The organism is Pontibacter beigongshangensis, from assembly GCF_014332515.1.
GTDB classification, from domain to species: Bacteria; Bacteroidota; Bacteroidia; order Cytophagales; family Hymenobacteraceae; genus Pontibacter; species Pontibacter beigongshangensis.
Map to the genome: position 1 here is coordinate 1 of NZ_VFSD01000019.1, position 115,343 is coordinate 115,343.

The following is a 115,343-nucleotide window of genomic DNA, read 5'->3' on the forward strand; positions in this document are numbered from 1 at the left end:
TCCAATCGAAATGCCCCTCCAGAGGTTGCTGCCCCTGTTGCCTGAAGAATAAGCCCAGGGCCTGAAAGGCAGGGCAGAGCGCCGATATTCAAGTAAAGCTGCAGGAGTTGAGTGCTACGCTGTTTTCTCACCTAAATTTAGCAGCATCACATTTTCCGGCGCTTCATCTCCGGGGCGTGAAATTTCTTGCCTGAACCACGTTCCGGCATCTTTCTTCCTAAGACTGTTACGTGCCAGGCTTAAAGTTGGTACTCTTATAGTACCTTGTTCTTTTTTTTGCGCTTTTTTTAATTATTGCCATGCGCTGCCACCATGGTTATGGTGATTTTTAGAAGATAAAAAAGACTTTTTGTTGCCTTTTCAATAACAAAGATTTCAAAATTTCAGGATTTTGTTTAACAGATGTGGCCTGCCGGCTTTTGGATTTAAACGAAGGTGCTTGCGGTTCAGGAATTTGTTTTCTAGATTTATTGAGCCTGAATAGCTAAAAATGCTCTGTTCTAGTCTTTTTTAGTAGCTGCTCTCATGCAGCTTGGCAAGCCGAAAAATGCACTAATATTCGTTTATAAACAGCCCTAACAGATGCTCTTGTTTTGGGAAGTGTCGGAGGTGGTACTTTTTTAACAATCTTTAAAACGTTTTTTGCTAACATTTGTTAGTGTCGTAATAGATTTATTTATTTGATTAGAGAAAAGGGTAGTGAGAGCATCTTCGGGTAGAGGGCCAGCGTCGTCCTACCTGCTCTCTGGAAAGGCACCCGACACCTTGTTATTTTGCCCCGGCTGACTGGCCGTTCCGGATGATGCTCCTGCTGGTGTCAGTTATCGGTTTATTAAGGATCCCGGCTAGTATAACACAAGGTGCAGAGCCCCGGTGTTCAGGCATGGTAGCATATGAAATGCGTGTGAATTAATGCAACTGATTTACAGTAATTATACCTTTAAGAGAACCCAAAAGCAACAGGAGCGCACATGCAGGCGGTGGGCCTGCTCAACATCACAAATTAATTCGAAGCAGTGGATTGGCACTGAGCAACAACGGCATATAATCTATAAATTGACCTAATATTATCACGAAAACCAATGTTTATGATGAAGCATATATACACGTACAGGTCTTGTTTACCCAATAGGCCTACCAGTAAGTCTTCCGGAGCATGGAAGATGGTTCCCTTAGCTGTAGTCCTGCTCTTGCTGCAGGCCTTCCTGGGCTTTGCCCAGACGACGCAACAGGTAAGCGGCAAGGTGGTTTCATCGCAGGATAACCAGGGCTTGCCCGGGGTTAGTATCGGCGTAAAAGGAACTACGGCCGGCACAGTGACCGACCTGGAGGGTAATTTCCAGTTGCAGGCACCTGCCAATGCCGTGCTGGTAGTTTCTTCTATAGGATTTGTGTTGCAGGAAGTGCCGGTAAACGGCAGAGCCAACCTCTCCGTTAGCATGGTACCCGACGACAAGGTGCTGCAGGAGGTAGTGGTGACGGGCTACGGAGAGCTCAGGCGCTCAGACCTAACCGGCGCTCAGTCTACCATCAGCTCAGAGTCTATTGAGAGAACTGTCAACACCACCATCGAGCAGGCCATTCAGGGGCGGGCGGCCGGTGTGTATGTTACCCAGAACACAGGTGCTCCCGGTGGTGGCATCTCGGTAAACATCAGGGGGGTAAACTCCATCAACGGAAGCAATGAGCCACTGTATGTGATAGACGGTGTTCAGATCCAGGGCTCTGTCTCTGCCTCAGGCTCCAACCCGCTGTCTACCCTGAACCCATCCGACATCGAGAGCATGGAGATTCTGCAGGGGCCGTCGGCCTCCGCCGTGTACGGTTCCAGAGCCACCAATGGCGTCGTGCTGATCACCACCAAACGAGGCAAGTCCGGTGAGGTGCGTGTGAACTATGCTTACCTGCACAGCATCCAAACAGCTCCCAAAGGCCTGGAGGTAATGGATCTGCGCCAATATGCCCAGATGGACAATGAGTATAAAGGCATTGCGGGTGGCACGGTGCGCGAAGAGTTCTTAGACCCCTCTTTGTTAGGAACAGGCACAAACTGGCAGAAAGAGCTGTTCCAGAGCGCTCCCATGCAAAAGCACCAGGTCAGCCTGAGCGGTGGCGGCGACAAAACCACCTACTACCTGTCCGGCGAGTACCTTGATCAGGACGGTATTGCGCTGGGCTCCGGATTTAACCGCTATTCTGTACGGCTTAACTTAGACAACAAAGCTAAGAAGTGGCTGACCATTAACGGTAACTTCAACTATAGCCAGACAGACGAACGGTTGTCAACCACCCAGTCCAACATCATTTCCAGGGCCATTCAGCTGCCGCCTCACATTCCGGTACGGAACATAGATGGCACGTACGGGGGCGGTGTGGTTACGGCTACCAACTCGGCGGAGCAGTTTACGCCTCCTAACCCAATCGGCCTGGCAAACCTTACGACCAACGAATTAACCAGAAGGCAGATTCTTGGAGGCATCACCATGGCCTTTCATATTCTGGAGGGGCTTGATTTCAGAACCTCCGTCAATGGCAATGTGAATTATTCTAATTCCACCTATTTTCTGCCTACTTACCAGTTTGGTTACCAGCGTAACGTAGAAGCGCAACTGAACAACAACAACAGTATGAACACCTACTGGAACTGGAACCAGATGCTCCAGTACCAGAAGCAGTTTGGCAAGCACAACCTTAACGTTATGACAACCCACGAGGCACAGGAGTCTACCTGGAAAAACCTCTACGGCGAACGGCGCGGCTTCCAGACAAACGATGTGTTAGACCTGAACGCGGGCGATATCTTGACCAGCGTGGCCAACGGCGGGCAGGGCGACTGGGCCATGGAATCATGGCTGGGTCGCATTAACTATAGCTTTGACGACCGGTATATTATTCAGGCGGCGATCCGTGCCGATGGCTCTATCAACTTTGGTCCGGAGAACAAGTGGGGTTACTTCCCAGCCGTATCTGCTGCCTGGAGAGTGTCTGAAGAGGATTTTTTCAACCTGCCATTCATCAGCGATCTGAGGCTGCGGTATGAAATAGGGCTAACAGGTAACCAGGGTGGCGGCGGCGCCATTTACGGTACGCTTTCTCCCGGGCCAACACCCTGGGGAACAGGCTTTATTCCAAACAGGTATCCTAACCCTAACTTCCAGTGGGAAGAAAGTAAAACGAATAACTTCGGCCTTAACCTGGGCCTGTTCGATAACAGGATTCAAATAGAAGCTGATTATTACATTAAGAATATTGATAATCAGATCTTGCAAGCAACCTTGCCTTGGTATATGGGTACCAACGGCAACGGTGCGATATCGGCTCCAACTGTTAACATTGGTTCCCTTAAAAACACAGGATGGAGCCTTAGCCTGAATACGGTTAACATAGATAATGCCCGCTTCAGATGGGAGTCGAACTTCAATATTTCACATGTCAAAACGGAGTTGCTGAGTCTCTCCTCCGAAAGCAGCATCCTGAACCGCACTACCAGGGAGTGGTTAAACTGGACGCAGCGCTCTGTAGTAGGCCAGGCACCCTGGTTATTCTATGGCTATATAGAAGAGGGCATTTTCCAGAACATGGAAGATCTGCAGACGCACCCAAGACCAGCTGACAACAACGGCAACCCATACCCAATCGGAGAAAACAGCATCTGGGTAGGCGATGTGAAATACCGCGACATTAACGGCGACGGCGTGATTACGGGTGAAGACCAGACCTTTATCGGTAATCCCTTGCCTAAATACTTTGCAGGTTTCACCAACACCTTCTCCTACCGGGGCTTCGATCTGAGCGTGCTGATCACCAGCACCATTGGTAACGATGTATACAACTACCTGCGTAATGAAAATACTAACCCCAACAACATCAACCTGGGCCGCAACCTGTTCATCGGTGCCTTCGACTATGCCAAAGTAGCGTTAGATGGCGAAGGAAATCCTTACCTCCTTAACCCTGGAACAACAGTAGCCAGAATGTCTGGTGGTAACCGGAACAACAACTTTGAACGCCACACCGACAAGTATGTAGAGGACGGGTCTTTTGTACGACTGAAGAACGTGACCCTGAACTTCAACCTGCCAACCTCTTTACTGGCTCGTCAGAAATTCATAAAAGGTGCCAGAGTAGGCATAAGCGCACAGAATATTGCTACCATTACCGGCTACTCCGGCTTCGACCCTGAAGTTGGCTTACACGTGGGAGGACTCGAAAATCCGAACTCCGCAGCCACCGGTGTAGATTATGGCCGCTACCCCTTAACGCCGTTTTACTCCTTTAATGTTGGTATTGATTTTTAATTTAAAACATCAGGCAAAATGAAAAGCAGATATATATTCATTGGGAGCCTTCTGGCACTAACCTTATTCTCGGGTTGTGAGAAGGATTATCTGGAGAGACCACCGTTAGACACCCTGGTTGATGCCAACTTCTTTAAAAATAACGAACAAGTATTAGCCGCCTCAGCGCCACTATACAGTGTAGTTTGGAAGGATTATGTAGATAAGGCCTCGTGGGCATTAGGCGATTTAAGGGCTGGAACTACCTTCCGGGCATGGGGAAACAGAGACCACGTACTCTTTAACACAACTGAAGTTTCTTCTGAAAACGCAGAAGCCTATCGCTCTTTCTTTATTGTAGTAGGCCAGGCCAACACGCTTATCCAGAACGTGAACCGCTACGCCGGGGCAGAGGTTAGCCCCGAAATTAAGAACCATGCCATTGCGGAGGCCCGGTTTATGCGGGCAACTGCCTACACATTTTTAGTGATGAACTACGGCCCAGTTCCTATCATCGAGAATAACCTGGCCTTGCTGAACGATGGAGGATTAATCCGGAACACTGTAGAAAGCGTGTGGGAATTTATTACCAGAGATTACCTGTTTGCCGCCGAAAACCTGCCGGCAATGCCAGTGCAGCCAGGCCGCATTACCAAATGGTCGGCGGAAGGCATGCTGGCCAGAACCTACCTCACCAGGGCGGGTGTAGAGGCAGCCGGTGGTGTTAGAGAACAGGAGCACCTGGACAAGGCGAAGGAGTACGCAGACCGGGTAATCAGCATGAGTGGCCGGTCGCTGCTACCTAATTATGCCGATTTGTTCCGCTACCCTTACGACAACAACAACGAGTCTTTGTTTGAGCAGCAGTGGGTGTTTACCACCAACTATGGCTACGCCAACACCATGGTCTCGCAAATCACCTTCAGCAACGACATTGCCAACGGCGATGGCTGGGGCGGTGACCTGGGCGCCTCCTGGTGGATGCTGAGCCTGTATGATGGCTTAATTCAGGACGATGGCGCCAAACCAGGCTTTACACTCGACCAACGCCTGAAAGCTACCTATATGCTGCCGGGTGCCCACTACCCCGAAATATCGCAGACAGTGCGCGATGCCGATGGCAAAGAAACGGAGCAGGGCCTGATCTTTCCGTCGCCGGCTGCCACCGCCGACCAAAGCTTTGCCAGCATTAAAAAGTATGTGGTTGGCAAGGCGAAAGATCTGGGCGGGCAGGCCATGCAGCAGCGCTACCCTAACAACACGTACATGCTGCGGCTGGCCGAAATGTACCTGATTTATGCGGAGGCAACGCTCGGCAACAGTGCCTCTACCTCAGACGCTAAAGCACTGGAGTACTTTAACAGAGTGCACACCCGTGCTGGTTTGCCTGCCTACGAAGACCCGCTTACCTGGGACACCCTTTTTGAAGAGCGCATAAAGGAGTTTGCCATGGAAGGGCTGGCCTGGTACGATCTGGTAAGGCTGCACTATTACAATCCGGAAAAAGCCTACAGCATAGTGAACAGCCAGGACCGAGGACTCTTTGTCATCAAGCCTAACCGGATGCCCAACCCAACTGCCTGGACCTTTACTAAAACAGAATGGTTTGCAGAAAGAACGGCCAGTGCTAATTCAGGCAACTTCGAACTTCCAATTCCGGCAGCCGAGGCAAGCCAGGCTCCGAGTTTAAGAAATGCTCCGGTTCCTTACGATTTTGGCGGTTAGTAGTATCCATAAGATGTAACAAGACTTGTTTATGAAACGAAGATATAATCCACTTCTATTCCTTTTCATGGCATTTGCAATGGCAGGGATATTTTCGGGCTGCTCCGACGAGGAAAACCTCCCCAACAACGGCAAGCCCATGATCAATTACATAAGAGTAACCCGGCCGGAGGCATCAGACTCCCTAATTGCAAAAGCAGGGCAGGGCAGCATGATCGCTATTATAGGGCAGAACCTTGGCAATGCGCGGGAGATCTGGTTCAACAACCTGCAGGCTGCGCTAACGCCTACTTTTATTACCAATACTTCTATCCTTACCCGAATTCCTTCTCAGATACCTACGGTTATCTCTAATCGGATGAAGATCGTGTTTGCAAACGGCGACTCCCTTATCCATGATTTTACAGTCGACATCAGCAAACCGACTGTAACGGAAATGCTGAGTGAGTATGTGAACGACGGAGAGGTTGCCACCATTACGGGCGATTATTTCTATGAGCCGCTAAGGGTCTCTTTTACCGGGGGGGCAGAAGGTGAAGTAGTATCGGTGGAAGACGACCGAATTGAAGTCCGGGTGCCACAGGGTGCGCAGCCTGGGCCTGTTACCGTTACCACTAACTTCGGCACCAGAACATCCGATTTCTGGTTCCGCGACAACCGCAATATCATAGCCAGTTTCGACGAATCGCTGAATGGTTTATGGCACGGCCCGGATTATATAAAGGAGTCTGATCCGGATATTACGCCTATCAGCAACAAGTTTATGCGCATAAACAGGGAGCTGGGTGCCTGGGCTTGGTTTGAGTTTTATGTAGGTCCGAACAACAGCGATGTGACAAAAGAAACGCGCAACATCCCGGCTGAAGCATTGGCAAATCCCAGTGGCTATGTCTTGAAATTTGAAATTAATACTCTGGCCCCCTTAACAGGTGCAGAAATTAGAATGTACATGGGCACCGGCGACATGGGCACTGAGCGGGATAATATACATTATATCTGGAAACCAAACCTGCATACCGAAGGAAGCTGGCAAACTGTAAGCATTCCGTTTGAGGATTTCTACAATGCCAACAAAACCTTTGCACACAGACCGGATGGCTACGGCGTGTCCTTCCATTTCAGCGGTCCGCTGGCGGTGCATGCCAACTTTGGTTTAGACAACTTGCGGGTGGTACCTGTTAAAAAATAATTTTTAACGACAAAACTTATGAAGAACTTATATAACATAAAGCTGTTCATGCTTGGCTGCCTGGTGGTTTGCCTGGGTTTCCTCACATCCTGCGATGATGATGACGAGACAACGCCCAACACAGGCCAGGTAGAGTTGCTGAGTTTCGGCCCAACGGGGGTTCAGCATGGGGAGGAGATACGGTTTATCGGCCGCAACCTTTCAAAAGTGGAAGCTATAGAGCTGGCAGGTGTTACTGTGGCCAAAGCAAGCTTTCTGGAGCATACTTCGGAGCTTATCCGCCTGATTGTGCCGCAGGAGGCCATGGAAGGACGGGTAACGCTGAAGCTTGCTGGTGGTGAGCAGGTGCTGTCTAAAACGATGCTGAGCTTTGAAGTTCCCATTACAATAACTGCTGTTACACCAGAAGCAAAACCAGGCACCAACATTACCATAACCGGTACCAAACTGAACTGGATAGAAGGGGTTGTTTTTGAAAGCGACACCGTGAAGGAATTTGTGAGCCAGACGGCTTCCGAACTGGTGCTGCCGGTGCCCATAACTGCAAAGACAGGGAAACTTGTATTGATAGGTGGCGGTACAGAACCTTCGTTTGTAGAGACAGAGCAAGACCTGATCGTAACACTGCCAGCTGTTACCGCGATTGCACCTGCCACGGTTTTTGCCGGAGAGAACCTCACTATTACCGGCACCAACCTGGACCTGGTGAAGGAGATTAAGTTTACCGGTGTAGGCGCGGCAAATGTTACAAGCTTTGTAAGCCAGTCCGAAACCGGGATCGTTGTAAAAGTACCGGCGAATGCCTCGAAAGGTACGATTAAACTGGTAGCACATTCTGATGAGGAAGTAACCACCACGCAGGAAGTAGTGCTGCACCTGCCGGCCGTCACCGCGCTTACGCCTGCTGCCGTAAAGCATGGCGAGAACCTGACGATTACCGGCACCAACCTGAATCTTGTGAAAGAGGTTAAGTTTGCAGGTGTAGGCGCCGCCAACGTGACCAGCTTTGTAAGTAAAACGGCCACCCAGCTTGTGCTAAAAGTGCCGGACAACGCCTCCAAAGGCGCTCTGAAACTGGTGGCAAACACCGGTGTGGAAGTTGCCACTACACTGGAGCTAACCATTGTGCTGCCCGCCATCACCTCGGTTTCTCCGAGCCCAGTAGATCCTGGTCAGAACTTAATCATAAACGGCACTGACCTTGACCTGGTGAAGAGCATCGAATTTAAGGGTGGCGCAAAAGCAACCACTTTTATAAGTAAGACACCAACCCGCATTGAGGTGCAGGTACCCATGACAGCCCAGAGAGGAGCTATAACGTTGCTTACTGTGAAAGATTATGTGGTAGAAACGCAGGCACAGGTAACTATTGTGCTACCGGTTATTACCGCTGTTACGCCAGAGCCGGTTATTGCCGGAAACTATCTTACCCTGTCCGGTACGGAACTTCACCTGGTAAAATTAGTGGTGTTTACGGGGGGAGCCACTGTGTCTACGTTCGTGGCGCAGAACGCTACCCAGATTGTGCTAACAGTGCCTGCCGCTGCGCAAACCGGCGTGCTTAAACTTATCACCCACTCCAACTTTGAGGTGACATCTGATCAGCAGGCACAGATTGGTACAGCCGCACCAAACATTGCTTATTACATCTTCAACGATGAACTGAGGTCTGCTGAGAATGATGCCTGGCAGAAATGGGGGGGCTGGGGCACCACCAACCAGGACCTGGAAAACACCGAACAGGTAAGCAGAGGCACCAAGTCCATCAAGGTAGAATATAACGATGCCTATGGCGCCCTGCAGTTGCATCCTACCAACCCGCAGGCGCTGGCCGGCTACACGCACCTGGTACTGTATGTGTACGGAGGTTCCGGCAATAACCGCATGGCTATTCAGCTGAAGACAACGGCTGGCGGGTTTTCAGCAGAGCCGACCTTTACATTAAAAGAAGGTGAATGGCAGAAAGTAGAAATTGAGATCAAGGCTTTCGGAGATATCTCTGGTGGTATCGCTGAGTTTATGGTCAAAAACTATGGCACTAATCCCAATACCGTTTATATCGATGATGTAGGGTTGCGTTAGGCTTTTGCCTGGTTAAGAAGAGGAAGGGCAGCAATGGTCTTCCTCTTTTTTTAAACGCTGGTCGCGGTCAGTTTTTCCGCTGCTTTTCCACTTAACAGATGCTGATGAATAAACTTCTTACTTACGTGGCCTGCCTGCTTTTGGCCTGCATGTTATCATCCAGAGCATGTGCCCAAAAATTTGAGGCAGAAAATTCGGCATTAACCGGAGGGGCCTCCAAAGTAAACTGCAGCAGCTGCTCCGGTGGTGTAGCGGTTGCCCAGGGAGAAGGCAATCTTAGTTTCAATGTTACTTTGCCTTCAGAAGGCTTCTATAATTTATACCTTGTCGCGGCCTCGCCCAACGGAGAGAAGACCAATATAATCGCCATTAACGGCACATCGGCAGATTTTCTGCTGACGCAGAACCCCCAATATAGCCGGCACAAGGTGGTGAGTTCCTTCAAGCTACCGGCCGGGGCGCATACCATCGCCATCCGGAAATCGTGGGGCTGGATTAACATCGACTATCTGGAGCTGGAGAAAGTAGAGGCTGCAGAACGGTTCAACCTGAACCAAACACTGGTCACACCTAATCCTACACCCGAAGCGGCCGCCTTATATGATTTTCTGCTCGATAACTATGGCGAGAAGATTATTTCGGGAGTGATGACGCTGAACAGCATGGATGAGGTGACCTGGCTGAAGGAGCAAACCGGAAAGGAACCAGCCCTGCTTGGCCTCGATTTTATGCACAGCGGCCGGGGCTATAACTGGTACAACAACAAAGAGCCCATACACGATGCCAGGTCCTGGTATAACAGAAACGGCATCCCCGCCCTGATGTGGCACTGGCGAGATCCGTCGCGCACAACAGAAGAGTTCTATGTCAGAAATTCCTCCAGGCCAAACGGTACTGTGTTCGATATCTCTAAGGTTTCTGACCCCAACTCAGCAGAGTATAGAGCCATGCTGAACGACATCGATTATGTAGCCGGATTACTTAACGAGCTGCAGGACCAGAACGTGCCAGTAGTCTGGCGGCCACTGCACGAAGCAGCCGGCGGCTGGTTCTGGTGGGGTGCCAAAGGTGCCGCACCGCTGAAAACGTTGTGGCAACTGATGTACGATCGTATGGTAAACCACCACGGATTGCGAAACCTGATCTGGGTCTGGACAAGAGAACCCGGCGACGATGCCTGGTACCCGGGCGATAATTATGTGGATATAGTGGGCCGGGACATTTACAAAGATGGCGACCACAGCTCCCACGCCATCGAGTTTAATAACCTGAACGCCTTGTATGGTGGAAAGAAGATGATCGCCTTAAGCGAAGTAGGCTCGTTTCCGGATGCGGATAACCTGGTAAAGGACGGAGCGGCCTGGTCGTGGTACATGCCCTGGTACGGGAAACATACCCGCGAAAGCCAGTTCAACCCTGTGAGCCTCTGGCAAAAAATGTTCTCCCACGACTATGTCATTACCCTCGACGAAATGCCACCCCTGCGCACCTACACCCGGCGCGGACCAACAGGTCTAAGACCTAACCTGCCTGGGAAATCGGTTCTTGAAGCATATCCTACCTCCGTGGCAAACAACTTGTTTTTAAGCAGTGAGAGACAGTTGGGTGCGGTTGCCGTTTACAATATGCTGGGGCAGGTAATAAAGGAAGAACAGTGCTTAGGCACCTCAGCGGTAATCTCGTTTGCCGGGCTTGCACCGGGCATTTACCTTGTGCGGGTGAGGGAGCAGGATGCAGTTAAAGTAGTGAAGGAGTAGCATGAAGATTTGTAGATTGGTAAATTTTAGAGTCTGGAAAATTACACTGGTAGAAGTAAAAAGAAGGCTGAGGATGCCTCCGCCATGTTAATCAGCTAAAAATTTCGGGTTCAGTTACCGGTATAGTTCGCTAGTGCGAGCTTGTAGCCCGTACTTTTATCCCGCTGACTTTTAGGAAGAGGCAATGTCAGGTTGTTTAGGATAGATTTTTTGATCTCTAGCTCGGAGAATTAACTGGTACGAGCACCAAGATCGCAACAACAGAGGGATGGGTGTAAAATATTCCATAACCACCTATATTCTGAAAATTCTTACATTCTCTGCATGCTGATTCAGAAAGAATGCAACAAGAGCAGCAGCAAAAGTAAACGCCTCCGGAAGGCCATTTTCATTAGAATAATCGGGTGAGGAATAAACTCAATGTAAGCACTTGATCTCTAATTACTCTGCCGCCAGCGTGTCAGAGATGTTAAAAGCTAATTATAATCATATGCCTAACACAACATCAGCAAAATTTTTAGGCTGCATCCTCCTATGCCTATCCTTTTCCTGCTCCGGCCCACGGCAGGCATTGGTGGCAAATGAGCAGGAACTAACAGATCATATTCGCCTCAACCAGGTTGGGTTTTACCCTGAGGCACCTAAAATAGCCGTGGTGGCAGCCGATAACGCTGCCTCGAAATTCTATGTAAAGACCCCTGATCTCACGCAAACCTTGTTTTCAGGGAAACTGACAGATGCCACACCTTCCGAGTTCTCCAACAAGCCTACTCGTGTGGCCGATTTTTCTGCCTTTACTGACACCGGCCGTTTTGTACTGGTAGTGCCGGAACTCGGGCACTCCTATACGTTTGGCATCAGGCAGGAGGTTCACAAAGAGTTGGGGGAGGCTGCTCTTAAAAGCTATTACTACCAGCGCGCCTCTACAGATCTGCCAGAAAAATATGCAGGGAAATGGTGCCGCGCTGCTGGCCACCCCGACAACCAGGTGCTTGTGCATGCTTCTGCCGCTACCGCCGCACGCCCTGCCGGAACCATGATTTCGTCTCCGGGAGGCTGGTACGATGCCGGCGACTACAACAAGTACATCGTGAACAGCGGCATTACCATGGGCACCCTGCTCTCGGCCTATGAAGATTTCCCGGCCTATTTCCGGAACCAGTACCTTAATATCCCGGAAAGCAACAATGAGGTGCCCGACCTGCTGGATGAAGTGCTCTGGAACCTGCGCTGGATGCTCACCATGCAAGACCCTGCCGACGGAGGCGTTTACCATAAACTAACCAACCCCAACTTCGATGGCATGGTGATGCCCTCTGAGGCAAATGGCGTACGGTATGTAGTGCAGAAAAGCACTGCCGCCACACTGGATTTTGCCGCCGTTATGGCCCAGGCAAGCCGCGTGTACAGACAGTATGAGGCCGCCTTTCCCGGGCTGGCAGACTCGTGTTTGGTGGCATCCGAAAGTGCCTGGCAGTGGGCGAAGCAGCACCCGGATGTCGCTTACGAGCAGGATGCGCTGAACAAGCAGTTCGACCCGGCCGTGCACACAGGCGCCTACGGCGACAAAGAGTTTAGCGATGAATTTATCTGGGCAGCGGCTGAACTGTACATCAGCACCAAAAACGACCGCTACTACCGCGCTGTTAATCTGTTTCCCGATGCTAAAATGCCGCTGCCAGGCTGGAGCCAGGTGCGGCTGCTGGGCTATTATTCCCTGGCCCGCCATGCCGGGGTACTCACACCGGTGGGGCAGCAAGCCATTCCGGATGTTAAAAAACGACTGATCGCCTTTGCCGATGACCTTTTGCATGGTGTGGCCACCCAATCCTACAGAACAGTGATGGGGAAAACGGAGAAAGACTATATCTGGGGCAGCAGCTCCGTGGCCGCAAACCAGGGGATTGCCTTGCTGCAGGCGTATAGCCTAGCGGCAGACAAAAAGTACGCAGCCGGTGCGCTCTCAAACCTTGATTACTTGCTGGGCCGCAATGCCACCGGCTACTCCTTTGTGACTGGCTACGGCCAAAAACCGACCAGGCACCCGCACCACCGCCCTTCTGTAGCAGATGGCATAGAAGAACCAGTTCCGGGCCTGCTCTCGGGCGGCACCAATGCCAGGGCAAAACAGCAGGACAAATGCAGCACCTACCAATCCGACTTTCCGGACGAAATGTATACCGACGATGATTGCTCCTATGCCTCCAACGAAACTGCCATTAACTGGAATGCGCCGCTCGTGTACCTGGTAGCAGCCCTGGAAGCCTTGCACGAAAAGAAGGAACTGTAGTTTGCTGCGGCACAAAAAACAAAGAGGCCCAGCAGGAATTCTGAACATAAGAGACTGCCGCGCCGCAGCTAAAATTTTGGCAGGTCAAGAAAATTATTCTATCCCATTTGTGTGGTAGCTTCTCTTTAAAAATGCATTGCAACTAATTTGAAGCAACACCAAGATTAAGCAATGATGAAATTTCCCACCTTACTATTGTTTCTTGCCCTGATCGCAACAGGCGCTGCAGAGGCTCAGAAGGTCAGGCTTATTGATGCCAAAGCCACCAAAGAAACCAAAGCCTTGTTTCAGAATCTCTGGCAGCTCTCTAAGAAACATACCCTTTTCGGGCACCAGCACGCCACGGAGTACGGGCATGGGTGGGCAGGAGAGGAGGGGCGCTCCGACGTGAAATCCGTTACCGGTTCTCATCCGGCCGTTATCGGCGTCGATTTCAGCGGCTTCTCCGGCAGATCTCCGGAGGCGATTCAGAAAGCGATGGAGGCGGTCAGGAAAAACGTGGTGGACACCTACAACCGGGGCGGGGTTACCACGGTAGCCTGGCATTTCCACAACCCGGTTTCGGGAGGAGGCTTCTACTGGAAAGATTCCGTTTCGTTGCCGGCCGTCCGGTATATTATACCCGGCGGAGAAGCGCACGAGCAGTATAAGCGAATTCTGGAAAGGGTAGGAGGTTGGGCTCATAGCATCCGGGGCGCAGACGGTGCTTTGGCACCTGTTATTTTTAGGCCCTACCACGAGTTCGACGGCGACTGGTTCTGGTGGGGGAAGGCGCATACGTCCAGGGAGGAGTTTGTTCAGTTGTGGCGCTTTACGGTGTCTTACTTGCGCGATAGCCTGAGGGTGCATAATTTTATCTACGCCTTTTCACCCGACAATAAATTTAACTCAGAAGCAGAATTTCTGGAGCGCTACCCCGGCGACGAGTGGGTTGACATGGTAGGTATGGACAACTACGCCGACCTGGGCCGCGACCAATACGACCTGGAGACAGCTGCCAGAAAACTGAAGATTGTGTCGGACTATGCCGTAAAAAAAGGCAAGCTCGCTGCTTTTACCGAAACAGGCTTAGAGTCCATCCCCGACACCTCCTGGTGGACGAAAACGCTCTTAGAGGTTATGAAAACCGGCAACATGCGCCTGGCCTATGTGCTGGTCTGGCGCAACGATGTCCGCAGCCCCACCCACTACTACGCCCCCTTTCCGGGGCACAGCAGCGTTCCCGATTTCCTGAAGTTTTATCAGGACCCGTACACATTGTTCGAAAAGGATCTGGATGACATCTATAAACGAAGGAAGTTCCTGGGAATTTTTTAAAGGAGGTGCCCGGTAGAAAACATGTTCTGTGGCCTGATGCTTAAATCGGTCAATTAAATTCTGAAATGAAGGGGCCGTAAGAAAGAGTCTAACAGGCTCTGAAGGGCTATTTTCATTCAAATAATTACTGCCTTCTATAACCGGGTTAACTGTCATCCACTTCGTGCCAAACCTACCCTGTGCATAGATAAGAAAGCCTGCATATTTTGCTGCAGTCAAGTCCTTCGTAGCGCTAATTTATATTTTTGAATTTTTAATTTAATAAAATGCCTGTGTCTTAAATAAAAACCCGCACCCCCGAGTAATTCTGGCGGAACTCGGAAGGAGTGCAGCCATTTTTCTTCCTGAAAATGCGGTTAAAATAGGAGAGGTTGTTAAAGCCGCACTTGTAAGAAATCTCCGAGATGGTGTCGGTCGTGTCGATCAGCATGCGGGAGGCGTGGCCGAGCCGGATTTCATTCAGGCTATCGATAAAAGTTTTGCCGGTTGATTTTTTTATAAACCGGCTAAACGAAACCTCAGGCATGCTGACTACTTTGGAAACATCGGCGAGCGTTACGTTTTTATCGTAAAAAGTCTGCATGTATTCAAAAGCTTTTTCGATTCTTCGGCTGTGGTAATGGACCTGGTCTGAGGTAAAGGTGCTGTTAGAGAGCGTGCGCATGTTGCGCGAAGTAGACAGGTCGTGCAAAATGGAGATAAGCTCCAGCACAGAGTCGAAGCCGCTTTTCTGGGTCAGTTGCTGCAGCCTCGGCCCAAAAGCCTCCTTTGCTTCTCTGGAAAACGAGATTCCTTTACTTGCCCGCTCCAACAGCGACCGGATAAAATTTAGTTGGTTGCGCCTCAGGAACTTCTCATCGAACAGGTCGCGGTGAAACTGCAGCGTGATTTCATGAATTTTCGTGCTCTGGCACTCGTGTGTAAACCAGCCATGGGGCAGGTTGCTGCCAACCAGCACCAGGTCCAGGTCGTCGATAACCTCTACATGGTCGCCCACAATACGTTTGGTGCCGGCCGCATTGGCGATAAAGTTTAGCTCAAACTCCTCGTGGTTGTGCAGCGGGAAGTCAAAGCTCTGCTTTACCCGCGAAAAAATAGTGAAACAGTCGTTCTGCGTGAGCGGTGTTATTTCTCTATATATGGTGCTCATGGAGTTTGTGCTAAAATTATCTGTTAAAGTTAAAGGAGGAAGCAGCAAGTAAAAACCAGGTCAATAAAACTAACAACCGATAGCTTGATAATGCCTATTCGTTTCGTAAGTCGCATTTTGTCAAACCGAATCCGGGTTCTGTTAGACAGATAAAGATATAAATAATTTTAATAACATGTTAAAATAAACTTAAGCTGTGTACAGGTGCTTTTAACGATACGAACTGCTTATTTTTAAAAGCATTTTTACTAAACAAACGGTTTAAAGGTAGGGATTCTAGTCGTAGAACTATTTTAAAAACATATTTTTCCGGTAGTTGCCCACTTGCAGCTGGATTGATCTTGGTAACTAATGGTAAGTACGGGCAACTATGAATCTGCTCTTGTGGAAAGGTGGTAAACAAAATGATAAAATAGTATTATGTATAAGATGTGATAAAGATATAGATTTGCTAACAGTTATTAGCATCCTGTGGCGTGGTTCGCCTGGTACGTTTTTTTATATAACAGGAGCCCAGATGAAGCGCTTTGTTAAACACCCGGGTCAACATTATTCTAATGAAAATGACCCTCCTGAGGCAGGTAGTTCTGCTGCTGCACAGTGCTGTAATGAAGTAAACAAAGTGCTAACGCCTTCAGAGGCTTAGCTGCTGCAATTAAGTAAAGATGCCGACGATAAAGACTATACTTTCCTGCTTTCTGATCCTCCTGCTGCTGCACGGTGCATGCGCACAGGTTAAGCCTGTCAACCCGAAGGCCACCCCTGAAACCAGAAACCTGTGTACCAACCTGCACAGGCTCGCAAAAAAAGGTGTCATGTTCGGCCACCAGGATGATCTGGCTTATGGGGTAGGCTGGGCCTACGAAGCCGGCCGGTCTGATGTGAAGGCCGTGACGGGTGAATACCCTGCCGTATTCGGCTGGGATCTGGGCGAGCTGGAAATGGGGCAGCAGGCCAACCTCGATGGGGTGCCGTTCGATAAAATGCGGGCCATGGCGCAGCAGGCGTATGCCATGGGCGGGCTGAACACTTTTAGCTGGCACCTGCATAACCCGCTGGAGCCAACCAAAACAAGCTGGGATAAGGAAGATACTACCATAAAACAACTGTTCTCCGACAAAAAAGCCCTGGCACGCTACAAGTCGTGGTTAGCTACTGTGGCAACCTTTATGAAGAGCCTGAAAGGGCCGGAGGGCGAACTGATTCCGGTGGTGTTCAGGCCGTTTCATGAGCACACAGGCAGCTGGTTCTGGTGGGGCCGCGACCACTGCACACCCGATGAATACATAAAACTCTGGCGCTTTACAGTAGACTACCTCCGGAAAGAAGCGAATGTAAACAACCTCCTGATCGCCTATTCTACCGACAGGTTCAATTCTAAAGAAGACTACCTGGAGCGTTACCCCGGCGATGACTATGTGGATTTGGTCGGGTTTGATATCTACCACCGCCCACGGGCCGGTACTGCCGATACCTTTGTGCCGGATACACGACGCATGGTGGAAACGCTCCGCGAGATAGGGCAGGAGAGAAACAAAGTGTGGGCGATCACCGAAACAGGCCTTGAGATGATACCAGACGAAAACTGGTGGACGGACACCCTGCTGCCGATCGTGAAAGACTCCGGTTTATCGTATGTGCTGCTGTGGCGCAACGGACGGCCCGACCATTATTACACACCTTATCCCGGGCAAACAAGTGCCAGGAATTTTATGGAGCTGTACCGTCAGCCAGACATCCTTTTTATAAATGAAGTGGCAAAGGAGCAAATCTATAAGCCCCTGAAACTAAAATAGAATGGCAGGAACGGCGTGCACCTGACCGGCTGCAACAAGAGACTCCGCTAAATCTTACCTAAAATTCCCCAACATGAAGCTAACCATACTTGATGCCAGTATAATACTCCTTTACCTGGTGGGTATAACCACCATCGGGCTGGTGCTCCAAAAGCGGGCAAAGGCAAGTAAAGACGCTTACCTGCTCGGTGGGAACACGCTGCCCTGGTACGCGCTCGGCCTTTCGAATGCGTCGGGCATGTTTGATATTTCAGGTACGATGTGGATGGTGATGCTGGCTTTTGTCTATGGTTTGAAGGGCATTTGGATTCCGTGGCTTTGGCCATCCTTTAACCAGATCTTCCTGATGATGTTCCTGGCCGGTTGGCTACGCAGGTCTAACGTGACCACGGGGGCAGAATGGATGCTGACCCGCTTCGGGAGAGGGCAAGACTCGCAGCGGTCACATGCCATTGTCGTGGTGTTTGCGCTTCTGAGTTGCCTGGGCTTCCTGGCTTACGGGTTCATCGGGTTGGGTAAGTTCGTCGAGATTTTTATTCCCTGGGGGGTAGTATCGCCCTATATCCCTTTTTATGTTGCTCCTGAATTTGTGCCGCACCTGTACGGACTTGCCTTTACTTCGTTTGCCGTTTTTTATGCAATTCTGGGAGGTATGGCCAGTATTGTGTGGGCAGACGTGCTCCAGTATGCAATCATGACTGTGGCCGGCATTACCATTGCCGGTATTGCCATGGCAAATCTGGAGGTTGCGTCTCTGAACGTGCCGGACGAGTGGTTTACGCCTTTCTTCGGAGCCAGCCTCAACCTGGACTGGACCGGAATCATTGATGAGGTAAATGATAAAATTCAGTCAGACGGTTATTCGCTTTTCAGTATTTTTTTCTCCCTGATGCTCTTTAAAGGTATACTGGGGAGCCTGGCAGGTCCTGCACCGAATTACGACATGCAGAAGATCCTGTCGGCGCAGTCGCCAAAAGATGCCGCCAAAATGAGTGGCTTTGTGTCGCTGGTGCTGCTCCCGACCCGCTACCTGATGATCATTGGGTTTGCCGTGCTGGCGATTCTTAACTACAACCAGCTTAACCTGGAATCGGCAAGCGGGATCGATTTTGAGAAGATACTGCCAGCCGCCATCTCTAACTTTGCACCTTCTGGTGTGCTGGGCCTGTTGCTGGCCGGTTTGCTGGCGGCCTTTATTGGTACGTTTGCCGGTACGCTTAATGCGGCCCAGGCCTACATCGTCAACGACATCTACCTGCGCTATGTAAATCCGAAAGCCTCCAACCAAAAAGTGAGCAGCGTGAATTACCTTACGGGCGTGGTAGTGGTGCTGGCCAGTGTGGTGCTGGGCTTTTTTGCCAAAGATGTAAACAGCCTGCTGCAGTGGATCGTGGCCGGCCTGTATGGTGGCTATGTGGCCGCCAATGTACTGAAGTGGTATTGGTGGCGCTTCAATGCCAGGGGCTTCTTCTGGGGCATGCTGGCAGGTATTCTGTCTGCACTGGTATTCCCGTCCATTTTCGATGGCTTAGACCTTTACTACTTTCCACTGCTACTCGCGATTTCACTTGCAGGGAGCATTATCGGCACGTATGCCGGTCCTCCCACCGATGAGGAAACGCTCAAGAGCTTCTATAAAAACGTGCGCCCCTGGGGCTTCTGGAAACCAATTGACGCCCTCGTAAAAGCCGAAGATCCGGGATTTGTGGAGAACAAAAACTTCTGGCTCGATGCCTTTAATGTGGTTGTTGGCATTGTGTGGCAGCTCAGCCTGGCGCTGCTCCCTATCTACCTGGTGCTGCGCATGCACTCAGAACTGACCATAACTGGCGTGGTGCTGATCCTCTGCAGCCTGATCCTGAAAAAGACCTGGTGGGACAAGCTGGAGGCCGACAGCACCAGTGTAGCCGCAGCACTCAAGAAAAAACTGGTTTCTCAGAAATAAACATCCTGCTGCAACCAGATCCTGCAGCGCCTACTACACCATAACAATCGCCTGAAATGGAAAACTTATTTCAAAAACGACTTGAAGCGTTAGAAAAGTCTTATACTGATTTGATAACCCGCAAAAATGAGAAATTGCCTTTAGGAAACGGGGTTATCGAACGGTATAAGTATCCGGTGCTTACAGCCCAGCATGCCCCATTGCTCTGGCGCTACGACCTGGATTATGCAACCAACCCTTACCTGATGGAGCGCTTCGGAATAAATGCCACTTTTAACGCAGGCGCTATCCAGCTAAATGGTAAATATCTGCTGGTGGTGCGGGTGGAGGGGCTGGACCGCAAGTCGTTTTTTGCAGTGGCCGAAAGTGAGAATGGAGTAGATAACTTCAGGTTCTGGGAGCGACCTATTACCATGCCCGAAACCGAAGAACCGGACGTGAATATCTACGACATGCGCCTGACGCAGCACGAAGACGGCTGGATCTACGGCCTCTTTTGCACTGAGCGGAAAGATCCGAACGCCGGACCTGGCGACGAGTCTGCGGCGGTGGCACAATGCGGCATAGCCCGTACCTACGATCTGGTAATATGGGAGCGCCTGCCCGATTTAAAGACGCCCTCGCCCCAGCAGCGGAACGTGGTGCTGCATCCGGAGTTCGTTGCAGGCAAATATGCCTTGTACACCCGTCCGCAGGACAGTTTTATTGAAGCTGGCACACGCGGTGGAATCGGCTACGGCTTGGTAGAAAGTATGGAACATGCGGTAGTAGCGGAAGAATTGATCATGGACGAAAAGCATTACCATACCGTGTACGAGGTAAAGAACGGGCAGGGACCTGCTCCCCTGAAAACGGAAAAGGGCTGGCTGCACCTGGCGCATGGCGTGCGCAACACGGCTGCCGGGCTGCGGTATGTGCTCTACCTGTTTATGACAGATCTGGCAGACATCACCAGAGTTATCTATAAGCCAGCCGGCTACTTTATAGCACCGGAAGGGGAGGAGCGCATCGGCGATGTATCGAATGTAGTGTTTGCGAATGGCTGGATCCTGGATGAGGACGGAACGGTCTTCATCTATTACGGCTCCTCCGACACGCGCATGCATGTAGCCACTTCAACCGTAGACAAGCTGCTCGATTATGTCACCAACACGCCAGCCGACGGATTCCGGTCAGCGGCTTCTGTAGAAACCGTTAATCGGATTATAGACCGAAACCTGGTGGTGCTAAAAAGAAAACCGGCGCTTGTTACAACCGCCATGGGCCCTTCCTGATGGTGGCAGCAAAGGCTAACCTGCAGCGGTATAAGGAAGAAGTTGAAAAGGAGCTTTGCAGCATCCTGGATTTCTGGGCGCAGTATGCCCCTGATGAGCAAAATAGAGGCTTCATCGGCAAAATGGACAATAAGGGCCAGGTTGACATCGAAGCACCTAAAGGAAGCGTGCTCAATGCCCGCATTCTCTGGACCTTTTCGGCTGCTTACCGGCATACCGGCGACAAGTATTATCTGGCAATAGCTCACCGGGCGTATGGTTATGTGCTGGCGCATTTTCTGGATAAACTTCATGGCGGCGTTTACTGGTCGGTAACGGCAACGGGTGAGCCTCTAAATACCCGGAAGCAGATTTATGCGCTGGCTTTTATGATCTATGGTCTGAGCGAGTATTACCTGGCCACCCGGAAAGCGGAGGCGCTGGAGGTGTGCCAGGAGCTTTTCCGCTGGATCGAGCAGCATAGTTTCGATTCGGAGCAAGGTGGTTACTTCGAAGCCTTCAGTCGGGAGGGTGAGCTTTTGGATGACCTCCGCCTGAGCGAGAAGGACCGAAACGACCCCAAGACCATGAACACTCATCTCCACATCCTGGAAGCCTACGCCAACCTCTACCGCATCTGGCCCGATGCGCAGGTAGCAACTCAGTTGGAGCGCCTGATAAAAATATTCCTGGATCATATCGTTGATCCTGATACCGTGCATTTAAGGCTGTTCTTCTCGAAAGACTGGAAACCTGCCGCAGACCTTGTGTCATATGGCCACGATATAGAGGCTTCGTGGCTGCTGTTAGAAGCGGCAGAGGTGCTGGGGAAACAAGACTTGGTACAAAGGGCAAAAGAGCTTGCCATAGCCATGGCAATAGCCACCACAGAAGGACTTCAACCGGATGGCAGTCTTTATCATGAACTGGACAAGGCCACGAGTCACTTCGACACACACCGCGAATGGTGGGTTAGTGCCGAGGCCATGGTTGGTTTCCTGAATGCCTATCAGTTGACGAAAAAGACCGTCTTTCTGGAACATTCCCAAAATGCCTGGGAATTTGCAAAAAAACACCTCCTCGATAAAGAGCAGGGAGAATGGCGATGGGGTGTGTACGATGATTATAGCCGGATGCAAGAAGAAGACAAAATTGGCTTCTGGAAATGTCCCTATCACAATGCCCGCGCTTGCCTGGAAGTGATGCGCCGCTGCGAAAGCCTGATGCGTGTTTAAGTATCTGATTTGAAGATATGAGGTTTTGGAAGTTTGAAGATTTGGGAATGGATGAATCATTAGCCTACAGCCAAAAGTTCATCCTGTCAATCCTTTCATCCTGAAAATCCTTGGGGTAGGGGCCCTATATAAAGATTCAGACAAACAGCAGGAGGATCAGCAGATAAGCAAGTCTCTTGAAGGCCATTTTCATTAGCATAATTTATACTGACCATTCTATAATTCTGAAGATTCTTGGGGTAGGGGCCCTATAGAAAGATTCAGACAACTTCATATAAAAGAAACTTAAACATGAAAAAACTATTTTCCCTACTGACCCTGCTTATTTTATCGACCGGCGCATTCAGCCAAGGCAATAACTATGCGCAGAACTACAGCAAGTTCAACGGCCTCGCCCTGACACCACCGATGGGCTGGAACAGCTGGAACAAATTTGCCTGCAACGTGAACGAGCAACTGATCCGTGAAACAGCCGACGCCATGGTGGCCTCCGGCATGAAAGACGCGGGCTATACCTACGTCAACATCGACGACTGCTGGCACGGGCAGCGCGACAGCCTGGGCTTTATTCAGCCCGACCCGGAGCGCTTTCCGTCTGGCATGAAGGCACTGGCCGATTACGTGCATGCCAAAGGCCTCAAGTTTGGGATCTATTCGGATGCCGGTTCGCAGACCTGCGGTGGTAGGCCAGGCAGCCGGGGCTACGAGTTTCAGGATGCGCAAACCTATGCCAGCTGGGGCGTCGACTACCTGAAGTACGACTGGTGCAATACCGAAGGCCTGAAAGCGGAAGGTGCCTACATGACCATGGCCGCTGCTTTGCAAAAGGCTGAAAGACCCATCGTGCTGAGTATCTGCGAGTGGGGCAACGACAAGCCCTGGGAATGGGGACCTAAAGTAGGCCAGCTTTGGCGCACCACCGGCGACATTTACAACTGTTTTGACTGTATCGAAGACCACGGCACCTGGCAGTCTTTTGGCGTGATGCAGATACTGGACAAGCAGGAGGGGCTGCGCCAGTACGCGGGGCCAGGCCAATGGAACGACCCCGACATGCTGGAAGTGGGCAACGGCATGGCTGTAAACGAGGATCGCGCCCACTTTACCATGTGGAGCATGCTGGCCGCCCCGCTTATTGCCGGAAACGACCTGCGCCACATGAACAAAGAAACCATCGACATCCTGACCAACAAAGAAGCAATAGCCGTGAACCAGGACAAGCTCGGCATCCAGGGCTTTAAACACAGCAGCAAAGACGGCCTCGAAACCTGGCTGAAGCCTTTGGCGGGCGGCAACTGGGCTGTAGTGTTTTTGAACCGCGGCGATGGACCACAAAAAGTTGAGTTCGACTGGAAAATTAACCCGATCACAGATGAGCTTTCTAAAGCAGAGCTGAATGCTTCCAAAACTACCTACAAAATCCGAAACGTCTGGGAGAAGAAAGCAGCAGGCACTACAGCCAAAATCTTTAAAGCAGAAATTCCGAAGAACGATGTCGTGATGCTGGTCCTGTCGAAGTAGTGAGTGCCTTATGTTTCTTTCTTTGGCGCTGACTTTTGGATAGACCCCGCAGAAAAAAAGCATCTGGAAGGCCATTTTCATTAGAATAATTTCTACTTTCAGTGTTCAGCACACCGTGCGTCATCTCCTGATAAAATCCTTTAAAAATGAGAAACCTGTTTTTAATTGCACTGTTGTTGGTGGTACTTCAGCTAAGCACCTTACCTGATGTTCGGGCCAATGTGCAGCTGCCAGCCATTTTTGGCAACCACATGGTCTTGCAGCAAAATGCCGAAGTAACCATTTGGGGCTGGGCCAGAGCCCTGGAAGATGTAACTGTAACCAGCAGCTGGGATCAGAAAACAGTCAAGACGAAAGCGAGTAACCAGGCCAAGTGGGAAGTAAAACTGAACACACCTGCTGCCGGAGGACCTTACACCATCAAAATTGAAGGCTACAACACCATCCTGCTCGAAGATGTGCTGATCGGTGAAGTCTGGCTCTGTTCCGGCCAGTCGAACATGGAGTGGTCGGCCAGAGCGGGCATAGACAATGCAGAGCAGGCAGTGGCGCAGGCCGATTTCCCTTCCATCCGGTTCTTCAGCGTAGCCCACAGAACAGCTGATGCTCCACAACTCGACCTCGGTGGGCAGTGGGTGGTGTGCACCCCAGAAACCATGAAAGACTTTAGCGCAGTAGCCTATTTCTTCGGAAAGGATTTGCACCAGAACCTGAAGGTGCCGGTTGGTTTGATCAACAGCAGCTGGGGCGGTACACCAGCCGAAACCTGGGTGAATCCAGACCTGATTGAAGAAAACAAAGCCATGGCCGCCTCTGCCGCCACGCAAAAACAAGTAGCCTGGTGCCCGGTGGAGCCAGGCAAAACATACCATACTATGCTCAGGCCGCTCGTTCCCTTCCGGATTGCCGGTGCGCTTTGGTACCAGGGCGAGTCCAATACCAACGACCCCGAGAACTATGCTACCCTGCTGCCCACGCTCATCAACAACTGGCGAAGCGACTGGGGCTATGAATTCCCTTTTTACTATGTGCAGATTGCGCCTTTCAAAAACTACGGCCTGCAGGCAGGAGCGCGCCTGCGGGACGTGCAACGCCGGACCCTGCAGGTGCCTAATACAGGTATGGTAGTCATCAGCGATATCGGCAACAACGAGAACATTCATCCCACCAACAAGCACGATGTGGGCAAACGCCTGGCGAACCTGGCGCTGAACCAGACTTATGGCAAAAAAGAGCTGCCTTATTCCGGGCCGCTCTACCGCGATATGAAGACAGAAGGCAACAAAGCAGTGCTCTATTTTGACCATGCCGACAAGGGGCTGGTGAGCAAGGGTAAGAAGCTGACTGGGTTCGAAGTTGCCGGTGCCGATCAGAAGTTTGTGAAGGCAGATGCCCGCATTATAGGAAACACGGTGGTAGTGCAGGCAAAGCAGGTGAAGAATCCGGCAGCCGTACGATTTGAGTGGAACAATGCCGTAGAAGCAAGCTTGTTCAACAAAGATGGCCTGCCAGCATCTAGCTTCAGAACGGATGATTGGGCGGTTAAATAACTAATGATACTAACAAGAAGCAATACCTATTGGCTATCGAAGCTTTTCCAGTCCTTGGGTTGTGGTGCCTCGTGAGATTCGGAGCCGCCTTGGCGGCAGCCTGAGCGACAGCGAAGGCAGGAGGGAACGCAGCACCGATGCCCAAGGACGAGGCCCCGCGGCCGTGAGCGCTCAGCGCCCTAGCCATAGGACAAAATAGCCAAAGGGCACCGGGTAAAGCAGCGGCGAAGAGTGGTGGAGCCAAATTTTTACAGCAAAATGGGTAACATCAGTAAATAATTTTATCATCAGATAAGATAGAAGTGAGAGTTGATAAAAGCGCCAGCGTCTTCGTTCGTGATGATTATTCTGAGGCCTTTGGCAGAACTATTGACAATACAAGCTGCCAGAGGCAGGGGAATAGTAGCCACGAGCGAGGACGCTCGCGCCATTAAAAATAAAAAGCCACTGGCTATTCATCGTCTAATTTAAAAGTGTCGTTCATGAAGAGAATAAAACTTACCATACTCCTGGCGCTGCTGCTTGTAACCAACCTTCAGGCACAGGTAGCTTCTCAGTTTGTGACGACGGACGGTAGCCAGTTTATACTCGAAGGCAAGCCCTATTATTACATCGGTGCCAACTATTGGTATGGTGCCATTCTGGGTTCGACAGGTGAGGCGGGGAACCAGGAAAGGCTGCTGCAGGAGCTGGATTTTATGAAACGCAATGGCATCACTAACCTCCGTATTCTGGCAGGAGCGCAGGGACCAAACGATCAGCCATACCGCGTCTCGCCAGCCCTGGAAATGGCGCCTGGCGAGTACAACGACACCCTGCTGGCAGGGCTGGATTTTCTGCTGGCCGAAATGGGCAAGCGCAACATGAAAGCTGTCTTGTATTTCAACAACAGCTGGGAGTGGTCTGGTGGCTACGGGCAGTACCTGAACTGGAACGGCTATGGCGATATTCCCTACGCCCTGGCAAACAACAACGATTGGGCTGGGTTTATGAACTACGTGGGCCAGTTCCTGAATTGCGAGCCCTGCAAGAGCCAGTTTGCCAACCATGTAAAATTCATGCTGAACCGCACCAACCAGTTCACCAATAAGAAATATACTGAAGACCCAACCATCATGTCCTGGCAGATCGCCAACGAACCACGGGCTTTTTCCAAAGAAAATCTACCAGCCTACGAACTATGGATCAGCAGCACCGCCGCCCTGATTAAATCAATAGACAAGCAGCATCTGGTGTCAACAGGTTCGGAGGGAAGCCACGGCACCGAAGGTTCTCTGGAAGATTACAAACGGATTCATGCCGACTCTAACATCGATTACGTGACCATGCACATATGGCCAAAAAACTGGGGCTGGCTCGATGCCAAAAACATTGGTGGCACCATTGATAAGGCCATCGCCAATACCAAAGAGTACATGGACCAGCACATGGCTGTGGCCCGCGACCTGCAGAAGCCCATCGTGATGGAAGAGTTCGGTCTGCCCCGCGACCAGCACACCTACAATCTGAAAGACAAAACTACCTACCGCGACAAATACTACAGCTATGTGTTCGACAGGGTGCTGCAAAGTGCCAGAGCGGGAGGCGAACTGGCCGGTTGTAACTTCTGGGCTTTCAGTGGTACCGCCCGGCCAAACCCGGCACGTGAGTTTTGGGCCAGCGGCGACGACCTGATGGGAGACCCGCCACAAGAGGAGCAGGGCCTGAACTCTGTCTTCGATCAGGACAGCACCATTCCGATAATCAAAAAGTACGCAGACGCCATTCAGAAAGAGACGAAGAAGGGGAAGAGCAAGAAATAGAAGCTAAAGGATGGTTTGGCGAAACATGAATTATTTGCTGATGTCAGGCAGAAATCTACCAAAGGTGAAAAGTCCTTCTTTAAAGGAAAAAGTAACTTATTGTCCGCTGGTGCGAGCTTGTAACTTATACCCCCCACTACGCTTTGGGATGAAAGGTTGTAAAGCATCAACTCTCAACATTCTGATGTTAGCTATTCCGAATAAACTAGCGAGGTGAAAGTATGAGTTACAAGCTCGCACCACCGAACAAAGCATCAAATCCGCGCTTGAATTTATCCCTGCAAGATCAGTTCAAAAGGGGACAAAAAGCTCTGCGGAACATGAAATTATTCAAATAAAAAGGCACCTCAGGAGGCCCTCTTACCCGCTGATGCTAAAGCCTTCTTTCTTCAAACTGTATTGATTGATTTTTTCTCTACTCTCAGAAGCACTTGCCCATGATCCGGAACTCACTTTACCTGTTGCTGTTTTGTACATTGCCTTTCCTATGTGCCTGCAAGATTGCTACCCAGAGCGGAGGAGAACAAGTCAGTTTTATCGCTGCCGATAACCCGCAAATACAATACACTGGCCGCATCGATTTTTCCGATCCTAAAAAGCCAAAATTCTGGTCGCCGGGGGTTTACATCCAGGCAAAGTTCGAAGGCTCATTCTGTGAGATTGTACTGAATGATGAGGAACTGTGGGGGAAAAATCACAATTACCTGGAGATTGTGATCGACGATCAGGAGCCGTTCAGGATCCAGACGACCGGCAAGCAGAATACGATCCGGGTAGCGGAAAACCTGCTGGAAGAGGCGCACACCATCACCATCTGCAAGAACACCGAATCTAATATCGGCTACCTGGAGTTCCTGGGTTTTAATGCTGGAAAGCTGTTGCCGCTGCCCCCAAAGCCGGAGCGCAGGATCGAATTTATCGGCAACTCCATTACCTGCGGTGCCAGCAGCGACATGTCAGAAATTAATTGTGGCGAGGGAGAGTGGCACGACCAGCACAACGCCTACCTTGCCTACGGCCCAAGAACAGCGCGCGAACTGGATGCGCAGTGGCACCTGACCTCCGTATCCGGCATTGGGCTGATACGCAGCTGCTGCGATCTGGAGATTCTGATGCCACAGGTCTACGACAAGATCAGTCTCCGGGAAAACAAATACCGCTGGGATTTCAGCCGCTATCAGCCGGATGTTGTGACCATTTGCCTCGGTCAGAACGATGGTGTGCAGGATTCTGTCGCTTTCACCTCCGCCTATGTCAGCTTTATCCAGCGCCTTAGGGGCCATTACCCTGATGCAGAAATTATCTGTCTGACCAGCCCCATGGGTGATGAAAAGCTAACTGCAGCGCTTAAAAATTATTTAACCGGAGCTGTAAACTATCTGCGGCAGCAGGGCGACAAAAAGGTGCAAAAGTTCTACTTCTCCGGAAGGTACATTGGCGGCTGCGATGCGCACCCCAGCGTAGCCGAGCACGAATTGATAGCCAACGAATTAACACCTTTCCTGAAGAAGACGATGCATTGGTGACAAAGAAGTGTTTATTATAGTGCGAAAGTCCTCACCCGTGACAATTATTCCGCGGGCTCTGGTCGCCTAGAATCCCCTCAGCCAGGCGCACTAATTCGAAAATTTAAATAGGAGGAGCACTAGGCAAGAAGTAATTCACCCAACCATTAAGATATCAATAAATGAAAATCAAGAGCATTGTTACAGCAATACTTATAGCAGCTGCCGGTTTTGCAGCCAATGCACAATCCGTAAAAAAACACGGGCAGTTGCAGGTGGAGGGCACGCAGTTGCAAGACCAACACGGAAAACCTATTGTGCTGCGGGGCATGAGCTTTGGCTGGCACAACTTCTGGCCCCGTTTTTACACAGCAGGCGTGGTAAAGTGGCTGCGAGATGACTGGAAATGCGGTGTGGTACGTGCCGCCATAGGCGTGGAGCCAAATGACGGTTACCTGCAAAAACCTGAGTGGTCAACCGAAAAAGCCAAAACCGTAGTGGAGGCCGCCATTAAAGCCGATATGTACGTGATCATAGACTGGCACAGCCATAACATTAACCTGAAAGAGGCAAAGGCTTTTTTTACGGAGATGGCGCAGGTATACGGCAAAAATCCGCACGTGATCTACGAGATTTTCAATGAGCCTGACGAGGAATCGTGGGAGGAGATAAAAGCCTATTCCGTAGAACTCATCGAAACGATCCGTGCCATTGACCCGGATAACATTATTCTGGTAGGTACCCCGCGCTGGGACCAGGAGGTGCATATTGCTGCCGATGACCCCATTACAGGCCACGACAACCTGATGTACACGCTCCACTTTTACGCAGCCACGCACAAGCAGGAACTCCGAGACAAAGGCGATTATGCCCTGAGCAAAGGGTTGCCACTCTTCATTTCGGAGTCAGCAGGAATGGAGGCTACCGGCGATGGTCCGCTAAACGAGGCCGAGTGGCAGAAATGGATCGACTGGGCTGAAAAACACCAACTTAGCTGGGTAACCTGGTCCGTTTCTGACAAAGACGAAACCTGTTCTGTGCTACTTCCTTCGGCTAGTTCAGAAGGTGGCTGGAAAGAGAAGGACCTTAAGAAGTCGGGTATAAAAAGCCGTGCTCTGCTCAGGAGCTACGCTGGTAAAAAGAAATGATTTGAGGGCAGCCACAACAGAAAAAAATAAGGAGCAATAGTTTTAGGTGCTCGGAAAAACAGAACTTCTGAATGGCACAGAACCTGCCAATCATACATTCTGTTTTTTCTTATGTTTCCGGATACCCAACCATGTACTTGACTAAGTTTTTACCTTAAAGAGTACTTAATCGGAATGTTGTAACGCACCGGAACTGTTCTGCCATTTTGCTTGCCCGGCGACCAGTTCGGCATGCTTTTGATTACCCGGATGGCTTCTTCGTCGCAGCCTGCTCCCAGGCCGCGCAGCACTTCAATGTCGCTGATCTCGCCGCTTTTGCTCACCACAAACGATACATACACGGTGCCTTCTACCTGTGCCCGGATAGCCTGCTGCGGGTACCTGATATGTTTATGGATGAAGGCAAACATCGCAGCCTCACCACCCGGAAATGAAGGCATCTGCTCGGCAAAGATTACGGGCTGTTCCACCACATCTGTTAATCCTGCAGCCGTGCCGGCTCCATCTGGCACACCAACATCAGGCAATCCTCCCGCTACGCCTTCCAATGTTCTGGTACCGGCATCAATGGTGCGGAGTTCATCCACTTCCGGCAGGTCTTCGTCGGTGGTAACGTCAGTGTTGGCCTTTACAACCGGAGTGGTATATTTCAGCTGAGCCCTGATGGCTGGCTGCTGTGCTGGAGGAGGCGGTGGTGTTGGCGGCGTTGCATCTGGTAGGGGAGGCGGCGGCGGAATATCGGGCATAGTTTCCCACGGTATAGGCCGGGTATCCGGAACGGCTACCGCTGTAATTGCGTCGCCGGCTATCAGGCGGCTGACGAGTGGCATGCTAACGAGTAGCAGGAAAAGGGTAGAGGCTGTAATAGCGGCCCTGGTAAGGTGCTGGTTGTAAAGTTTGCGGAGCAGGTAAGCGCCGTAGACCTTGTTTCGACCGGCAAACACAATGTCGTCGAGGTTTGCTGCGGGGGCGGTGCTAAAGTGGCTTTGGTTCATGTTTTATCCTCCTATGTTAGCTGTTAAAAGTTCTTTGTCATCTGTTTGCAGATCTGCCAGGGCATAGCGCCTGGTGCCGGTTATGCGCACTTCGTCGAGTATGTCTACCAGGTTCTTGTACCGTGAGGCTTCGGTGGCTTTTATGAGCACCACTAGCTTGTCGTTCTTTTTAACACGGCCGGAGCTCAGCACTTTCCGGATGCCATTGGCGGAGAAATCAGTGGTCGCTACTTCCGGGTTGTCACCGGCATATCCAAAATAATAGTGGATTTTGTCTTTTTCTCCCAGCATTACGGTGAGCGCGTTTTCTCCTTTTACCGGGTTTTCTCCGCCAGGTATCGGCATCTGCAACTGCATCAGATTCAGTTTGTTGAACGTCGTTGTCAGCATAAAAAAGGTGAGGAGCAGAAAAGCGAGGTCTACCATCGGAGTCATGTCGAGGTGAGTCTGCGTTCTTTTTGCTCTCCTTTTACCGCCTTTGCAGGGGGTGCTTTTTTCCTGTATTTGTGCCATGTTCTTCTGTCTTGATTGGATGGAATGGTCGTGACTGTTGATCTGGAAGGACTGTTTTGCTCCATTGCATTTTGATTAATCAACCTGCCAATCGGGCCAGTGCCTGCAGTTCAATGGCCCATTGGTTGGTTTCTGGAGCTACCCAGGTCTTTCCTGTTATTTTCTTCTATGATGCCAGCTGCAGCAGAAATGCATAAGGCGTTTGCAATTTATTTTGCAGAAAAAAGGAATTGATCAAATAATAGTATCCTGAAAAAGGAGAAGTTTTGCCTGGCAGGAGCTGGCGTAGCATGCGTGGCAGGTTAAGGCTGTATATTGATTTACAGCGACTTGTGTGTATTTTGGAAGGTGCGGCGGCAGATGCAGAAAAAGCTCTGGAGGGGCTTTTTGATTAGCATAATTTATTGTGGACAGGCAGAAAAATTTTCTCTGCCGTTTCAGGACTATCGCCGTCAGGTTAAGGTTTTAAGTGCTTTGTGGTATGACTGGTACGAGCAGGTGAGAAGTGCACAAATAGAAACCCAGTATCATCAAATCCAGCCAGTATCATCAAATCCAGATTATTGGAATAGCCGTCGACTTAAATCCCCGAAATCGAACTTATATGGCCATCTGCTACAGGACACAAGGCGCAGGATCTTTTTATAATCAGAACAAATAAAGTTTGGCGCAGCATAAGCATTGCTGTTATAGGGAGCCATTTTCGTGACTTAATACCGCCGGGCTCCAGTCTTTATGGCCGCATGTGTCACATTTACAATCAGTTAATATTTCTTCAAATACCACTTTACCACAGATATTGCAGGCAAATGTATTTTCTGCTTTATCCTGGTTTTTCCGCATTTCGTGGTTCCACTCCGGTATCAGCGAAAGGCCGGGAGATGGCTCCTGGTGCAGGAAAAAGGTAAAGTCGCCGGATGTTTCGAGGTAAGCCCGTTTTACCTGGCCCAGGTTGGCGATGCCTTGGCTTCTGAGTTCTGCCTGCAGCCTTTCTCTCGATACCCGGTTTGTTTTCATGATTTCGAGCAGCATCCGGCCATCTTTTACCAGTACGCTCAAATCACCGAACGTAACCGATTCGAACTACTCACTTCTGGAGGCGTAGTGCGAGATTATCCGCTGAATCACTACCACCACAAGCGCTATGATAACGGCAGGCAGCAGCCCCCGCTCCGGCGCCAGAATAGGCACTCCTACCGCTGCCGCCAGCGACACCAGGGCCGACATTTCGAGGTTGCTGAGCTGTGCGGCCATGCGTTTGCCCATCAGGCGCATGCACAGCATAATAAGCAGGTAAATGAAAAAAACGCGCAATACTACCTCGAGCAGGAACAGCCAGGGCAGCTCTTTCCCCAGCAGAATGCGCATGATGTCCGTGATTGATAATCCTGAGACTCCATTTTTGAATAAGTGAATAAGATTTAGCGGTATGGTCTGGCAGGGTGGCAGGCGGCTTTTTACAGCCCTCTACAGGATAGGAAATTAATTTATCTGCTGAGCTATACACAAGGCTGTTAGGAGCAGCAGCACCAGGAGCAGATTTTGGCTCTGAAGGCAGTATTTTATTTGAATAATTTCCTTATTCCCGGCAGGATGTTGCTTCCCCGGCAGCTCAACCGAATTGCTTCTCTTTCACATCTAGCGCGGCTACCCAGTGGTTGTCGCCGCAGTTGTGGCAGGTTTGGTCTGGCTCATCCTCTGTCTGGATAGTGTTCCCGCACTTAAAGCAGGAGAAATAGTCGTCGCACTTAGGTTGCTCTTCCCAGAGCTTTTTGTCCTGCTGCGGCAAGATGCTGAGTCCGGGCCTTATTTCCTTGTATTTGAAAGTGCTGAAATGCCCGCATGCCTCCAGGTATAGCCTTTTTACCTGCCCCAGGTGCTGCACTTTTTGTTTCCGAAGCCGGCTGAACACCTGCTCCCGGGTGGCATTAGATTTGTCGAAAGCCTCCATCTGCAGGCGGCCGTCTTTGATGATCAGGCTCACATCTCCCTGAGTAACCGACTCTACCCTGGAGTTGTTAAATGCCCACAGGTTAAGGCCGCGCTGAAAGGCAATGGTGCACAGCAGTGCCACGAAAGTAGGTAAAATGCCTCGCTCGGTTATCTGCATCGGCACGGCTACTATAGCACCCAGGGTAATCATCACGGCCATTTCGGTAATCGTCATCTGGGCATTCATGCGTTTGCCGAGCAGGCGCAGCACCACGTATAGCAACAGATAAATAACTATGGTGCGAAAAAACACTTCTACCAGAAACAGCCAGGGATTCTCACCGGTTAATATGCGCTGCCAATCTAAAATGTTGATGTCGTCTTTCTTCATGAAACAAAATAATATAAAAAAGAAACGACCTATCTATTAAAGAGTTACCCGTAATTTATTCAGTATTTGCCTTGGCAGGCTCCGTAATAAGCATAAAAAGCACCCCGTTATTGCGAGGTGCTTTTCATGCTTGTTACTAAATAGGTTGTTTTATCTGTTGCCTCTGCCCGGCAGGTAAATCTGGAACCCTAAGCCGAGCGATAGGCCGGAGATACTGTTTCCGGTGTTAATGTCAGCATTGGAGCGGGTATAACCCAGAATAGCCTCCAAGGCTACGTTGCTCGCCACAAAGTGAGCATAGCCTGCCCTCAGCCCAAATACTCTCGAAACAATAGCATCTCCGTCGCTGTCTTTCACAGAGCTACCGGCAAGACCCACTATGCCTTCGCCAAACCATCTGTGGGTAGGAGCGGCCCCCTCCGGAAAGTAATAGCGGATAAATGGCGTTAGGCCATACCTGAAGTTTTCGCCACCGTCATACACCTGGAGCCCTAGCTGCGCCTCCGCGCCAATGGCGGCATTGTCGCTGATAAAGTAGCCGGCCCTTGGATTTACGTTGAATTCAAATAAATCGGATTTGAAGTTCATGCCGATATTGGCCACGTTGGCGCCCACCATCCAGTTGCCCTTTTGGATAGCTTCGGCTGCTACAGGCGCCGTGGTTTGGGGCCTTGGCAGATCCTGTGCAATTAAGGTAGTGGCCGTAAATAGGATGGATGAAGTGAGTAAAAGTAATTTTTTCATAGTTTTAAACTGAAAAGTTTTTGAAGATTATTATACCTGAATTGTATATGGTTTAACGCCGATTTATCAATTTTTGTTATAAAAAATATTGTTTTAACTAGCTGGCCATAATAGGTTCTTGTTTTTGCGTGTTTATATTGTGATAATTGTAAGCCTTTAGGTTTCAGTAGCTTATGAATTTTTGTACAATAAACTTTATATAAAATTAAGATGAAGTGATTAGATTTAAGTAGAAATGCAGGTGCCGGCAAAAAGAAGGGGTATGTTTATTCTAATAGGGAATGCTAATAATTCGAAAACGAATTATTAGTATAAAATTTACTTATTTAAAGATAACGCCAAATAATTTTATAGAGGAAGCCGGTAATATGAGTGCAATTTATTCTTGATGGCCGGACTGTGATTTCTCTACGATAGCTGAGGTTAAGTTTCTTTGTTTTCCCAGCAGTTCCGCTACCAGGGGTGTCAGTTCATTCTCCCCGGCAACGGTTACATTCACCAAATTGAAAGCAGCCTCCCCGCGAAGCATACGCCAGCGCCAGTCCCACTGGTCGATGGTTTGGTGCGAACCATTATCCATCCACCAGGCAGTGTACAACTTCTCATCGGCGTGGTGCAGTTCGCCGGTGTAAACGGTGGTGCTGCCAACCTGTAGCGCACGCACCTGCCGGAACAGGTAGCCACTGCCTTCCCAGCAGATGAGCGGATGGTGCTCGGTGGAGTAAAAAGCCCTGATCGGCTTCAGGTACACCAAGGCCTGCCTGTTCGTGAACTTTAGTACGCCCTCGTCCAGCTGTTCTTCCTCAAAACCTTCAAAATCTGCAGCTACAGCCGTGCCGACCGGTTCTGGTTTGTTGACTACAAACACCCCGGCAACCAGCAGCGACAGCAACAGGCAGAGATTCAGGAGTGCAATTATTCTAATGGATTTGCCCCTCCAGAGCCTCTGCGGCTGCTGATGCCGCTCTACCCCAAACTTACTGTAACAGCTCCTGGCCAGCAGGTAAAACGGCAGCACCGCATACAGTAGCAGGCAGAGCAGCCCCATCAGGTCGTGCAGCGGGTGGTCGGGCATAATCCGGAAAAGGACCAGCAGCAGAATGCGCAACAGGTTGCAGCCCAGGTTAAGCAGCAGCATGAGCCCCAGCAGCAGGACCGCTAAACCATTCGGGAAATCTTTGCTACCTCGCTTCTGCAGGTGAGCCAGCAAAAACACCGCCAGCAACAGCGACACCGCCAGCATCGAAAGGCCTGCACAAGCCGGGTCAACAGCGAACTCTTCTCCATGCAGCAGGATCACGTTGCCGGCCGCCTCAGCAGGCAGGTGCCATAGCTGCAGCAGTTGTACGGCCGCTTCGGTGAGCTGCAACCGCAGCGGGAAACTCAATATATTGGAAATGTACCTGAAAATAGGAGAACCGAGGAGCAGGAGCAGCACGGGGTAAATACCTACGCTTCCGAACACACTGCCCAGGCTCCACCACAAGGCCAGTACCCAGGCAAAAAAGAAGACGGTGCCCGCCTGTGTATAAGCAGCCAGGGCCACCATGGCAAAGACACATACTCCTTTTAGCAAAGAGTACTGCTGCGGCCCTTTTGCCTGCGCCACCAGGGGTAGCAGCGCGAGCGCGAGCAGCCAGGGCATATCCCAGAGCAGGTAATCTTTCAGAAAGATGAAGCCGAGCAGCAGGTAGCCGGCTGCCAGGGCGGCCGTAGCAACCTGCTGCCTGCCCACCCGCTGCCATGTTACAACGAATTGCATTAGCGGAGCAGATAGGGTTTTAAAGTAAGCGTGGCCACCAGCAGCAGCACCACCATAATCAGGGCCCACTCCTCCGGCTCCGGCACCGCCCCGGATGATTTGATGGAGGCATTCTCCAGGGTGTCTTTGCTTTTCTCAATGCCAAACCTGTCATAATCCTCCTGCGTTTCCAGCACGATGAGGCTCGAAACAGGGCTCACAATGTTGGCCATACGGGCCTCCTCCAGGTGCTGCTCTTCTATAAAACCTTTCCTGAAATAGTTGGCGCCGATCTGCTGCAGCAGGTGGTTATAGGCAAACAGGCGCAGCAGGTGGTCCGGCGCGGAAGCAGGAGCCGCAGAGGCAGCCGTTCTGATCAGGCTCAGGCCCGATGCTCCAATGGCTACTTCCGCATCAGAGGTGTAGGTTCTGATAAACTTCTGCTGCCGGAGCTGCTCCTGCAGCTCGGTGGTGGAGCCGGTGTTTACAGCCAGTACCTGCAGCTCTTTCAGGGTTTTGAGGTAAGGGGAGAGGTGTGGTCCGAGGTGGTACATCCGGATAGGTGTTTGGTGCGGCAGTTTTTCTGCCAGCTGTGCACTGAATCCGCTTCCTTTCAGGTCTTGGAGGTTAGGGGAGTTGAGGGTGCTTTTGCTGATGAGCAGCGCCTGCTCCGGCTCCCTGATGCGGTGCAAGGGGAACAGCGAAAAGCCCTGGTCCAGCAACCTGTCGAACAGCAGCTCCCGGTTCTCCTCCGTCAGTTTTATCATTTCACCGTCAAACACATACACCTTTCTGTGCTGCACAGTTTCCCATACGGCTGTTGCCTCTGCCTCGGACCAGGAGCTGTTCAGGTCGAGGTAAATGCGTTGCGGGGCGAAATGCTCTGCAGTAATAGTCTGGGGTGCCAGATAGTAGCGGTGGCCTTGCCAGTTGAAGGCATCGGTGCTGAGGGCAGGTGGGGCAAGCCGTATCTGCCAGTCGTGGCGGTACTTGCCCTGGAAGCGGTGCTGGCCGGGCTTTTCTTCTTTAAAGTCAGGCGGAAGAGCCAGGTCTGAGGTAAGCGCCTCCAGGTAGACCATGGCTGTTTCCGGAGCACCTGTTGCCGATGGTCCGCTGAAGTAGATATTGTCGTACACCAGCTGCCCCGCTTCTGCACGCAGGGGCGAAATGATGCCAATTTTAAACTGCCGGTTTTCAACGGGGGTGCAGGGGAAGATCCGGACGGAGACGGTATTGCCCTCCTGCCAGTGCACCACCGAGGGGTCACGTCGTTCGCGGCCTACTATGGTGGTATAGGCGCTGTCGGCTTTGCTTTGGGTAGTAAGGGCGGCTTTTTCTTCGATGCCGTTTACCCACAGCGATAGCGAGCTCACCACGCTGCCTTCGGGCAGGTGAAAGGTGTAAATCGCTTCCTGCTGGTTCCAGGTGCGGGGGTGGCTGTTACGGATGCTGAGCACTTTCTCGGTGTAGCTGATGCGGTACTGCGGGAACAACCGTACCTGCGACACCACCCGGGTGGTGCTGAGGCTTCTGCCTGTCCAAAGGCGCTGCTGTGCATGGTGCCGGGCATCGTAGAGGCTTTCGAGAATTTTAATGCGTTCATCAGCGTCCAGGGCCGGTTTACCGAACAGAAAGGCGGCAATCATCACCAGCGGGTCATGTTGTTTTACTTCATCGAAATTAGTGGAGGGAAAGTCCCAGGCGGAGAAGTTTTCGGAAGGCACCTGGTACACGAGCTCCGACTTTATCAGTTTTTCGGTGAACTGATCGGGCGGTAGTTGCTGGCTGATGGTTACCCAGCGGGGCAGTTCCGTGTTATCCTGGATGATATAGTCGTTCTGCAACTGGCTTAGCTGGTTGTTGCGCTCGTACCACTGCCCCAGGAAATGCACCAGGAACAGGAGCGGGAGCACAGCGCCACCGCCAAAGCTGTAGATAAAGCGGTCATTTTCGCGCCAGGCCCTGATGGCGACCAGCACCAGGCAGACCACCACTTGCAGCGGCACCAGCACATGAAGACCAATGCCAATGAATAGCGCGCCAACCACGCCGATCAGGTACAGCGGTGCCAGGTAGAGGGCGTAGTACAGCATCAGCATCAGGCCGGCCCCCAGCCAGAACAGCAGCAGGTGGCGGGCCACTACAGGCAGGTTGACACGGAATGTATAGCCCACCATGGCCACGCCCAGCGTTATCAGGTACAGGTCCAGCCATTGGGCAGAGTCCTGGAAAATAGGGATCTCGCGGTTGAGCGAGAAACAGCTGATCAGGGCCAGCACCAGGTACAGGAACAGGTTCTCAGGCCGGAAAGAAGGCGAACGGAACTTAAGACAGCCGCTCACCCCCAGGATCAGCAGATAACCGGCGGCCAGGCAGTAGTTGAACATAAAGATGCCGAAGAGTTCCACGTTCTTAGGCACCAGGTCCCACTCCGGGAGCAGGAACAGGAGGAGGGAGAGCAGGACAAGGCCTACGCCAGTGAGCTGCACCACAGGCCACTTGGCTACGGCAGCTTCTTCTTTCTTGATTATTGCTTTCATGTTTATAAAGTACTTTGTTTTTCAAAGCGGATAAAGAAATAATATTACTGTTTGATGCTGGTGGTTTGTCAGATTAGAATTTCAACATTAGGAATGATGGCAATCGGGCTTTCCGGCGGCTCTGCAAGTAGTAAACCTTTATAATTATTAATTTGGAGGAGTTCCAAGTGCATTTAAGAAGAATCTGTTGCATGTGAGGTGGATCAGAAGCAACAGGAGCAGCAGGGGGCTCCTGGAGGCTGTTTTAATTAGAATAATTCCTACATACCGACGTCTTTCTCTTCTCAACCTGACCCGGCAATATTTTCCTGAGGTATCTTAAGGATACCTGACTACTGCTCCTGCAGATGCCGGAAATACGATTTTCAGGATGCAATACTTCTTACTAAAGCTTGTTGTGCAAAGCTGCTGACCCAATTATTACCTGAACCAGAATAGGAGGGGAAACAGGAAAGTGACGATAATGATCCATATACTGTAAATGGGCAGGAAAGCGGCGATTCTGCTTCCTACGTCGGCAATATCAGCTTTTTTTGTCAGCACCTGGTAAAGGCTTACGGTTACAAGCAGGAGGTTTACCAGGATCAGCAGATTGCTCCCAAGAACTGCGGCCCTGTTAGGTGTAATGCCCCATTCGGAAATCCGGAACAGAATGGCCGATAAGGCAATGCCATTGACGGTGATGGTAAGAACGGATAGGAGGAAAAGAATGAAGGTTGCTGCGCGGCGCTGCGCCACTCTGGACGTTTCGGCTACCGAAAAGAAGATGAGGGCCATCACCCCGATCAGCAGCAGGTTGAAAATCAGCAGAAATTCCCGGTCGTTATAAGGATCTTTTCCAGCATACACGATAGCGATAAGATAAGCCAGCAGCATCACCAGCACCAGCGGACTAAATAGCCTGGCAATAACCGGAGACACTTTGTTTACCAGTTGCGGATTGGTTTGGGTAAGATAAGTTGCTACTATGGGGATGGCGGGCAACCCGAAGAACACGACATACTCAAAGTAGAATTTCTCGATTTCAACGCCGATCAGCGAAAAAAGCCCCACTGTTATTCCCGTAAGTATGACTCCTGCTATGGTCAGCAGCGCCGCCATTACCAGCAAGTCGCCGTTGAACCTTAAGTACGCCAGCCGCTTATCGTAGTTGCCAAACCTGCTCCCGGTAAACGCCAGGCCTAAAACGGACCACAGAAACAGGAGCAGGTGGATGCAGGACAATACCAAGGTATCGCTGTTCTCATTATCGGGGAGAGAGTTGATAAAAACAAGTGCAACTCCTGTTACCACAGTAAGAAATATAATCTGCCTCACTTGGAGCGCGTTCTTCCAGCCAAAGAAAGCTGTCAGGAACGGGAAAAAGATGAACCCTATGTTTCTGGGGTAGAAAAAGTCTTCTTCGATAACAAATATGGCGGGGATTTTGGCTATGATGCCAGCCAGAAGTACAGCACCTACTACAAAATAAAGGTCTTTGCGTGTTCCCCAGGTTATTTCCTCGTGCAGGTAGTTGAGCCTTTCGTGCCAGAACACAGCCAGCGGACTATCCTGGAGGTCTGGGTACAAGGTATTGAAGGCACTTTTAAAGCTTTGCCTGTTCTGCCGGTACAGCTTTTCGAGCTGACCCGGGTCGTTTAGATGAGTAAGTATTTCGTCTCTCATGGTTCATCACTTAAAGTGCTCTAGCTCCTTCTTTCATGCCGTGCCTTAGGCGGTTTAATCCCACATGGTGCCGTCTAATCCTAACACTATACCAAGCCAAAGCCCAATAACATATACCACCAGGCTCAGGAGAATAGCCCATGTTCTGTTAAAGCCGCGGGAACGCTGGTAGTCCATAAAAGCGCAAAATGCTCCCCCCATGGCACCGGCTAAAGGCGTGATGAGTAGCGGCCTGATCATCCAGAATTTTCCCCAATCCGGATGTGGCGCATCCACTCCAAAAACAAAAAATGAGATCACTAAAAAGGCAATTCCCGCACCCAGCAGGATGGGATTAACAAACCGGGGAGCTTGGTTTCTGTTTTGAGTTAAGTTTTCTTTCGTTGTCATGATATTGCGGCTTTAGGGGTTTTCCATTGAAAGTACTTTGAAGTTCAAAGTTATTAAGCAAAAAAATTAGTCGTTGTTCCGGTTGTTCAGAATCAGTTGCTCGAGGGCATTAAGGTGCTCCTTAAAGGCATTTTTGCCCAGGTCGGTGGCCTGGTAGGTGGTGTTAGGCTTGCGGCCCACAAACTGCTTTTCTACACGAAGGTAGCTAGCTTCCTCCAGTGCGCGCAGGTGGCTGGCAAGGTTGCCATCGGTGAGTTGCAGCGTCTCTTTCAGGGTGTTGAAGTCCACGCGTTCCTCTACCATCAGCACCGACATAATGCCGAGCCTGGCCCTGCTCTCGAAGGCTTTGTTTATATTTTCTAAGTATTCTTTCACACTGCTGCTGCCTTAGCGCTCGTACTTAAAGTACATGATGGTGCCGTACAAAATATGGAGCACCCCGAAACCGATTGTCCACGACAGCAGCCCGTAGCCGATAAACAGGCTGGCCACCAGCCCCAGCGCAATCTCGCAGAAGCCCAGGTAGCGAATGTCGCTCAGGGTGTATTTGCTGCCATTAATCAGCGCCAGGCCATAGAAAACGAGCATCGACGGGGCCACCAGGTAAATAATGCCATGGTAGAGCAGCACCGCACAAAAGAGACCACCCACACCTAGCGGAATGGCCAGGTTCAGGAGCAGGCGTTTCACTTTGCTATCCCAGACCGGTTGCTGCTGCCTCCGGGCTTTGCGGGTGGTAAAGTAAATAGCAGATGCAAGGGCAAACACCATCACCAGAAGCGCCACCGTCACCAGGAACTGCAGCACTTCTACGTTCAGGCCAGACTGAATGGCAGTGCGGTACTTGATGTTATGCGTGCTCAGGTACCATTTTACGACGCCTGCCCCCACCAGGGCACAAACCCCCGCAGCAATACCGGAAAGTCCGCTCAACGAAATAAAGCGGCTGGACCGGTCCATGATGTTCCGGATCTCCTGGAGAGTGGCAAGTTGCTCGTGCTGCTGATTCATATAAAGTACTTTGTGTTTCAAAGTTAAAATTAGTTTTTGATTTTGCAAGCGGAAGAGGGGAAATTTATTTCGGCAGGAGGGGAGGCCGGGTTCTCCGGAAGGGCAGGCTCTGTGGTTAGCAGGAGCAAAAGGCTTGGGAGGGGCTTTTTTATTCAAATAATCGTTGGTTGCTGAATTGTTGGTTTGGGAGCTGTTGCTGTCAAACCAACAAAAGCTAGCAGGAACTGCGTATGTTGCGAGGGTTTTGCAGCTATAAATATACATTTAGTAAAAACTATATAGGAAAATTGTATATTATTTGCTTATTTGACTTACGTCTTCAGCAACCTCTTCATCAGAGGATCAATCTTGAGAAACAGCAACTAAGCGAAAAGGCCACAGGAAGGATGAAGTCAACTCCGCACATAGTGCAGATAAGCGTAGGTATCGGGTGGTATTACGTTTATCTGCTTGTGTTTGGGAAGTTAATAAAACAAGGAAAATCATTAATAGGCTGCCAATACCAACCAAGTGTTTGAAATCGAATAGATAATAGTGGAGTCCAGGAACCACCATAAAAACGGGGCGGAATCGAAAAGCCTAACGAGTAGAGAAAACATAATCACTTTAAAGCATTACTTTAAAAATGAAAAAAGGATTTTTACAATTAACTTTAGTTCTAGGACTAACCGTTGCAATGTCATCATGTTATACTTACACTCATACTGTTGGCAGGGGAGCCCAGACAGGGGTAGAGGTAAAGAAGATGAACCATTATCTAATATATGGACTTGCGCCAGTTGGAGTTTCCAACCCGAAGGATATGGCAGGCGGTGCTGAAGATTATGAAGTCACAATAACACATACGTTTGTGGACGGGCTGATTAACGCCGTTACCTTTGGCCTTTATACGCCTACAACAACTATTGTAAGAAAGTAATTGAATCTTGTAGCGGCCGGACTATCGGCCGCTACAAACTTTAAAATTCAGGGAATTGAAATACCTCATCAATACTATTGGGATTGTAATCGTTATAATTTCCCTAATTAATTTATGGAAGCATATTGGCGAAATTGGAAAGCTTTCTGAATATGGGAAAGGGTTTGTATTCGGTAACATCTTATTGCTCATAATTGGGCTTACAACTATTTATTTCGGCCTGAAGAAAAAGAAAACCGGCCCCTAACGGTTTGTAGACATCAGCCTTCGGCCGACGGTTTGCTTAGTACTATTGCAATAGCGGAAGTTTCGTTCCTCTGCTATAAAAAAAAAAGCGCAAACTGCACAGGCTAACTATATGACCGGAAACCGGACTAAACGGGAATGACTGGGGTAACAAATCAAACGTACTAAAAGATAATTTAGATGACCCTGGCCAAAATACCATGCTTCATAAAATCACAAAAAAACAGGCCTTAACAACAATGCTAGGCTTGCTGACTGCCGTCATTATTTTCCACATTTTCATCCTGGCAGGAATTGTCCCATATGAAATTGTTTGGGCAGGGAAGCTGCAATCTGTTCAGGAAATGTATGTTTTTGAGGCGATCTCCATTTCAATCAACGCGATTTTAATAACGGTGCTGCTCCTGAAAGGAAACTTTATAAAGTTAAGCGTGCCAGCTAAATTGCTGGACGGGGTTCTGTGGTTTTTCGTGGCCGTTTTTGCTTTGAACACAGTCGGTAATTTAATGGCGGAAACCCTTTTTGAGAAAGCCTTTTTTACACCTCTTACCTTTCTGTCGGCTGTCCTGATCTGGATAATTGTCAGGAAAAATCCGGACGGCAAACAGCCCGTACAGACCAAGGCATATTAAAAAGGTCAGTAAGATTTTGCCAGGCACCGCCTTCCGAAGCAGGAGCCCAAAGAACCTCTGGAGGGCCATTTTCATTCAAATAATTGCCCCTGTGAGGCAGAGCATAAACAGATGACCCAAGCATGCTGGTATTTAGAGCTAAAGACAAATTATTTAAATGAAATTAGCCCTCCAGAGACAAAACGTTTTCTTCTGCTGCTGCTCGGCCGGTTTCAAACAAAAAAGAGGTATGATGTGCGTCATACCTCTTTTTTATTGAACCGAGACAGTGCTACTCCTGCCAGCCTCCACCTAAAGCCCGGTAAAGCCTTACGGTAGACTGAAGGATGGATTCGTGGTTATTCGTCAGGTTCAGTTCAGCTTCCAGCACGCTGCGCTGTGCCATTATAATTTCGAGGTAAGTGGCATAGCCGGCGGCAAAAAGGTCGTTAGATGTCTCCACGGCACTGTGCAGCACATCCACCTCTTCCTCTTTCAGCGCGGCCACTTTCCTGTAGTTCTCGATCTCGTTCAGGCTGGTCATCACTTCCTGCACCCCGGTTAAGACCGAATTCTGGTAAGCAGCAAAGGCCCTGATCCGGTTGGCATCCGAGCTCCTGTATGTGGCTTTCAGCTGGTTTCGGTTCAGCAGGGGGGCAGAGATCCCGCTCAACAAACCATAGGCCAAAGAAGCAGGCTGGAACAGCAGCGAGGCATTAAAGGCGCTAAAGCCAACATATGGAGAAATGGTAAGCGATGGAAGAAAAGCTGCCCGCGCCGCCTCTACGTCCACTTTGGCTGCCACCAGTTCCAGTTCTGCCATCCGGATGTCGGGGCGCCTGCGCAGCATCTCCGAGGCAACGCCTGCCCGGGCCTCCTCCGGAAGTTCCTGCTCATAAAGCGATCTACCCCGGGCAATGGGCTGCGGGAATCGGCCTAACAGCCTGTTCAGCTGGTTCTCTACTCCGATAATCTCCTGTTCCTTCATCACTTTCAGGCTTCTGGTGTTCAGCAACTGGGCCGTAAACTGCTGTACGGCTAGCTCTGTGGCTCTGCCGCCCTCTTTTTGAATTTTGATCAGTTCAACCCCGTGTTGCTGCAGCTCAATGTTGCGGTTCAGTGTTTCCAGCTCCACGTCGAGGGCGAGCAAATGATAATACAGATGCGCCACATCCGCAATCAGGGAGGTTATCACCAATTGTCTGCCCTTTTCGGAGGCCAGGAACCTGGCCGTGGCCGCTTTCTTCGAATTCCGTAATTTCCCCCAGAGGTCTATTTCCCAGGAACTGCGCAGGCCCAGGAAATAATCCGGCACCAGCGGGGCCGATACCTTCTGATCGTCTGAAATGTTGGGAGAAAGGTTGGTATCGTAGTTGCCCACACCCGTCATGGTATATTTCCCGAATCTTTCTACGCCTACGGCGCCCATACCGGCAATCTGCGGCAATAGGGAGCCCTGGGCCATCTGTACATTGGCCCGGGCTATTTCTATCTGCTGCGCGGCGGCCAGCATGTCCGGGTTTCGTTGCAGGGCCGTGTCGATCAGAGCAATCAGGGCGGGGTCTTTAAAGAACTCCTGCCAGCCCAGGTCGCTCAGGCTGGTAGAGTCGGTTCCAGCACCAAAGGCTGGAAGAGCCGGAGTGGCGGGCAGTGGCGCGGGTGCGGCCACCTTGCAGGCGCTCATCAGCGCCACCAGCGCCAGGCCGGCCATCGATTTAGAAACAATTCTATTTAAATGCATAAAGCTGAAAATCAATAAATAGGTTAGAATGGATATCTAGCGCACAAACCAGTTCATCCCTGAAAGAGAAAGTCCGGTTTTGTACCTGATAGTAAGCATCAGAAACTCAATTTCTAATTTTGAATTTTTAATTTCTAAGTTGATTGTGCACTAGGCAGACTGTAACTTTTTCGCCTTTTTGCTGCGCCCAATAGAAGCGAACAGCACATACAAGCCAGGAATAAGCAGGATGCCGAAAATTGTACCGAACAGCATACCGCCTGCCGCTGCCGAACCGATAGAGCGGTTACCCATGGCACCTGCACCAGACGCTATACAAAGCGGTATCAGGCCCGCCACGAAGGCCAGGGAAGTCATCAGGATAGGTCTGAAACGGGAAACCGCTCCGTCTACCGCTGCCTGTAGCACCGTGCGACCTTCTTTCTGGCGCTGAATGGCAAACTCAATGATCAGGATGGCGTTCTTGCCAAGCAGACCAATCAGCATCACGAGGGCAACCTGGGCGTAAATGTTGTTCTGCAGCCCCAGCAGTTGCAAGGTCAGGAAGGCGCCGAAAATACCTGTTGGTAGCGACAGGATAACAGGCAAGGGCAGCAGGAAACTTTCGTACTGCGCTGCCAGCAACAGGTACACGAAGATCAGGCAGATAAGGAAAATGTAGACGGCCTGGTTTCCCGAAAGGATCTCTTCGCGGGTCATGCCCGACCACTCGTAAGTGAAACCCTTTGGCAGCGATTCTTTTGCTACGCGCTCAATGGCCTTAATGGCATCGCCACTGCTATAGCCGGCTGCTGCACTTCCGTTTATCATGGCAGAGGTGTACATGTTGTAGCGCGTCACCTGTTCCGGCCCATATACCCGCTCCAGCCTTACAAACGATGAAAAGGGAACCATCTCACCCCATTGGTTTTTCACATGCATTTTTAATACATCGTCGGGTTTTGTGCGGTAGCCGGGCGATGCCTGCACCATCACCTTATACATCTGGCCAAACCGGATAAAGTTAGACGCATAGTAGCTACCCATCAGCGTTTGGAGGGTACCCATCGCATTGTCTATGGTGACACCATTTTTGGCGGCCATGTCCTGGTCCACGTGAATCATGTATTGCGGAAAGCTTGGGTCGAAGTTGGTAAAGGCGGCACTCACTTCGGGGGCACCGCGCATGGCCTCTATAAAGTTGTTGGTGACCTCCGCGGTTTCGGTCAGGGTAGCAGTTTTGTCTCTTGCCAGCACCCGAAGCTCAAAGCCGCTCGAGTTACCAAAGCCTGGCACGGTTGGCGGCGGGAAGTACTCTATGCTGGCATCGCTGAGGTGACTGGTCTGTTTCTCCAGTTCCGCAATAATGTCTTCCACAGATTGGGTGCGGTCGTCCCAAGCCTTTAGGTTAATCATGCCCATGCCGTAAGAGGCGCCCGCAGCATCTGTCAGGAGGCTGAAGCCTGCCAGTGTCGATACGTTCTCCACGGCGTCTATTTTCTGCGCCGCTTCCTGAATTCTGTCCATCACAAATTCTGTCCGCTCCACGGTAGCCCCCGGAGGAGTGGTCACGTTCACGTAGATCATGCCCTGGTCTTCTGTCGGGATAAATCCTGTCGGAAGCACTTTGGTAATGCCCCAGGTACACACCAGAAAGAAGAGCAGGATACCCAGTGTTACAACCCTGCGGCCTGCTATGCGGCTGATAAGCCCCTTGTAAGAACCTTCTACGGCATTATAGCCCATGTTGAATTTGCCAAAGAACTTCTGCAGCAGGCTTTTCTTTTTATGGTCTGTGTGCGTGTTCTTCAGCATGATGGCGCAAAGTGCCGGAGTAAGCGTAAGGGCATTTATACCCGAAATGACAATGGCAATGGCCAGCGTAAGGGAGAACTGCCGGTAGAATACGCCAACCGGACCGTCCATCATGGCAACAGGAACAAACACCGCCGACATTACCAGCGTAATGGCAATAATGGCCCCGCTGATTTCTCCCATGGCCTCCAGGGTAGCCTCTCTGGCCGGCATGAGTTTCTCGTGCATTTTGGTATGCACGGCCTCCACCACCACAATGGCATTATCCACCACAATACCGATGGCAAGCACCATGGCAAAAAGGGTTAGCAGGTTAATGGAGAAGCCGAACAATTGCATAAAAAAGAACGTGCCCACCAGCGATACCGGCACCGCCAGCACCGGAATAAGGGTAGATCGGAAATCCTGCAGGAAGATGAACACTACAATAGAAACGAGCAGGAAGGCTTCGATCAGCGTCCAGAGCACCTCCTCCATAGAGGCATCCAGAAAGCGGGACACGTCGTAGGCGATGTTGTACTCCATGCTGGGCGGGAAAGAGGCTTCTTTCAGCTCCGCCATTTTCAATTTCACGTTCTCGATTACCTCCTTGGCATTGGAGCCGGGGCGCTGCTTGATCATGATGGAGGCAGAAGGCCGTCCGTCAGTCTTGGAAACCATGCCGTAGTCCATGGAGCCGAACTCAATGTCGGCCACGTCTTTCAGGCGGAGCACAGAACCTGAGCCATCTTCGCTCGCGCGGATCACGATCTCTTCGTACTGCGAAGGTTCAAATAACTTGCCGGTGTAGCGGAGCACATACTGGAGCATCTGCGACGAGCCGCCAGAGCTTTCACCCGCTTTCCCAGGAGCCGCTTCCACGTTCTGAGCACGTATGGCATTGATCACATCATCGGGCGAAACCTCATAAGCTACTAGCCGATCCGGCTTCAGCCAAACCCGCATGGAGTACTCCCGCGATCCCATAATTTCGCAGAAACCTACGCCATTGATCCGCTTTAACTCCTGCAGCACGTTGATGTCGGTGAAGTTGTATACAAACTTTTCGTCTGCATTCGGGTCTTCGCTCATCAGGTTCAGATAGAGCAGCATGCTGTTCACTTCTTTCTCCGTGGTCACGCCAGCTTTGATCACCTCTTCAGGAAGCTCGTCGAGCACGGTAGTCACGCGGTTCTGCACGTTTACAGCTGCCAGGTCGGGGTCGGTGCCCACTTCAAAGAAAACCTGGATAAGCGTAACGCCATTGTTACTTGATACCGACGACATATAGGTCATGCCGGGTACACCGTTAATGGCCCGCTCCAGGGGAGTGGCCACAGCATTGGTACAAACTTCGGCGTTGGCACCGGTATACTTGGCCGTAACGGTAACGGAGGGTGGCACAATCTCTGGGAATTGTGTAACCGGCAACTGTATAATGGCCAGTACGCCCAGGAGGACAAAGAATAAGGAGATGACCAGCGAAAGAACCGGCCTTTGTATGAATATTTTTAACATGAAACGTTAGGTTGTATTTTCCTGCTGCCGGAAGGAAGCGGGGTCGCTTGTTCGGACTCGATTTAAATGTTTAAACACCATCTCTCGCCGCCGATTGCCCTGCCAGACCAGAAGGGCATGCCTCTAAGCCTCTGCCGCCGTGGAGCAGCAGAGCTCAGAACATATCTTTCCTGGAACCTGCCGGGAAAAGGCGGTTACGAGTTTTGGTAAACAAGAGCGTGTTCACGCTCCGGACGGGGGAGTTTTAACTTGGGTTAGCGACAAGCAGGCTATCCATCAGCACAAGCTCAGGCTCAATGCTGATGCCTTCTCTTAGGGAATGAACTCCTTCATAAACCACGTGGTCACCTTCTTCCAGCCCAGACGCTACAATATAGAAGTGGGATAACCTGGCCTTTGGCTCAAAATTCCTGATCCTGACTTTGTTGTCCTTGTCCACTACATATACAAAGTTTTTGTCCTGGATCTCGAACGTGGCCTTTTGTGGTACCAGCAGGGCGCTGTCTACGGCATTTGCAAGCCTGATTTTACCACTGGAGTGGTGCTTGAGTAACTTTTTCGGGTTCGGGAAAGAAGCTCTGAAGGCGATGGAGCCTGTGTTAGGCTCAAACACACCTTCCATGGTTTCGATCTCCCCAAGGTGCTTGTAGGGGGTGCCATCGGCTAAAATCAGCTGCACCTGGCTGCTCCTGTTGTCGGAGCCATCCTGCAGGGCTTTTGCATAGCTAAGATATTCTTTCTCAGATACCTCGAAATAAGCATACACATGCTGCAGGTCCGATAAGGTGGTAAGTAGCGCCCCTTCGCTTATAAGGCTGCCGGTTTTTAACGGAATACGATCGATGATACCAGAAAAGGGAGCCTTAATGAACGTATAGGAGAGCCGGGTGGCAGCGTTGTCCTGGGCTGACTGGGCTTCCTCGATCCTGGCTTTCGCTGCCTTAAGGCGTGCCTTGGCCACTTCCAGCTCTGACTTGGAGATTACGGCTTTGTCTACGAGCAGGCGTACCCGTTTAACTTCCAGCTCTGCTGCGAGCGCCTCGGCTACTGCGTTGTTATGATTGGCTTTTGCTTTCGCCAGTTCTGCTTCGTACTCTGCCGAGTTTACCCTGAAAAGCGGCTGGCCTTTTTTCACTTCCTGGCCTTCGTCTACATATACCTGATCCAGAAAGCCATCTACTCTGGCGCGTATTTCTACGTGTTTTTTAGCCTGGATGTCAGAGACATAGTCGTTGAACAGGGTGGTGTCTTTGGTGATAAGTTTGGTAACAGGTAAAGACGGTGCATCGTTTGAGGGGGTTTCTGGCTGGCCCTGGGCGGTGCATCCTACTACCGCTAAACTAACGGCCACTAAATAAATATTACGGAGGTTCATATTATGACTTGATGAATTTTGTTACGGAAAAGGAAAAAGGAATGGCAGGAGCTTCTATACAAAGCAAACATGAGCTTACTCTGCACACAAGAACCCGAAAAAAGGGAGGAAATGTCCTCGGGAAGAAGATGGGGGAAGTCAGAAGGGGGTTAACCGGAACAAATAGCCGTGGTACTCCGAAAGCAGGAAGCCCAGAGGATTATAGGCAAGCGGGGTGCCTGCCACAGGAATAAAATGTTGTAAGGAGGTGGTGTCTACCTTTTTTTGAATGGCTTCGGACACCAATTTTACAGACCGGCTTTTGCCGACTCTGCCCAGATCTTTTCGTAGCGACTCCTCAATGAACTCGAGGTATTCTTCGAGCATCAGTTCCAGTGGCGAAGCGTCCTCTTCTTCCTGCTGCGCCACAATATCTGAAGTATTATCAGGCAGCGAATTATAAAGCGCCGAGTTAAGGAAGTGCTTCGGGGGTAGGAAAGCCTGAATGATGAAAAACGTTAAGATCAGCCAGTTAAACCTTCGCCAGAACATCGAAAATAGTTGAGAATTAGTTTTGTTTGAAAAGTAAATCCCTCAAAAATAAGAAAATTGAGGTACAGAATCAATAAAAGGTTGTGTCTTGTGTTAAAATTAATGAATAGGTAATAGTAAGTTTGAGGCTGTTGGATGTCCTAACTTTCTGAAAAATCAATAGTTACGTGTATGAACATGAAATTATAGGGCGTTAAAAAATGTGGCTGAATGGAGTAGTCATTCAGCCACAGCTACTCCGTTGAGGCACGGTCTGTCTATTGCCTGTTTTTACTTGCAAACCGGATCGGAATCAGATTGTAGGTGAGCCGCCGGTAACCTGCACGGTAGAGCCGGTCATGTAACTGGAGTCCTGGGAGGCAAGCAGTACGTAGACAGGGGCCAGCTCTGCAGGTTGCCCGGCCCGCTTCAGGGGCACGTCTTTGCCAAACGATTTTACCTGATCCGGAGGCATCGTAGCCGGGATAAGGGGTGTCCAGATTGGCCCGGGGGCTACACAGTTCACACGTATTCCTTTCTCGGCGAGTAGTTGCGCCAGGTTAGCCGAAAAGTTCTGGATCGCTCCCTTCGTGGCAGCATAGGCCAGTAAGGTTGGGGTGGGCTTGTAGGCATTCACGGAGGTGGTGTTGACGATGGTGCTGCCGGGTTTCATGTGTGGCTCTGCTGCTTTGCAGAGGTAGAACATGGCGTGTATGTTGGTGCGGAAGGTGTAGTCCCATTCGTCGCTGGGTATTTCCTGCAGCGATTCACGCGCCATCTGGAAGGCCGCGTTGTTCACCAGCACGTCGATCTGGCCGAACTCCTCCACGGCCCGCTGCACTATTTTCTGGCAATGCGATTCCTCTGCTATGTCGCCAGGCACAAGTATGGCTTTACGACCGGCTTCCTCCACATATTTTGCTGTCTCCCGGGCGTCTTCGTCTTCGTTTAGGTAGGAGATGAGCACATCGGCTCCTTCGCGGGCAAATGCGATGGCTATTGCCCGGCCAATGCCAGAGTCGCCACCTGTTATGACCGCTTTTCGGCCCGTTAATTTGCCGGAGCCCTTGTAGGTTTTCTCGCCATGATCCGCCTGCGGAGTCAGTTCATCTTCTGTGCCGGGTGGCTCCTGCTGCTGTTTCGGGTATGGTGGCTTTTTGTACTGCTCCTTCGGGTCCTGCATCTTCGGTTTTGATTCTTCTGGTTTGCTCATAGTTTTTGTATTTAGGTAGCTATGTACTGGTTTTTCAGTTTCCACTGGCTGCACCACCCTGGTTGTGGCAAGTCGGTGAAACTATGGATACTTCGTGTAGCTCAGTTTTACGAAAGGTTCGGGCCGCTGCCTAAGCAGGATAAGCCAAAGGCACAAAGTTGCCAGTGAGTGGCAGTAAAGGGTTAGGGAAGGGATAATTTCACCTGCTGTTACATAGATGTTACCCAGAGCCGATCTGTTCCCGCGTTTTAGTGCCTCTCTATCAATTATTCTAATGAAAAAGGCCCTCCCGTAGTATTTTCTGCTGCTGCTCTACCTTGTTTCTGCCGGATAGGGGTTTGGTCTGTTAATATTGACAGGTTTTATATAGTACCGGAGGCCAGCCGGAGCAGGCCCATCGTGAAACACATGCCCCAGGTGACAGTCGCAACAGTTGCACATTACATCTATTCTGCTCATGCGGTGCTATTGTCGAAGGTGTGTTTTACAGGTTAATATTTTTTCAATAGCTGTAAACGCTGATCCTCTAAAGGGAAGCAGCAGCAGAAAATACTACGGGAGGGCCTTTTTCATTAGAATAATTTATCAGAAGCAGCACATTCGGGTGATAGATGCAAAAGCCTCTCAACTAATGCTGAGAGGCTTTTGCGCTGCTATAGGGTTTGAATTTCGCATTGATGATTTTAAAGATGGCAGGTATGGTCAGGAACTGCACGACAGCATGGAACAGCCTGCCTTGCTGGTGGCCCAGTCGGGGCGTTTGGAAAAGAACGCGTCAGAGTTGCTCGAGTAGGGAGCCTTGATGGCTTCCTGAAGTTTCAGGAAGAGGGAGTTCTCGCCTTTTTCCAGTTCCTCGATGGCCTGCGAGAGCAGGTAGTTCCGGAGTATGAAGCGTGGGTTATGTTCACGCATGCGCCGTTGGGATTCCTCCCGCGTGCAGGTGTTCTGCTTTATCCGCTCGATATACTCCCGCAGTAAACCTGCCAGCGTAGTGCGCTGCGCCTTGGTAGGAGCGGTGTAATAGCTTTCGCTGAAATAGTCTACGAGTTCTTCGTCGGAGGTCAGGTCGAGTGGCAGGTCTATGAGCAGCTGGTAAAAAATGGTCATGTCCGGTTTCAGAGCGGCCAGTGTTTCATCGAATCTGGTGATTAAACCGATATCCGCCGTTTTTACCTGGTCCAGGCCGAGCTTGTTCTCCATCATCTTCAGGTATTTGGCGGAATAGATGTCGGCATAGGCTTCCAGTTCCTTTACAAGCTCCTCTGTTCCATTAAAAAGGGGCGCAATGGCACTGGCAAAGCAACCCAGGTTCCAGTAGGCCACAGAGGCCTGCTTGCCAAAGGCGTAGCGGCGGCCAGGCAGGTCGGTGGTGTTCGGAGTGAAGTTCAGGTCGTAGTCGTCTACAAACGAGTAGGGGCCGTAGTCGATGGTCAGGCCCAGCACAGACATGTTGTCGGTGTTCATGACGCCATGCACGAAGCCTACCCGCAGCCAGTCCACCATCAGGCTGGCGGTGCGGTCGCGCACTTCTTTAAACCATTCCATGTATCTATTTTCGCCCTGCAGGTGCGGGTAGTAGCGGTCTATGGTCCAGTCTACGAGCTGGCGGAGGTTGTCAGTTTCTCTTCTGGAGGCCAGCATCTCGTAGTTTCCGAAGCGCAGGAAGCTTGGGGCCACGCGCATCACGATCGCGCCGGGTTCATAGGCCGGATTGCCGTTGTAGAACATGTCGCGCAGTACCTGGTCGCCCGTCGTAACCAGGCTCAGGGCCCGGGTGGTGGGCACGCGCAGGTAGTGCATGGCCTCGCTCATCAGGTACTCGCGCACCGAAGACCGCAGCACGGCTCTGCCATCGGCGCGTCGGGAGTAGGGAGTCTGCCCGGCGCCTTTCAGCTGCAGCTCCCAGGACTTGCCTGTCGGGGCTTCCCACTCACCCAGTGTTATGGCACGGCCATCGCCTAACTGACCTGCCCAGTTGCCAAACTGGTGCCCGGCATAACAGGCCGCATAGGGTTGCATGGTAGGTGCTACATAGTTTCCGCCCAGGATGTCTACTTCCTGCTGATTTTCTGGTTTCTGAATGCCAAGTTCGTGTGCCAGCTCCTCCGACCAGGCCAGCAAGGTTGGTTTGGCTACCGGTGTAGGGTCGGCTCTGCTATACAAAACACCCGGCGTCTGGCGGGGTTTCAGGTCACCGGTGTCATCGCCGGGGAAGGTAGTTACAAATTCGTTTTTATATTGTTTTGAGCTGAGGCTCTCCATAAGTAAAAGTTTAAATTATCTGTTATAAGGCTGGTGCCAGTAACTTTAACAAAGTTCGGACAGGATTGGTTGACTTTTGCGGTTTCTTCCCCTGAAAAGCACCTGCCCGCAAAAGTACCGCTTTGGCAACAAAGATGGCAGAAGTTATTTTAGATTGCTGTTGGGGCTTCCCGGAACGGGGTAAGGATTTAGCTTGTGCCAGAAGGTGTCAGGTTTCAGCTATAAATACTAAATTTGCACGCCAGCAAATTACATCCTGTGCTCCACCATTCCTTTACCTGCCGTATTTGGACCAGGGCCGGTGGCGTCGAGTTTGGCTCAGGAGGGCCTTTTTCATTGAAATAATCCGTTTCCAAACCGGCAAAGCAGGTGTAGGGTTACATGTCGTACAGGCTGGTGCATGCTGGCTTATCTGGAGCAATTATTTAAATGAAAAAGGCCCTCCTGAGGCTTCCAAGGCTTTTGCTTCGGCCTTTCAGCTGCCTATATTTAGTGGCTTTAGAACGATGCAGCAGCAACGATTGGCGGTGGAACAGCAGTTCTGAACGAAGACGCCCCGGGCCATGCTGATCGCGCTTTTTAAAGAAAAAACAAAGAATGCCTACAGTAGATACGAACGATTTTTTTACGACGCAACGGAGCACGGTTGAGATCAAATCCGAATTGCTGAATGAATATTTCAGGGCCTGGTGCAGTGCTGTGCTGGCGGGGCAACGTTACCGCTCTGATCATGCGCTGGCCTTTATCGATTTATACGCCGGCGACGGCAGGCAGCTGGATGGCAAACCGGCCGCACCCATCAAAATCCTGAACAGCGTGTTCGGCTCCATCGATAAGTTTAAGCTCAATAAGATTGTCCGCACCTTCTTTAATGACGAGAAAAAGGGAGATGTCGCCAAACTGAAGCAGCAACTCGAGAGCCTGCCTTACTACGAGGAGCTGGTACACAAGCCTGTGATCCTGAACGAAGAAGCCAACTTCAGTTTCCTGGCCCGGCTGCTCGGCCACGATACGCCGACACTGCTTTACACCGACCCGTTCGGCTACGGTTTCTCGCAGCAGATGCTGCTGCAGTCAGTCAGGAGGTGGGGCATGGATGTGTTCATGCTGTTCAGCCCGGCCAAAATGCGCGCCGCGCTTCAGCACGCCGAACCCAACGACCTGCTGGCCGACCTGTTTGGAGCCGAGCGGATGGCCAGCATCAAAATGTTTTGGGAGCGCTACCAAGATGCCACAAGGCGCGAGGATTTTATCATGGACAGTTTTGAGGAAATTTTCAGGGAGAAGGAGTACAAAACCTTCCGCTTTAAGATTTGCCTGCCCAAGAAGAACCAGACCAGCCATTACCTTTTTTTCGCCTCCAAAACCGATGTGGCCTACATGAAGCTGAAGGAACTGATGCTGATGTACAGCGACTACCAGGAAGACGGCGTGCCGCTGTTCGGAGCAAACATAAAGCACCAGCTTTCGCTGTTCCAGGAGCAGTACCGCTACTCCGTCAAAAACCTGGTAACGGACCTTGCCGCCAAAGCCAGCTATTACCACAACCTGCCGATAGACAGCATCTACCGGCACCACAACATCGGTACGAACTACATCCGGGGCAATTACCAGGAGGCGTTTGAGGAACTAAAGAAAAGCGGGGTGGTAGAGGCCATTAACCCCGTGTCGCGGCAACCGATGCGGAAAGTTTCCTTCTCATCGATCATCAGCTACAGGTAAGGGTACAGGAGTGGTGCTTAGTTGTGAAATTATGTTAAGTAGCACATTCTCTCTAAATTCTAAGACCAACTAGATGAAGAGGGGAGAAGCCGGGACGCTTTAAGGCTTCGGAAGGCCATTTTGATTGGAATAATTGCTCCTGCGATAACCCGAACAGGCAGTCAGCCAATTATTTCAATGAAAATGGCCTTCCGGAGGTTAATTTTCCACTTCTGGGCTTTGCTAAAATATGCTGAGCTGCCTGTTTAAGCGCCTCCGTTGGAAGTCAGGTTACTTCCTTTTTCCTTTTTTGGCTGATTTGGCCTTGTGCCGCTCCGCTTTCAGTTGCTTGAACTCCTCGTTTGGCAGCGTTACCTCGTAGGTTAGTTCAGATAAAATGGACTGCTGCTCCACTTCGTCATACATCATCGTGATGGTCAGGAGTTTGGTCTCGTTCAGCACATAGTCATCGCCCCGTTTGTCGTACACCTGAAACTCATATTCGCCTTCTTCCAGCAAGTTGTTCTGGATGCGGGCCAGGCAGTCGCCGGAGATGACGAGAGGCGTGTCGGGCTCATCTTCAAAGTCGAAGGGCTGGAAATACTTGCCATCCTTTTTGTAGGTGACATAGCTTATCTTGTTGATGTACAGCTCGATCTCCTGGTTTTTACTGTCCCGTTTGTTTTTTATATCCAGGATATTGCCTTTTAATCTCATTTTTTTAGTTCTTTGACCGTTAAGAAAGCAGCCGCACACTGGCTGTCGCTCCGAATATCTTGAAACAGCCGATGGCTGCCTTTGCATGCAGGTTGCCCGCAAAGATAAGCAGTAAATCAGTTAAAACTTCAGGCCCGGTCATAAGGTTAACCTTACCATGACACACCCAAAACTTTTTATGCTCCTGCTTGGCTGCAGGCCTCTAGGTCGGAATACCGAGCAGCACGATGTTTTCTTCGGGATTGGCGCAACCGTAAAGGACCTGGTGCCGTCCCTGAAGTCTTTCTGGCCCGAAGCCAAAGCCAGCCTGCACGTAGATGCCTGGCGCGAAGTAACCATGGTAAACGGGTACCGCATTTCGGTGGTGCCCAGGACGGAGGCAGCGACCATAGCGCCAGAAGAGCAGGCCAAGCTGTTTTTCCTGAACCTGGGCGGCTACAAAGCCACAGAATTCGACGAGTTTCATTATAAGATGCTGGTGGTAGCCCGAACTAAAGCAGAAGCCATCAGGCAGGCCCGGCAAACAGCCTTCTACAAACACACGGGCTTTAAGGGTGCCCCTGCGCACGTAGACGACAAGTTTGGAGTGGACGTGGACGAACTCTACCAGGTGAAGGAGCTGCTGCCGGAGGAGACGAAGCGCCGCTACAGCCTCACGCTGTCGTCAACCACCGCAAGCAGTAGTGCCGATGAACTGCATCTGGGGTATTTTAAACTAAACAAACTGTAGAAGGCAGCGTGCTGCTAACAGACCAAACAGCTATTTTAATAAGCACATGAAGTTATCTTTCCTGAAAGCAGCTTTTACCTCGATTTTCATTCTGCTCTGCGTCAGGGGCTTTCCGCAGTCGGTACCCGAGAAACTTGCCGCTGCTTTCAAAACTTTTCAGGAAGATCCGCAACTACAGAACGGAATCGCCTCCCTGTATGTGCTCGATGCCGCCTCGGGGCAGGTGGTGTTCGAGCAAAACGGGAAACTGGGGTTAGTGCCAGCCTCCACGCTTAAAGTTATTACCAGTGCTACAGCCTATGACCTGCTCGGCAAAAATTTCAGGTACGAAACTACGTTTGCCATCCGCAAAGGGAAAGAAATACCCTCCTTACTTATTATGCCATCCGGCGACCCGACATTTGGCAGCTGGCGCTGGGCATCCACGAAAGAGGAAAAGGTGCTAGCCGGTTTGGCAGCAGCCTTGCAGCGAACAGGCATAAATTCTTTTGGGGAAGTAGTGGTGGCGAACGATGGCTGGAACGAAGAAACCATTCCCGATGGCTGGATCTGGCAGGATATCGGCAACTATTACGGGGCTGGCGCTACCAAACTGAACTGGCACGAAAACCAGTTCGATGTGGTGCTGCGGTCTGGCAATCAGGTCGGGGACCCGGTGGCCATTGTAAAGACTATTCCCGGGCTGCATGGCTATGCTTTGCAGTCGGAGCTGAGGGCTGCCGGGGCAGGTACAGGCGATAAGGCCTTTATTTACTTTCCGTTGGAGGCAGGCACGGCCACTATTCGAGGCACGATTCCGGTGAGCCAGCAAAACTTTAAAATTTCCGGAGCCCTGCCCGTTCCGTCACGCCAGTTTGTAGGCACCTTATCGGGTAGGCTGCAACTGCTTGGCGTGCATATTCCTGCCAGCCCAATCCTTCAACTAAATAAAAGTATGACGCCAGCCAATACCACTACACTGCATAAAGTGGTGTCTCCTCCGCTGGATAGTCTTATTTACTGGTTCAACAGAAGGAGCATAAACCTGTACGGAGAGGCCCTGGTGAAAACGATGGCCTATAAAACCACAGGCAGCGCTGCCACTGAAAGTGGGCTGGAACTGATCAGGCAACACTGGAAGCAACGTGGCATTCCGGAATCGGAACTGAACCTGGCCGATGGCTCCGGTTTATCGCCGCTCAACCGCATAACCGCCCATGCCCAGGTGCGGGTGCTGCAATATGCCCGCCAGCAGGCCTGGTACAAAGGGTTTTATGATTCGCTGCCCCTCCTGAACGGCCTGAAAATGAAGAGCGGCACCCTGCGCGATGCCAAGGGCTTCTGCGGCTACCACAGGAGCAAGGCTGGCAAGGAGTATATTTTTGCTTTCCTGGTAAACAACTACAACGGTTCGCCGGCAGCTATTACCCAGAAAATGTACAAAGTGCTGAATGAGCTGAAGTAAGTCGCTATCCTGCTCTATTAACACCACAAGCCGCACTCCTAAGGGCAGGAAGTGCGGCTTGTGATATAAATCTGATACCTTTTATGGTAAACGTGTAAGAAGTATCAGCCCTTCTCGTTGCCCAGGTTTTCATTGCTCTTATGGCCCTTCAGCGTGCTGGCATTGGGCTGGTCGTTGCGGAACTCTTTATCCGTGCTGTCGGCGCCACGGGTTGTAGTGGTGGAGTTGGCATTCGGACCCTTATCCGGGCTCTCTTTGCCTGCTTTGGCTCCGCCACTCGTGCCTTCTCTGCTGGGTTTGTTTTCGCCGCGCGTGTTGTCGGCACCACCTGCTACAGGTCCGGTCTGATCATGCGGTGGCCGTCCGCTTACGCCGCCGCTGCTGCTATCCTGCGATTTCAGTTCGTTGCTTTTATCTTTATTCTCTGCCATAATTTTTCTCCTTCTCTTTATTCAACAACAAAAGTGTATGTCCGGGTTAATCCCGGTTTGTATTTTACGAGTGAAGCCAAGCTTAGGGTTAGGAAAGGTATTTAACTTCTCAGCCTGCGCCATAGCCTTGATCTACGGGGAAGTTCGGACAAGGGTGCAGCATTAACAGGGGCAGAAGTCTCTGAAGGGCTATTTTGATTAGAATAATCGCTATCAAAACCAGCCAGTTAACTGGTTCTGTTTTTCTTTATGGTCATCTGGCAGTTCTACCCAACATGATGCAAAAAATAAGTTATGCAAATAGGAAGTCCGGTGGTGGAAGAGCAGCAAAAGCAGGGTTGATTGCGACAGGATTTCTGTTTACCTTGGAATAGCAAAACTGCCGGAGCAGGAAACCGGTCAGACAAACCTATAACGGCAGTTTGGCCAGACAAGCTATAGACAACTATGAAACATATATCCATTCTGGTGCCCAAAGGAGCCATTCTGGGCAGTGTGGAAGGGCCGCGCCAGGTGCTTTCGGAAGTAAACAAATTGTTGCTGAGTATGGGGAAGCTCGCGCTGTTCGAGGTGCAGCTGGTTGGCCTTACCAAAGAAGTATCAGTAGCGGGCGGCATCTACAAAGTGTTTACCGATGTGCGGGCGCAGGAGCTGCAGAAGACAGACCTGATCATAATTCCGGCCCTGGATGGCGACATGGTGCTGAACCTGGCGCATAACCAGGACTTTATTCCCTGGATCCTGAGGCAACATGCAGGTGGGGCAGAAGTGGCCAGCCTGTGTGTGGGCGCTTTTCTGCTGGCCTCCACTGGGCTGGTCACCGGCAGGCAATGTGCCACCCACTGGATGGCGGCCAACGATTTCAGAAGAATGTTTCCGGATGTGAACCTGGTGGAAGACAAGATCATTACCGATGAGCAGGGCATCTACTCCAGTGGCGGCGCTTTTTCTTACCTGAACCTGATCCTGTACCTGATCGAAAAATATGCCGGCCGGGATGTAGCTGTTTTTATGTCGAAAGCCTTTCAGATAGAGATGGAGCGGCGGAGCCAGTCGCCCTTCATGATTTTTAAGGGCCAGAAAGAGCACGAAGACGAGGCAATTAAGAAGGCCCAGGAATATATAGAGCAGAATTTCCAGGAAAAGATAACAGTCGATCAGCTGGCTTCTATGCTGGCGCTGAGCCGCCGTAACCTGGAGCGCCGCTTCAAAAAAGCCACCGCCAACTCTATTGTAGAATACATACAGCGCGTAAAAATAGAAGCTGCCAAAATGAGTCTCGAGACATCGCGCGAAAATGTGAACGAGGTCATGTACCACGTAGGCTACTCCGACCCCAAGGCTTTCAGGACTACCTTTAAGCGGATCACTGGATTATCGCCGGTGCAGTACCGCAGTAAATTTAACCTCGAGACGGTTATATAAGCAGGTAACGTGCAGGTAGGCTGTTCTGGCTGAATGGAGGAGACGGGTCGAGCTACTTATCCGCTTTGCTGGCTCCCTCCTTTAGCCAGCTGATGGCTTCCAGTTTGTCCGTAAAGTATTTTTTGGTGAGGCCCTGGGGAATTTCATCTTCAGTATTGGCAGGTATATAGTCCGGCTTCAGCACATGCGCGATCTCCTGCACGCCCAGCCGCCGCACTTCCAAATCCCAATCCGACGCAGTAAGGCCTGCCAGTACCTGCGTGGGGGCGCTGAAAAATTCCTGCACATCATTCAGAATAAAGAAGCATTGGTTTTCCTGTACCATCTCCAGCACGCAGTCTTTTACTTCTTTTATGCTTTCCTCTGAGGCGGTCCCCGACCAGGTTAATACCAGTAAATTGCCATCCTGAAGATACCGGATGGCACAATAGGTGCGATCCAGGCTGTTTTTAAAGTATCTGAATTTAAAGTCCATTCGATTCAATTTTAGTATTGACATAAGTTAACAAAAATTATTGCCATATAGTTGTCTGCCAAATTTAAATCTCTGAAAAGGGGATGCCGTTTTGGGTTCAAGCTGCTGCAAATTTTCACATAAAAAAAGGCCTCTGTACTTCAGAGGCCTTTTTTTATGGAATGGGAAGTTTAATAATTGAGGATCAGTTGTGCATCCAGTGCATAGGTGTTTCCGGCTGGCGCAGCCGCCAGGCCCCTGATAATAAGGGTATAAGCCCTGCCGGAAACCAGGTTAATGCTGGGGTTAGGAAGAAGCACTTCTTCGGTGCCAGCTCCCCTGATCTGCAGCGTATGCGAGCCGGCAGCCATTTCCTTATATTCGGTAATGCCCTTAAAACCGAGGCTCGCCGTAATGGCAGTGCTGTTGTTGCCGGTGGTGCTGATCTCCACGGCGGGAGCATCAGGAGACAGGTTGATAACCCGAAGTACTGCCTTGCCGGTAACAGGGGCATGGATGCTGTCTTTCAGGGCTACCAGGCTAATGTTTGGTTGCACCCCGGCAATAAACAAAGAATACGCTTTGTTCTCCTTAAAATCGAAGGTGGTGTCTATTACCGCATTGATGGAGTTGATGGGGTTAACCTTAAACTTGCGGGGCCCTGTTCTGAGCTGCAGGTATTCGGAGAAATCGGTGTATTTGATGCCCCTGTTGTTTATGCGGCTTTCGTCCAGCAGGTAGTCAAACTCCTGGGCTGCGGGAGATCCGTTATAAAACGACACGAAGGATACAGGAATGGGTTCTGGGGTTTCCCGCTCGTCGTCCTTGCATCCGCTGAGGAAAAGAGAAACTAAAAGGCTGCTAAAGATCAGGGCGCTTCTGCTGAAGACTGTCTTTTTAAAAGGGTTTTGCATGGTTAAAATTAGTAGGTACGTGTAAATTAAATATTTCAGCTTCGGGCAATGCCCCAGATTCAGATGGGGCCGCTTGTACAAACATGACCCCGTAAGCCTGGTAATGGTTGCATCGGGTAAAATAATTTGGTTTGCAACAAAGGTACAGGTCCGAAGCTAATTTCTAACACTTACACAGCAACCGCTGGTTCATAGAGCAGCGGCAGCAGAAGAAATAATTCCTGAAGAAGGGCTTTTTGATTAGAATAATTCTGAGTACCCGTGCTATGATCTAATAACCGAGGTTCGTTTGCTAACAAAATGTGTAAATGTCATAAAACCAGTTGTTTGCAGCATGTTTGCGTATACTAAGTAGGTTCGTCTTACTTCTAAGGCCTTACCTTAACCAACACCATTATGAAAGTCAGAATAATTTTAACGCCACTTTTGTTAGGAGCATTCCTGGTTCTAACAAACAATACCTATGCCCAGGCTATCGACTCCACGCAGACAACAAAGGCGGCTCAAAAAGAGGTTAACAGGCAAAATAAAGAACGATTAAATGAGGCAAACACCTTGAAACATGACACCCGGCAATCTGCAATGGAGGCTAAAAAATCGTCTAAAATCGCGAAAGAAAATGAAAGAGAAGCGAAAGCCAGAGCAAGTGAGGCCAGACAGGCAGACAGAGATGCAGAAGATGCGGCCAAGCAGGCAAAAAAAGCCCTAAGACAAGAAAAGAAAGCACAAAAATCCCGTGAGAAAGCCACCAGGCAAACCAACAAGGCCTCCCGGGCCAATGAGAAATCTCACAACAATTAACCTCTACGCTCCAGTTACAGGTAAGCCGACCTCAGGCCTCTGTTGTGGCTTAGGCTCTTCAGGGAAGCTGTAATTTGTTCTCTCAGCCAGTAGCAACATTAACCTTAAACCTGGTAATAAAGTTTTATCCCCGCCTTTGGCAAGCACCTCCCGGTCTTTGCTGAAGGCGGGCTTTTTAATGATGGCGGAAAATAAATAATGCTTCTTTTTCGAAAGTTTCTCAGCCGTGGATTAGGAAAAACCTACTATACCGTAAATGCCAGATAAATAGGCTGATATCTTTAATAATATAAAGAAAAGTATTTTAATATGGTAGAAAATTTGTAAATTTATAGTCAATAAGTGCTATTTAAGCCTTAAAGTGATTCTGCTTCCTACTATCTCAGAAAAGCCTCACTCTGTTTCTGAAAACCAGTGCTGCCCTGTATTTTTCGAGGAAAAAGATAGGCCTGCTGGTTCAACTCTCCTCCCCGGGTACTGTCTCTTCTTGCCACAAGCTTGCGGTACAGAGAGCTACGTGTTGCATGTTATGTGAAACTCATCATCCTTCATTTACACCTTAAAGCTATGATTAAAGTTAATAGCAGATTAAAACCCATTTTCGCTATCGTACTGTTGCTGGTTGCTTTCCTTTTTAGTGGCTGCGAAACCGACAGTCCGGAAGCTCCTGCTCCACTTACTGCAGCAGTACAAGCTGACAAGAAAGGCGTTGGGCCAAAACGACCAGTCTCGGCCTATCACAACAAAACGCTGGCTAAGATCCGCCAGGCTACGGCGCAGTACCATGATGTAGCAACGGCTATGGCCCATGGCTACGCCCAGTCTGGTGAGTGCGTGTATAGTCCGATGGGTGGCATGGGTTATCATTATGTGAACTTCATGCTGGTAAACGATGTGGTGGACCCGTCGAAACCGGAGGCGCTCCTGTATGAACCTCAGAAAAATGGAAAGTTAAAGTTAATCGGGGTTGAATTTATTGTGGACGCTGTAGCCTGGGATGCGACACATGCTGGTTCGCCTATGCTGGGCGACCAGGTATTTGACGACCACAGAGCGCCGGGTTCGCCTGGCCCTCCGTTGCCCCACTACCAGCTCCACGCCTGGGTATGGAAAAACAATCCGACCGGTATGCATCAGCCCTTTAACCCGACCGTGAGCTGCGCCTATGCAGTGGAGTAGGGGAACGGTGCCTATACATCCTGACAAGTGCGCTGCCAGCGCCGGCATGTACCGAGCAGGCCGCTTATCACGTCAAAGCCAGCTTGGCCCGGGCCTGGCTGGCTTTGTTTTGTGGAAGGGTGGCCAGGGCACGATTTGCCATTCCCGTATTTTGCAGGTAAGCCCCGGGAGAGAAATGCCAGCAGTCACCAATAATCTCATGTCCTGACCGGGGGTGACCGACAAAGTGCCCAAAGTCTTCATCAACTTCCTTATTGGCCCGGGGAGCAATTATTCCAATGAAAAAGGCCCTCCAGAGCATTATCCTGCTGCTTCAGGTTAGGGCGAAGCCAGCACCTGCGCCAGCTCTTCCTTATACCGGGGGTTGTCGTTCATGCCATTGTGGCCTTGCCCCTCGAGCAGAATAATTTTGTCTTTCGGCTTCAGGTGTTCTTGCAGCTTTTCGGAGGAGCCGTAGTAGATGACCTCATCCTGCCGGCCATGAAAAATCGCGATGGGAGCCCTGGTCTTCTCCACAAACCGGAACGTCTCAAATTTATATTTCAGCAGAAAGCCAGGCACGAAGGGGTAAAGTTTTCGCATTAGGTCTGCCAGGCTGTAGTAGGGGGCCTGCAGAATCAACTGCCCGGGGCTGTTTGCCGCTGCCAGCATGGCTGCCGGTCCTGTGCCGATAGAGTAGCCTGCAATAATCATCTGGTCTTCGGCATAACTCTGTAGCATGTGCTTGTAGGCGGCCTGCACATCTTCGTACAGCTGCTTTTCGCGGCTGATGTTCCCTTCGCTTTTGCCGTAGCCCCGGTAGTCCAGGATATAAAGGTCGTAGCCTAGGTCGGTGTAGGTTGCGGCTATCTCTCCCCACGAATCGACAGAGCCGGCGTTGCCATGCAGGTAAAACACGAGTCCCTTGGGTGCCGCTACTGTAAAGAGCAACCCGTGCAGGTTTACGCCATCCTTTGCGGGCACCACCACTTCCTGAAACTCCTGGCCGAAGGCAAAGCTGTAATGCTGCGGCAGCCGCTGCGGAAAGAAGATCATGCGCTCCTGCTGAAAGTATAATACGCTCATTGCCAATACATAAAATAGTAGGAGGACCAAAAACGCTTTAACAAGAAACATACTGTGTCATTTTTTTGGAATTGCACTTCCTTGTGTATACGTGCTGACCAGGACAAGGCTTGGTGAGGCCATTAACCGATCCGGGCAGGGTACGCTGGAAATTATTCTAACCCAAGTTGTGCGGTAGAGAGCCTTTCTGACTTTGTCCCTTTGTCCTCCTGAAAGGATCTTGTGGGCAAAAACCATCAGCAATGGCCACTGGCCTGGGGTTAAGTTAGCATAGCCACTTGTTAAGACTGGATGGCAAAAGCAGCTTGTTTCATGGCCCGTGTCTTCGTTCTTTTTGTCTTGATACAAAAAGAACCAAAAAAATCAAGACGATTTTGCTTGTCGGGGGCCCCTTCCCCCACTCGCTGAACGCTCAAACAAAAAATCGTCACTCTTTGCACCTGGCAACTGTATCTGACTCGTAGTTACCCGCCGCACCACATTATTTAGGGCTGCTACCGCACAACTTGGATTATTCAAATCAAAAAGGCCCTCCGAGGCTGCTGCTGTCCAGTCGGCAGATACACCTGGAAAAGTTCTTTTAGCCCTGGCTTTAGCTAGCGAATCGTAGTTAGGCAACAAGCCCTGGGTAAGAGAATTCCGGAGATTTACTACTATAAATAACTGGTGTAAATACGTAAATCAGGAGGAGGCAATAATTTGCTGAAACCTTGATTTTGCAGATTAGTATTTTATTAGAGCCTGCCTGAACCCAGAAGCTGGCAGGCTAATGCAGGTGTTTGCCTGGTTGCAATATTTACTATTAACCACGAGAGGATTAAACTTATGCTAGCAATGAACTACCGTGGGCCACTACGGGTCCGGATTGACCAGAAGCCCATGCCTGAAATATTGCATCCGGAAGATGCCATTGTGCGGGTTACAAGGTCCTGTATCTGCGGGTCTGACCTGCACTTATATAATGGCTCAGTGCCAGACACCCGTGTGGGCACAACCTTCGGGCATGAGTTTATTGGCATAGTGGAAGAAGTTGGTTCCGATGTGCAGAAGCTGAAGGTAGGCGACCATGTGATGGTGCCCTTCAACATCGCCTGCGGCAGGTGCGCCTTCTGTAAGCAGGAGCTCTATGGCAATTGCCACGAGTCTAACCCGCAGGCCACAGCGGTTGGCGGCATATTCGGGTATTCGCATACGGCAGGCGGCTACCATGGGGGCCAGGCCGAATATGTGCGGGTGCCTTACGCCGATGTGGGCCCCACCGTTATTCCGGAAGGCATGGACCCTGACGACGCCGTTCTGTTGACAGATGTGGTGCCCACAGGCTACCAGGCGGCCGAGATGGGAGGCATACAAAAAGGCGATACCGTGGTGGTGTTTGGGGCAGGCCCTGTTGGTATTATGGCTGCCAGGTGTGCCTGGTTGTTTGGGGCAGGCCGCGTTATCGTGTTTGATGAGGTGGAGTACCGGCTGGAGTTTGTGAAGAACTACGCACAGTGCGAAGCCTACAACTTCAGGGAAATAGACGATGTGGTGGTGTTTGTAAAGAAAACCACCGACTGGATGGGAGCCGATGTGTGCATAGACGCCGTAGGAGCGGAAGCGACCGGCAACGCGATGCAGACCATTACAGGCCGGAAAATGCTGCTGCAGGCTGGCTCGGCCACAGCGCTACACTGGGCTATCAACTCGGTTAAGAAAGGCGGTATTGTGTCGGTAGTAGGGGTGTATGGGCCTACCGATAACCTGGTGCCAATTGGCAATGTCGTGAACAAGGGCATTACCATAAGAGCCAACCAGGCCTCCGTAAAGCGGCTGCTGCCCAGGCTGATCGATCATGTGCAGAATGGCATCCTGAACCCAAAAGCCCTGATCACGCACCACATCCCACTGGAAGATGTGTCGGATGCCTACCGGATTTTTTCAGAGAAGCTGGATAATTGTATCAAGCCAGTTCTTATACCACCATCAGCCAGAATGTAAAAAAAGAAGACTATGGAAAACACGCCAATAGACTATAAACTTATTAATGGGTGGGGCATAGATGCTGATCCCAAAAATGACCCCACCTACCCTATGAAGCACCGCACCAACGAGGAGCATAAGGGTTATAACTGGAAACGGCCACCGCTACAACCTGTAAACCAGGAAGTACTGCACTCCATCGAACGGCCAAACGTAACAGCCGTGTTCGGAACCTCGGTGCCGCTGTCAGGGCTGAGCGGCATGATCAGGCGCTACGCTTACCAGTTCAGCGAGAACAGCTATGCCCATTGGCTGCCCTTGCTGCTGGCCGATCGGGTAAATATGGTAGAAGGCATAGTAGAGGATTTTATGCACGGCAAAGTACCGAACCTGCTGGCCGAGAAAGGGTATAATGCCGAATGGAAACACAACCGGACGGCACTTCTCCAGAAAGTGGCCGTTGGAGCTGCTTTAACAACCGTAGCAGTGCTTTATCTATTCCGGAAAAAAGATTGAGCAGGGGTTAGCAACAAGCGTCTACAAACAGGGAAGGGCAGGAGGCTGATCAGCTTTCTGCCCTTCCCTGTTTGTAGACGCTTTTCCTTAGTTGGAGTTTTATGTTAAATATTGCTTTGTGCCAGGTTCTTTCCCGCCATTTGGCAGGGCATCCATGCTAAGCTTTACTTCATAAATCTTAACCCAACCGATACGTCGATGCGTGCCAGGCCTTCTCTGTTATCTTTGTCGAGGGTAACGGTGGTGGTGGAGAAGCCTTTCTGTACCTGAATTTTAGATAAAGTGCCCGCCAGAAGCGACAGTTGCAGCCCCAGGGCCATGTTATCCGTCAGTGCCATGTCGTAGCCCACATCCCAGCTTAAACCGAGGGTGCCGCCCGTGATCTTCAGATTTTCGTTTGCGATGGTGTTGTTGTTGCGGTAGCCCATGTAGCCTAGTCCCGCCCCGAAATGTATGGTATTCTTTCTGGTGATATCGAGGGAGCGGGTATTAAAAGTAGGACCAATAAAATTAATGGAAATAGCGTCGCTCATTTTTCCCCGCATCCTGCCTCCGCCCGACGATTGCCCGTAAATTTCTGCCTCGTTTGAGGCTTTGTAGGTGCTGTATTTCAGTCCAAAACCCATTTGCTCCGAGAAGTAATAAGTGGCGTCGGCACCCAGGTGGTATCCCTGTTTCAGGTCTTTTATATACTGTTTATAATCAGGCGATACATTGTCGGTCACCTTGGCTATGCGCGTGCTCCAGCCGCCGTTTATGCCGAGCCTCACTTTAGGAGAGGGCGTTTCGGCAGGCAACTCCGGCGAACCTGCCGCCGCCTGGGCATACGTTCTGCCCAGGTCAACATACGGGTCGTTTTCGGCAGCGAATGGTGCGTTTTGTGTGGGTTCTGCCCCGGAAACCTTTAAGATGTTTACCGTAATCCTGTGGCAGGTGCTCGCCAGGTTTGGCTTTTGGTGGTCGATGATCTTAATGCTGTTGCCGCCTACTTTTCGGGCCTCCGATTTTGCCTTGGCAATCACGGCGCCCCAGCTGCAGTCGGTCGTGAAGCCACTGTCACCGATGCGCACCATCCCGATTACCTCGGCATGCGGCGGCACCTGTTCCTGCAAACTGATAAGGCTAACTTCCTCTCCGGGTGCAAGGGGAGCTTGTGGAGAAGCGGTGAGCAAAGTGGAGACACTTGGGGCGCACGATCCGAGGACAAGCGGCAGCGCCAGGAAAAGGAGTAAAGTTCTCTTCATATAAAAAAGCGAATAAATGATGGGCTTACCACCCGATTTTGAAAATATAGCATGGTTAAAGTGGAGCATCCTGATCCTTGTGAGCCACAAAAGATGCAAACTTATTTCTGATAAATATTGCTTACAACCAGAAGGAGGCACTCTGTTTCCGATGTTTAAAGTCTTTCAGAGAAAAATCTCAAACGTGAAATTTAAAAGCGGCTTCCCTGCTGATTTGATTCATTTGATTTGATTCAAAAGTCGCCCTCCGTGAGATGGCAGATAATGAGATACAGATAGCTTTAGTCACGCATACAGCATAAAAGCAGCAATAGAAGCTGGCGGACCAGGCCTGTGTGCCAACAGAAATCCGGAGATTAATCAGGCATTTTCCCACAAATTATATAGAGCATCGTAGTGGTATAGCGTATGTTATAATCAAAAAGCAAGTGGCTCGCCGTGATGAAAGGAGAGGAACCGGTATTGCTCTTAATTCCAGTTAAAACTAGGCTATGGAAAATTATAAAACAAATAATCCAACAAAATTAATTGCAGGCATATCTTCTAATTGTCCTTTTAATTATTTCAATAAAAATGCCCCTCCGGAGCTTATTTTACTCCTGCGCCTGCTGTTAAAGCGTTTTCCTAATTTGGAGACCTTAAAAAGAGGACGTAAGTAAATGGAGGGCAAGAGCAGCATTAAGTGAACAAATTATTCTTTGCTACAAATTAGCGGAAAATCCGGCGGCCTTTGCACCAGCAGCAGAACCTCCTGAGGGCCGATTTCATTCAAATAATTGAATTTACCAAACGCAGCGGACCTGCCGCATCAGGCCACTCATAGGTTTCTTTCTTAGCTGGCACAGGACCAACCAGCCTGAATTGCTGACTTTTATCATCTGTTTTTTGATGCATGGATAAGCCAAATGTGTTACATTTGGTTTGGTGACAGAGCAGAGCACAAGGCCTAAACCCGCCTGCCGGCATCATCTGAACAAAAAGAGCGGCCAATGAAACTCCCCGGTTTTAACAGATTCTTTTTCCTATGCCAGCTGTTGCTCCTCTGGCAATTAGTGACTTCGTGCAAAGACAAGCAGGAATCGACACAACCCACGGTAGAGGCTATCTCAGAATCGGTGTACGCTTCGGGTATCGTGAAGAGTAAGAATCAGTACCAGCTGTTCCCGACAGTGAGCGGCATCATACAACAGGTGCTGGTAACCGAAGGCGACGTGGTGCAGCAGGGGGCTCCGCTGCTCGAAATAGATAGCAAAGCCGCCCAACTCAGTACCGAAAATGCCAGGCTGGCAGCCGAGTATGCCCGGGTTGGTGCCAATGCCGAAAAGCTGAACGAGCTGCAGGCCGCCATAGACCTTGCCCGGAGCAAAATGCACAACGACTCGCTGCTGCTCGTGCGCCAGCGTAACCTGTGGGCCAGCCAGATCGGCACCCGCGTGGAACTGGAGCAGCGCGAACTCGCTTTTCAGAATGCTGTCACGGCCTACCGGTCGGCCATACTCCGGTACAACGACCTGAAAAAGCAGCTGGATTTCGCGGCCAGGCAATCGCAGAAAAACCTGCAGATCAGCCAGACCATGACTGACGACTACACCATCAAAAGCGAAACAAATGGCAAAGTCTACAGCATCCTGAAAGAGAAAGGGGAGATGGTGAGTCCGCAGAGCCCGGTGGCTGTGATCGGCGATGCAGACGAGTTTGTGCTGGAACTGCAGGTAGACGAGTACGATATTGCCCGCATTAAGCCAGGGCAGCGGGTGCTACTGAACCTTGACAGTTACAAAGGGCAGGTATTTGAGGCGGAGGTGTACAAAATTAACCCGGCCATGAACGAAAGAACCAGGTCCTTTACCGTAGAAGCCAGTTTTACCACCACACCACCCTCTCTTTACCCTAACCTCACAACGGAGGCCAACATCATCATTCAAACCAAAAAAGACGCCCTTACCATTCCGCGCGAGTACCTGATAGATGGCTCTTTTGTGCAGACCGAGAACGAGGAGCGGCTAAAGGTGAGCACAGGCCTCAAGGATTACCAGAAAGTAGAGATCCTGGACGGACTAACGGAAGAGGATATAATTCTAAAACCTGCGCGATGAACAGCAAACTGATCTTCGGGATTGCGAAGTCGCTGCTGCTGGCCAGGTGGCGGCAAACGCTGGTAGCAGCCGTGGGCGTTACTTTCAGCATCGCCATGTTCATAACCCTGCTCAGCTTTATGAACGGGCTCAACGACCTGCTCGATGGCCTTATCCTGAACCGGACACCGCATGTGCGCCTCTACAACGAAATTAAACCCACCCTCGATCAGCCGGTAAATGTATCGGCAGAGTTCAACGATTCCTATAATTTTATTCAGTCGGTAAAGTCGGGCATTTCACGGCAGGAGATCTACAACAGCGGCCCTATTATGGAGGCTGTAAAGGCCGATGCACGTGTGTTAGGCGCCGCTCCAAAACTTACGGCGCAGGTGTTCTTTAACGAAGGCACCATCGACATAACAGGCGTTATAAATGGCGTAGATGTGGAGGAGGAGAACAGGCTGTTCAACTTTCAGGATTATGTAACTGCTGGCACCGCCCTGGATGCCAAAAACGTGGCCAACAGCATTATTCTGGGCAAAGGCCTGGCCGACATACTGGTGGCTGACATCGGGGATGTGGTGCAGGTAACCACGGTGCAGGGCGAGCGTTTTCCGCTCAAGGTAGTCGGGTATTTTCAGTCAGGAATACAGGAGATAGACAAAGTGCAGAGCTATGCCTCTATCGGCACCACGCAAAAGCTGCTCGGCAAGCCCAACAACTACATAACCGATATTCAGGTAAAGCTCCACGACCTGGCCATGGCTCCTGCCGTTGCCAAAGAATTCAGGCAGGTTTTTAACGTAGATGCCGAAGATATCCAAACGGCCAACTCTCAGTTCGAGACGGGCAGCAGTGTCCGGTCGCTTATTTCTTATTCCGTTGGCATTACGTTGCTTATTGTGGCAGGCTTTGGTATTTTCAATATCCTGAACATGATGATCTATGAGAAAATGGACTCGATTGCCATATTAAAAGCGACGGGTTTCTCGGGGAGAGATGTGAACCGTGTGTTCCTGGTAATTGCGTTGAGCATCGGTTTTTTCGGGGGTATGGTGGGCCTGCTGGCCGGCTTCGGCTTTTCGGTCATCATCGACAATATTCCCTTCAACACGGCGGCACTGCCCACCATCACCACGTACCCGGTCAACTACAGTCTGGTATTTTATGTTATCGGGGGCATTTTCTCGCTTATCACCACGTACCTGGCAGGGTTTTTCCCGGCGCGCAAAGCCAGCAAGGTAGATCCGGTAGAAATAATCAGAGGCAAGTAATATGGGCGACATTATTCTGGAGGCCAGGCATATCCACAAGCAGTTCCACGACCCGGTTACCGTGCAGGTGCTCACAGATATAACTTTTTCTATCAGCAAAGGGGAGTTTGTGTCGGTTATCGGCAAGTCTGGCTGCGGCAAGTCCACGCTGCTTTACATTCTCTCCACCATGGACACCGATTACGAAGGGGAACTGCTGATAGACCAGGAGCCGATGACCCAAAAAACAGATGCCGAACTGGCCCGCATCCGGAACGCCAAAATAGGGTTCGTGTTTCAGTTCCACTACTTGCTCAACGAGTTTACGGTGCTCCGAAACGTAATGCTGCCCGGCCTGAAGCTGAACCAGCACAGCGAGCAGGAGGTGGAGCACCGGGCTATGGAGCGGCTGAAAATGCTGGGCATCGACCACCTGGCCCAGAAGATGGCCTACAGGATATCGGGTGGAGAGAAGCAGCGGGTAGCCATTGCTCGCGCCCTCATCAACGATCCCCACATTATCATGGGCGACGAACCCACCGGCAACCTCGACAACCGCAACAGCGACATGGTGTTCGATATTTTTAAGCAACTGGCCGAGGAGCATAACCAGACCCTGCTCATTGTTACCCACGACCAGAGCTTTGCCCAAAATACCGGGCGCATTATAGAAATGGAAGATGGCAGAATTGTCAGGCAATAAGGCGCCATTTCCAGGCTGTTGTTTGGGCCGTTAAAGGCCCTTAGGGTTGGAGCTGGGGTTTTTGGCTGCTTACCTGTGCAGCAGTTTAGCAACACTCCTTACCGTCAGCACGGCGAACAGCCCACTCAGCGCTACGATTTTAACGACGGTTTGCGGGTCGCGGATGGTGCGGAACCGGGTATTGCCTTCCTTTATCTCGATATAGCCCACTGGCATAATGCCCAAGCCGCCTCCGCCTCCTGATCCTTCTTCTCCGGCTTTAGTGCCAGCGCCACCGCCAAAGCCATAGGCCATTTTCGACACCGGTATAACCGTTACACCAGCCCGCTCCACAGCTTCTCCAAAAATATTTGCTGATTTAGCAGAAACGCCGAGTTTTTCGGCCAGCCGTTCTACAAAAGTGCTGGAAGCAGAGCTTCCTTGGGAAGGGTTATTTTCCATGATCGTTTATGTTTAGGAAGTGAAAATAGTCTTGTTAGGAGAATTGCACGAATTTACAACTTCTGGCTGTGTTATCCCGCAAACCCGCAGTTATGTGGCTACAGCCTCAAACCTTACCGGGCTTTTACTTTAACTAGCGATTACTGCTTTAGGTTTTCTGCAGAAAAACGTATCAGCTTTTGACTATTGCCCCTCCTCATTGATTTATTGAAAGGTTTAACGCTTGTAAAGCTTCCAAAAGGCGTGCTTGCCATAATTTCTAATTTTGATTTCTAATTTTTATTTTGGTGAAACACTACATAAAGTCCTTCGTCTGGACGAGCTAAAGCAAATTTTAAGGTGCGGAAGCCTGATTATGCTAATAAAAAATGCCCTCATCAGGTATTTCTCTTTTCTGCTGCTGCGCAACAACAGGTATTACGAAGCTCGTGCTATTAAATTTATTGGAATGTTCTTACCGGCTTCTTTAATTCAAGGTATTTTGTGAAGATATTTGCGCGCTTCACTTTACTAACCAGAACATATGTATCCAAGCACATGCAGGTCTGCCGCCCGGCTTCAAAAACCGACTTTGTGGCTAGCGTTAACTTTTATGCTGGCCCTGCTCACTTCGCTGCAGTCGGCCGCGCAGGTAAATTACAAAGGCGGCTCTAATGTGCAGCTCCTGTATGGCCGCCACCTGCAGCACTCCGGGCAATTGGCCACCATTACCTTGGAGCACTTCGGCGATTACGGTGCATGGGAACATTTCGGATTTACCGACTTATTCAACAACGCGACGCTGGCCGGGCCGGATCTATACCTGGAGTGGTACCCCAAACTGAGCCTGAGCCGTATTACCGGCAGCGACCTTAGCTTTGGGCCGCTCAGCGATGTGCTGCTCGGAGGAGGTGTAAACGTACTGTTTGGCGGAACCGAAGATTTTTTCGCCTCGGTGGTAGGTCCCTCGTTTAAATTCAGGATTCCCGGCTCCGGTTTGCTGCAACTCGAAACCTATTACTACAAGCAGAATGGTGCGGCGTACAAAGGCACTTACCAGATAACACCCAGCTGGGACATTCCGCTGCCCCTTACCGAGAAGGTGAGGCTGCGCTTCAGGGGCTTTATGGATTTTATCGGCGACCGGGGCCCCGGCAGTTCCCAATACCTGACACAGCCTCAGCTTTTTGTAGACATGGGAAGCCTGTGGGCTAAACCTGGCAAAGTATACCTCGGCTCTGAGTGGCGCTACTGGAAAAATGTGGTAGGAATTGAAGGGCTGGATGAGTCTATCCTGCAGGCCAACATCCTGTTTAGTTTATAAACAGGCACTATAACCAGATAAGTGTCTTCGGAATAATACGGTTAAATTTTGAACGGCGTAAAGTGCTGCCAGAGAACACGAAGCCTGTGTCATACGCCTGCTTTCGTATCAGCAGCCAGGCTATGGTGGTGTAAAAATCTTCAGGAAGGAAGATTATCATCTGGCAAAGAAAAACGGCTTTTTATAATGCCGGTAAGTTTGCCGGCACCCAAAAAAGCCCCACCCGCTGTGCCGGAATATCCGAAGCAGCGGGTGGGGTAAGTAACTGTGGTTTAAAGCTGGCAGAGTCTGTAAAATCTGCTGCCAGGCCAGGAAAAATTCCAGATAATAATAAATCAAAATGATTATCCAGCGGCTTAAATACAACTTATGATGCCACTGATATCACTTGCTATGCTTATCTAAATTAGTACTTTAAGCATCTTTATGTCGAACAGGTATTAATGCCAAAGTCTGGCTATTATCAAAATATTTATTTTTAATAACAGTGAATACCCTGATAAGTTGAATGAATAAATTGGTCGTTTCTTTCATGATTACTTTTTATGGTATAATTTAATTACGGCTTATTTCGAAAACAAACCGGGAATATTTAAAAAATGTTAGAAATTTTAAAAAATAACTAAAATTTAACTTTTATAATATCGGTGTTAAAACAACAAACAAATTTGATGCCATATTAATACAATTATAACAGGCCAGGCACCGAATTGTTTGCCCCCTTTACTCAGGCAGTACAATATAGTGTTCTTCGTGGTTAAAAAAAAATGTTTTGTTTCGAACGGCCTCTACATCAGCGCGTAGGTTGTGGTACAGGTGCCGGATCAGGTAAGAATCCACACTTTGCTGGCTCAGGTACTGACAGAGGGCATCCAGCCTGGCCAGATAATCCTCGTCATTTTCTGTTGGCGGCAGCGTGATATCCAGAAATTTGTCGATGATGAGCAGGTTCTGGAAAATGGCCTGATGCCGGATAATAGTGGAGCGCAGACCGGCAACGATGATGTAATACTTTGATTTCATGCTCCCGTCGTCGGGAACATATTTTAGCTCTAATGACATAATGGTGGTGTTGTATCAACCCAAAAACAAACCGATATACGCTACGATATAAGTCGGATCAGAATTAATGTGTGAATACATCTTGCCTGCGTGCCTTGGCTAAAAGCGATAAGAAGGAGATATGCATAAAGATACCACACTACAATGGTAATGACTAATGAAAGCCCTGATTATTTATCACCCCCTGCCTTTGCGGGCAGCTGCCGCTGTAGAGGTTAAAAATCCATCCGGCCTGTGTTAATAAATAGCATCCCCTGTTGAAATACGCTGCTGGCGCAGGCGATCTGCTTCAGCTTTGCATTTTAAGATAAGGCACGTCCTTTAGAAAGGCTTAAGTGCCTTAGACCATCCTTAGCAGTAAGGGGGCTGCAGTGGGTGTCTTACCGGATTATTCAAATCAAAATGCCCCTCCGGAGCTTATTGCTGCTGCTGCTCCAAGTGCCTTCCAATGATCGGGTACGTTTTAGAAACAGAGAGCGAGGGAGCTTTGGAATTATGCTAATTAAAAAGGCCCTCCAGAGCTCTCCTCCGCTCCATCTATGCCACAGATGTAACCGGGATACTCGTAGGATAGCATCACTTGAACACTCCAGCGCGTTGGCTGCCTTCCTGCAGGCGTAATAGAGCAGGGGCGGCGGCAGGTTTCAGCATCAGGCTTCGCCGGAGTCTTTGGTAGGCCTACATCTTCCAGGGCTTGTCTGCAGTATAGAAGTTCTTTAGTTGCATCATGCTATCCTGGTTCACCTTGATAATACCTCGTTTGGGCCTGTCGAGGTCTATGATGATAAAGACCACCAGGCAAATCAGAAAGGTCATCAGCAGAGCCGGGATAGAGCTTCTTTTTTTGCCCAGGCCACTGGCATAGCCCACCAGTGCCCCAGACATGATAAACACGATGAAGAGCAGAAACAGGATTACCTCCGGTACATGCAGCATAAGCAGCGCGTTGCTTTCTCCCTGTGCATCGATCATGCTGTTGAGTGCCTCGATATAATACCCGGTCGTAACCTGCCTCGGGTCGATTCGTGCTGCGCGTACGGCATTTATCCAAATGTCGCTTTGCAGTTTTCGGGTCTCCTCGTTCAGGAGTTCCTGTTCGCTTACCCTGGCATAGGCTGTCTTGCTCACGGCAATGCGAAGGTTGACGTACTGCTGAAGTTGTGAGTAAGTGAGGCTGTCGTAAGGGTGCGGGAGCAGCTTTGTTCTGAGCAGAACGGTTCCGATGGCACTGGCCTCTTTTATAACGGCCTGGCTTCTGTTGTTATACCGCTGCAGCGCCATGTTAAACGTAAAGCCAAGGATCAGGGCCAGCAAACCCAGAGTTCCTGCCTGAATGGTATTGGTGTGCGCTTTAACATCAACATCGGTTCTGACCTGGAAGTAGTGGCCCAGCCGGTATCCTGCCTCGTTGGCGAGCAGGATCAGCCCAAAGAGCGCAGCCACAATTATAATACTGTTCTGGTCGTACAAAATTTCCTTCTCCATTTTTTACCAAATTAGTAGGATATAAGCAGTCAGAGCTCCACTAGTTGCAGCTAAAGTGTATACGCGCCACCCTAGATTCGAGTAGGTATAGATAGGAAAACTCATCGCCACCCCTCTGCCAGATTATTCAAATCAAAATGCCCCTCCGGAGCCTCTGCTGCCGGGTCTAAAAGGGCTGCTGCGGAAAAATAAGGAACTAGCTTTAAGGGAGAACGTCTTCAGGTGGCAGGCTGCACGGGATTTTTTTAGAAAAGGAATATTTTTTCCTACATGATGGAAGATATTATAGACTGCGTCTCAACCTTTCGGCATCAGCAATGGCATCACCCTGAGAAAAACGACACACGTATCACGTAGCACGACATTCTATTTGTTGTATAAAAGGTCGATCAAATTCCGATAAGTTGAGTCGTTGTCTATAATTAGCGGAATTATGGGACAATTGGTAGGAAACCGCCTTTAAGAGCAAAGGAATAGCAGCGGGGAAGCCAGCCTTTAAAGGCCTGGAAATTCATAGTGGGCAGGCATTAAAAAAATAAATAGTAATTTCATGATCGCTGGATTATGAGAGGTTGCATCGTGCGTTCAATTCTCAGCCAGCGCTCATCTCTTTGACTTAAACGAAAGATGTCAAACTCAAAAAAACTCCGGAACGTAACCATTGGCCATGTGTTTAAAACCATTATCTGGCCCCGGAAAAAGTACCTGGCCATCGGGCTGGTGCTGATCATCATCAGCCGACTGGCTGGTTTGATTTTGCCAGGCGCCAGCAAATACCTGATTGATGATGTGATACCGAATGCCGACAAGACCATGCTCAAATGGCTGATCCTGGCAGTGGGAGCAGCCATAGTGGTGCAGTCTGTCACTTCCTTTGCCCTGACCCAGATCCTGAGCGTGGAGGCGCAGCATCTTATTGCGCAGCTGCGGGCCAAGGTGCAGCGGCACATTATTCAGTTGCCCATCCGCTTCTTCGACAATACCAAAACAGGCGAACTCGTTTCCCGGATCATGACGGACGTGGAAGGGGTGCGGAACCTGGTCGGCACCGGCTTTGCCCAGATGGTCGGCGGCGTGCTGACCTCGCTCATCTGCCTGGTGCTGCTCGTCTACATCAGTCCGCTAATGACCTTGTATGCTTTGGTGCCGGTGGCCATTTTTGGCGTCATTTCCTTAAAGGCTTTCGGCAAGATAAGGCCGATCTTCAGGGAGCGCGGTGTGATAAATGCCGAGGTGACAGGCCGCCTCACAGAGACCCTGGGTGGCGTACGCGTGATAAAAGGGTTCAATGCGGAGGTGCAGGAAATCAGAAGTTTCGAGGATGGCGTAAACCGGCTTTTCCTGAACGTGAAGAAAAGCCTGATCACGACCAGCTTTGTAACCAGTTCGGCTACACTCCTGCTTGGCTTTGCCTCGCTGGGCATTATGGGCATAGGTGGTTACCAGATTATGAACGGCGACCTTACCTTTGGCGATTTCCTTGCCTTTACGCTGTATCTGGGTTTTATGATTGCGCCAATCCTGCAGATGAGCAACATCGGGAGCCAGCTGACAGAGGCCTTTGCCGGCCTGGATCGGACCGAAGAAATACTGAATATGCCCCTGGAAGACGATGGCGGGCACAGAACCCTAACCCCCGGCTACATACAGGGCGATGTGGTGTTTGATAATGTTTCGTTTGCATACGAGCCCGGAAAAGAAGTGGTGAAAAATATCAGTTTCAGGGCACCAGCCGGCTCTGTTACCGCCCTGGTAGGAACATCGGGTTCCGGCAAGACCACCATTGCTGGCCTGGTGGCCTCTTTCCTGAACCCCGAAAGTGGCACCATAACCGTAGATGGCCACGATCTGCAGAAAATTAGTTTACAAAGCTACAGAAGCCAGCTGGGCGTGGTCCTGCAGGACGACTTCCTGTTTGAAGGCACTATCCGCGACAATATACGCTTCCCGCGCCCCGATGCCACAGAAGAGCAGCTGCTCCAGGCGGTGAGCGCGGCCCATGTACATGAGTTTACCGATCGTTTTGCAGAAGGCCTGGATACCCTGATCGGGGAGCGGGGCGTGAAGCTGTCGGGTGGCCAGCGGCAGCGCATTGCCATTGCCAGGGCCATCCTGGCCGACCCGCGCATCCTGATCCTGGACGAAGCCACCTCCAACCTCGACACCGAAAGTGAGAGCCTGATCCAGGCCAGCCTGAAAGCCCTGATGCAGGGTCGCACCACCTTCGTGATCGCCCACCGCCTGAGCACCATCCGCCAGGCCGACCAGATTCTGGTGATAGAGCAGGGCCATATTGCCGAGCAGGGCAGGCACGAGGAACTGCTGGAGAAGGAGGGCAGGTATTACCAACTGTATACTTATCAGGCAAGAATTTAGTGCCTGAAGATTTCCTGCCTCTTAATTGTTGAAAGCCTCTGCTGCTACAACTTTTGGCGAAATATTCAGCGGATTAACAGGTGAATTTTATAAATATTTTCCTAAATATGTGCTGGCCAATTAATTCGTGCATGAAAATACTTCTACCCTTGTTAGGCTCGCTTTTGCTGACTTTACCAGCAGTGGGGCAAAAGATTTCTTTTAACGAATTGTTGAAATTACGGGAGGTCCGAGAGCCTAAAGCGTTGCACCGGAGATTAACCATGAAAGGTTACAAAATGGTATCTGATACGGCCCCGACGGAAGGAAAATCTGGTATTGCCGCCTGGGGTTATAAACCGAAGGGTACAGAAGCTGTGGCCTGGGTGTGGTTTTATTATGGCATTGCCAATGGCAGGTACAACGTTATCAGCTATCAGCCAGACTGCAACTGTTCGATAAGCTACTTCGAGAAAAAAATGAAGCGTTTGAATATGAGGGTGCTGGAGGAAGAACAGGTAATTGAGGAAAAGGATAAGACTTATTCTCTGACAAGTTACGTGGGGTACCGGCACGTAATCCGTGTTCTAAAACAGCAACAGCCTCATGATTTTTTCACCATTGAAGTTTATGACAAAGACTTTTACAAAGGATTGAAAGAACAAGGAATTCTATGATTTAGTACTACTTAACACTTGGTTTTGAGCCTTTCATCCGTACTGCTGTTTTCTGCAGAGACTCTGTGCGGGTATAGAGCAGAAGTTTCAGACGCCAGTCAGCGAGAGAGGTGGTTCCTGAAATCATCCATACCGGCATAACTCCTTTATAACTGCAGGGCCCGGCTTACGTTAGCTAGAAAATCATTTAAAGCAATCGCGCGCCATGACCTTCGACCTTCTCATAACCAACGCCACCGTCCTCGACGGCACTGGGCAGGATCCTTTCCAGGCTACTGTAGGCATCCAAAATGATATCATAACGCTCATCGACAGGCAGCAGGAAAACCAGTATGAGGCCGCCAGAACCATAGATGCCACCGGCCTGACCCTTACGCCCGGCTTTATAGATGCGCACGCACATGGCGAGCCGCTAGCAGAGCCGGAGTTTCATAATTTCCTGGCCATGGGCGTTACCACCATCTGCCTGGGGCAGGATGGCTTCAGCCCCGATCAGGAAGATGTGCGCGGGTGGATGGACGAGGTGGATGCTGTAAAACCGGGGGTGAACATTATCCTGTTTGCGGGCCATAATACCCTGCGCATGCTCTCTGGGGCCAAATACGACCCAGTTCCGTCCGAAGCGCATTACCTGAAAATGGAGGAACTGCTGGCGGATGCCATGCAGGCGGGCTGTTTCGGCCTGACCACGGGCCTGGAGTACAACCCCGGCTACTACGCCGGCAGTGCCGAACTTAACAGGCTGGCAAAAGCGGTGGGCAAACACAAGGGCATGCTCATGAGCCACATGCGCAGCGAGAGCGACGATGCCATAGCCGCGGCCATAGACGAGCTGCTGGAACAGGGAAACTATTGCCCGGTGCAGGTATCGCACATAAAGGTGGTGTATGGCAAGGGCCGGCAAAGAGGCGAAGAGATTCTGGAGCAGCTCCGGCGGGCCAGGGCGCGGGGCATACAGGTAACCGCCGATTTTTACCCCTACACCGCCAGTTACACCTCCATCGAAATCCTTTTTCCGGAATGGGCCAAAAAACCCTTCGATTATGCCGAAGTAGTAAGGACCAGGGGCGAGGAACTAAGGGAATTTCTGAAAGAAAAGATCTTGTTTCGGAACGGACCGGAAGCGACCCAAATAGGTTCGGGACCTTTTAAAGGCAAAAAACTATCGCAGATTGCAGAGGCACTGCACAAGCCGTTTGAGCTGGTGTTGCTGGAGGACATTGGTCCGTATGGTGCCTTTGGCGCTTATTTTATAATGGATGAGGAACTGCAGGAAACGCTGCTGCTCGACCCCTACACCATGATCTGCACCGATGGCAGCCCCACCATGAACCACCCCCGCAGCTTTGGCGCCTTCGCCCGCGTGCTCGAAACCTTTGTGAAGCAAAGACAACTGCTGCCCCTGCAGGAAGCTGTCCGGAAAATGACCGGGCTAACAGCCGAAACTATTGGGCTGGCCGATCGGGGTTTTGTCAAGGAAGGCTATAAAGCCGACCTGCTGCTTTTTGACCAACAGGAAATTAAAGCCACTGCCACGTATGAGGAGGCCCGGCAACTGGCAACCGGGTTCCGGTACATCATCCTGAACGGGCAACTGGTAAAGGAGCAGGACCAGATTAGCCCCGGCAGAAGTGGCAGCATGCTCCGGAAAGCCTACGCTCCGTCAGCATAAAAACAGGCTTCTTCCTAGAATTATGCTAATGAAATTGGCCCTCCCGAGCCCTCTGCTGCTGTACCTGCTCGGGAGATGCTCTGCTGTAGCTCTACACAAGCACGCTATCGGGTGCTCAGGATGGACGTTTATAGAATGCTCCCGAACTTCCCATCCTTCAAAGTTTTATTTTTTCAATCTCGACAGAAAGAAAAAAAGTCCTGCGTGCTGTTTCGGAAGGTGCTGCAAAATCCGGTGCCCGAATTTCTGCCACTGTCTGGAAATGTGCTTTAGTTATTGGCCAGTATTTTATCAATAACCGGCGTGGTAGTATCGCGGAGATAAGAACAGCCTGCAACAAGATGCAGACTTTAAGAACAATTTGTCATAATCGGAGTTAATAAAGCAAGCGTGTGCCGTGTTCAGCCAATGTTTAGAGGTTATCCAATTAAATCTGGCTCACTTGTACTTGCCTCTGCACATGTTAACCTGCCAAAACGATGAAAAAATTAGCACTTATTGTTGTACTGCTTCTGGCCATGTTCCGGGGGGAAGCCCAGAACCGGGGCCTTTTTGCCAGAAACCAGCCAGACCCCGACGAGCGGAAGATATGGGTAGGAGCCCAGATCGGCCTCAATGCCTTCACGCTCTCTTCAGATCCTAACCTTGTGGATTCCGGGATAGGGCTGGGCTGGCAATTGGGCCTGTTTACCAGAATAGGTTCGGAGCGGTTTTATCTGCAACCTGGCCTCGAATACATGAGCCATACCATTTCTAATGTGGAGCGGGCTGTGGGAGTAAATAACGTGGTGACAGATGATGTGGGGCTGCGCTATCTGCGCTTTCCGGTAATGGCTGGTTTTGTGGTGGGCGACTCCTTTAGCCGTGATCCGCGCTTGCGCCTACTCTTCGGCCCGTCGCTGGAGTACAACATTGGAGTGCGCCAGAATAATACAGGACTGGCCCGAAGAGACATACGGAATGCACAGTTCGCCCTGAACGGTGGCCTGGGCTTTGACCTCTGGATATTGAATTTTGATGTGCTCTACCACCATCATTTAATGACCACCCTTATTTTTGGTAACGCCGAAGGCAAGCGGAGAGGCTTTTCTGTCAGCGCCGGCATCCGGTTTTAGGTAAATGGCCAGGTCGCAGCCCATACCCGGCTGGCTTTATCCTGAAAACCCGGAAAACCATTTTCCACACATGGCTTACAAACCCACCAAAGCAGAACTGGCGGCAGCTATAGAGCGCACCGTTCCCGATGTAATCGCTCCAGACCTAAAAGTATTGTTCTGTGGCATAAACCCGGGTGTGTACACGGCGGCGATAGGGCATCATTTTGCGAGGCCAGGCAACCGTTTCTGGCCTGCCTTGTATGCCGCAGGCTTCACGCCCCGGCAGTTGTTGCCTGCAGAGCAAGAGCAACTGTTAGCGCTTGGCCTCGGCATTACCAACGTAGTGGAGAGGGCAACCGTAGCTGCCGCTGACCTGGGCAGGGAGGAGCTGCGGCTGGGAGGCGAGGTGCTGGTGAAAAAGGTGCTGAAGTACCGGCCACAGGTGTTGGCCTTGCTGGGAATTTCGGTGTATGAGGCGGCATTTGGGCAGAAGGGGAGTGGCATAGGGCTGCAGCCGCTGACAATTGGCGCTACTCAGGTTTGGGTATTGCCAAATCCAAGTGGCCTCAATGCTCATTTCCCGCCCAGGCGCCTGGCTGAGGTGTATCGGGACCTGCGGGAGTATTGTTTCTTTTAAGCTTTTTTATGGTCTGCCGCATGCTTTTGCCGCAACCAATCTTCTGCTTTTGCTCTGTCGTCGAACACGCTTGCCTGAAACGACTTTAGGTTTTCATAAAATGCTGCTGCTGTAGATCCTGCAAATGTTTCGGGAGTGGTGATCATCGCAAAATACTGCAGCCCGGCCTGTGCAGCACGTGGCGCCCAGTCGTTCAGGACCCATTCCAGGGAATGGGTCCAGCCGCCAATAATCAGGCGTGTGTCGTTAAGAACCGAGTGGTAGCCGGCGTCAGCGAGCGCTTTTGTATAGGCGAGCGCCCCGTTTTTTACATTCTCTTCTGTCAGGTAGCCCATCCAGTTCACATGCACCCACTTGTTTTTATGGTCCACTTCAATGGTGAGGTAAACTCGCCCGAAGGGGTTGTTAAGCTCTTGTTTCATACGTTTGCCATAAAAATTTATCAGAAGACCGTTTGAAAGCCGCTTTTCAGGGGGAGTTGCCTGTGCTTCCCGGGTTGGTTTGTGTCTGCTCGTGCCCGCCAGCGTAAATTTAACAGGTTCCGGGCAATTATTTCAATCAAAAAGTATATCCTGCCCGGGTGCCTTCTGTTGGGGATGCTGCTAACGCCTGAAGTTTAACAACAGCAGCAGCGAGCTCCGAAGGGTGTTTTTGATTAGAATAATTTGCTTTCTGAGCCTCTTGCTTCTACTACACCGTCAGTTTTTTTTAGCCGGGAAGTTGGCCCGCTGCTGATATTCCGCTAATCGCAGGACTGCTGTCAGGAGTGAGGCTGGCGCTCATGCTGGGTGCGGCCACAGAAGTGTTCAAAAGAAGCCTCCTGCTGCCCCCCAGGTAGGATTCAGGGACAGCAGCAGGAGGCTTTCAGAAGAGGCTTTCAAACCAGTGCTTCTCCAATTTAATTTTTAGGGATATTTAAGGCTTGTAGGGCTACCGGAAAGCAAAGCTGCCATCATTTCTAATTTCTGATTTCAATTAGGTGAAGCCCCACGCTACCTTTTTTCGAGCTGCCGTTTGAGTTTTTCCTCCACGTTTTTCAGCAGTTCGTACCAGTTATCGCCTTTGTCTTCCGCGAAAACATCATTTCCCGGGATACCGACGCGCATGCTTACTTTTTTTGAGTCGGTGGCATGATTCGATTCCTCTTTGAAATAAACATCAATCGAGTCTATCTTGCTGGCGTGTCGTTTCAGCTTTGAGATGGCATTGCGCAAAAACTGCTGAATGTCGTCCGAAATCGAAATATCCACTGCCTGCACATCTATCTTGATTCCTTCGTAATTCTCTGTATAATTCATAAGCTTCTTAAATAATAATTTTGCCGGATGAGCAGGGCTCAACTATGGGAGCCTCTGCTTCTTTACAACTAAGTTTAAACGGGGGCGAGGCTTATAGGTTAAGCGGAGCGCGGTATTATCTGACTTTTGCAGGCCCCAATTTGCCAGGTCGCACCTACAGTTGCTGTCTCTGACCAATAGATTCTAACCTGGCAGACTCGACTCATAGCAGTACTGTGTATTAATGATGCCGGCCCGTCCGCAGCACCGCCACCCAGCCTTGAAACTACGTGAAGTTGCAGTGCCTAAGCCCTGGAGGGAGCATGCCGAAGTCTTGGCTAAAGCATAGGTCAGAAGCCAATATCTGCTGCCCCTGATGGTGAAGAGTCTGAAATTTTGTTCAATTTTACTTCTGGTTCTATCCGCATCAATGAGCGGGGAAACACAATAGGCAGCTTACATATACCAACCTGGCCTTACCTCTACGTGGGTAAAGGCATAAAGGGCAACACTATGAATCGTTATAAGGCATTTCTGCAGCTTGTTTTGGATGCCATTAGGGGCAAGGAACAGGATTACACCACCCTGGGAATTAAAAGCAGCATTGTGCTGCTGGCCATTCCCATGATCCTAGAAATGCTGATGGAGTCTTTGTTTGCAGTGGTCGACATTTTTTTTGTGGGCAGACTGGGTTCCGAAGCCCTCGCCACTGTCGGCCTCACAGAATCTGTCCTGATGATTATCTATGCCGTGGGCATGGGCATCAATATTTCGGCCACAGCTATGATCTCACGCAGGTTTGGCGAGAAAAACTATGTGGAGGCCGGCAGTATTACCTTCCAGCTTCTGATAACAGGTATGGTGCTGGCGCTGCTGATGGGAGGCCTGGCTACCTACTATGCCGGCGATATCCTGACACTTATGGGCGCTACTCCTGAAGTGCTGGCGACCGGTCTTGCCTATACCCGGATCATTTTTGCCGGTAATATTGCCATTATCCTGCTTTTTCTGATCAATGGTGCTTTCCGGGGAGCCGGAATGCCGCACCTTGCCATGCGCGCCCTCTGGCTTGCCAACGGCGCTAATATTATCCTGGACCCGCTTCTGATTTTCGGGATCGGCAGCTGGCCTGGTCTGGGGCTGGAAGGAGCTGCCTGGGCTACCACGGCCGGCAGGAGTCTTGGCGTGGTGTACCAGCTCTACCACCTCTTTAACGGGCGGCACCTGCTGAAGATAGGGCGAGAAAATGTGGCCGTTAGCTTCCCCATCATCTGGCGCATCTTAAAGCTCTCCTCAGGTGGGGTTGGCCAGTACCTGATCGACTCCGCCAGCTGGATTTTCCTGACCCGGCTCATTGCGGAGTTCGGAAGCAATACGCTGGCGGGTTATACCATCGCCTTCCGGATCATTAGTTTCACGCTGCTACCGGCCTGGGGCTTATCGGCGGCGGCGGCCACCCTCGTGGGCCAAAACCTGGGAGCGGCCAAAGCCAAGCGTGCAGAGGTTGCCGTCTGGCTCACAGCCAGGTACAACATCATCTTTATGGCAGGCATTACGCTCCTGTTCCTGCTGTTTGGCACCAGGCTTTCCGGCTTGTTCTCCAGCAACGCCCAGGTTATTGCCATCTCTTCGGAGGCGCTGCAGATTATTACCCTGGGCTATATCTTTTTTGGGCTGGGCATGGTGATGGTGCAGGCCTTTAACGGAGCCGGCGACACCCGCACGCCCGCCCTTATCAATATTGGGGTTCTTTGGATGATCGAGATTCCGCTGGCCTACCTGATGGCCATTACCCTGCACCTGGAGGCAACCGGCATTTTTATCGCCATTGCCTTCTGCCACTCCTTTCATGCGCTGGTAAGCTGGTGGCTGTTCCGGAAGGGAAACTGGAAAAAAACAAGGGTCTGATTTTAGCGCATCAGGTTTATTTTGAATTTTGCTGGCAGAAATTGAACTTACTATTCTATCTTTACGACCGACATCAACTACTACAAACATGTATACAGGACTACAGCATTTACACTCTTACCTGGCTTACCTGGTGCTGCTGGGGCTGCTCATCAGCATTGGAGCTGCACTGGTTGGCTTATCCGGCAACAGACTCTTTACCGACAAAGACCGAAAGCTCGGCCTGTTCGGGCTGATCGCCACGCACCTGCAAATTGTTTTTGGCCTGATTCTGTACTTTGTCTCGCCACTGGGTGTTTCCAATTTCTCCGGCCCCAACATGAAAGACTCCGTTTCAAGGCTTTACATGCTGGAGCACCCGCTCATGATGGTTATCGCCGCAATACTGGTAACGGTGGGCTACTCCCGTGCCAAACGCATGGTCGGCAACGGCACAGGAGGTTTTAAAAGCATCGCCATTTTCTACATAATAGCCCTGGTCCTTATCCTGGTGCGCATACCCTGGGTATCCTGGCCGGGTAACTAGTGCTTCGCCTGATTAAAAGCTCAGCAGTAGAAATTCAAAGTTAGCGTGCCCCGGCATTGTTTGCAGCGCCCAGGGCATTTTGTCTTTTTTTGAATTGGTGGAGTGGCTGAAATAATACTGACCAATTTACCGCCTGAAAAGCCTCCCCACGAAAGGGAGGCTTTTTTGTTTCAGTCAGGATTTGGAAGATGCAATTTTGCTCCGATTGAGGCACCTCTATGGGGTATGCCCTCAAATTATTTGAATGAAATTGGGCCTCCGGAGCTTTTGCTGCTCCTGCCGCCGCTTATCCGGGTTTCCCGCTAACATCTGTCTTTTCCGTACGTTAGCAAGTAAAACCGCCTTGATTAGCTATGAACAAAGATCAATTACTACGCGACCACCTCACCAGGCTTATGCGGTGTGGGCAAGCCTTTATGCCGCTGCAGGAAGTGCTGCAGGGGATTACGGTGGCCGATGCCGGAAAAACCGTAAAGCACCTGCCTTACACCCTCTGGCAACTGATAGAGCACCTGCGCATCGCCTTATACGACATCCTGGACTTTACAAGGAATCCTGCTTACCAGTCGCCGGCATGGCCCGATGGCTATTGGCCGGAAGAGTACGCCCCGGCCGACCAGGCGACCCTGGAGGGCAGTATCAGATCCATAAAAGCCGGCGTGGATGCGATGGTGGAGCTGGTGCAGGACCCGGCCAACGATCTGTTCAAGCCCTTTCCACACGGAAACGGCCAGACCCTGCTCCGCGAAGCGCTGCTGGTAGCCGAGCACAATGCCTACCACCTGGGCGAAATAGTGGTTTTTAAGCGGCTGCTTGGGAAATGGGATAAGGTTTGATGGCAGGGAGCAGCATCTTTCTAAAGTGCTTGCCCTGTAACTTGCTTTAGCTTGCTGATACCAGAAGAGACTACCACTGCTGCCATCATCTCTCATTTTGAACTTCTGATTTTTTTAATTTGTCGAAGCCCGCGTCTCTTGCAGCCTCTGCTACAGAGGAGGTTAGGAAACGAGGTGCGGCTATGTATTTCCCAGCACATCTGAGAAATTTTCTGCTTCCTGAACGGCTCCAGGTTGCAGGTCACGGAGGAGTATTCCCCCGATCCTGACTCTTACCAGCCGCAGGGTCGGGAAACCCACCGCTGCGGTCATTTTGCGCACCTGCCGGAATTTACCTTCCTTAACCGTGATAGACACCCAACTGGTGGGGCCATGCCTGTCGTCGCGGATCTTGCGGATGCGCTCGGCAAAGCCGGGGGCAGCTGTAAGTTTGTGTGCCTGGCAGGGCAGTGTCTGGTAGGTTATTTTGTTCACGCTTATGTCCACACCCTGCTGCAGCTGCGCAATGGCCTCAGGGCTTATATCGCCATCAACCTGCGCCAGGTACTCTTTCTCAACGTGTTTGCTGCGTACGAGCTCACTCATTTTGCCATCGGTGGTCAGCAGGAGCAAGCCTTCGCTGTCCTGGTCGAGCCGGCCAATGGCCATGGTGCCTTCCGGGAAATCATGCAGGTCGCCCAGCAGTTTTTTGTTTTTATGATTGCTCACAAACTGGCTGATAAAGCCATAAGGTTTATGTACGATAAAATGTCGGTGTTTCATGCATTAAAAAAATAGCCGGCTATGGTCTACCTGGCAAGACCTGAGAAGGTGGGCAACCTGTGCTGAAGGGAAATGGAAATTTTAAATGAACTGCCCTGCGTACCTGGTGGCAGGTAGGAAGCCTTTTGCAATTCCGGCGTCTGGCAGGCAGGTGCAAAGTGCCGAAAGTTGCGCCAAAGAAAGCGGCGTTCTGGCTCTGCCAAAAAATCGATGCTCGGCCACTGCAGGCCAAAGCCAGCGGTAGCTGGAGATACAGGTGGCGGTGCCGGTTAAGAGATTTACCAGCACCGCGCCCGCCATCAAAAGTTAAATCAGTTTATCAGGAAATGCGCATTCCCCAGCCGGAAGAGGTGCCTAAGCAACAAGTCTTACTCTTACCGCATTAGGACCTTTAGGGCCCATCTCTACTTCAAAAGTTACTCTATCATTTTCTTTGATAGTGTCCACAAGGCCATTTACGTGTACAAACACACTCTCCTGCGTCTCATGATCCTTGATAAAGCCATAGCCTTTGGAGTCGTTAAAGAAAGCGACAGTTCCTTTCCTGATCGCGTCTGCCGGATCAGCTGCTTCCTGTTTCGATATGCCTATCTGGATATCTTCCTGCTTAATGACCTTTTTCTTTTTGGTAGGGTCCGGAGGAGTGGAGGTAATGTTGCCGTTATCATCCACGTAGGCCATCATCTCATCCAGGCTTTGTCCTTTGCTGGCACTGGCTTTGCGCTCTTCCTTTTTCTGCTCCTTGTCCTGTTTCTTTTTCTGTCTTTTCTTCTCGTTTTCTTTTTTACTGAAAGTTTCCTGTGATCTACCCATGATGTTTAAATATTATTTGCAAAAATGCTTTATGTATGCTTAACTAACCGGTTTGCCTATACCAGTGCAAAGACCCGATTACTTATCTTTATACGTACTTAATTCATATACTGTAACTTGTAAGCATGGCAGTTTTAAAAAAAAATGACCTATATACAATATTACGAATTTAATTGCGATTAATCAGTTCCTCCTGCCTTGCCAGGCAAATTAATTGGGCCTTCTGATTTAAATCTAGCTATCCCTCACAGCTTCTCCTGCAGGAAATCTAATGGCAATCCGACTTCTGAAACCGGTAGGAGAGTATGTGCTGAAGTCCGGCATGATGAACCGGAACTGGCAAGGTGCAGCAGCAGACAGGTGTTCCTGTGGAGAACTGGTCTTGGGGGGCTTCGGCATTGGAATAATTTCTCCTGCCTCTCCCCAACTACCTGCTCCGCTACAATAGAGAGCATATTATACTGATTCTGGTTCCATACCCGGTTTTTACAGAATATTTTAGCTTCAGAATCGTGTTCACTTGGTGCAGTACCTGAGCGTGTTAAGGCAAAAGCCGGCCAATACAGGATGCTTTATGTAATCAGCGGGGATTTCCTGGCTAACCTTTTCTACAGGATCCCAGTTAACTATAGGGAATGATACCGCATAATCTGCCTAAAAATGTTTCTAGAGAGTATGTGCCAGTAGACGGCACTTAACTTGAAGGCTTGGGTGTAGACGCCTAAAAGGCAAGTGCTTATAACACTGATGGATTAGGTTTTCATGATTTTGTCCGTATTAAAACTGATTTAAGTGCTAAATATTATAATAATGGCACTTATCCAATTTTTTTATTGTAGTATTGTTGGTCGAAAATAAGAGCGTGACTCTGGGACAGACTAGGAAAATTAATTAGCAGAAATGAATTTTTTCGATTTAAAAACCGGCTACATCGTTGCAGCATTCCCTGATTTTGAATCAGCCTTTGCAGCCACAGAAGATTATTCCGGGCAAGGATTTAAAACTGTTTACCTGAATGAGGTCAGTCATGTGCAGGAGGGTGAAGTGGTGGAGTATGTGCTCAAATATGAGTCGCAGCGCAAGTTCTATTTCCACAACTACCATGCCTCCAAAAGCAACGACCTGAAGCTTACGGCTACTGACAGCCTCAGAACAGCGCTGGAGGTGCTGGAACAAAAGAACCGCCTGGCAGCCAAGTTCCTGGTAATCGTAGCGCCCAAAAAGGCATCCAGAAATAATCCGAAAGAGCTGACCAAAGCCATTTCGCAGTTCAAGGCTGTGGAAGTGCCTGTTAAGCATGCCCGTTAGCTAACAATAGTAGTAGCGGGCGGCCACTAGGGAAGCGGGCTACAAGGGCTGCCAATCAGGACGGCACTATAACAAAGGGCTTGGAGCCAGTTTTCAAACTGCTCCCACGCCCTTTTTCATTTTTGTCCATGCTTTTAGGAGCTTCGCCAGGTTCAGAGATACAGCATCAGAGCTCCTTCCTGCTGTTTTCCTCACAGCCAAAGAAGCCTATATCAGCTGCTCTGTAATGTTAGAGTCGCTGGTTTATTCTGACGAATTTGCTTCATCCACTATCATTTGGATTCTGCGCTTTAAGTTTCTGTGCGTTGTCCCCGGACGGTGCCCTGTGGGTATGGCAGCAATTGGTCTGATTCATGCCAAGAAGGGTCAGTCAGGTGACAGACCCTGGGGATAAAGGCCAGCAAATGAAGCAATAGTAGCATTAATCCACTTCCACATATTTTTTGTCGTCGTTCATCCTGACAATTTTCGGGTAGAAGGTTCCGGTAATCTCTACCAGGTCCTGCTGCGAGGCCATTACCTGGTGAATATCCTTGTAGGCCATGGGCGACTCGTCCAATCCTGATCCGAGCACATCTACGCCAGCCTTTTGGAGGTGCTTTCGCATCTGGGGCTGCGAAAGTGTTTTTATAGCCTGGGTTCTGGACATGGTTCGTCCGGCTCCGTGAGAGGCCGAGTTCAGGGAAGCAGCGTTGCCTTTGCCGCGCACGATAAACCCCGGCGTAGCCATGGTTCCCGGAATAATGCCCTGCACGCCTTCTGCTGCCGGTGTAGCGCCTTTGCGGTGCACAATAACCTCCCGACCCAGGCTGTCTCTTTCCTTCCAGGCGAAATTGTGGTGATTCTCGATTTTAGCCAGTGGGGCCTCACCCAGGTCTGCTGCCAGCCGCTCGTGTATCTGGTGGTGGCAGGCTGAGGCGTAGTCGCCGGCCAGGTTCATGGCGAGCCAGTATTCCTGGCCCGCTTCATAGTCGAGGTCGAGCCAGGCCAGGTGCCGGGCTTCTTTGGGCAAGGGGCAAGAGTCCATGGCTACCTTGGTATAGTAGCTGGCAATATTTGCCCCCAGGCGGCGGGAGCCGGAGTGGGAGAGGAGCGCCAGGTACTTGCCTGGCGGCAGGTCAAAGTCGTTTTCGGCAGCGTGTATCTCTACGGTTCCGAATTCCACAAAATGGTTTCCTCCTCCCGAAGTTCCTAACTGCTGAAAGGCCCTTTCACGGAGTTCCCGCACCACCGGAATTTCTGAGAACTCAGGGCGCTCCATGATCTCGTGGTGCATCGGTCTTTTAAAGGAGGCATTCCCAAAGCAGGTGTTGTCGAGGAGCATGCGCTGCAGCTTTTCCCGATTCTTGTCTATAAAGCCGGCATGAATATCGAAAATGCTCATACTCATCCGGCAGCCAATGTCCACACCCACGCCATACGGTATAACGGCGTTATGCGTGGCCAGCACGCCCCCCACCGGCAGGCCATAACCCTGGTGCGCGTCGGGCATGAGGGCCCCGGCCACCGTTACGGGCAATCGCATGGCAATCTCCATCTGGTCGAGAGCTCCCTGCTCTATACCAATGGCGCCATAAACGACATATGGCTGTTTCTCCGGTTTCAGGGCAATAGGAGCGGCCTCCTGCTGCGCCAGAATGGCCTGCGCCAGCGGACCCAGGGTAGTATGCATCTGGTACTGATCCGGTGCGGCCATGACATCCTGCAGCAGCTCGATCTGGTGCTTTTTGCCTAACTCGGTATAGTAGGTATGCACAAGGTTAAGGGCAGTGCCCATCGGTTTGCCAGCCGGAAAACCCAATCGCAGCAAATCGGCGGAAGTAAGTTTGGAGGAGGTTCTGTTCTTATCTTTCTTCATAGTTCTCAGTGGCTTCAGGTTTACCTTTTACGAAGTTGCCTGTGAGTTGATTTGCAGAACACCAGCAAAGGCATTAGTTGCTTATCCTCCAACTGTAAGTACAGGACTGACTTGCCCCAGCAGCTACCGTTTCAGCAAGTGAACACAGCTGTTCCTGCCTCTTTTTTGAAAGCAGTAAAAAAACACCCTCTTACGCTTCCCAGAAAATTCACCTGAGAAGTGCGGTCAACTAACTCACAACGAAACGTGCCGGTAGCAAGAGGGGCTGAAATTCCGAATTATTCAAATAAAATAAGCCCTCCGGAGGCCTTTTATGCTGCTGCGGAGCGGTTAGCTCCTCCAGCATAACTTGCTTGCAGGCACTTTGTGGTTTTTGTTTTTTCAGGATCATGCGTCCTCCACCCAGGTGAGCCGTAGTCGTGCCATGCACAGCCGGAAAGACCCGCATGCTCTGTTCTTAAAACCATATGGGTGGCTGCAAATTAACTGGTCGGTTAAGCTATTGAACAGCAGGCAGTGGGTAAGCAAAAGAATTATTTAGAAATTTTCTAAATAATTCTTTTGCTTCCGGATTTCCCTCTCTAAATTTGGCCACTCTTTAGAATGAATCTAAACAAAAGCTTGCGCTATGTACCGTATATTTACTTTTATAATTGTTGTTTTATCTGCCACCCAAATCACCTTTGCTCAAAGCCTGGGGAGAATTGAAGGGCGTGTTATCTCGGAGCGAAACGAGCCGCTCACTGGTATCAGCATCGCGTTAGAAGGCACCAACCTGGGCACCACCACCGACGAAGAAGGTAAATATGTGATCAGAACGGTGCCTGCCTCTACCTACACACTGGTGGCTCTCGGGCTTGGTTACACCACCGTAAAACGCCAGGTAGAAGTGAATGCAGGATCCACATCAACAGTTTACCTGCTGCTGTCTTCCAAAGCTACCGCTCTTGGAGAAGTGGAGGTTACAGCCAACACCAAAGGCGAATTTATCCAGCCAATCGGTTCGACGGCAACTAAAATGGAGGCCCCGATCAAGTCGGTGCCACAGTCGGTACAGATCATTTCCCGTCGGGCCCTGGACCAGATGCAGGTGATCCGGCTGGAGGATGCCATGCGGAATGTAAGCGGCGTAACCATGGAAACAGGCTTCGGCGGCCGTACCGATATTTTCCAGATCAGGGGCTTCAGGACCAGCACGGAGAGTATCTTTAAGAACGGCTTTCGTAACAGTGTGCGTACTTATCGCGAAACGGCCAACATTCAGCAAATAGAAGTGATGAAAGGCCCTGCTTCCGTGCTGTATGGTGTAAGCGACCCTGGCGGCATGATCAATGTAACGACGAAAAAACCAACGGCCTACACGTTTCAGGATGTCCAGGTAACGGCAAACAGTTTCGGCCAGGTGCGTCCTGCCATCGATTTGGGAGGCTCTTTTAATGAGAATAAAACATTCAAGTACAGGCTGAATGCGGTGTATGAAAAAGGAAATACTTACCGTGATTTTGTCAGTACGGAGCGCCTTTTTGTTGCTCCTGCGCTTACCTACGATTTCTCGGAAAAAACCTCACTAACGGTAGAAGCGGAGTTCCTGAATAACGATCAGGCTTCGGATCGCGGCATCTTTTCTGTGGGTGGTGTGATACCGGATGTGCCCGCGAGCCGCTCGGTTGGTGAGCCAGACAACAAGGGCATCCACCAGAACCGCCTGGTGCAGTACAACCTGCAGCACCGTTTAAATAATGTCTTCAGCCTCCGCCATGCCTCCAACTTCAATTATTCTTCTGAAGGGAGAACCGTTATCGAGCAGGTGAGCGTGGTAAAAGGCTCTAATTCCAGGATCACACGGCGGCTGCAGGACCAGTACAACTACGAGCGTAACTTTGCCACACAAAACGAACTGTACGCTACTTTTAACACAGGCCAGGCTTTTGAGCATAAAGCAGTGGTAGGGGTAGAGGCCTCCAGATCGATGTTCGACATCTGGTTTAAACGTGCCGCCTACGATACGCTGGATATCTATAACCCGCAGTACGAGCGCAAATCAAAACCTTTTGATAAACTGGTGCTCGGCGATGATTACCGTGATAACACCAGTCTGACAGGCATTTATGTGCAGGATTTCCTATCTATAAACCAGCGCCTGAAATTGCTGTTGGGTGCCCGTTATGATTTCTGGGAGCAGGAAAATGTAAGTGCCAAAGAAAAGACCACCACTTCACAGCGCAACACAGCCTTTAACCCGCGAATTGGGGTGCTCTACGAAATGTACGGGCCAGTATCGGTGTACGGTAACTGGTCGAGAGGATTTCAGCCGGAGATAGGCCGCACCAAAGAAGGGGATGTGTTTAAACCAGTTACCTCCGACCTGATGGAAGCCGGTACCAAAATTGGCTTGCTCAACGATAAGGTCAACTTTAAAGCAGCCTATTTTAACATTACCCGAACCAATGTGCCGGTTCCGAGCCCGGAAGATGTTAACTTTAATATACAGGTTGGCGAAGTGCGGAGCGAGGGGGTAGAAACAGATGTTACCGGCGAAGTGCTCCCTGGCCTGAATGTGATTGCCACGTACAGCTACACAAATGCCCGTGTTACCAAAGATACGAAGGAGAGTAATATCGGAACTGCTTTCAGGGGCGTGAGCAAGCACAGCAGCAGCCTCTGGACAACCTATGAGCTGCAGGGTGGCCTGCTGCAGGGGCTTGGCTTTGGAGGCGGTTTCAGCAGCTATGGCGACCGGCCGGTCGATGCCACTGACAGCTTCAGACTCCCCGGCTACACGCGCTACGATGCCACTGTATACTATGGCAACAAGCGGTTCCATGCAGCGGTTAACGTGCGGAACCTGACGAATGTCCGGTATTACGAAGGATCTCAATCGGCTACCGCTATTATGCCTGGCGCTCCGCGGCATGTGCAGGGTACGGTGGGCATCAAGTTCTAGCCTGCACAAGGTTTCAGGTGAGCATTTGCCTACGGCGCAGCTCTTTTGGAGCCATGCGCCGTAGGCCTTTAAGTAAACATATGCGCAAGTTCATACTTCAGGTACACCTCTGGATTGGCTTAGTTGCCGGTGCTGTGCTTTCGGTGGTAGGCATTACGGGCTCTTTGTATGTGTTTCAGCCGGAGCTGACGGCTGCCCTGTATCCGCACCTGTACAAGGCCACCAATCCTGAGGCTGCGCCTGTAGATGTGCGGGAGGTGCTGCAACAGGCCGGGAGGCAGTTTGGCAAAGAAGTGGTGACAGTTAATTTTCCTTTGCGGAAGCTGCAGAACTACATCCTGAAAGTGGAAGGTAAAAAAGAGTGGCTTTTCTTTGATGCTACCACAGGCAAGTACCTGGGCGAGATGGAGCAGCGCCGTGGAGTACTGGACACAATTCTGGAAATCCACAGGACTCTGACGGTTGGTGAGACCGGTTCAGTTATTACAGGCGCCTGTGCCTTGCTGCTGGCGTTTGTGCTGCTCTCTTCAGGTATTATGCTGTGGTTTCCCCGCAAAAAGCGCCAGTTAAAAGACGGGCTGCGCCTGAAGCCCAAGGCCTCTTTTAAACGCCGCAACTATGACCTGCACAGCGTAACGGGCTTCTACGTCAGTATCCCGCTTTTTATCATAGCTGTTACAGGGGCCTACTTTGCTTTTCCGGTTCAGACACAGCAAGCCGTCAATACCCTAACCCTTACTACAAGGCCGGAGCCTGATCCTAAAACGCTAAAGTCCGCGTATCAAGCCGCTGTGCCTGCCATGAATGTGTACCAGGCCCTGGACCTGATGGAGAGCATGTACGGCAGCTACCACAAGCGCTACCTCATCCTGCCCAAAGACAGTGTTGGCTACGTTTATTTTTCCTATACCAACCAGGTCGAAGTAGGTGCAGGCACTCAACAAAGGCCTGCTGTTTACCTGGATCAGTACACGGCCGAGATTCTGTATGCCTATGATCCTGCTGATGCTCCACTCGGGCACCGGGTAACGAAAAACTGGTTTGTGCCACTTCATTTTGGTGAAGTAGGAGGATACATTACCAGAGTGTTCTGGTTTTTGCTCGGCCTGGTCCCAGCTATGCTTTGGGTTACGGGCATCCTGATCTGGCTCGGCAGAAAACGGAAGCGAAAGATAACTGTAAGAACTGGAAACAAGGCTGTCGCTTAGCTGCACACGGTCCCACCTTTTCCACGGTCGTCTCCTGAAGGGACCTTACTAGACTACAAAAGATGTGAATCCTCCTGACTTTCTACTGTAGGAGCAGGTCAGTAGAAGCAGCAGTACCTCTGGAGGGGCCTTTTCATTAGAATAATTGGAAAACGTGCCGGTATGCTGCGTGATTTATCCGGAGATGAGGACATTCGAAACCGTGGTGTACGGTGTGGCCTATGTATTTCCTGTTAAAATCGTCTATCATTATCCTGCCTTCCTTCCTGTAAAAATATCTGGGTTTCTGGCCTGAAGTTCTACCGGCACAACCTTTTCGTCAGAATAGCTACTTAAAACTATGCTTAATCGGCTGTAATGCGTAACATCACGTATGGTTGATCTGTAGCTTGGAACTAATGCATTTCTCTGGCAATGAATCATAAATTAAATCGTTTCCAACTGGCCTTTTTCAGATGGCGCAGGCGGCAGAGCAACAACCGCGTGATGCCATTTGTACTAAGCGTGGTGGTGGGTTTAATTGTAGGGGCAGCGGCCATTCTCATTAAATCGATTATCTTTTACATTGAGCAGTATGCCGTGCATTTTGCGCCCAGCCTGCTCTCCTTCATGCTGCCACTAGTAGGGTTCCTGCTGGTGACATTCCTCAACCGCAATGTTTTCAGCAAAACAGCTTACTTTAACGGCGCCCGCAATGTTATTCAGGCCATAGAAGAGAATGCCTCGTTCATTAAGCTGCGGCTCGTTTACTCCAAGTTCATCACAACCGGCTTAACCATAGGCTTTGGCGGGAGCTCCGGAGTTGAGGCAGCCATTATATCGAGCGGGGCAGCGGTTGGCTCTAACGTGGGGCGTGTGTTGGGGCTGGGGTACCGGCTGCGCACTCTCCTGATCGGCTGTGGTGTGGCTGCCGGTATTTCGGCGGTGTACAATGCGCCCATGGGCGGGTTTATTTTCGCCCTCGAAACTATTCTGCCGGAGTTCACGCCTACGCTGCTGATTCCGCTGCTGGTGGCTGCCGCAGCCGGAAAGATCCTGTTCGAGTTTATAATGGGGGAGCACTTGCGCTTTGGCGTGCCCCTCACCGATTTTGCCTACGAGCAGATTCCGCTGGTGGTCGCGCTGGGGGTGTTGGGCATGCTCATGTCGAACTATCTGCTCAGGACTTACCGGTACTGCGGCATTTATTTCTCGCGTATCAAAAATGCCTACCTGCGCGCCCTGGCCGGAGGCCTAGCCCTGGGCAGCATTATTTACCTGCTGCCTCCTATGTTTGGCGAGGGCTATGTAAGCATAAACGCGCTGCTGAGTGGTGAGGAGCGCTCCCTGATCATGAACTCCCCGCTTGCCGCCCTGCCTAATACCATCTGGCTCAACCTGCTGTTCTTCTTCCTGATCACCATGGTAAAGCCTATCGCTACGGGCATTTGCGTGAACTCTGGCGGCGAAGGCGGCTATTTTGCACCCTCTATTATCACGGGCGGTTTTCTGGGCTTCCTGTTCTACAAGATAGTGGTATTTCTCTTTCCTTTTTATGAATTGAACCCGGCCACCTATATGTTCCTGGGCATGGCCAGCGTTTTTGCCTGCATCATGAATGCGCCCGTAACGGCCATATTCCTGGTGGCGGAGATCACGCAGAGTTACCAGCTGTTCGTGCCGCTCATGCTGGTATGCGCTGTTTCGTACTTTCTGAAGTATTACACCGAGAACCTCAGCAAAAATGTAATCCAGCCGAAGGGGCAGAGCAAGGCGCTGCGGGTAGACCGCATTCTGCTGAACCAACTCAATATCCGGAAGCTGGTGGAGGAGGGCGACACGCCTGTGCGGGAAGACGACTTGCTCCGGACCGTGGTGGAAATTTTATCGAACTCTAAGCGCAATGTGCTGCAGGTGCTTAACCACGACAATATGCTCATGGGAGTGATCACGCTGAACGACTTGCGCAAGCAGCTTGGCGACATCTCTCATTACGACACCCTCAGGGCCAGAGACCTGATGCAACCCGCTGCAGTTGTAGTAGATATTGATGAGCCTGCCTCCGAGGTGCTGGACAAGTTCGACGAAACAAAGCTTTGGTCGCTGCCGGTGGTGCAGCACGGTAAGTTTAAAGGATTTATTCTTAAAAGCAGGCTCCTGACGCAGTACCGGAAAGAACTGACCCGTGTGAACAGATTTTTCTGAACAGCGCCTGCTTTGCCAGAGGCCCCGCCCCGTATCTTCATTCAAATTATGCGAATGAAAAAGGCCCTCTGGTGCATATTGGCATCCGCGCTGAGATAGCAGGAAAGGCGGCTTACGACTACCTTTTCTGCTGTATCAGGCTTTGGCTGTTCTATAAACTGAGGCTGCTATTCTTGTATATCCTGCAGCAGGTTTGTCTTATGTTCCGGTATGCTGATGTGCCACAAGTCTGATAATTAACCTTGCCCGAAATTGAACGGCAGGCATCTTAAAACGGTCCTTCCACAGCTGTGCCTATCTTACATGGTCACCTGGTCTTGCGCCGCTAAAAATTATTTTGAAAGAAAGTAGGAATCCAGATTTAATTTGTAATTTTGGACCAGAAAACGGTTTTGGTCTGGAAGCGCATGGGGGAAAAAGAAGAGGTAGTAAAAACAGAGATTCTGAATGAGGCTCAAAAGCTATTCAGGCACTTTGGCTGTTCCAAAACCACTATGGAAGACATCGCCAAAGCGGCAGGTAAAGGTAAGAGCACGCTTTATTACTATTACAAGAGCAAAGACGAGATCTTCAGTGAGGTTGTGTCGCGGGAGATGGAAGAAGTTTTCCGGAAAGTGCAGGAAGAAGTAGGCAAGGCCTCCTCTGCTGAAGAAAAGTTAAAAGCTTTATGCCTTACCAAATTCCGCATTCTTCAGGAGAAGGCCAATTTGTATAATGTGGTTCGGGGTGAGATAGAAGCCAACCTGCACAGCATGCGGGACCTGGCCAGGAGATACGAGATAAGGGAGATCCACCTGGTTCGGCATATTCTGAAGTTTGGCCTGGAGAAGGGCGAATTTGCAAAGTATGCTGCAGATGATATTGATGCCATAGCTTTTGCAATGGTGTGCGCCTTCCGGGGGCTGGAAGTGGGGCTGCTCGTTGAAAACAGGTTTGCAGACCTGGAAGGGCGAATGGACCTGATCAACAACATTTTAATGCAAGGGCTAAAGGCCTGAGTCATACCTGAATTTCGGGCTGTAAATCAGCTCTGATATATAATAATAAAGGAATGAAGCGTGAGAAAGTATATTATAACCCATTCAGTGGTTTTTAGTTCTTTTTGTTTTGAACTAAAGATAATTGCAGCAAAGCCATCCAACTCTTAATTAAATAATTATTGTATTTTTCTATTCAAAAATAGTAACTATATTTATATAAGATAATTGCATATTAACTAAGATTTGAGAACAGATGGCAAATATACTTCGTGAAAAAATCCTGGCCCGCGAAAAAAGTGTTACGCATCAGGCTGGGGAGAGGGCGATGGCGCAGGGCACGTATCCCTACTTCAGGTCGATTTCGTCTGCGCAGGATACGGAGGTGATCATAGGGGGGAAGAAGGTGCTGATGTTTGGGTCGAATGCCTATCTGGGTCTTACAAATCACCCGAAAGTGAAAGAGGCAGCCATCCGTGCAATTGAAATCTACGGTACCGGCTGTGCCGGCTCCAGGTTTCTGAACGGCACCCTCGATATTCATGTGGAGTTGGAGAACAGGCTTGCCGCCTATGTCGGCAAAGAGGCGGCGCTGGTGTTCAGCACAGGCTTTCAGGTAAATCTGGGCGTTATTTCCAGTCTCACGGGCCGAAACGATTACATCGTCCTCGATGAGTTTAACCATGCCTCTATTATTGACGGCAGCCGCCTCTCTTTCTCTAAAGTAATAAAATACCGCCACAACGACATGCAGGACCTGGAGCAGAAACTGCGCAGGTTGCCGGCTGATGCTATTAAGCTTATTGTAGTAGATGGCGTGTTCAGTATGGAAGGAGATATTGTGAAGTTGCCGGAGATCGCAGCCCTGGCAGCGCTTTATGGAGGCAGCATTATGGTAGACGATGCGCACGGGCTGGGGGTAATAGGGGCCAGTGGCGCCGGAACAGCCTCACATTTCGGGCTAACAAGTCAGGTAGATCTGATCATGGGAACGTTCAGCAAGTCGCTTGCCTCGCTCGGAGGCTTCATCGCCAGCGACAGCGACACCATCCAGTACCTGAAGCACCATGCCCGGTCGCTTATTTTCAGTGCCAGCATGTCGCCTGCTTCGGTGGCAAGCACCATTGCGGCACTGGATATTATACAGTCGGAGCCGGAGCGCATAGAGCAGCTGTGGGCCAACACCCGCTATGCCACCCGCCTGCTGCGCGAGGAGGGGCTGGACCTTGGGCCGACCGAAACGCCGATCATACCTATTTACATCCGGGATAACGACAAAACATTTCAGGTAACGAAGGTGTTGCAGGACAACGGCATTTTTGTGAATCCGGTGGTAGCCCCTGCGGTGCCCGTCGATTCCACCCTTATCCGACTGTCGGTTATGGCTACGCACACCTTCAGCCAGATAGAGGAAGCAGTAAGTAAAATCTCCAGTGCCTTTAAAGCGTGTGGAGTTGACACCAATGCAACAGCATATGAAACAAGTAGTGCCTGTTGAGACAAAGCAGCAGTTGAAGGCCTTTATCGACTTTCCGCATGAGCTGTACAAGAACGACCCGTACTACGTGCCGGAACTGTATATTGCGCAGCGCGACCTGTTAACACCGGGCAAACACCCTTTTCATGAGCACTCTGCCCTGCAGCTTTTTCTGGCTTATGAAAATGACAGAATAGTTGGTAGAGTGGCCGCCATCCTCAACAACAACCACAATGCCTTTAACCACACAAAGGACGGGTTTTTTGGGTTTTTCGATTGCATATGCGATGGCGAAGTGGCTGACAGGCTGTTTCAGCAGGTGCACCAGTGGCTGATGGACAAAGGAGCCACCACCATGATCGGGCCGGTGAATTTTTCTACAAACGAAAGCTGCGGCCTGCTGATAGAAGGTTTCGACAGTTCGCCTATGGCCATGATGCCCTATAACTACAGGTATTATGTGCAGCTGCTGGAGCAACTCGGGTTTCAGAAGAAGGTAGACCTGCTGGCCTACCAGTTTCTGGCCGAGAACTTTAACGATAAGCCCTACCGGTTATCCGAGATAATCCGGAAAAGGCTGGCGCAAAAGGATATCACGATCAGGCCGATCAACCTGAAGAATTACCAGGAAGAAGCAGCCAACCTGCGTGAAATCTATAACTCCGCCTGGGACAAGAATTTAGGCTTTGTGCCCATGACCCCGAAGGAATTCGATTACCTGGCCAAGGACCTGAAGCTGATCGTAGACCCTGATTTTTGCCTCGTGGCCGAGCATAATGGCAAAATGATCGGGTTCTCGCTGGCTATTCCGGACATAAACCAGATTCAGAAAAAAATCAGCAAAGGGCGCCTGTTTCCGACGGGTATTTTTAAGCTGCTGCTGCTTCGGAAAAAAATTAATGCGGTGCGTATTCTGGCGCTTGGTGTTGTAGAAGGTTACCGAAAACTCGGCATAGAGGCCGTTTTTTATGGGGCTGCTATGCAGAAGTACCGGGAGAAGAACATGAAAATGGCAGAAGCCTCCTGGATACTGGAGGATAATGTGCTGATGAACCAAGGCCTGCTGAACATGGCTGCCAAACCTTATAAACGATACCGTATTTACGAGATGGCGCTATGAAAGAACGGGTACTGATAACAGGAGCAAGCGGATTTGTGGGTTTCCATTTAATAGAGGCGGCCCTCCAGGCCGGGTTGGAGGTATATGCCGCTGTGCGTCCTGGCAGTGAGGTGGCCCACCTGAAACCCTTTGCCATACAGTACACCAGCCTGAATTATGCCGATGCAGCCAGCATCCGGAAGGAGCTGGAAGAAAAGCAGTATACCTATATTATTCATGCTGCCGGCACTACCAAAGCCAAGTTGGCGCAGGAGTACGAACGGGTTAACGCTGATTTTACCAGGAACCTGGGAGTAGCGGCCGCAGCGGCTGCCATTCCGCTCAAAAAGTTTGTATTTATCAGCAGCCTGGCCGCATTGGGGCCAACGGCTTACGGAGCACCCCTGCCCATACACGAGCAGAGTGAGGCCATGCCGGTGACCGCCTACGGCAGAAGCAAGCTGGTGGCCGAAAAGTATCTGGCTGAGATTGAAGCACTGCCCCTGGTGGTGCTGCGGCCAACCGCCGTGTATGGGCCGCGCGAGAAAGATATTTTTATAGTTCTGAAAACACTGAGCCTGGGGTTGGAGCCCTACATCAGTAGCAAACCACAGTGGCTGAGCTTTGTGTATGTAAAGGACCTGGCAAAAGCAGTGATGCAGGCCTTGGGAACAGATAGATGCCATGCCAGTTATAATATATCGGATGGCAACAGCTACGACCGGTATGCGCTGGCTACCATTACAAAGCGCATATTGGGCCGAAAATCGGTGAAGGTGCACCTGCCGCTGGGAGTGGCGACCCTTATCGCTAACCTGCTGGAGGCAGCCTACGCCGCTTCAGACAAAATGCCGGCCCTGAATAAGGAGAAACTACGGGAGCTGGCGGCAGAAAACTGGAACTGTAGCATCGCCTCCATTCGTCAGGATCTGGGCTTTGTGCCGGAGTACGATCTGGAAAAAGGCCTGGCCCAAACGCTCCAGTGGTACAAAGACAATAAATGGCTTTAACATAAAATGATTTAAATTATTTGAAACAAGGTAAGAATATGGAATATCACGTAAAAAATGCCGAGGGAAAACTCGGTATCCTGATCCCCGGATTGGGAGCAGTTGCCACTACCTTTATTGCCGGTGTTGAAGCGATCCGGAAAGGAATGGCGCAACCGGTAGGGTCTTTAACCCAAATGGGCAATATCCGGTTAGGAAAGCGAACGGAGAACCGCTACCCGCTTATAAAGGACTTTGTACCCCTGGCTAACCTGAACGATATTGTGTTCGGGGGCTGGGATGTGTACGAAGACAACGTATTTGAGGCAGCCGCAAATGCCAAAGTGCTGGAGCCGGGTCTGTTGTATGCTATAAAGCCGGAGCTGGAGGCCATCAAGCCTATGAAAGCCGTGTTTGATCAGGCGTACGCCAAAAACCTGGTGGCCACCCATGTGAAAGAGGCGCCTACCAAAACAGAGCTGGCCGAAGCACTGGTGAACGACATGCTCAACTTTAAAGAAGAAAACGGCTGTAACCGCCTGGTGGTGGTTTGGTGTGGCTCTACAGAGGTATACACCGAGCCCAGCGAAGTGCATGCCACCATCGAAAACTTTGAAGAAGGCCTTCGCAACAACGATCCGCGCATATCTCCGAGCATGATCTATGCCTATGCCGCCATTAAATCCGGAATTCCGTTTGCCAACGGGGCTCCGAACCTGACCGTGGATATCCCGGCTTTGGTAGAGCTGGCTAAGGTGACAGGGGTTGCCATTTCAGGCAAAGACTTTAAAACAGGCCAGACCCTGATGAAAACCATTCTGGCTCCTGGTCTGCAGGCCAGGGCGCTGGGCATCAACGGCTGGTTCTCGTCTAACATCCTGGGTAACCGCGATGGGCTGGTACTCGACGATCCGGATAACTTCAAGACAAAAGAAGTGTCGAAGCTGGGTGTGCTGGAAGATATCCTGCGCCCTGAAGACAACCCGGAACTCTACGGCGACATTTACCACAAGGTACGCATCAATTACTATCCTCCTCACGGCGACAACAAAGAGAGCTGGGACAACATCGACATTTTTGGCTGGCTGGGTTACAAGATGCAGATCAAGATCAACTTCCTGTGCCGCGACTCTATCCTGGCAGCGCCTATCGTGCTTGACCTGGCCCTGTTCACGGACCTGGCGCAACGTGCCGGCATGACGGGTATACAGGAGTGGCTGTCGTTCTACTACAAATCGCCGCAAACGGCGGAAGGGCTGCGGCCGGAGCACGACATTTTTAAACAGCTGATTAAACTGCAGAACACGCTCCGCCACATCATGGGCGAAGACCTGATCACGCACCTGGGGCTGGACTATTACCAGGATCTGGTAGAAGCCATTCAGTAACAGGCGCATGCTCACAGTACACAAACTAGTTTCCACCAGCCTGGGCATCGGGTACATGGGCAAGGGGGGAGGCACAGTAGCCGCTGTCGCCACCTGCTTCTGCTGGTATTTTGTTTTCCAGGCTGGGGGAGGCCAGTGGGTGAGCTGGCAGCCTCTCCTGCTTTTGGCTATTGTCGCCCTGGGCATATGGTCTGCCGGAGCGGTGGAGCCACTTTGGGGCAAAGACGACAAAAAAGTAGTGATAGACGAGGTGGCGGGTATGGGCATCAGCCTGTTATTCCTGCCGGTTACCCCAGGGTACTTACTGGCGGCGCTGCTCCTGTTTCGTTTTTTCGATATTGCCAAGCCACTCTTTATCAGGCGACTGGAACGTGTGGCTGGTGGCTGGGGCGTGATGCTGGACGATATAGTGGCAGGCGTATATACCAATCTGCTGCTGCATCTGTACCTGTACCTGATGCCACTCAACCCCTGAAAAAAAATAAATTCTGAGTAACGAAAAGCCATAAGAGTTGCATAAAGCAACTGCCTGCTATCGGCAAATGCAGGTAAATTATGAAAGCGAATTATGCTAATGAAAATAGCCCTGCAGAGGATCTGCTGCTGTTGCTGCTGCTCCCGGAGAGTTTTATCGGCGGGCTCTTTTTGTGAATGATATTGAGTATGTAAATGAAAACTTCCTTAAATCGCTGCTGCCCCTGCCTTCGCTAATCTGCAGCAGTCTATAGCAGCTATCTGTTATAGCTACCTCAAATCCTTTTGCAGGAAGTAAAACGAGCCACTTCACCGGCTGGCTTCCTGCATCCAAAACATAAAATCCATCAGGTTCATGTTTACTTTTTTGAAGGCCCAGACAGCGTCGCTGATAGCTTCCGGCACCGATTTTTTTGTTACCATAGTAGCGGTGGAACTGATCGGCTGGTGGTATATGGCCGCCACTACACTCGGAACAGTTACAGGTGGCGCTGCGCACTTTACCCTGAGCAGGAAATGGGTGTTTGTAGCCGGAGATACCAAAGTGCCCACTCAGGCCCTTAAATACCTTCTTGTCTGGAACGGCAGTTTTGCGCTCAACACGGCAGGCGTTTATACACTTACACAATTTGCCGGTCAGTCTTATCTGGTCTCTAAAGTTACGACCGCACTGGCAGTCGGCTTTTTTTATAATTATGCAATCCAAAAGAGTTATGTATTCCGATAAGAATATATACAACCCCATATTCAGTTTAACACGACTGGTTTACCTTTCTGCCTTATTCCTGGGAGGCGTGGTGCCTGCCATGGCACAATCTGCTGTAACAACCGTAAAAGGAATTGTTACAGATGTCCGCACCGGCGAAACGCTTATCGGTGTTTCCGTGTTTTTCCCCGGCAGCAGCACGGGCACCAGCACCGACCTGGATGGCAACTATCAACTCCGAACCAACCAGCATGTCGACAAGGTGCAGTTTTCTTATGTAGGCTACAAAAGCGAGACCCTTTCCATCAAGCCCGGCCAGGAGCAGGTTATTCACCTGAAGCTTGCCCCTGATGCCACGCAGCTGAAAGAGGTGGTGATAACCGGAAGCCGCAGAAAGATGAAGTACAGCAACAAGAATAACCCGGCTGTGGACCTGATCAGGGAAGTAGTGGCGCACCGCGAGGAGAACAGGCCGCAGCACTACGACTTTGTGCAGTACCAGCAGTATGAGAAAACGCAACTTTCGCTCACCAACAAGCCGGAAAAGTTTAAACGCAACCCGCTGCTTCGCCAGTACGACTTCATTACCGATAACCTCGACACCACCGTGGTGCAGGGCAAGGCGCTGCTGCCGTTTTTTATGCAGGAGGAGCTTTCGGAGCACTACCTGCGCAAGCACCCTGCCACTCAAAAAACCATTGTGCGGGCCGAAAAGAAAGTAGACTTTGGCGAATTTGTGGATACTGATGGGGTGGGTGCCTTTGTGAAGAACATCTACCAGGACATCGATATCTACCAGGACAATATTACCCTTGTCACGAACCAGTTTCTCAGCCCTATTGCCAACCTGGCGCCTACCTTCTACCAATACTGGCTAACCGATACCATTACCAACGCTACCGGGCAGCAGCTGGCGGAGCTGTCGTTTATACCACGCAACCCTACGGCTTTCCTTTTTACGGGTAAGCTGTACGTAACCCTGAATGGCCGGTATGCGGTGCAGCGGGCAGAGATGTTTGTAGACAAGACCGTGAGCATCAACTGGGTGAAGGACCTGCGCGTAAACCTCGATTTTGAGGAGAACGGAGACGGCCGGTTTCACCTGAGCAAGAGCGAGCTGCAGGCCGACTTTGGGCTGACCCGGAACAGCGATGCAGGCTTTTACGGCGAGCGCACGGTGTCTTACCGCGACTTCAGAATAAACGAGCCTGCAGCTGCTGGTCTCTACGAGGGCGAGGCTGTGGTGCGGCAGGAGCAGGCGGCCGATGAGGACAATGCTTTCTGGGAAAATAACCGGCACCAGGCGCTCACGGCAGTAGAGGCAAGAACCTACACCAACATAGACAGCCTGACCAACCTGCGCTCCTTTAAACGAACCATGGACTGGGCTACGGCCCTTATTGCCGGCTATAAACGGGTAGGACCTAACATAGAAATAGGCCCGCTGAATGCCTTCTACAGCTTTAACCCGGTAGAGGGCTTCAGGCTCCGGTTTGGCGGCAGAACTACCACCACCTTCAGCAAGAAAGTGATGCTGGATACCTACGCTGCGTATGGCTTTAAAGACGAGAAATGGAAATACTACGTGGGCGGCACTTACTCCCTCACCAACCGATCTGTCTTTGAGTTTCCGGTGCGGGCTATCCGGGCCCATTACCAGCGCGACACCAAAATTCCGGGGCAGGATCTGCAATTTGTGCAGGAAGACAATTTCCTGCTCTCGTTTAAGCGCGGTAACAACGACAAGTGGCTTTATAACGAAACGTACAACATCGATTACCAGCACGAGTTCGAGAACCATTTCTCTTACCGCATCGGTTTCCGGAACTGGCGGCAATCGCCGGCCGGCACCTTGCAGTACCAGAGAGTTGCCTCTGTGGAAGGAGGGGAGGAAAGCCCGGACCTGCTGAACAGCCTGACAACATCGGAGGCGCAACTGGAACTGCGCTGGGCGCCGGGAGAGCAGTTTTTTCAGGGCAAGGTATACCGCACACCTGTCGCCAACCGCTATCCTGTGTTCACCCTGCGGGCTGCGGCTGGCATAAAAGACCTGTTTCACGGGCAATACGATTTTCAGCAGCTGAACCTGAATATCTATAAGCGGGTGTTCCTCTCACAGTTGGGCTACTCCGATGTGGTGCTGGAAGGTGGTTACCTGTTTGGGCAGGTGCCATTCCCGCTGCTGTCTATCCACAGGGCCAACCAGACGTACTCCTACCAGATACAGTCATACAACCTGATGAACTTTCTGGAGTTTGTAAGTGACCAGTACGCCAGTGTGAACATAGACCATTGTTTCAACGGATTTGTTTTTAATAAGGTACCTTTGGTCAGAAAAACCAGGCTGCGGGAGTTTGCTACTGTAAAGGTGCTGTATGGGCAGGTGCGGGACGAGAACATGCCGCACCGGAATCCTGAGCTGCTCCAGTTTCCGGTAGATGCCAGTGGGGTCCCGATTACGTATACGCTGGAGAAAAAGCCTTATGTGGAGGCAAGCGTAGGAGTCGGCAACATCTTTAATTTCTTCAGGGTAGATGTGGTCAGGAGATTTTCTTACCTGGAGCATCCTAATGTCTCTGAAATTGGTATAAGAGGCAGGTTTAAGTTTGATTTTTAAGACTTTGGCAAAAACATGGTATGAGCAAGAGAACACTACGAGATGCACTGCAACAGGGGATCTATACAGTAATTAACCCGATTGTGCGGTTCCTGATCCGCCTTGGTTTTACGCCCAATGCGGTTACCACCACCGGGCTTATACTGAACATAGGCGTAGCCGCTGTCTTTATAATAGGCGGTGAGCGGTCTAACCGCGGAGAACTGGAGTATGTGGGCTGGGCCGGGGCGCTGGTGCTGTTTGCCGGCCTCTTCGACATGCTCGACGGGCAGGTGGCACGCCTGGGCAACATGAAGTCCACGTTCGGAGCCATGTACGACTCGGTGCTGGATCGCTACAGCGAGATGATCATGTTTATGGGCATCTGCTATTACCTTATCGCGCATCATTACCTGCTCAGTTCCTTATTTGCCTTTGTAGCCCTTATCGGTTCCATGATGGTGAGTTACACCCGGGCGCGTGCCGAAGGCTTGGGGGTGGAGTGCAGGGGCGGGCTGATGCAGCGGCCGGAGCGGGTGGTGCTCATCGGTGTTTCCGGCATCGCCTGCGGCATTACCTATGGCTTTATCGGGGACGATTACAAAGTTTATTTTCCGGGCACCTCTTTTCAGGTGTTCGAAACCATGTCAGTGTTTACCATACCCCTTGCAGTAATGGCCGTAATGACAAATATTACCGCCATAAACAGGCTGCGTGACTCTAAAAAAGCAATCGAGCAAAAGGAGCTCGCTATTTCCGGAAAGTGAAAAACAACTGCGTAAAACTAACACTGCTGCTGCTTGCCTGCCTCAGCCTTACCGGGTTTAAGGCCGCTGCTGCAGCCCCCGACTTTTATAGTGTGGCACCAGATACCCTGCCGGTGCCAAAAGTAAAGAACATGCTGTATTATGTGCAGCGCGACCCTAACACCAACACGGTTGTGTATCAGCTGAACCGGTCGGCAAATGGCGCCATAAATGAGGCCGAACCCGTGCAGGTGTTCTGGATACGGTATGCCGAAGGGGGAGCCCGCAAAGAACTGAACTACATTCAGCGAAAGTTCGCCTACGGGCTGAACACCAGAAAACTGGGCAAAGACAACTTTGAACTCAAGTTTGTGTGTTATAACAAACTTGCGCTACACCTCCGGAGGTCCAAAGACGGCCAGTACCATGCCTACGCTAAAATAAATGGCCAGGAGGCCATTCTGGAGCGGGTATTTGTGCGGGTTGAGGGCGGCAGCTTCTGGGTGCCGAATGTGTTGTACGTGGAACTGAGAGGCAAAGACGCGGCCTCCGGTAAACTGGTGACGGAACGTTTTAAGCCTTAAAAAGCAGCCATGCAACAGAAAAGAAATTATTGAAAGAACAGAACACCCTTCCTGCCATCCGCTGATCCCGCTATTGTCTGGTAACAGGGCCTTTTCAGGGCGCATGTGCCAAGGCAATTATTCGAATAAAAAAGCCCTCCCGGAGCGTAATTTACTGCTGCTGCCCCTGTGCCTTCAGGTTATGGGCTGCTGCCCCGGCTCAGGCGTAGTTTATACCGGCCCGCCCACATCAGGCATAGCTAGCGATAGCTATTTCTCAAGTCTTGCTGCAATGTGAATCAGAATTTTTAAAGTGCGTGAAATGAAAGATAATCATTTACCAACCAGTTTGTTTGAAATAACTGTATTGTTTTTTGTAACGCTTTGCGTAGTTTTTGGCGTCATAGAGTCTCGTGTAGACAGGGTGTGGTATGAGCAGGTGTATGTTGTGGAAGATGGGTTTATAGAGTGGCTGACGGCACTGACTTTAGTGGCCATAAGCGGTGCCATGTTCTTCCGGTTCTGCAGGCTTTACAGAAAAAAACCTCGGCTTTTCGGACTGACGTTGCTGGCCACTGGCGTGCTGTTTACCTTTGGGGCAGCCGAGGAGATCAGCTGGGGGCAGCGCATTTTTAACGTCGAGAGCAGCGGGTTTTTCTCTACACACAATTCGCAGCAGGAAACCAACATACATAATATGGTGGTAAACGGAACAAAGCTGAATAAATTGGTATTTTCTAAAATGCTGACGGTAGTAATCCTGCTCTACCTGCTCGTGTGGCCGGTAGCCTATAGCAGGTCAGCAGGCTTGCGCACCTTTACAGATACAAGGGCAGGGGTGGCAGTACCAAGACTGTACCAGGTGGTGTTTTTCCTGCTTTTCATGGGGGTTGCCTGGATGTGCCCGAGCGGTAAAAGAGCGGAGCTGATAGAATTCAGCAGTTGTGCCATGTTCCTCCTTATTTTTCTGTACCCCCTGAACCAGCGTATTTTCGGGGTTGGGGAAAAGAGGCAGCCCCAGGAGCCTATGCCTGGCCTGCAGGAAGAGCTCACCCGTTGCCATACTGGCGCCAGCAGGTAAGCCAAAAAAACAATCTGATTTTGAAGAAAAGTAACATGGATTCTGTGACGGCGCTTGTAGAGGAGCGAAAGAAAACAACCCGTGAACACATACTGCTGATGCTAGCCCTGTCAGGAACGTATATGTTGCTGTCTTTTGTGCTGGTCGGCTTTAAGATTGATCAACTGGTGTTGGTGGCGTTGGCAAATACGCTGTATTTTCTGTCGGCCATAACCAGAAAGTTTATTACAGGCTTCTCGATATTTATCCTGTTCTGGGTGCTGTTCGATTACATGAAGGCTTTCCCGAATTACTGGTTTAACACAGTGCATATCGGGAGCCTTTACAGGGCCGAGAAAGCCATATTCGGCATTCGGAGTGGCGACCTCCTGTTAACGCCGAACGAATACTGGCTGCTGCACAGCAATACGCTTCTGGACGTGATGAGCGGTGTTTTCTACCTCACCTGGGTTCCGGTTCCGCTTGCCTTTGCCGTTTTCCTCTTTTTTAAAGACAGGAGGCAGTTTGTTTATTTTTCGCTCACCTTCCTGCTGGTGAACCTGCTGGGCTTTGTGGTGTACTACCTGTACCCGGCGGCTCCGCCCTGGTACGTGCAGCAGTTCGGTTTCGATTTTATAGCCGCCACACCTGGCAACACAGCAGGTCTGTCGCGGTTCGATGCCTACTTCGGAGTCGATATTTTCAGTGCGCTTTATGCCAAAAGTTCCAACGTGTTTGCTGCCATGCCCTCGCTGCACTCGTCTTACCCGCTTCTGGTCTTGTACTATGCGCTAAAGAACAGGCTGGGACTGGTTAATGTGTTATTTGCCATTATTACAGCTGGTATCTGGTTTGCTGCTGTGTACAGTTCGCACCACTACGTGCTCGATGTGCTGGCTGGTATCGTTTGTGCCTGCTGTGGCTTGCTGCTGTTTAACTGGCAGCGGGCAAAAAAAGGGTTTGTAAACAGGGCCGTAGAAAAGCTGATAGCGGCCATCGAATAGAAAAGACCCGGGCCGGAATAATCCGGTTTAGAGCAGCAGCAAAAGTAGGGCTAGGCCAAATTGAAAATTAGAAATTCAAAATTATAAATTAGGGCAGGTACTTTCTCTGCCGGATTAAATAAGTAGTACGCCACTCTCAAAATAAAACCGGAGGAGGAGTACGCTTAAAAAACAGAAATTATAAACTATGAGTTTGAAGAATAACCCGACCAGCCTGCATGCAAATGCCTTAAAGCAACTTCTCTCACTTTCTGCAGGCGATTATGAAGCCTTTCTTTATGATTGCGACGGAACCCTAGCCGACAACATGCAGGCGCACAAAGACACCTATGCAAAGGTTGCCGCTAACGGTGGGGTGATCATAGACCCGGCCATGATAGATGAGTTTGCAGGCCTTCCGATTCCGGCAGTGGTGGAGGAAATCAACAAAAGGTACAACAGCGATTTTGACCCCGAGGCCTTTGCCGCCCTAAAATCGCAACTGTTTTATGACGAATTTATTGAACAGGTAAAACCGGTTCAGTTTGTGGCTGATCATTTGGTAAGCCATGTGGGGAGCGTCAGAATAGGAGTCGTGTCGGGGGGCTCCCGGAAAATGATACAGAAAACGCTGGAGGTTTTGGGCATAGACAAACTGGTGGAAGTGCTGGTGTGTGCCGAAGATACTGCCAGGGGCAAACCTCACCCGGACCCTTTCCTGCTGGCTGCCGAAAAGCTTGGTATCAGGCCGGAGGCTTGCCTGGTGTTCGAAGACGGAACTCCGGGCACGTCAGCCGCCGAAGCCGCCGGCATGAAGTGGATCAGGATAGACCAGGTGCTGGAAGAGGCTGCTGGAGCAGAAGGAATATCCTGCCGCCAATAAGGCTCGCTGCCTCGGCGCTGGCGGTGTAAGCGCCTTTCAGGTCAGGGCAAAGGAATTCCCTTTTCCGGGATAAAAAAATGTATCAGCCCAGCCGGAGTGCTGCAAGCGAAGCGTAGGCATTTCGGCCGCTTATGTCCGGAATAATTTTGAGTTCCAGGGCTTTTGCCTGCCTGAGATCCACGACATAGTCTTCAGCTTCCTCTGTGGTGTGCGGAGGGCTGAAGTTGTACTGTTGCCGCACTACTTCCTGGTACGCCTGGCTGCCTGCCGGAAGCCAGCGTAGCAGAAGCTCCTGGGTGCGCTCCTGCTCCTGCTCACGAAAAAGAAGTGTAATCTGCCGGATGTCTTGTGGCACATCAAACACAAGCCGGATAATTTGCTCTCCTGGCTGCCCCGCCCTCCAGCCAGTTGTTCCGGTAGTGGCAAAAGCCGCTTCAACAGGATGGGCGGCCTCTTCAGACGTTATTTCAACCTGCGCCAGCTGCGCCAGGTTTAGCCAACTTTGCAGGTCAGGAGAAACTTCCTGGTTTGCCGGATGTATGATTTGTTTGCGCATTCAGATGTCAGTTAAACGGTATGGCATAACGGCCAATGGCTGATAAAGGCCTGGCTGTTGTTAAATTATAAGTCAGAGGCACCCATTATACAGGCGCTCCTCATATAGTGTACTCTAATACTACCGTTAAGTTTATCGAAGCTCCGGTGAGGTACATGCAGGTGGTTTCCGGTGAAAAAGAAGAGCAGCAGCAGCAGCAGCAGAAAAGACCTCCGGAGGCTGGTTTTTATTTAAATAATTCAGGCGTTTGCTGTCTCACTGACGTTTCGACTCCTTTTTGAGCTGTATGGACGGTGAGCTGCTCCTCCTTATATAGCATGTTATGAAGGCTGGAAGTACTTCTGCAAAAGCGCCTTCCCAATCTGCTTTTTCTCCCGGATGTTTTGACTGGTGCTGGAGGAGTTTGTGGGGTGGGATTACACCTATTGTCCAAAAACTGCCTTAACCTCCAAACTAAAATTACTTGTTAAACTTTTAAAGAAGCAGGCTGCCTGGGAATAGCTTTTGATGGTCTGGCAGGTGAACCCATACGCTGATAAACGGAAGGTAATGCCCTGAAATTACAGGTAAGACAATGTGGCTCCTTCAGGATTATGAACAGCAAAGGCAGCTTGTTTTAAACGCCTGCCTTTGCTGCTTTTGCACGATGCCGGTTGAGGACGGAAATATTTCAGGCCCCGGCCACAGGCAGTGCGGGTGTCTAATACTTATGCAGGCTCGAAATTCCCAGGGCGGCTAATACGCGGCTTCTTACATTTAGGGCCCCAATAATACGGCTGACGGGTGTTGGCTCCAGCCGGATCAGGGTTGGTATAGCAATAATGCCTGCCTCCTCCGCTTTGTCAGGATCTTTCTGTATGTCAATAATTTTAAGCTGATAATTTCCATTTAAATTTTCTCGGCAGATCTTAAGTAGTGTGTCCACGGCCTCAATAGAATTTGGGCTGTGTCCGTTAATAAAGAGCTGAAATACATGCATGCTCATCTTGTTAGTTTAGGCTAATGGTGCCGATTACCTCCGGCTGATTTGGTAAGCAGTAAACTCCCGCTACTCGAGTTTAATAAGCATAGGGTTTCCTGTCAGGATGCCGCTGATGCCTTCGAAATGCTTTCCTATGTTAGCGCCTTTATCAGAGATAGAAAATTTCCGGATTGAAGAATCGTGGCTGGAACCGCGCATTTTAAGCACAGCGATGCTACGTTGCATTTCGCCCGACATTTCTACATAGCGCAGCAGAATAATAGAGTCTGTGATAGGGGAGATGTTGCCTTCGGTGTCTGAGGTGCCGCCTGCCAGCAAAGGCGTATTAGAGGTAAACATGCCTGTAATCTCCTGGTGCTTGAGGTAAGCTGTAAACGCTATGATAAACTCCCGGAACCCTTTGTCGGTTGAAGTGCGTGACAAAGCCGACAAACTGTCGATCGCTATCCTGTCGGGCTTAAAGCGCTGTACAATTTCCTGAATGTTGATAAAATGATCTTCCAGGGAGGAGACCTCCGGGTAAATACAGATCACCTTCAGCAGCCCTTCTTCTTCCAGCCCTCTGAAGTCGATGCCCCAGCCAGCTGCATTCCGATAAAGCTGTTCGGTGCTTTCTTCAAAGGCCATGAGCAGGCAGCGCTCCCTATTCTCACGGATAGCGCTGACAAAATTGGCTACCAGTAATGTTTTGCCTGCCCCGATCGCACCAGATACCAGGTTAATGGAGCCTTTGAAAAAGCCGCCGTTCATCATCGTGTCAAGGGTAGGTATGCCGGAGGTAACCCGTTCATCAGATGTGATGTGCTTCAGGTTCATGGCCGATAACGGGATAATGACAATGGCCTTTTCCGGGTTAATGGAAAAGGGGTTCTCGCCTTTCTCGTGATTGCTGCCCCTGAATTTCAGGATCTCGATGGTTCTTCTGCGCTTCTCGTTCTGTAGCACATTGCGCAGTATCACCACATTGTCTGTCAGAAATTCCTCTACTCCGAAACGTGTGATCTTGCCATATTCTTCCAGGCGCTCAGCCGTAATAATAGAAGTGGCGCCCAAACGCGATAAGGTGAGGGCTACCTGAATCAGCTCCCGCCGTATGGTGTGCATCTCTTCATGAAACTGCGTAAAAATGCTCCCGATAGAATCGATGACGACACGCTGGGCATTGCATTTTTGCACGGCGCTTTCGAGCCTGATCCTGAAGGCGCTCAGGTCAAAATCGCCCACCGCTATGATGTTTTCTTCTTTGGGGGCGGCATCCACAA

The 115,343-nt window shown here is 50.6% G+C and carries 95 protein-coding genes and 1 pseudogene (1 of these 96 running past the window's edge); 59 read left to right on the plus strand and 37 right to left on the minus strand.

All coding sequences use genetic code 11. The annotated features are described in order from the left end of the window. Positions 1-1,163: 1,163 nt before the first annotated feature. The 7 genes from FJM74_RS15220 (at position 1,164) to FJM74_RS15250 (ending at position 14,637) form a co-directional block, all read left to right on the plus strand. Positions 1,164-4,298, plus strand: a complete 3,135-nt coding sequence (locus tag FJM74_RS15220) for a SusC/RagA family TonB-linked outer membrane protein (protein ID WP_187263489.1) — start codon at positions 1,164-1,166, stop codon at positions 4,296-4,298. An 18-nt stretch (positions 4,299-4,316) separates the two neighbouring features. Beyond that, entirely contained in the window at positions 4,317-6,002 is a 1,686-nt protein-coding gene (locus tag FJM74_RS15225) for a RagB/SusD family nutrient uptake outer membrane protein (RefSeq protein WP_187263490.1), read from the plus strand. A 79-nt stretch (positions 6,003-6,081) separates the two neighbouring features. Beyond that, the gene (locus FJM74_RS15230; RefSeq protein ID WP_187263491.1) at positions 6,082-7,191 is read left to right on the plus strand and encodes a glycan-binding surface protein; all 1,110 of its coding nucleotides are present in this window, start codon (positions 6,082-6,084) and stop codon (positions 7,189-7,191) included. A gap of 18 nt (positions 7,192-7,209) precedes the next feature. Further along, a complete protein-coding gene (locus tag FJM74_RS15235; RefSeq protein ID WP_187263492.1) occupies positions 7,210-9,273 on the plus strand; it encodes an IPT/TIG domain-containing protein in 2,064 nt (687 codons plus the stop codon). A gap of 104 nt (positions 9,274-9,377) precedes the next feature. Further along, complete coding sequence (locus tag FJM74_RS15240; protein ID WP_187263493.1) at positions 9,378-11,030, plus strand: glycosyl hydrolase; 1,653 nt, start codon at positions 9,378-9,380, stop codon at positions 11,028-11,030. Between the two features lie 490 nt (positions 11,031-11,520). Next, positions 11,521-13,320, plus strand: a complete 1,800-nt coding sequence (locus FJM74_RS15245; protein ID WP_187263494.1) for a glycoside hydrolase family 9 protein — start codon at positions 11,521-11,523, stop codon at positions 13,318-13,320. A 171-nt stretch (positions 13,321-13,491) separates the two neighbouring features. Next, positions 13,492-14,637 carry a glycoside hydrolase family 26 protein gene (locus FJM74_RS15250; protein ID WP_187263495.1) on the plus strand — a complete coding sequence of 382 codons (1,146 nt, stop codon included), beginning with the start codon at positions 13,492-13,494 and terminating at the stop codon, positions 14,635-14,637. Positions 14,638-14,914: 277 nt separating this feature from the next. Here FJM74_RS15250 and FJM74_RS15255 read toward each other — a convergent pair whose 3' ends face one another. After that, on the minus strand, positions 14,915-15,787 hold the full coding sequence (locus FJM74_RS15255; protein WP_187263496.1) for an AraC family transcriptional regulator: 873 nt from the start codon (positions 15,785-15,787) through the stop codon (positions 14,915-14,917). Between the two features lie 370 nt (positions 15,788-16,157). On the opposite strand from FJM74_RS15255, the gene FJM74_RS15260 reads away from it, so the two are divergent. The 10 genes from FJM74_RS15260 to FJM74_RS15305 all read left to right on the plus strand — a co-directional run bounded on the left by FJM74_RS15260 (position 16,158) and on the right by FJM74_RS15305 (position 29,542). Next, complete coding sequence (locus tag FJM74_RS15260) at positions 16,158-16,433, plus strand: hypothetical protein (protein WP_187263497.1); 276 nt, start codon at positions 16,158-16,160, stop codon at positions 16,431-16,433. A 19-nt stretch (positions 16,434-16,452) separates the two neighbouring features. Continuing rightward, a complete protein-coding gene (locus tag FJM74_RS15265; protein WP_187263498.1) occupies positions 16,453-17,583 on the plus strand; it encodes a glycoside hydrolase family 26 protein in 1,131 nt (376 codons plus the stop codon). A gap of 73 nt (positions 17,584-17,656) precedes the next feature. Then, on the plus strand, positions 17,657-19,528 hold the full coding sequence (locus FJM74_RS15270) for a sodium:solute symporter family protein (RefSeq protein WP_187263499.1): 1,872 nt from the start codon (positions 17,657-17,659) through the stop codon (positions 19,526-19,528). A 56-nt stretch (positions 19,529-19,584) separates the two neighbouring features. Beyond that, positions 19,585-20,802: a glycoside hydrolase family 130 protein gene (locus FJM74_RS15275; RefSeq protein ID WP_187263500.1), complete on the plus strand. Its 1,218-nt coding sequence runs from the start codon at positions 19,585-19,587 to the stop codon at positions 20,800-20,802. Then, positions 20,802-22,016 (plus strand): AGE family epimerase/isomerase, encoded by a 1,215-nt coding sequence (locus FJM74_RS15280; RefSeq protein ID WP_187263501.1) that lies wholly within the window; start codon positions 20,802-20,804, stop codon positions 22,014-22,016. The genes FJM74_RS15275 and FJM74_RS15280 overlap by 1 nt, the downstream gene beginning before the upstream one ends. Before the next feature lie 291 nt (positions 22,017-22,307). Continuing rightward, a complete protein-coding gene (locus FJM74_RS15285; RefSeq protein WP_187263502.1) occupies positions 22,308-23,537 on the plus strand; it encodes a glycoside hydrolase family 27 protein in 1,230 nt (409 codons plus the stop codon). A 146-nt stretch (positions 23,538-23,683) separates the two neighbouring features. Further along, positions 23,684-25,087, plus strand: coding sequence for a sialate O-acetylesterase (locus FJM74_RS15290; RefSeq protein WP_187263503.1), 1,404 nt, complete (start codon positions 23,684-23,686; stop codon positions 25,085-25,087). Between the two features lie 482 nt (positions 25,088-25,569). Beyond that, complete coding sequence (locus FJM74_RS15295) at positions 25,570-26,889, plus strand: glycoside hydrolase 5 family protein (RefSeq protein ID WP_187263504.1); 1,320 nt, start codon at positions 25,570-25,572, stop codon at positions 26,887-26,889. Between the two features lie 437 nt (positions 26,890-27,326). Then, complete coding sequence (locus FJM74_RS15300) at positions 27,327-28,415, plus strand: SGNH/GDSL hydrolase family protein (RefSeq protein ID WP_187263505.1); 1,089 nt, start codon at positions 27,327-27,329, stop codon at positions 28,413-28,415. 161 nt (positions 28,416-28,576) lie between these two features. Beyond that, positions 28,577-29,542, plus strand: a complete 966-nt coding sequence (locus tag FJM74_RS15305) for a glycoside hydrolase family 5 protein (protein WP_187263506.1) — start codon at positions 28,577-28,579, stop codon at positions 29,540-29,542. Between the two features lie 149 nt (positions 29,543-29,691). Here FJM74_RS15305 and FJM74_RS15310 read toward each other — a convergent pair whose 3' ends face one another. From FJM74_RS15310 to FJM74_RS15365, 12 genes and pseudogenes are all read right to left on the minus strand, one after another. Beyond that, positions 29,692-30,537 carry an energy transducer TonB gene (locus tag FJM74_RS15310; protein ID WP_187263507.1) on the minus strand — a complete coding sequence of 282 codons (846 nt, stop codon included), beginning with the start codon at positions 30,535-30,537 and terminating at the stop codon, positions 29,692-29,694. A 3-nt stretch (positions 30,538-30,540) separates the two neighbouring features. Beyond that, positions 30,541-31,050, minus strand: a complete 510-nt coding sequence (locus tag FJM74_RS15315) for an ExbD/TolR family protein (protein WP_187263508.1) — start codon at positions 31,048-31,050, stop codon at positions 30,541-30,543. 687 nt (positions 31,051-31,737) lie between these two features. Next, positions 31,738-32,118 (minus strand): annotated as a pseudogene (locus tag FJM74_RS15320) (YetF domain-containing protein); the annotation flags it as partial. A 15-nt stretch (positions 32,119-32,133) separates the two neighbouring features. After that, on the minus strand, positions 32,134-32,418 hold the full coding sequence (locus FJM74_RS15325) for a DUF421 domain-containing protein (protein ID WP_187263510.1): 285 nt from the start codon (positions 32,416-32,418) through the stop codon (positions 32,134-32,136). A 244-nt stretch (positions 32,419-32,662) separates the two neighbouring features. After that, positions 32,663-33,373: a DUF421 domain-containing protein gene (locus tag FJM74_RS15330; RefSeq protein WP_187263511.1), complete on the minus strand. Its 711-nt coding sequence runs from the start codon at positions 33,371-33,373 to the stop codon at positions 32,663-32,665. Positions 33,374-33,523: 150 nt separating this feature from the next. Further along, complete coding sequence (locus tag FJM74_RS15335; RefSeq protein WP_187263512.1) at positions 33,524-34,117, minus strand: hypothetical protein; 594 nt, start codon at positions 34,115-34,117, stop codon at positions 33,524-33,526. A gap of 379 nt (positions 34,118-34,496) precedes the next feature. Then, positions 34,497-35,879, minus strand: a complete 1,383-nt coding sequence (xrtN, locus tag FJM74_RS15340) for an exosortase N (protein ID WP_187263513.1) — start codon at positions 35,877-35,879, stop codon at positions 34,497-34,499. Further along, positions 35,879-38,398 carry an XrtN system VIT domain-containing protein gene (locus FJM74_RS15345; protein WP_187263514.1) on the minus strand — a complete coding sequence of 840 codons (2,520 nt, stop codon included), beginning with the start codon at positions 38,396-38,398 and terminating at the stop codon, positions 35,879-35,881. Before FJM74_RS15345 ends, xrtN begins: the two co-directional genes overlap by 1 nt. 420 nt (positions 38,399-38,818) lie before the next feature. Continuing rightward, positions 38,819-40,063 (minus strand): DUF4153 domain-containing protein, encoded by a 1,245-nt coding sequence (locus FJM74_RS15350; RefSeq protein WP_187263515.1) that lies wholly within the window; start codon positions 40,061-40,063, stop codon positions 38,819-38,821. Positions 40,064-40,117: 54 nt separating this feature from the next. Further along, positions 40,118-40,453, minus strand: coding sequence for a potassium transporter KefB (locus tag FJM74_RS15355; RefSeq protein ID WP_187263516.1), 336 nt, complete (start codon positions 40,451-40,453; stop codon positions 40,118-40,120). 66 nt (positions 40,454-40,519) lie between these two features. Beyond that, a complete protein-coding gene (locus FJM74_RS15360) occupies positions 40,520-40,828 on the minus strand; it encodes a winged helix-turn-helix domain-containing protein (protein WP_187263517.1) in 309 nt (102 codons plus the stop codon). 12 nt (positions 40,829-40,840) lie between these two features. Then, positions 40,841-41,464, minus strand: coding sequence for a hypothetical protein (locus tag FJM74_RS15365; RefSeq protein WP_187263595.1), 624 nt, complete (start codon positions 41,462-41,464; stop codon positions 40,841-40,843). 625 nt (positions 41,465-42,089) lie between these two features. Here FJM74_RS15365 and FJM74_RS15370 point away from each other — a divergent pair. Both FJM74_RS15370 and FJM74_RS15375 read left to right on the plus strand, forming a co-directional pair. Further along, positions 42,090-42,383, plus strand: coding sequence for a Bor family protein (locus FJM74_RS15370; RefSeq protein WP_187263518.1), 294 nt, complete (start codon positions 42,090-42,092; stop codon positions 42,381-42,383). A gap of 446 nt (positions 42,384-42,829) precedes the next feature. Further along, positions 42,830-43,261 carry a hypothetical protein gene (locus tag FJM74_RS15375; protein ID WP_187263519.1) on the plus strand — a complete coding sequence of 144 codons (432 nt, stop codon included), beginning with the start codon at positions 42,830-42,832 and terminating at the stop codon, positions 43,259-43,261. 271 nt (positions 43,262-43,532) lie between these two features. Here FJM74_RS15375 and FJM74_RS15380 read toward each other — a convergent pair whose 3' ends face one another. The 7 genes from FJM74_RS15380 to FJM74_RS15410 all read right to left on the minus strand — a co-directional run bounded on the left by FJM74_RS15380 (position 43,533) and on the right by FJM74_RS15410 (position 53,632). Continuing rightward, a complete protein-coding gene (locus tag FJM74_RS15380; RefSeq protein WP_187263520.1) occupies positions 43,533-44,981 on the minus strand; it encodes a TolC family protein in 1,449 nt (482 codons plus the stop codon). A gap of 150 nt (positions 44,982-45,131) precedes the next feature. Beyond that, positions 45,132-48,272, minus strand: a complete 3,141-nt coding sequence (locus FJM74_RS15385) for an efflux RND transporter permease subunit (RefSeq protein WP_187263521.1) — start codon at positions 48,270-48,272, stop codon at positions 45,132-45,134. Positions 48,273-48,516: 244 nt separating this feature from the next. Continuing rightward, positions 48,517-49,647 (minus strand): efflux RND transporter periplasmic adaptor subunit, encoded by a 1,131-nt coding sequence (locus FJM74_RS15390; RefSeq protein WP_187263522.1) that lies wholly within the window; start codon positions 49,645-49,647, stop codon positions 48,517-48,519. A gap of 138 nt (positions 49,648-49,785) precedes the next feature. After that, positions 49,786-50,178, minus strand: coding sequence for a hypothetical protein (locus FJM74_RS15395; protein WP_187263523.1), 393 nt, complete (start codon positions 50,176-50,178; stop codon positions 49,786-49,788). A 292-nt stretch (positions 50,179-50,470) separates the two neighbouring features. Then, positions 50,471-51,370 carry an SDR family oxidoreductase gene (locus FJM74_RS15400; RefSeq protein ID WP_241739195.1) on the minus strand — a complete coding sequence of 300 codons (900 nt, stop codon included), beginning with the start codon at positions 51,368-51,370 and terminating at the stop codon, positions 50,471-50,473. 312 nt (positions 51,371-51,682) lie between these two features. Then, the gene (locus tag FJM74_RS15405) at positions 51,683-51,829 is read right to left on the minus strand and encodes a peptide-methionine (R)-S-oxide reductase (RefSeq protein ID WP_187263524.1); all 147 of its coding nucleotides are present in this window, start codon (positions 51,827-51,829) and stop codon (positions 51,683-51,685) included. 243 nt (positions 51,830-52,072) lie between these two features. Beyond that, positions 52,073-53,632, minus strand: coding sequence for a protein adenylyltransferase SelO (locus FJM74_RS15410; protein ID WP_187263525.1), 1,560 nt, complete (start codon positions 53,630-53,632; stop codon positions 52,073-52,075). Positions 53,633-53,766: 134 nt separating this feature from the next. Between FJM74_RS15410 and FJM74_RS15415 the strand changes: the two genes are divergently transcribed. Beyond that, complete coding sequence (locus FJM74_RS15415) at positions 53,767-54,177, plus strand: hypothetical protein (RefSeq protein WP_187263526.1); 411 nt, start codon at positions 53,767-53,769, stop codon at positions 54,175-54,177. Positions 54,178-54,229: 52 nt separating this feature from the next. Then, positions 54,230-55,354, plus strand: coding sequence for a three-Cys-motif partner protein TcmP (gene tcmP, locus FJM74_RS15420; RefSeq protein ID WP_187263527.1), 1,125 nt, complete (start codon positions 54,230-54,232; stop codon positions 55,352-55,354). A gap of 270 nt (positions 55,355-55,624) precedes the next feature. On the opposite strand, the gene FJM74_RS15425 is transcribed toward tcmP, so the two are convergent. Further along, the gene (locus FJM74_RS15425) at positions 55,625-56,050 is read right to left on the minus strand and encodes a hypothetical protein (RefSeq protein ID WP_187263528.1); all 426 of its coding nucleotides are present in this window, start codon (positions 56,048-56,050) and stop codon (positions 55,625-55,627) included. 157 nt (positions 56,051-56,207) lie between these two features. Here FJM74_RS15425 and FJM74_RS15430 point away from each other — a divergent pair, with 157 nt between their 5' ends. Together FJM74_RS15430 and dacB are read left to right on the plus strand one after the other, a co-directional pair. Beyond that, the gene (locus tag FJM74_RS15430; protein ID WP_187263529.1) at positions 56,208-56,780 is read left to right on the plus strand and encodes a DUF1543 domain-containing protein; all 573 of its coding nucleotides are present in this window, start codon (positions 56,208-56,210) and stop codon (positions 56,778-56,780) included. 46 nt (positions 56,781-56,826) lie between these two features. After that, positions 56,827-58,224 (plus strand): D-alanyl-D-alanine carboxypeptidase/D-alanyl-D-alanine endopeptidase, encoded by a 1,398-nt coding sequence (dacB, locus tag FJM74_RS15435; RefSeq protein ID WP_187263530.1) that lies wholly within the window; start codon positions 56,827-56,829, stop codon positions 58,222-58,224. A 104-nt stretch (positions 58,225-58,328) separates the two neighbouring features. On the opposite strand, the gene FJM74_RS15440 is transcribed toward dacB, so the two are convergent. Next, on the minus strand, positions 58,329-58,655 hold the full coding sequence (locus FJM74_RS15440) for a hypothetical protein (RefSeq protein WP_187263531.1): 327 nt from the start codon (positions 58,653-58,655) through the stop codon (positions 58,329-58,331). A 447-nt stretch (positions 58,656-59,102) separates the two neighbouring features. On the opposite strand from FJM74_RS15440, the gene FJM74_RS15445 reads away from it, so the two are divergent. Then, positions 59,103-60,080, plus strand: a complete 978-nt coding sequence (locus FJM74_RS15445) for a GlxA family transcriptional regulator (protein WP_187263532.1) — start codon at positions 59,103-59,105, stop codon at positions 60,078-60,080. A gap of 52 nt (positions 60,081-60,132) precedes the next feature. On the opposite strand, the gene FJM74_RS15450 is transcribed toward FJM74_RS15445, so the two are convergent. Together FJM74_RS15450 and FJM74_RS15455 are read right to left on the minus strand one after the other, a co-directional pair. After that, the gene (locus FJM74_RS15450) at positions 60,133-60,555 is read right to left on the minus strand and encodes a hypothetical protein (RefSeq protein ID WP_187263533.1); all 423 of its coding nucleotides are present in this window, start codon (positions 60,553-60,555) and stop codon (positions 60,133-60,135) included. Between the two features lie 170 nt (positions 60,556-60,725). After that, the gene (locus FJM74_RS15455; RefSeq protein WP_187263534.1) at positions 60,726-61,448 is read right to left on the minus strand and encodes a DUF4397 domain-containing protein; all 723 of its coding nucleotides are present in this window, start codon (positions 61,446-61,448) and stop codon (positions 60,726-60,728) included. 396 nt (positions 61,449-61,844) lie between these two features. Here FJM74_RS15455 and FJM74_RS15460 point away from each other — a divergent pair, with 396 nt between their 5' ends. Both FJM74_RS15460 and FJM74_RS15465 read left to right on the plus strand, forming a co-directional pair. Continuing rightward, positions 61,845-62,249 carry a hypothetical protein gene (locus FJM74_RS15460; protein ID WP_187263535.1) on the plus strand — a complete coding sequence of 135 codons (405 nt, stop codon included), beginning with the start codon at positions 61,845-61,847 and terminating at the stop codon, positions 62,247-62,249. A gap of 567 nt (positions 62,250-62,816) precedes the next feature. After that, positions 62,817-63,428 (plus strand): hypothetical protein, encoded by a 612-nt coding sequence (locus FJM74_RS15465; RefSeq protein ID WP_187263536.1) that lies wholly within the window; start codon positions 62,817-62,819, stop codon positions 63,426-63,428. A gap of 318 nt (positions 63,429-63,746) precedes the next feature. Here FJM74_RS15465 and FJM74_RS15470 read toward each other — a convergent pair whose 3' ends face one another. Next, the gene (locus FJM74_RS15470) at positions 63,747-64,493 is read right to left on the minus strand and encodes an alpha/beta hydrolase (RefSeq protein ID WP_187263537.1); all 747 of its coding nucleotides are present in this window, start codon (positions 64,491-64,493) and stop codon (positions 63,747-63,749) included. 825 nt (positions 64,494-65,318) lie between these two features. Here FJM74_RS15470 and FJM74_RS15475 point away from each other — a divergent pair. Continuing rightward, complete coding sequence (locus FJM74_RS15475; protein ID WP_187263538.1) at positions 65,319-66,473, plus strand: zinc-dependent alcohol dehydrogenase; 1,155 nt, start codon at positions 65,319-65,321, stop codon at positions 66,471-66,473. 12 nt (positions 66,474-66,485) lie between these two features. Further along, the gene (locus tag FJM74_RS15480) at positions 66,486-66,971 is read left to right on the plus strand and encodes a hypothetical protein (RefSeq protein ID WP_187263539.1); all 486 of its coding nucleotides are present in this window, start codon (positions 66,486-66,488) and stop codon (positions 66,969-66,971) included. Positions 66,972-67,135: 164 nt separating this feature from the next. On the opposite strand, the gene FJM74_RS15485 is transcribed toward FJM74_RS15480, so the two are convergent. After that, positions 67,136-68,215, minus strand: coding sequence for a porin family protein (locus FJM74_RS15485; RefSeq protein ID WP_187263540.1), 1,080 nt, complete (start codon positions 68,213-68,215; stop codon positions 67,136-67,138). 491 nt (positions 68,216-68,706) lie between these two features. Between FJM74_RS15485 and FJM74_RS15490 the strand changes: the two genes are divergently transcribed. The 4 genes from FJM74_RS15490 to FJM74_RS15505 all read left to right on the plus strand — a co-directional run bounded on the left by FJM74_RS15490 (position 68,707) and on the right by FJM74_RS15505 (position 72,249). Next, positions 68,707-68,874, plus strand: a complete 168-nt coding sequence (locus tag FJM74_RS15490) for a hypothetical protein (protein ID WP_187263541.1) — start codon at positions 68,707-68,709, stop codon at positions 68,872-68,874. Positions 68,875-69,204: 330 nt separating this feature from the next. Continuing rightward, positions 69,205-70,311 carry an efflux RND transporter periplasmic adaptor subunit gene (locus tag FJM74_RS15495; protein WP_187263542.1) on the plus strand — a complete coding sequence of 369 codons (1,107 nt, stop codon included), beginning with the start codon at positions 69,205-69,207 and terminating at the stop codon, positions 70,309-70,311. Next, entirely contained in the window at positions 70,308-71,567 is a 1,260-nt protein-coding gene (locus FJM74_RS15500; RefSeq protein ID WP_187263543.1) for an ABC transporter permease, read from the plus strand. Before FJM74_RS15495 ends, FJM74_RS15500 begins: the two co-directional genes overlap by 4 nt. Position 71,568: 1 nt before the next feature. Further along, on the plus strand, positions 71,569-72,249 hold the full coding sequence (locus FJM74_RS15505; protein ID WP_187263544.1) for an ABC transporter ATP-binding protein: 681 nt from the start codon (positions 71,569-71,571) through the stop codon (positions 72,247-72,249). 69 nt (positions 72,250-72,318) lie between these two features. On the opposite strand, the gene FJM74_RS15510 is transcribed toward FJM74_RS15505, so the two are convergent. Next, positions 72,319-72,690, minus strand: a complete 372-nt coding sequence (locus FJM74_RS15510; RefSeq protein WP_187263545.1) for a GerW family sporulation protein — start codon at positions 72,688-72,690, stop codon at positions 72,319-72,321. A 571-nt stretch (positions 72,691-73,261) separates the two neighbouring features. On the opposite strand from FJM74_RS15510, the gene FJM74_RS15515 reads away from it, so the two are divergent. Next, positions 73,262-73,993, plus strand: coding sequence for an outer membrane protein OmpK (locus FJM74_RS15515; protein ID WP_187263546.1), 732 nt, complete (start codon positions 73,262-73,264; stop codon positions 73,991-73,993). Between the two features lie 723 nt (positions 73,994-74,716). On the opposite strand, the gene FJM74_RS15520 is transcribed toward FJM74_RS15515, so the two are convergent. Both FJM74_RS15520 and FJM74_RS15525 read right to left on the minus strand, forming a co-directional pair. Continuing rightward, complete coding sequence (locus FJM74_RS15520; protein WP_187263547.1) at positions 74,717-75,055, minus strand: hypothetical protein; 339 nt, start codon at positions 75,053-75,055, stop codon at positions 74,717-74,719. 678 nt (positions 75,056-75,733) lie between these two features. Next, entirely contained in the window at positions 75,734-76,540 is an 807-nt protein-coding gene (locus tag FJM74_RS15525) for a bestrophin-like domain (protein ID WP_241739196.1), read from the minus strand. Positions 76,541-77,167: 627 nt separating this feature from the next. Between FJM74_RS15525 and FJM74_RS15530 the strand changes: the two genes are divergently transcribed. From FJM74_RS15530 to mug, 5 genes are all read left to right on the plus strand, one after another. Next, positions 77,168-78,916: an ABC transporter ATP-binding protein gene (locus FJM74_RS15530; RefSeq protein ID WP_187263548.1), complete on the plus strand. Its 1,749-nt coding sequence runs from the start codon at positions 77,168-77,170 to the stop codon at positions 78,914-78,916. A 131-nt stretch (positions 78,917-79,047) separates the two neighbouring features. Beyond that, positions 79,048-79,572, plus strand: a complete 525-nt coding sequence (locus FJM74_RS15535; RefSeq protein ID WP_187263549.1) for a hypothetical protein — start codon at positions 79,048-79,050, stop codon at positions 79,570-79,572. 205 nt (positions 79,573-79,777) lie between these two features. Then, complete coding sequence (locus tag FJM74_RS15540) at positions 79,778-81,244, plus strand: N-acyl-D-amino-acid deacylase family protein (protein WP_187263550.1); 1,467 nt, start codon at positions 79,778-79,780, stop codon at positions 81,242-81,244. Positions 81,245-81,723: 479 nt separating this feature from the next. Then, positions 81,724-82,359 carry an outer membrane beta-barrel protein gene (locus FJM74_RS15545; RefSeq protein ID WP_187263551.1) on the plus strand — a complete coding sequence of 212 codons (636 nt, stop codon included), beginning with the start codon at positions 81,724-81,726 and terminating at the stop codon, positions 82,357-82,359. 70 nt (positions 82,360-82,429) lie between these two features. After that, a complete protein-coding gene (gene mug / locus FJM74_RS15550; protein ID WP_187263552.1) occupies positions 82,430-82,978 on the plus strand; it encodes a G/U mismatch-specific DNA glycosylase in 549 nt (182 codons plus the stop codon). Here the strand turns inward: mug and FJM74_RS15555 are convergent. Both FJM74_RS15555 and hpf read right to left on the minus strand, forming a co-directional pair. Continuing rightward, complete coding sequence (locus FJM74_RS15555; RefSeq protein ID WP_187263553.1) at positions 82,975-83,400, minus strand: STAS/SEC14 domain-containing protein; 426 nt, start codon at positions 83,398-83,400, stop codon at positions 82,975-82,977. The two genes, mug and FJM74_RS15555, sit on opposite strands and share 4 nt — an antisense overlap. A gap of 570 nt (positions 83,401-83,970) precedes the next feature. Beyond that, the gene (hpf, locus tag FJM74_RS15560; RefSeq protein ID WP_187263554.1) at positions 83,971-84,276 is read right to left on the minus strand and encodes a ribosome hibernation-promoting factor, HPF/YfiA family; all 306 of its coding nucleotides are present in this window, start codon (positions 84,274-84,276) and stop codon (positions 83,971-83,973) included. 492 nt (positions 84,277-84,768) lie between these two features. On the opposite strand from hpf, the gene FJM74_RS15565 reads away from it, so the two are divergent. From FJM74_RS15565 to FJM74_RS15575, 3 genes are all read left to right on the plus strand, one after another. Continuing rightward, positions 84,769-86,163 carry an MATE family efflux transporter gene (locus FJM74_RS15565; RefSeq protein ID WP_187263555.1) on the plus strand — a complete coding sequence of 465 codons (1,395 nt, stop codon included), beginning with the start codon at positions 84,769-84,771 and terminating at the stop codon, positions 86,161-86,163. Positions 86,164-86,251: 88 nt separating this feature from the next. Continuing rightward, positions 86,252-86,689, plus strand: coding sequence for a hypothetical protein (locus tag FJM74_RS15570; protein ID WP_187263556.1), 438 nt, complete (start codon positions 86,252-86,254; stop codon positions 86,687-86,689). A gap of 353 nt (positions 86,690-87,042) precedes the next feature. Further along, entirely contained in the window at positions 87,043-87,525 is a 483-nt protein-coding gene (locus tag FJM74_RS15575) for a DinB family protein (protein WP_187263557.1), read from the plus strand. Between the two features lie 180 nt (positions 87,526-87,705). On the opposite strand, the gene FJM74_RS15580 is transcribed toward FJM74_RS15575, so the two are convergent. Both FJM74_RS15580 and FJM74_RS15585 read right to left on the minus strand, forming a co-directional pair. Beyond that, positions 87,706-88,287 (minus strand): pseudouridine synthase, encoded by a 582-nt coding sequence (locus FJM74_RS15580; RefSeq protein WP_187263558.1) that lies wholly within the window; start codon positions 88,285-88,287, stop codon positions 87,706-87,708. A gap of 354 nt (positions 88,288-88,641) precedes the next feature. After that, the gene (locus FJM74_RS15585; RefSeq protein ID WP_187263559.1) at positions 88,642-89,100 is read right to left on the minus strand and encodes a cold-shock protein; all 459 of its coding nucleotides are present in this window, start codon (positions 89,098-89,100) and stop codon (positions 88,642-88,644) included. Between the two features lie 271 nt (positions 89,101-89,371). On the opposite strand from FJM74_RS15585, the gene FJM74_RS15590 reads away from it, so the two are divergent. Next, positions 89,372-89,548, plus strand: coding sequence for a hypothetical protein (locus tag FJM74_RS15590; protein ID WP_187263560.1), 177 nt, complete (start codon positions 89,372-89,374; stop codon positions 89,546-89,548). Between the two features lie 452 nt (positions 89,549-90,000). After that, entirely contained in the window at positions 90,001-90,408 is a 408-nt protein-coding gene (locus FJM74_RS15595) for a hypothetical protein (RefSeq protein ID WP_187263561.1), read from the plus strand. Between the two features lie 421 nt (positions 90,409-90,829). Here FJM74_RS15595 and FJM74_RS15600 read toward each other — a convergent pair whose 3' ends face one another. Further along, positions 90,830-92,266 (minus strand): RtcB family protein, encoded by a 1,437-nt coding sequence (locus FJM74_RS15600; protein ID WP_187263562.1) that lies wholly within the window; start codon positions 92,264-92,266, stop codon positions 90,830-90,832. 628 nt (positions 92,267-92,894) lie between these two features. On the opposite strand from FJM74_RS15600, the gene FJM74_RS15605 reads away from it, so the two are divergent. From FJM74_RS15605 to FJM74_RS15680, 16 genes are all read left to right on the plus strand, one after another. After that, complete coding sequence (locus FJM74_RS15605; RefSeq protein ID WP_187263563.1) at positions 92,895-95,210, plus strand: TonB-dependent receptor; 2,316 nt, start codon at positions 92,895-92,897, stop codon at positions 95,208-95,210. Between the two features lie 80 nt (positions 95,211-95,290). Beyond that, on the plus strand, positions 95,291-96,418 hold the full coding sequence (locus FJM74_RS15610; RefSeq protein ID WP_187263564.1) for a PepSY-associated TM helix domain-containing protein: 1,128 nt from the start codon (positions 95,291-95,293) through the stop codon (positions 96,416-96,418). A 414-nt stretch (positions 96,419-96,832) separates the two neighbouring features. Continuing rightward, positions 96,833-98,602 (plus strand): chloride channel protein, encoded by a 1,770-nt coding sequence (locus tag FJM74_RS15615; RefSeq protein ID WP_187263565.1) that lies wholly within the window; start codon positions 96,833-96,835, stop codon positions 98,600-98,602. A 374-nt stretch (positions 98,603-98,976) separates the two neighbouring features. Continuing rightward, a complete protein-coding gene (locus FJM74_RS15620) occupies positions 98,977-99,600 on the plus strand; it encodes a TetR/AcrR family transcriptional regulator (RefSeq protein ID WP_187263566.1) in 624 nt (207 codons plus the stop codon). 235 nt (positions 99,601-99,835) lie between these two features. Further along, positions 99,836-101,077 (plus strand): serine palmitoyltransferase, encoded by a 1,242-nt coding sequence (gene spt / locus FJM74_RS15625; protein ID WP_187263567.1) that lies wholly within the window; start codon positions 99,836-99,838, stop codon positions 101,075-101,077. After that, on the plus strand, positions 101,055-102,176 hold the full coding sequence (locus FJM74_RS15630; RefSeq protein WP_187263568.1) for a GNAT family N-acetyltransferase: 1,122 nt from the start codon (positions 101,055-101,057) through the stop codon (positions 102,174-102,176). Before spt ends, FJM74_RS15630 begins: the two co-directional genes overlap by 23 nt. Beyond that, a complete protein-coding gene (locus FJM74_RS15635) occupies positions 102,173-103,165 on the plus strand; it encodes an NAD-dependent epimerase/dehydratase family protein (protein WP_187263569.1) in 993 nt (330 codons plus the stop codon). Before FJM74_RS15630 ends, FJM74_RS15635 begins: the two co-directional genes overlap by 4 nt. A 38-nt stretch (positions 103,166-103,203) precedes the next feature. Beyond that, positions 103,204-104,532: an inositol-3-phosphate synthase gene (locus FJM74_RS15640; protein ID WP_187263570.1), complete on the plus strand. Its 1,329-nt coding sequence runs from the start codon at positions 103,204-103,206 to the stop codon at positions 104,530-104,532. Between the two features lie 7 nt (positions 104,533-104,539). Further along, positions 104,540-105,007: a phosphatidylglycerophosphatase A family protein gene (locus FJM74_RS15645; protein WP_187263571.1), complete on the plus strand. Its 468-nt coding sequence runs from the start codon at positions 104,540-104,542 to the stop codon at positions 105,005-105,007. Positions 105,008-105,361: 354 nt separating this feature from the next. Further along, a complete protein-coding gene (locus tag FJM74_RS15650; RefSeq protein WP_187263572.1) occupies positions 105,362-105,733 on the plus strand; it encodes a GtrA family protein in 372 nt (123 codons plus the stop codon). Continuing rightward, complete coding sequence (locus tag FJM74_RS15655) at positions 105,720-108,329, plus strand: DUF5686 and carboxypeptidase-like regulatory domain-containing protein (RefSeq protein ID WP_187263573.1); 2,610 nt, start codon at positions 105,720-105,722, stop codon at positions 108,327-108,329. The genes FJM74_RS15650 and FJM74_RS15655 overlap by 14 nt, the downstream gene beginning before the upstream one ends. A 20-nt stretch (positions 108,330-108,349) precedes the next feature. After that, positions 108,350-109,075 carry a CDP-alcohol phosphatidyltransferase family protein gene (locus FJM74_RS15660; RefSeq protein ID WP_187263574.1) on the plus strand — a complete coding sequence of 242 codons (726 nt, stop codon included), beginning with the start codon at positions 108,350-108,352 and terminating at the stop codon, positions 109,073-109,075. Further along, positions 109,072-109,638 (plus strand): DUF4833 domain-containing protein, encoded by a 567-nt coding sequence (locus FJM74_RS15665; protein ID WP_317175566.1) that lies wholly within the window; start codon positions 109,072-109,074, stop codon positions 109,636-109,638. Before FJM74_RS15660 ends, FJM74_RS15665 begins: the two co-directional genes overlap by 4 nt. A gap of 301 nt (positions 109,639-109,939) precedes the next feature. Then, positions 109,940-110,698, plus strand: a complete 759-nt coding sequence (locus FJM74_RS15670) for a hypothetical protein (protein WP_187263575.1) — start codon at positions 109,940-109,942, stop codon at positions 110,696-110,698. A gap of 35 nt (positions 110,699-110,733) precedes the next feature. After that, positions 110,734-111,681 (plus strand): phosphatase PAP2 family protein, encoded by a 948-nt coding sequence (locus FJM74_RS15675; protein WP_187263576.1) that lies wholly within the window; start codon positions 110,734-110,736, stop codon positions 111,679-111,681. A gap of 187 nt (positions 111,682-111,868) precedes the next feature. Next, positions 111,869-112,543: an HAD family hydrolase gene (locus tag FJM74_RS15680; protein ID WP_187263577.1), complete on the plus strand. Its 675-nt coding sequence runs from the start codon at positions 111,869-111,871 to the stop codon at positions 112,541-112,543. Between the two features lie 82 nt (positions 112,544-112,625). Here the strand turns inward: FJM74_RS15680 and FJM74_RS15685 are convergent, their stop codons facing one another. The 3 genes from FJM74_RS15685 to kaiC form a co-directional block, all read right to left on the minus strand. Next, positions 112,626-113,099: a hypothetical protein gene (locus tag FJM74_RS15685; RefSeq protein WP_187263578.1), complete on the minus strand. Its 474-nt coding sequence runs from the start codon at positions 113,097-113,099 to the stop codon at positions 112,626-112,628. Between the two features lie 700 nt (positions 113,100-113,799). Further along, positions 113,800-114,084, minus strand: a complete 285-nt coding sequence (locus FJM74_RS22750; RefSeq protein ID WP_187263579.1) for a circadian clock KaiB family protein — start codon at positions 114,082-114,084, stop codon at positions 113,800-113,802. 63 nt (positions 114,085-114,147) lie between these two features. Next, positions 114,148-115,343: the 3' portion of a circadian clock protein KaiC gene (gene kaiC / locus FJM74_RS15695; RefSeq protein WP_187263580.1), read on the minus strand. 268 nt of this gene lie beyond the right edge of the window; the window shows 1,196 of its 1,464 coding nt (coding positions 269-1,464); its start codon lies off the right edge, out of view; its stop codon occupies positions 114,148-114,150.

Bases quoted from the DNA above. Each gene is read 5' to 3' on its own strand.
- FJM74_RS15220 (WP_187263489.1), top strand. From the start codon at position 1,164: ATGGTTCCCTTAGCTGTAGTCCTGCTCTTGCTGCAGGCCTTCCTGGGC.
- FJM74_RS15225 (WP_187263490.1), top strand. From the start codon at position 4,317: ATGAAAAGCAGATATATATTCATTGGGAGCCTTCTGGCACTAACCTTA.
- FJM74_RS15230 (WP_187263491.1), top strand. From the start codon at position 6,082: ATGGCAGGGATATTTTCGGGCTGCTCCGACGAGGAAAACCTCCCCAAC.
- FJM74_RS15235 (WP_187263492.1), top strand. From the start codon at position 7,210: ATGAAGAACTTATATAACATAAAGCTGTTCATGCTTGGCTGCCTGGTG.
- FJM74_RS15240 (WP_187263493.1), top strand. From the start codon at position 9,378: ATGAATAAACTTCTTACTTACGTGGCCTGCCTGCTTTTGGCCTGCATG.
- FJM74_RS15245 (WP_187263494.1), top strand. From the start codon at position 11,521: ATGCCTAACACAACATCAGCAAAATTTTTAGGCTGCATCCTCCTATGC.
- FJM74_RS15250 (WP_187263495.1), top strand. From the start codon at position 13,492: ATGATGAAATTTCCCACCTTACTATTGTTTCTTGCCCTGATCGCAACA.
- FJM74_RS15255 (WP_187263496.1), bottom strand. From the start codon at position 15,787: ATGAGCACCATATATAGAGAAATAACACCGCTCACGCAGAACGACTGT.
- FJM74_RS15260 (WP_187263497.1), top strand. From the start codon at position 16,158: ATGAATCTGCTCTTGTGGAAAGGTGGTAAACAAAATGATAAAATAGTA.
- FJM74_RS15265 (WP_187263498.1), top strand. From the start codon at position 16,453: ATGCCGACGATAAAGACTATACTTTCCTGCTTTCTGATCCTCCTGCTG.
- FJM74_RS15270 (WP_187263499.1), top strand. From the start codon at position 17,657: ATGAAGCTAACCATACTTGATGCCAGTATAATACTCCTTTACCTGGTG.
- FJM74_RS15275 (WP_187263500.1), top strand. From the start codon at position 19,585: ATGGAAAACTTATTTCAAAAACGACTTGAAGCGTTAGAAAAGTCTTAT.
- FJM74_RS15280 (WP_187263501.1), top strand. From the start codon at position 20,802: ATGGTGGCAGCAAAGGCTAACCTGCAGCGGTATAAGGAAGAAGTTGAA.
- FJM74_RS15285 (WP_187263502.1), top strand. From the start codon at position 22,308: ATGAAAAAACTATTTTCCCTACTGACCCTGCTTATTTTATCGACCGGC.
- FJM74_RS15290 (WP_187263503.1), top strand. From the start codon at position 23,684: ATGAGAAACCTGTTTTTAATTGCACTGTTGTTGGTGGTACTTCAGCTA.
- FJM74_RS15295 (WP_187263504.1), top strand. From the start codon at position 25,570: ATGAAGAGAATAAAACTTACCATACTCCTGGCGCTGCTGCTTGTAACC.
- FJM74_RS15300 (WP_187263505.1), top strand. From the start codon at position 27,327: ATGATCCGGAACTCACTTTACCTGTTGCTGTTTTGTACATTGCCTTTC.
- FJM74_RS15305 (WP_187263506.1), top strand. From the start codon at position 28,577: ATGAAAATCAAGAGCATTGTTACAGCAATACTTATAGCAGCTGCCGGT.
- FJM74_RS15310 (WP_187263507.1), bottom strand. From the start codon at position 30,537: ATGAACCAAAGCCACTTTAGCACCGCCCCCGCAGCAAACCTCGACGAC.
- FJM74_RS15315 (WP_187263508.1), bottom strand. From the start codon at position 31,050: ATGGCACAAATACAGGAAAAAAGCACCCCCTGCAAAGGCGGTAAAAGG.
- FJM74_RS15325 (WP_187263510.1), bottom strand. From the start codon at position 32,418: ATGCGCATTCTGCTGGGGAAAGAGCTGCCCTGGCTGTTCCTGCTCGAG.
- FJM74_RS15330 (WP_187263511.1), bottom strand. From the start codon at position 33,373: ATGAAGAAAGACGACATCAACATTTTAGATTGGCAGCGCATATTAACC.
- FJM74_RS15335 (WP_187263512.1), bottom strand. From the start codon at position 34,117: ATGAAAAAATTACTTTTACTCACTTCATCCATCCTATTTACGGCCACT.
- xrtN (WP_187263513.1), bottom strand. From the start codon at position 35,879: ATGCAATTCGTTGTAACATGGCAGCGGGTGGGCAGGCAGCAGGTTGCT.
- FJM74_RS15345 (WP_187263514.1), bottom strand. From the start codon at position 38,398: ATGAAAGCAATAATCAAGAAAGAAGAAGCTGCCGTAGCCAAGTGGCCT.
- FJM74_RS15350 (WP_187263515.1), bottom strand. From the start codon at position 40,063: ATGAGAGACGAAATACTTACTCATCTAAACGACCCGGGTCAGCTCGAA.
- FJM74_RS15355 (WP_187263516.1), bottom strand. From the start codon at position 40,453: ATGACAACGAAAGAAAACTTAACTCAAAACAGAAACCAAGCTCCCCGG.
- FJM74_RS15365 (WP_187263595.1), bottom strand. From the start codon at position 41,464: ATGAATCAGCAGCACGAGCAACTTGCCACTCTCCAGGAGATCCGGAAC.
- FJM74_RS15370 (WP_187263518.1), top strand. From the start codon at position 42,090: ATGAAAAAAGGATTTTTACAATTAACTTTAGTTCTAGGACTAACCGTT.
- FJM74_RS15375 (WP_187263519.1), top strand. From the start codon at position 42,830: ATGCTTCATAAAATCACAAAAAAACAGGCCTTAACAACAATGCTAGGC.
- FJM74_RS15380 (WP_187263520.1), bottom strand. From the start codon at position 44,981: ATGCATTTAAATAGAATTGTTTCTAAATCGATGGCCGGCCTGGCGCTG.
- FJM74_RS15385 (WP_187263521.1), bottom strand. From the start codon at position 48,272: ATGTTAAAAATATTCATACAAAGGCCGGTTCTTTCGCTGGTCATCTCC.
- FJM74_RS15390 (WP_187263522.1), bottom strand. From the start codon at position 49,647: ATGAACCTCCGTAATATTTATTTAGTGGCCGTTAGTTTAGCGGTAGTA.
- FJM74_RS15395 (WP_187263523.1), bottom strand. From the start codon at position 50,178: ATGTTCTGGCGAAGGTTTAACTGGCTGATCTTAACGTTTTTCATCATT.
- FJM74_RS15400 (WP_241739195.1), bottom strand. From the start codon at position 51,370: ATGAGCAAACCAGAAGAATCAAAACCGAAGATGCAGGACCCGAAGGAG.
- FJM74_RS15405 (WP_187263524.1), bottom strand. From the start codon at position 51,829: ATGAGCAGAATAGATGTAATGTGCAACTGTTGCGACTGTCACCTGGGG.
- FJM74_RS15410 (WP_187263525.1), bottom strand. From the start codon at position 53,632: ATGGAGAGCCTCAGCTCAAAACAATATAAAAACGAATTTGTAACTACC.
- FJM74_RS15415 (WP_187263526.1), top strand. From the start codon at position 53,767: ATGGCAGAAGTTATTTTAGATTGCTGTTGGGGCTTCCCGGAACGGGGT.
- tcmP (WP_187263527.1), top strand. From the start codon at position 54,230: ATGCCTACAGTAGATACGAACGATTTTTTTACGACGCAACGGAGCACG.
- FJM74_RS15425 (WP_187263528.1), bottom strand. From the start codon at position 56,050: ATGAGATTAAAAGGCAATATCCTGGATATAAAAAACAAACGGGACAGT.
- FJM74_RS15430 (WP_187263529.1), top strand. From the start codon at position 56,208: ATGACACACCCAAAACTTTTTATGCTCCTGCTTGGCTGCAGGCCTCTA.
- dacB (WP_187263530.1), top strand. From the start codon at position 56,827: ATGAAGTTATCTTTCCTGAAAGCAGCTTTTACCTCGATTTTCATTCTG.
- FJM74_RS15440 (WP_187263531.1), bottom strand. From the start codon at position 58,655: ATGGCAGAGAATAAAGATAAAAGCAACGAACTGAAATCGCAGGATAGC.
- FJM74_RS15445 (WP_187263532.1), top strand. From the start codon at position 59,103: ATGAAACATATATCCATTCTGGTGCCCAAAGGAGCCATTCTGGGCAGT.
- FJM74_RS15450 (WP_187263533.1), bottom strand. From the start codon at position 60,555: ATGGACTTTAAATTCAGATACTTTAAAAACAGCCTGGATCGCACCTAT.
- FJM74_RS15455 (WP_187263534.1), bottom strand. From the start codon at position 61,448: ATGCAAAACCCTTTTAAAAAGACAGTCTTCAGCAGAAGCGCCCTGATC.
- FJM74_RS15460 (WP_187263535.1), top strand. From the start codon at position 61,845: ATGAAAGTCAGAATAATTTTAACGCCACTTTTGTTAGGAGCATTCCTG.
- FJM74_RS15465 (WP_187263536.1), top strand. From the start codon at position 62,817: ATGATTAAAGTTAATAGCAGATTAAAACCCATTTTCGCTATCGTACTG.
- FJM74_RS15470 (WP_187263537.1), bottom strand. From the start codon at position 64,493: ATGAGCGTATTATACTTTCAGCAGGAGCGCATGATCTTCTTTCCGCAG.
- FJM74_RS15475 (WP_187263538.1), top strand. From the start codon at position 65,319: ATGCTAGCAATGAACTACCGTGGGCCACTACGGGTCCGGATTGACCAG.
- FJM74_RS15480 (WP_187263539.1), top strand. From the start codon at position 66,486: ATGGAAAACACGCCAATAGACTATAAACTTATTAATGGGTGGGGCATA.
- FJM74_RS15485 (WP_187263540.1), bottom strand. From the start codon at position 68,215: ATGAAGAGAACTTTACTCCTTTTCCTGGCGCTGCCGCTTGTCCTCGGA.
- FJM74_RS15490 (WP_187263541.1), top strand. From the start codon at position 68,707: ATGGAAAATTATAAAACAAATAATCCAACAAAATTAATTGCAGGCATA.
- FJM74_RS15495 (WP_187263542.1), top strand. From the start codon at position 69,205: ATGAAACTCCCCGGTTTTAACAGATTCTTTTTCCTATGCCAGCTGTTG.
- FJM74_RS15500 (WP_187263543.1), top strand. From the start codon at position 70,308: ATGAACAGCAAACTGATCTTCGGGATTGCGAAGTCGCTGCTGCTGGCC.
- FJM74_RS15505 (WP_187263544.1), top strand. From the start codon at position 71,569: ATGGGCGACATTATTCTGGAGGCCAGGCATATCCACAAGCAGTTCCAC.
- FJM74_RS15510 (WP_187263545.1), bottom strand. From the start codon at position 72,690: ATGGAAAATAACCCTTCCCAAGGAAGCTCTGCTTCCAGCACTTTTGTA.
- FJM74_RS15520 (WP_187263547.1), bottom strand. From the start codon at position 75,055: ATGTCATTAGAGCTAAAATATGTTCCCGACGACGGGAGCATGAAATCA.
- FJM74_RS15525 (WP_241739196.1), bottom strand. From the start codon at position 76,540: ATGGAGAAGGAAATTTTGTACGACCAGAACAGTATTATAATTGTGGCT.
- FJM74_RS15530 (WP_187263548.1), top strand. From the start codon at position 77,168: ATGTCAAACTCAAAAAAACTCCGGAACGTAACCATTGGCCATGTGTTT.
- FJM74_RS15535 (WP_187263549.1), top strand. From the start codon at position 79,048: ATGAAAATACTTCTACCCTTGTTAGGCTCGCTTTTGCTGACTTTACCA.
- FJM74_RS15540 (WP_187263550.1), top strand. From the start codon at position 79,778: ATGACCTTCGACCTTCTCATAACCAACGCCACCGTCCTCGACGGCACT.
- FJM74_RS15545 (WP_187263551.1), top strand. From the start codon at position 81,724: ATGAAAAAATTAGCACTTATTGTTGTACTGCTTCTGGCCATGTTCCGG.
- mug (WP_187263552.1), top strand. From the start codon at position 82,430: ATGGCTTACAAACCCACCAAAGCAGAACTGGCGGCAGCTATAGAGCGC.
- FJM74_RS15555 (WP_187263553.1), bottom strand. From the start codon at position 83,400: ATGAAACAAGAGCTTAACAACCCCTTCGGGCGAGTTTACCTCACCATT.
- hpf (WP_187263554.1), bottom strand. From the start codon at position 84,276: ATGAATTATACAGAGAATTACGAAGGAATCAAGATAGATGTGCAGGCA.
- FJM74_RS15565 (WP_187263555.1), top strand. From the start codon at position 84,769: ATGAATCGTTATAAGGCATTTCTGCAGCTTGTTTTGGATGCCATTAGG.
- FJM74_RS15570 (WP_187263556.1), top strand. From the start codon at position 86,252: ATGTATACAGGACTACAGCATTTACACTCTTACCTGGCTTACCTGGTG.
- FJM74_RS15575 (WP_187263557.1), top strand. From the start codon at position 87,043: ATGAACAAAGATCAATTACTACGCGACCACCTCACCAGGCTTATGCGG.
- FJM74_RS15580 (WP_187263558.1), bottom strand. From the start codon at position 88,287: ATGAAACACCGACATTTTATCGTACATAAACCTTATGGCTTTATCAGC.
- FJM74_RS15585 (WP_187263559.1), bottom strand. From the start codon at position 89,100: ATGGGTAGATCACAGGAAACTTTCAGTAAAAAAGAAAACGAGAAGAAA.
- FJM74_RS15590 (WP_187263560.1), top strand. From the start codon at position 89,372: ATGGCAATCCGACTTCTGAAACCGGTAGGAGAGTATGTGCTGAAGTCC.
- FJM74_RS15595 (WP_187263561.1), top strand. From the start codon at position 90,001: ATGAATTTTTTCGATTTAAAAACCGGCTACATCGTTGCAGCATTCCCT.
- FJM74_RS15600 (WP_187263562.1), bottom strand. From the start codon at position 92,266: ATGAAGAAAGATAAGAACAGAACCTCCTCCAAACTTACTTCCGCCGAT.
- FJM74_RS15605 (WP_187263563.1), top strand. From the start codon at position 92,895: ATGTACCGTATATTTACTTTTATAATTGTTGTTTTATCTGCCACCCAA.
- FJM74_RS15610 (WP_187263564.1), top strand. From the start codon at position 95,291: ATGCGCAAGTTCATACTTCAGGTACACCTCTGGATTGGCTTAGTTGCC.
- FJM74_RS15615 (WP_187263565.1), top strand. From the start codon at position 96,833: ATGAATCATAAATTAAATCGTTTCCAACTGGCCTTTTTCAGATGGCGC.
- spt (WP_187263567.1), top strand. From the start codon at position 99,836: ATGGCAAATATACTTCGTGAAAAAATCCTGGCCCGCGAAAAAAGTGTT.
- FJM74_RS15630 (WP_187263568.1), top strand. From the start codon at position 101,055: ATGAAACAAGTAGTGCCTGTTGAGACAAAGCAGCAGTTGAAGGCCTTT.
- FJM74_RS15635 (WP_187263569.1), top strand. From the start codon at position 102,173: ATGAAAGAACGGGTACTGATAACAGGAGCAAGCGGATTTGTGGGTTTC.
- FJM74_RS15640 (WP_187263570.1), top strand. From the start codon at position 103,204: ATGGAATATCACGTAAAAAATGCCGAGGGAAAACTCGGTATCCTGATC.
- FJM74_RS15645 (WP_187263571.1), top strand. From the start codon at position 104,540: ATGCTCACAGTACACAAACTAGTTTCCACCAGCCTGGGCATCGGGTAC.
- FJM74_RS15650 (WP_187263572.1), top strand. From the start codon at position 105,362: ATGTTTACTTTTTTGAAGGCCCAGACAGCGTCGCTGATAGCTTCCGGC.
- FJM74_RS15655 (WP_187263573.1), top strand. From the start codon at position 105,720: ATGTATTCCGATAAGAATATATACAACCCCATATTCAGTTTAACACGA.
- FJM74_RS15660 (WP_187263574.1), top strand. From the start codon at position 108,350: ATGAGCAAGAGAACACTACGAGATGCACTGCAACAGGGGATCTATACA.
- FJM74_RS15670 (WP_187263575.1), top strand. From the start codon at position 109,940: ATGAAAGATAATCATTTACCAACCAGTTTGTTTGAAATAACTGTATTG.
- FJM74_RS15675 (WP_187263576.1), top strand. From the start codon at position 110,734: ATGGATTCTGTGACGGCGCTTGTAGAGGAGCGAAAGAAAACAACCCGT.
- FJM74_RS15680 (WP_187263577.1), top strand. From the start codon at position 111,869: ATGAGTTTGAAGAATAACCCGACCAGCCTGCATGCAAATGCCTTAAAG.
- FJM74_RS15685 (WP_187263578.1), bottom strand. From the start codon at position 113,099: ATGCGCAAACAAATCATACATCCGGCAAACCAGGAAGTTTCTCCTGAC.
- FJM74_RS22750 (WP_187263579.1), bottom strand. From the start codon at position 114,084: ATGAGCATGCATGTATTTCAGCTCTTTATTAACGGACACAGCCCAAAT.